Source organism: Hydrotalea lipotrueae (assembly GCF_019249625.1).
GTDB classification, from domain to species: domain Bacteria; phylum Bacteroidota; class Bacteroidia; order Chitinophagales; family Chitinophagaceae; genus Hydrotalea; species Hydrotalea flava.
In genome coordinates this window covers 1-106,925 of sequence record NZ_JAESDL010000011.1, presented here as the reverse complement: position 1 = coordinate 106,925, position 106,925 = coordinate 1, and the positions used below count along the sequence as shown (strand labels likewise).

Here is a 106,925-nt window from a genome sequence, read left to right as displayed (position 1 = left end):
TTGCAACTTTTAAATTTTTATTGCAACAATATTTTTAATCGAACATTGAAAATTACTTTTTGAGGGTTGACTATTTAAATGGATGTTTGACACATATCAAAAAAAAAGACCGGCAGCAATGTTGCTACCGGCCTTGGTAAGGTTGTAAATAGATATACTTTTATACTATTCTTTTAACATTAACAGCGTTCAAACCTTTACGGCCTTCCTGTACATCAAATTCAACTTTGTCGTTTGCTTCAATCTGGTCAATTAAACCATTGGCATGTACAAAAGTTTCTTTGTTTGAATCGTCATGTTTGATAAATCCAAAACCTTTTTCTTCGTTAAAGAACTTTACAGTTCCTTGAATTTTTGTGTTCATTGTAAAATTTAAATAATAAAATAATGGTTGCAAGATACGGTTTATTCTAATATCTGCATAATTTAATTGTACTTATTCAGATATCTTCTCGTTAAATGGAATTAAATTATTGTTTGTAAATAAATGGCATCGGAAAAGTTATATTCCGATGCCAAGTTTTGAATTTTCATGCTTTGGTTATTGATGTAGTTGTATCACGCCAATATTTACATTGTTTGCCCCATTAATGGTAATATTGTTAATTGTAGTGTCTTTGTAACCATTAGATGCATTGATGAATACACTATATGAACCGTCTTTTAATCCCCGCACCTTAAATTCCCCATTTTTTTTGGGAATTGCATAAGCTGTATCTTCACCACGGTAAATACTTAAAACCGAGTACGCATTGAATGGCAATACAGTACCAGATATACTTCCTGTTTTATCTTCAGTAAAGAAATGAAAAACTGGTTTCAGGTAAAACTGGTTATTTATTTCAATTATAGAACGGGCAACATCAAAATCCAACCATAATCTAGAGGCTCCCGGTTGATATTCTTCCCATTCATCTCCCTTTAATTGTATTATTACATAACCCTTTGAACCGGGAAATAAATTTAAAGGATAGGATACACTATTTTTAACTAATGAATTCCTGGAACCCAAATTAATTCTAATTAATCGAATAGCACCCACTTTTATGTTTGCTGAAGCTAACAAAGTATCAACTCCGTTGCTAAGAGAAAGAATATCATATATACCCGGTTGTACATGTAAATTTTCCCAAACAAAACTTCCTTCCGGATGATGGTGTTCATCATCATCGCCTACCCGTTCCCAATTAGTAGTATCATTGTTTCGGGTATTTTCTGAAGTATCTACCAAAACCATTACTGAATCAATATCTAAATACACATGATCGAAATAACCAGGACCATCCGTCATATAAAGACTAACCTTCTGTGTTCCCGGTGGCAGCTGTACAGAATTACTTTTTGAACATGCAGTCCAAATAAAGATGGCTGATAAAAACAGCCCAAAAAGGAGGATTTTATTTTTCATTTTGTAAAAGTTTTAAGTAAAATTGATTACATGGATATAGTTTAACTTTAGTTGGCAAAAAACGAGCCAATGTTTAATGAAAAGATACCCGTTCAGTTATTTTGTTGCCCAAACGAGCTTAAAAAAAACTTAAAAATTCATCCAGTATAAATAAGCCCAACAATTGATATTCCTCAAATAATACAGAAATGCTTAACAAAACGCAGGAATAATTGAAATGCACTTGCATCGGAGCACTACAAAATGTAGCTTGCAGGCTGAATTTAAAAAATGGATAGTCCTGATTGTACTACTTACAAAACCAAACACAATCATCACCAATATCCAATCGCTACCATTTTGTAACTGATAAATCAAACCATATGAAACGACTGGCTCAAAAAAGCATGCTGGCTTTGTCTTTATTTTTTATTGCAGCAATTTCAAATTCATTGAAAGCACAAAAAGAAAAACAGAAAAAAGATTATTACCTTATTAAAGTTTACCATTGTAAAAGCACTGACCAGGTAAACATGGTAAATGATTATTTAGAAAAAGCATATTTACCTGCCTTACACCAACATGGTTTTGAAAAAATTGGCGTATTTACAAGATATGATAACGATACGGCTACCGACAAACGTGTATATGTTTTTATCCCAAATACAGTTGTACAAAAACTATTGTTGCTGGATGATGAATTATTAAAAGATGGTAACCTGCAAAAAAATGGTACAACTTATTTGCAGGCTACTTATAACGCTCCTCCTTATCAGAGAATTGAAACCATAGTGCTAAGAGCATTTAAAGACCATCCAATGTTTGCCTTACCTCAATTAACCGGCCCACTTACCGAACGTATTTATGAATTAAGAAGTTATGAGGGTTCTAACGAAACCTTCTATCACCAAAAGGTGAAAATGTTTAATGAAGGTGGTGAAATCAATATTTTTAAAAGCCTCAATTTTAATGCAGTTTTTTATGCAGAAGTTTTATCAGGCTGCCATATGCCCGACTTAATGTACATGACAACATTTAATAATATATCAGACAGAGATGCGCATTGGAAAGCATTTGGCGACAGTCCGGCCTGGAAAACATTATCTGCTTTACCGGAATATCAGCATACTGTTTCTACTGCTAATATTTATTTACTGCATCCTACATCTTTTTCAGATTTTTAAACAACAAACTTTAGCCTATTTGCATAAAAAAACCTGAGCAGAGTGCATCAGGTTTTTTTGTGATTATTTCAATAGTAAGCTATTGTAAGTATTGTTTAAACCATACCAAATACCGCTCTAACCGATCAACCTGATAAGAGGGTTTGATAATGCCATGATGTTGCCCCGGATAAATCACCAATTCAGTGGGTACACCAATTGATTTTAATGCCTGATACATTTGCTCTGCGCCAATGGTAGGTACGTTAAAATCTTTTTCACTGGCCATAAATAATGTTGGTGTTTTAATTTTGTTTACGTGAAAAAAAGGATAAGACAATGCCATCCATTTTTCAGGATGTTCCCATGGCTTCCCTAATTCTGTTTCGTATTGTGTAATGTATTGATCGAAGCCATACATACTTAATTGCAAGGAACTGCCTGCACCGCTGGCCGCTGCCTTAAACCTGTTATCGGTAGCAATGGTATAATTGGTTGAAATACCACCATAACTCCAACCGCTAATTCCCATTCTGTTTCCATCAATTTTTCCGGCTTTAATTAAATAATCTGCTGCGCCTGTTATATCCATCACTTCTTTATTACCCCAATCTGCATAAATGGCTTTAATATAAGCCAAGCCACTACCGTTACTACCTCTGTAATTAACACCTATCACAGCAAAATTCCCTGCTGCTAAAACTTGCCTTGTAAAATCAAAAGCATAGTCATCTTGCGCTACCGGGCCACCATGTATATAAAATATGGCAGATAACTTAGTAGCATTATCCATACCCGGAGGCGTAAATAACAGGCAGGGAACTTTTGTTCCATCTTTACTTACTGATGTAAAGCCTTCTACTTTAGCCAGGGTAAGTGATTGCATAAAATCATCATTCATGTGCGTTATCTGGTGCATGGCATTTCCTTCTATCACCACCACTTCATAAGGATGATAGGGATCGCTCCAAAGCGCTGCCATTTGCGATTTATTATCACTCATATTTAATCTTTCCAAACAAAATTCACCCTCCACAAGTGGTTGTATTTTTTGGGTAGCCAGTTCTACTTTTGCAAGATATTTTTTTCTGTTATCAGTTATCAAACAATAGATATACTTGCCATCGGCGGCCCATTGCTGATTTGAAACAGGTCTGTCAATAGCAGTGGTTAACAACACAGGTGTTCCACCATTGGCAGGCACAACCACTAAAATATTTTGGCCATACATGGTAAAAGCCTCATTGCTGCTGGATTGTAAATAAGCAATCGATTGCCCGTCGGGACTCCACATAGGACGCGTATCACTGCCCGGCCAAGTAGTTACTTGTTGTAAAGAAGCTCCTTTTTCGGCATTCATCAACCATATATCGGTATTATCATTCTTATCAGGATCAGCCGTTCTGTTGCTTACAAAAGCAATACGTTTACTATCGGGACTCCAAGCCGGAGCACTTTCATCAAACTGGCCCTTTGTTAATGTATCTAACTTTTCGGCCTGTACATCAAACAAATATAAATGGGTATGCCGGTTGTCTAAATAACCCGTAATATCTTCTTTAAAATGGTAGCGATCTATTACGTAAGGTTTTCTGGTTTTTGTAGAGGCTGTATCAGAAAAATCCTGGTCTTTCATGGTTAAAAGAATTTGTTTACCATCCGGACTCCAAACATATTCATCCAAATCTCCTTTTAAATGGGTAATTTGTTTTGCCTCACCTCCACGCCTGTCTAAAAGCCAAATTTGCGCCATTGCATTTCCCATTCGTGCTGACACAAACGAAAGATATTTCCCATCTGGGCTCCATCTGGGCATTGATTCCGATTCAGGTGTATGGGTAAGCTGTACAGTCTGATGCCCATCCCAACTCACCATCCAGATATCTGTATTGCGCTTATCTTTAGCACTATCGGCCATACTAACGGTGTAAGCTATCCATTTTCCATCGGGCGATACTTGTGGATCTGATACATTTTTTATCCGATAAATATCCGTTGGCAGTAAACTGCGTTTTGATGATGACTGTGCCATTACAACCGAACTGCCACTTATAAAAAGCACTACGGGCAATATCCATTTTTTCATGTGCATATATTTCTGTTTAAGTGATTGATTCAATTTTTGGTTCCCTGTAAACGAATGATATTACACCCACCTTTCGCGTATGATCATTTCACATGAACAGGGTATTTTTTTGTTGTAAATATATTACAAACATCCTTAAGCCATGTGCCACTCATATAATTCCGTTCCTGAAAAATGAATAGAATGAAATAACTTTCATCTTTAAAAAATTTCAGATGCAGAAAAAAACTTTCATTGTCATTTGCTCCATGCTGCTGGTCATACAAATTTTTGCACAGCCATTATATATGCCTCGAAATATAAAAAAGGCCTATACACAACAAACCCGATCGGCCAATGGCATGCCTGGTGTACATTACTGGCAAAATACCGGCAACTATGCTATAGCATTACAAGTATCACCGCCTTTCAGAACCGTTCGTGGATCAGAAGATATTACTTATTTTAACAACAGCCCAGACTCACTTGCCTATTTAATTATAAAATTAATTTTAAATATACACAAACCCGGCGCATTACGCTATAATGATGCATCGGCCAATTACTTAACATCCGGTGTACATATTGATAAAGTTAGCGTAAATGGTAAAACAATAGAATGGCAGGAACCCAATTATCATGCTACCTGGCAGGCATTACGCTTTCCCCAAAAATTAATGCCTAAAGATTCTGTTCAATTGCATATTGACTGGCATTATGATGCATCATTGGAAAGCGGCAGAGAAGGTATGATTGATTCCACCACTTTTTATCTGGCTTATTTTTATCCAAGAGTGGCTGTTTATGACGATTACAATGGATGGGATAAAGAAGATTTTACCGATCAGCAGGAATTTTACAATGATTTTAATAACTATCGTTTGCAAGTAACTGTACCCAAAAATTTTGTGGTATGGGCAACCGGTAATTTAAACAATCCAAAAGAAGTGCTGGCACCTAATATCATTGAACGGTTAGAACAGGCGCAGGAAACAGACTCTACCATTTCTATTGCCACTCTGAATGAAATGTTGCAGGGGAAAGTAACACAACAAAAAAACAATACCTGGAAATTTAGTGCAGACAACATCACGGATATGGCTTTATGCGTGAGTGATCATTATGTTTGGGATGCGGCCAGTATTGCAGTTGCCCCAAACCGGGAAAGAGTGAGTGTGCAATCGGCATACAACGATACTGCAAAAGATTTCCATCAAATGATAAACTTTGCTCATCATGCCATTGACTGGTTTTCAAAAAACTGGCCCGGAGTGCCTTATCCTTTTCCTAAAATAACGGTATGCCAGGGTTATGCAGATATGGAATACCCCATGATGGTAAATGACGGTACGAATGATGACCCGGTTTTTTCGCGTTTTGTAGCAGAACACGAAATTGCACACTCCTATTTTCCATTTTATATGGGCATTAATGAAAACCGTTTTGGCTTTATGGATGAAGGTTGGGCTACTACCTTTGAATACCTGATTGGACAGGCAGATTTGGGGCCAAAAGTTGCAGCAAATTTTTATCAAAGTTTTAGAGTGCGTAGTTGGATTAACGATCCATCGGCAGAAGAAGATATTCCCATTATTACACCTGCTAATATTTTGAGAGGTCTTGCCTATGGTAATAATGCCTATGGAAAGGCATCGCTAGGCTATTTAGCTGTTAAAGATATGTTGGGTGATGATTTGTTTAAAAAATGTTTACATACCTATATGAACCGCTGGCACGGTAAGCACCCCTTTCCATGGGATTTTTTCAACACGTTTAACGATGCCTCGGGGCAGAACTTAAATTGGTTTTGGCAAAATTGGTATTTCACGAACGGGTACATTGATTTAGCCATTCAAAATATTACTAAAAATAGCAAAGGGTACACCGTTAGTATTAACAATATCGGTGGATTTGATGCGCCGTTTGATGTAATGGTTACTTACACCGATGGAAGTACAGATGCTATACACCAAAATGCTTTTATCTGGAAAACCAATGAAAAGCAAGCCAGTATTGCTATTGAAACTAACAAAAGCATTCAATCGTTAAAAATTGACGGTGGTATATTTATGGATGCCAACACAAAAGACAATAGTTGACAGGCACAATAAAAAAAGCCTGTGTTTTATGAGCATGGAACACAGGCTTTCAAATATCCATTATTATTAGGCCCTTTTTTTAGTGGCCTTTTTTGTTTTAGAACCTCCCGAAGCCAAAATAGCATCAATCGCTTTTGAAAATCCGGCTAATGTAATGGAATCAGTATAACGTTCATCATTCAGGAAGAAAGTGGGTACCTCTTTTACCCCTTTTTGCTGGCCATAACTAATATCGCCACGAACCTGCCATCCAAAAGTTGAGTTCATCAAATCATCTAAAAATACTTTACTGGTAACACCCGCTTCCCTTGCATAAGATTTTAAAGTAATGGTACCCAAATTATGCCTGTTCTGAAACAGTAAATTATGCATAGGCCAAAATTTACCTTCCTGCCCTGCTGCAACAGCTGCCTCGCCAGCTTTTAAAGCCCGTTGATGAATATTGGTTAAAGGGAAATGTCTGAAATTTAATCTAACATCATCCGGATATTTTTCCAATACCTGTTTTACCACTTCATTAGCAGCCGCACAGGCATCACTTTCATAATCACCAAACATCATTAAAGTTACAGGCGCAGTATCTTTGCCTACATATATATCTTTTGGTTCAATAATTATGAGTGCCTCTTTGGGTTTCATTGCCATTATTACACTATTTAATCGATAAAAAAATGAATTAAAATCAGCTTATTTTACTGAATTTTGGGCGCAAAGTAGCATAATTAACGCAAAAACAATCAAATAGTGTTTTTCTTTATTACAACTACTCGTTTCTAAATACTACTACCCCATCAAATACATCTACTAATACCGGCTTTAATTTATCCACTTCACCAGCAAGTATTTTCTTGCTCAATTGGTTCACAATAGCCTTTTGAATTAAGCGTTTTAAAGGTCTTGCTCCAAATTGAGGGTCAAACCCATTTTCAGCCAGATAATCAATCAAATAATCACTAAAATCAATATGTATTCCATTGGCAGCAACCAAATCCTGTAAATTCTTTAACTGTATGTTTACAATTCCTTTAATATCATCTTTCATTAACGGCTGGAACATAATTACCTCGTCTACCCTGTTTAAAAATTCAGGACGAATGGTTTGCTTCAATAGATTTAATACTTCCACTTTTGCTTTTTCAACAACTTCCTCTTTATTTTTTTCGTTTACATTTTCAAAAGCATCCTGAATAATCTGGCTACCCATGTTACTGGTCATGATGATGATGGTATTTTTAAAATTAACGGTACGGCCTTTGTTATCGGTTAACCGGCCATCATCTAACACCTGTAACAATACATTAAACACATCGGGATGCGCCTTTTCAATTTCATCTAACAACACAACGGAATAGGGTTTACGCCGTACAGCTTCAGTTAGTTGCCCTCCTTCGTCGTATCCAACATAACCCGGAGGTGCACCCACTAAACGAGATACGGTATGCTTTTCCTGATATTCACTCATATCAATCCGGGTCATCATGTTTTCATCATCAAACAAATAATCGGCTAATGCTTTGGCTAATTCTGTTTTACCAACACCGGTTGTACCCAGAAAAATAAATGAACCAATGGGCTTTTTAGGATCCTGTAATCCGGCACGACTTCTTCTAATGGCATCGGCAACGGCAGTAATGGCTTCATCCTGACCAACAACTCGTTTATGCAACTCATCTTCTAAATTTAATAATTTTTCCCGTTCACTTTGCAGCATTTTAGTTAATGGAATTCCGGTTGCCTTGGCTACAGACTCTGCAATATCTTCTGCATCTACTTCTTCTTTTAATAAACGCTTTTCGGGTGATACCTCATCCAGTTCTTTGGTTAATTGCACAATTTGTGCTTCCATTTCTTTGATTTTTCCATACCTTATTTCGGCTACTTTACCATAATCGCCTTCCCGTTCAGCACGTTCAGCTTCTAATTTCAATGATTCAATAGCTGCTTTGGCATTTTGTATTTTTTCAACAATTTCCTTTTCCTGTTTCCACTTAGCTTTTAAGGTATCGCGTTCAACACTCAACACCGAAATTTCCTGATTCAATTCTTTTAGTTTCGCTTCATCATCTTCACGTTTAATGGCTTCTCTTTCAATTTCTAACTGGCGTATGTTTCTTTCTAATTTATCTAACTCTTCCGGCATAGAATTCATTTCCAGCCTAAGTTTGGCGGCACTCTCATCAATTAAATCAATGGCTTTATCGGGCAAAAAGCGATCGGTTATGTACCGGTTCGATAATTCGACTGCTGCAATAATAGCTTCATCTTTAATGCGAACATGGTGGTGCGTTTCATATCTGTCTTTGATGCCCCGTAAAATAGAAACAGCATCTTCAACAGAGGGTTCATCTACCACTACTTTTTGGAAACGACGTTCCAAAGCCTTATCTTTTTCAAAATATTTTTGATATTCATTTAAAGTGGTTGCACCAATGGCTCTTAATTCGCCACGAGCTAAAGCAGGTTTTAAAATATTGGCCGCATCCATGGCTCCTTCTCCTCCACCGGCGCCAATAAGAGTATGAATTTCATCAATAAACAAAATAATTTCGCCTTCACTTTCGGCCACTTCTTTCACAACACCTTTCAACCTTTCTTCAAACTCACCTTTATATTTTGCACCGGCAATTAACTGCCCCATATCTAATGCATAAATAATTTTACTTTTTAAATTTTCGGGCACATCGCCATTTACAATACGCATGGCCAATCCCTCTGCTATAGCTGTTTTACCTACGCCCGGTTCACCAACCAATATTGGATTGTTTTTAGAACGGCGCGATAAAATATGCAGGGTTCTTCTAATCTCTTCATCTCTTCCAATAACAGGATCTAATTTTCCATTGCTAGCTAATTCATTTAAATTTTTAGCATATTTTGGAAGTATATTGAATTGTTGCGATTGTGTTTGAGAGTTAACGGTAGCACCTTTCCGTAATTCTTTTACCGCCGCTACAAATCCCTTTTCCGTTAATCCGGCATCTTTTAAAATTTTAGCCGCATCATCATTCATCTGCATAATTCCCAGCAACAAATGTTCTACACTTACAAACTCATCGCCAAATTGTTTTAAGGATGCATTGGCTTTTAACAGGGCATTATTTAATTCCCTGCCCAAAGCCTGAGCAGGTTCCACGCCTTGTACTTTTGGAAGTTTGGCAATGCTCTCCTCAGTTTTATTAATAACAAAAGCAACATTTACATTATTTTTTTTCAGTAAATAGGCAATAGAACTGTCTTCATCAGTTAATAGTGCTTTTAATAAATGGTTGGTTTCAATGTTCGGATTACCCGCATTGTAAGCCAACTGCTGAGCGGCCTGAATGGTTTCCTGTGCTTTAATAGTATAGTTATTCAAATTCATATGTTTAAAATTGGTGTTAATGATTGAAAATAGATATAATCGTTTTTAAAAAGTTAAACCTTATAACAATTCATACGATTTTTACTGTTTTCTTTACATTCACAAATCATAATCCAACCATAAAATATGGAAAATATGTCGGTAAAAAACGTTAAAACCTGCTGTAAAGTCAGTCTTGTTATTGGCATGCTGCTATTCTTTCAGGTAAGTTACGGACAATATAATTTTGAACCCTTGCAAAAACAATTAACTGCCGCTAAAAAAGAGATTGGCAAAAACTATGTTTGCATGGTATACAAAGGGGGTAAAATAATTTTTAAGCAGGAAGAAGGCGATTTAAAAACCAACACACAATTGCCTATTGCGGGTTGCAGCAAATGGCTTACAGCAGCTTTGGTAATGACTTTTGTTGAACAGGGTAAACTGAGTTTAGATGATAAAGTAAGTACCTACTTATCCATTTTTGCCACTTATGGAAAAGCCTATATTACCATTAGGCAGTGCTTAAGCCATTTAACAGGCATTCAATCGCCACCCGGGATTGTAAGTGTATTACAAAAAAACAAATACGCCACTTTAGAAGAAGAGGTGAATGCATTTGCATCGAAACGGGAAATTCAGGATAACCCTGGTGTAGCATTTCGATACTCTAATATTGGGTTAAACATTGCTGCCCGTGTTGTAGAAGTGATTAGTAAAAAGCAGTTTGACCAATTAATGGCGGAAAGAATTTTTAGGCCGCTGAATATGCGCAATTCGTCTTTTTATAGTAATCGTGCTGTAAATCCATCGGATGGGGCTGTTACTACCGCTGCTGATTACATGAACTTTTTGGCCATGTTATTAAATAATGGGGTTTTCAATAATAAAAGAATTTTGAGTGAAAAAGCCATAGAAGAAATGGAGAAAGCGGAAACTAATTTGTCTATGATTCAATATGCACCGGCCATTGCAGCCGGATATAATTATGGTTTGGGAGCATGGATAATTGGCTGTAATGCGCAGGGTATTACTAGTGCCATGGCATCACCCGGCGCTATGGGTTGTTATCCATGGATTGATCGTTGCCACAATTATGCCGCATTAATTTTTGAAAAAAGCAAAAACGTTGATCAGAAGAAAGATGTATATCTTAATTTGAAAACCACAATTGATGAGCTATTACCGGGACATTGTGAATAAAAAACATTTAAATTTTCTTAAGCACCACTTGAGCATGATCATTTAAATACATGACATTATAAAAATCAACCAATTTTTCATAATCAGTAGCCGGAAACTGTTGTTTGATGCCTGTCTGATATCTGATCACTTCAATTTCGTTATTATTATAAATAAACTGTATGGCATAATCGCCAAAAATGGTATGAATACTTTGTGGTTTCGGCAGTGATTCTATTTCATAACCAGTGGGTATAGTGATAAAAACAGAATCGGTATGTAAAAAATTTTCTTTCAATACAATGGGATATTTCCTCGTTTCATCAGGCAATAATTTTAGTTCCCATTTATTAAAAATATCAGGTTTTATAAATAGTCGCTTCCCCATAACTGCCGCAAATCCATTTACAATAATTTCAAAACTTTCTTTCACAACCGGAATGATACTTTTTTGCTCCTCTAATTGAATATGTTGAACGTTATACGTAGGTAAGTTAAAATTCTGATTATAATATTGTTGTATCTTTTCCGGTATACCAACATTCAATAATTCATGTACATCATCAATAGCCTGACCAGTATAAAGGGTATGCACTTGAGCCTGCATGTTCCCTCTTTCATCAATGGTTGCATGTACCACCCGGTTTTGTTGATTGTCATGCATAGAATAAGTGGGCGTATGCACTACAATACCACCTGAATCAGTAATCAGTAATGCATCTCTATCGTCAGTAAAATGGCTTGCAAATCCCGGTGCTACGGATGAACTGGTACACTCTAACCATATGGAATCTTGCCCATCAGGCACACATACAGTAGCATGATTAAAATAACCACATGGAAAATCTTTCCATATAGGCAAATGCCTATCCGTTGCACTGATGAGCACATAATAAGCTTTTATACCTGCTTCTTTTAAGAGTGCCACCATGAAATTAGAAAGTGCTTTACAATCGCCATATTTGTTATCCGATACATATTTACAATCAAAAGGTTGCCAACCTCCTATTCCTAATGCAATATTGATATAACGTGTATTTTTTTGAAGATATTGGTACAAAGTAACAATTTTTTGCTGCTGATTTTGTAAGTGATCTGTAAGCAGATGCACCTGCTGTTTAATATTATCGGGTAACATATCATGCCCGGCATTTAACTGATTGATAAATTTTCCAAACGATTGCCAACTCTGCATACTGCCTGTATAATTTTGCAGCTGAAACACAGGCAGGGTGATGAAAACAAACGGATCTGTTTGGAATACATTGGGCTGAAATAGTTCTCGATGAATAGCTTTTTTAAAATTAAGCAGCCAGGTATATGTTTTGGTATTATTGACTATAACGGAATCAAAATGCAACATTTCTTTTTGCAAAACTTTGTAATTGACATACAATTCAGATGGAAAAGTTACGCTAAAACTACTTTGCTCTACGCTAATATTACTACCTGCCAAAGGTTGCCAGTTGGGTAATTGAAAGGTTTGAGTATGTATTTCCTCATCATTATACACAACAGTATAGGGATAAGAACGATAAAAAAAATCATAGGATTTTCTACGGTCATCGAGCACCAAACTCATGTTATCATTCACCGGAACATCATCAATATCTTTTTTTTTCATACTTTTTAATTTCTTTCCAGAAGCATCAAAAAGGGTACCTGAAATATCTCTTAACATATTCATTTGGTCATAGGTATTTAAGTATACGGCATAATCATTCCCTTTTTGATTCAATACCGTAATAGCATAGTTATGGTGAACTACTACCTTGCTTTCATTATCAATAGTAACGATAGTATTATCATATCGCACTACGGCATTTGCATTGGCCGTAATAGAATCGGGAATGAGATGAACATCTAATGATTGTGCATTATTTTGTATACAAAGAAAAAATAAAGAGAATAGCAGGAGCAATTTCATCGAATTGATTTTACATACTTTAAAAAAATATAACATCCATTTTATTGCCGTGTTTTACTTTTCAAACTACGGTTTAGTAGCTACTTTCTTTTTTAAAACTATTTGTTCACTTTCTTTTTGCACTATAAACGCATAAAAATCGCGAAGAGTGCTATATTCATCCGGATCAAAATTGGCTTTATTGAGTGCCAAACGGCAACGCATTTGTATATGGTTATTTTTGTTTACAATCAAATATTCAAAACTACCTTCCTTCCCACTTAATTGTACTCTGGCCGATTTAGGTAATTCATCCACCACATAACCTTCCGGTACATCCATATCCAACAAATAGGTACTGTTGAAACAATTAGGCATTTCTACAGGAAAGGTTCTACTTTCTGCTTTAAAAGGATTGTCAGTTATTTTATCTTGTAAAATCGGATTTAAATAAATTAAATCATCATCGGGATTAAAGCTAAAAACAGCAGTATATTGCAATTTTAATGGCTCATCCAAATCTTTTAAATTATCGGCATGCATATCTTTAATCTGAACCGGTTCATTGAATTGTTTTTGGAGTTTTTTGGTGTAGGCATCTATTGATGTAGCGGTAATTTCATTACGCACATCCTGCGATTCAAAATTGCCAAAGCTTTTATTGAAAACAACATTGAGTGCCTTATTAGCCACATCGGGTTGCATATGCACAATATCCATTTGATACTCTTTCACAGAATCAGCATCAAAACTTATCAGCAATGGCTCTTTATCATTAATAACTCTTGCAAAGCCATTGTAACAATCAGCCGGCAAATGATTAAAACCTAAATTTGGTCTGGTTGCATCCAAGTAATAGGCTTCATCATTTATAAAAACACGGGTAATTACATAATTAAACTTCCGCATCACCGGATAGTTTTGTAAAACTTTTCCATGATCGCGGGTACTGAGTATAACAGGATAGGCTTCCAGTCCGGCCTGCTTTAACATGGCGGTTAATAAAATATTAAGATCAGCAACATTCCCTTTTTTTGATTGAGCAATTTTTTTTAATGGTGCAGATAAAAATCTGGAACTATAATCATTACAGGAATAATGATCTCTTACAAAAGCAAATATACCTTGTGCTTTTTCAAGATCGTTGGTAGCATTTGCAGTTGCGGTTTTAATATCGTCTTTCAACCAGATATTATTGTAATTCAACTCTAAACCAAAATCTGAGTCTTTCAATAATTTTTCAGAAATTTGAAACCAGCTTTGTGCAACTTTTTCCACATTTTCTTCGGGCATGCGTATTTCTGATAATTGAAATTGAATAGCACTTACATAATTACCAGAACTAGTCATATACAATTGAGGATGGAATGCCGGCACATCTTTCATTGCCCAAATATGTTTAATTGCCTGTGTACTCACTGCTCCGGTATTTCCCGACTCCGCTGCACTTTTACCATTTTCATGAATGTAATACCGTTCTCGCACTTCTGTAGCTGTATCAATATAATAATTTTGCAACCCTTGTTTTATGATGGCATAATTAAAAAAGTAAGGCACATTCACTTCATATTCACTATATAAAACAGGATATTTTTTTTGAAAATCCCAGTCGGGCATAAAACTATACCCAGGCAAAATAACTTTAATATGAAACTCAACAATTGAACCTTCTTTTATATTGGGATAAGTAAATTTATATGTAGTTATATCTTTTCCTACTTCAGTAAACAAAGCAGATTTATCCAATTTGGTTTCAACCACTTGTCCATTTTCTAAATTAAAAGTAGAAGCTTCAAGCGATACCAATTTAGTTTGATAATCATTAGAAATATAAAGTGGTATTATTATAATAGCTGCATCAAAACCATTTTTATGCATTAAACGCATACGGGAATATTGCTCATAAATTACGGAGAAGAAACCATTACTGTTTCCTACATAACTTGAACTTCCTGCATTATACAATATTACCGCATCAGCAGCAGAATCAATTTTATATTGCGTAGGCATAAAATCATCGGTAGTTATATGCCCAAATTTTAATTGAATTCTCCGTTGCTGCGCAAAAGCCATGCTTAATAAACAACAAACAAAAACCGGCCAAATTTTAAAACTTTTCATAGAATAAAGTTTAGGAAGCGTAATTTTATTTTTGCATAATCAATAATACATAAAATTTTTATTTCATCAACAATTTAATAAGAAAAAAATTTTGAGCCATTTAACCGATAGAAATACAAGCATTGTTAAGCAAACTGCTCAAAAATTATGGTTTGATTATTGTGGTATTGCCAAGGCTGAACAATTAGAGGAAGATGCCAAAAAATTAGAAGCCTGGCTAAATAAAGGCATGCATGGCACGATGCAATACATGGAAAATTATTTTGACATGAGAACAGACCCACGCAAGTTGGTACCGGGAGCAAAATCAGTTATTACCTTGTTAAAGAATTACTTTCCTGCGCAACAACAAAAAAACAATACGCCTAAAATAGCACGTTATGCCTATGGCAAAGATTATCATCTGGTTATTAAACAGCAACTGAATGAATTTTTAGCAAGTATTTCAAATACTATCGGGGCAATAGCCGGAAGAGGATTTGTTGATTCAGCACCAGTTTTAGAAAGAGCATGGGCACAAAAAAGCGGTTTGGGCTGGATTGGGAAAAATGGCAACTTAATTCACCCCAAAGCAGGTTCATTTTATTTTATTGCAACATTAATTACCGACTTAGAGTTGAATTACGATAACCCATTGACGAAAGATTACTGCGGCACCTGCACCAAATGTTTAGATGCCTGCCCTACTGATGCAATTTTGCCTAATAAAACCATTAATGGTAGTCAATGTATTTCCTATTTCACCATTGAATTGAAAGAAATGATGATACCCGAAACACAAAAAGGGAAGTTTAATAACTGGATGTTTGGGTGTGATATTTGTCAGGAAGTATGCCCTTGGAACCGTTTCAGTCAACCACACAACGAGCCGGCATTTTCGCCTATTCCCGAAATTTTAGAATTAAGTACGCAGGAATGGATGCACCTAAGTGAAGCAGCATTCAACCAGATATTTAAACATTCCCCTTTAAAAAGAAGTAAATACAAGGGTATACAACGCAACTTGCGTTTCATTCAATCAGATACAGTTATTGATGACACAAACATACCTTAATGGGTATAGCCTACTTAAAGTATTTATATCCATATTTTGCATACCCTTAATTTTGTGTAATGAATTTAGTTGAACGCGATGCAGCAGTAATCTGGCATCCTTTTACGCCACAAAAAAACAGAATAGACCCTATTCCTATCACGAAAGGAAAAGGTACACTTTTGTTTGATGCAGCCGGTAATGCATACATTGATGCGATTAGTAGTTGGTGGGTTACCTTACACGGACATGCACATCCTTACATTGCAGAAAAATTATACCGGCAGGCTTTGCAGTTAGAACAGGTAATTTTTGCAGGCTTTACACATGAGCCAGCCGTTTGTTTAGCAGAAAGATTACTTGAAATTTTATCCGGCCCCTTTGCAAAAATATTTTACAGCGATAATGGCAGCACCTCAACCGAAGTGGCATTAAAAATGGCGATACAATTTTGGTGGAACCAACAACAGCAGCAAAGAAAGAAAATTATTGCTTTTAAAAACGCATATCATGGAGATACATTTGGGGCCATGAGTGTTAGCGATCGTAGTGTTTTTACACTTGCTTTTCATGATTTACTTTTTGAAGTAATTTTTTTGGATACACCTTCACAAGAAAACATAGTTTCATCTATTGCCACTATGCAACAATATGCCGCAGAAACGGCTGCATTTATTTATGAACCATTGGTTCAGGGAGCAGGCGGATTAAAAATGTATGATGCCGCTTTACTCAATCAACTACTTGTTGCAGCAAAAGAAAACAGCATTATTTGCATTGCAGATGAAGTAATGACCGGGTTTGGCAGAACAGGTAAAATGTTTGCTTCAGAATATTTAACTGTTAAACCCGATATTATTTGTTTGAGCAAAGGATTAACAGGAGGCACTATGGCACTGGGTGTTACTGCCTGCACTCAACAAATATATAACGCATACATGCAGGATGATGCACTCAAAACTTTTTTCCATGGCCATTCCTTCACTGCCAATCCCTTAGCCTGTACCGCAGCCTTAGCCAGTTTGGATTTACTACAGCAGCCCGATACCGTTACTGCAATTGAGAAAATTTGTAAATCAATAGCAGTTTTTGCAAATGAACTTACCCAATTAAAAGCGCCCATCAAAAACATTAGAACTTTAGGCACAATTATAGCCTTTGAAATAAAATTAGGAAAAGATGAGTACTTAAACAATGTGAGCCAATTTGTAACACAAGCAGCATTAAAACAAGGGGTTTATTTAAGACCATTGGGCAATACCGTTTATGTGATGCCGCCCTATTGCATTACAGATGAGGAGTTAAGAATAGTTTTCACAGTTATTAAAAACATACTGCAACATTATGAATAGCAATATTGAGCAACTCTATCATATAGCACAAAAGCAATCCAAAAAAATTATAGGATTGATGAGTGGCACTTCCTTAGATGGTTTGGATATTGCTATTTGCACATGTGAAGGCAATGGGTTGAATACATCTGTAACCATTCAAGAATTTACAACAGTACCATACACACAAAAGTTTAAAACGGAAGTAAAATCTGTTTTCAGCAATCGCCATGCCGATTTAGAAAAAGTATGTATACTGAATGAATGGATTGCAGAAGAACATGCCAAAATAATTCTGGCAACTCTTGCAGGCTGGAACATTCATCCCAAAAATATTGATTTGATTGCTAGCCATGGACAAACCATTTACCATGCCCCAAAACGATTACATGGATTAGAAGCATTTAATAATGCCACACTGCAAATTGGCGATGGAGATCATTTGGCTGTAAAAACAGGCATTATCACCATCAGCGATTTTCGGCAAAAACATATTGCCGCAGGTGGTGAAGGTGCCCCTTTAGCAGCTTATGGCGATTATTTTTTGTTTAGCAAAAAACATGAAAATAGGATTATGCTGAATATTGGCGGCATAGCCAATTTTACTTATTTGCCGGGAGATTTAGATGTACAAAAAGTTTTTTGTACCGATACCGGCCCGGGTAATACCCTGATGGATGCTTATATTCAACATCATTTTCCGGGAAATTATTTCGATAAAAATGCCGCTGTTGCGTTAAACGGAAAGATACTTCCTGCACTGTTAATAGCATTAAAAGATCATACTTTCTTCAATAACGAATTCCCCAAAACAATTGGACCGGAATTATTTAATCTGGCCTATTTGCAACAGGCTATTGAAAGCTCCGGCATTCAGCACTATACAAAAGAAGATATAATGGCCACCTTAAACAAATTTACGGCCGATACTATAGCAGAAGCCATTTTAAAAGCAAGTACACACAACAAAACGTCTGTTATTTATTGTAGTGGTGGTGGCATGCACAATCCTTTACTCATGCATCATTTAAAGGCTTTATTACCCAATATGGTTTTTAGAAATACACAGGAGTTGAACATTAATCCCGATGCAAAAGAAGCCGTATTATTTGCAGTATTAGGTAATGAATGTGTTAGCGGAAAGGGGTTGGCGTTAGGTGAAGGTCAGCCTGCTATTACAATGGGGAAAGTCAGTTTTCCTGCCTAAACAAAATTAATTTTTCTTTTCAACCAATGTTTGAAGCCGGTTCAGATTTTGTTCTAACATTCTGCCAATAATTTTATCACTCATTAAAGAACCAAATCGCTCCCAGGGATACCATTTAAAAAATTGTTCATATTGCCATTGCACAACAGCAGATGCTCCATTAGATGCAGGTATGATTTGCATGGTTGAAATTAAGAGATGATTTTTTGCACTTCGCCAAACAGAAACAACAGAATCGGGCACAACTTTTTCGATCTGCACTGTTCTATTTCCAATTTCTGCTTCAGTTTGTGAAAGCACATGTACCGATGTATCCTGCATACCCGAAATCCATTTTTGCCAACCTTGCATATTTTGCAAGTAAGGTCTTACACTATCTACTGGTGCATGAATGGTAATGGCTCTTGAAACAATAATACGTGCAGGAAACAATAGTGCTATTACCTGTACCAATATTGCTAAAAAAAGAATGCTGAAAAAAGCTTGTTTTACTAATCGCATAATGCAGTTATTCCCATTTAAAGGTTTTAATGGCTACATAGTAAATTAAAATACCCCAAATTGCTAAAATGCCAATCTCTTTCCACACACTGATTAATGATGCGCCCTCGAAAGAAATTGACCGCATGGCATTGTTGAATTGCGTTAAGGGTAATGCATTACAAAAAGGTTGCATCCATACCGGAAAATTATCAATCGAGAAAAAGGTGCCGGCTAATAAAAATTGAGGTAATGTAAAAATGTTGGCAAAAGGAGGAATGGTGCTTTCGTTTTTGGCTACACCACTTACAATAAAACCAAAACCCATGAATACGATTAAAGCCAAAAAACTCAGAAGCATGATGTTGATGAAGGTTACAATTCCATGCACTAACGTAAAATGAAAAAATACTTTTCCAATTACAATGATAACCACTGCAGTAATTAACTGAAATATAATTCTGCCCAAGGCTTCACCTAAAATAATATAAGATCGTTTAATGGGTGTAGCAAAAAAACGCTTCAATACCAACTGTTGCCTCAAGTTAAAAAACAAAAAAGCAACCCCAAATACGCCGGAACTTAATAAAGAAAAACCCAATTGGCCCGGTAGTATAAAATCGATGGTACGGTAAATTCTGCCCGGAATTTTTTCAATCGTATTATTAATGGTAGCAATACTAGGTGTATTGGGATACATTTTTTGATTGATGCCCGTTATAATCGATTGAATAATTTGCTTTAAGATGGATATATTCTGAGGATTTACCGATTCGGAGCTTTTTAACTGGATGATATAAGGAATGGCCGGATTATTAGAATGTTCAATTTTTATAATAGCCGTAATGCGCCCTTTTTCCAAGTCTTCTTTCAATTGTTCATCCGCTTTGTCTTTAAACTTTAAGTTGCTGATGTTTTTCAATGCAGGATAAATGAAATTGGCCGTATCAGAAGTTTTGTCCATAACCACATTCAGCGAAACACCACCGCCATTTCCTAAAAAACCAAAAACCAAAATAAAAACTAATGGAAATCCAATGCTGAACGCTACGGCTGAAGGGCTACGCAAGGTAGCTCTTAAACTGGCCTTAGTAATTGCCAACATGGCAGTTATTTGATTATATTTTTTCTGCATATCAATTTTAATTGTGTAGCAAAGCTATTTGTTTATTTATCTTCTGCAGGCAACTGAGCATTATTAAAAAATCATTAAAAAAAATTATAGCAAATATTTTAAATTCAATCCGTTTGTATTTCCTTTTCTGTTGTAAAATGGCTTTAAGCCTGCCCCTTCAACAATTAATGCAATCTATCCACACCATTCATGCAGACTATACATTCTATTTTCAACAATATATTGAATATTACGTCAAGGCAAAATAAATACTGACAGGAGCATTATTGACCAAATTGTTGTATTTTAAATGCCTATTCTAACAAATAATACAACTTATGTTTGAACAAATCTTGCAATTGGTTCAGCAACATGCACAGGATGCTGTTGTGAACAATCCGGCCGTTCCCAACGAAAACAATGAAGCAGTAATGCAGGAGGCCGGCCATTCCATTACCAATGGATTGCAAAATCTGTTATCTGGCTGTGGATTGAATACGCTTTTTCAAGGCGGCAATGTATCAACCAACAATCCTGCCATTCAGAACATTTCAAGCAATTTTATTAGCAGTATTACGCAAAAATTTGGCATATCAAGTGAAGCTGCATCCGGTATTGCCGCCAGTGTAATACCCAATGTATTGAATAGCATCCAAAATATGGGAAATGGTTCGGGCGATATTCAGAATATATTGAGTAGCCTTACATCGGGCAATACTAATTTTTGGGGTATAGCTAACTCTATTGGAAGCAAATTGGGGCTTGATAAAGATGTGGATGTAGATTTTGATGACTTAAAAAAATTGTTTTAAATATCAGCCCCTAATTTACAATCATATGATTCAGTTTTACGGTTAAGTTATTTTTATTATAAAACATTATAAAACAATTGCAATGAAATATTTATTGAACGCAGCAAAAATTTTTCTTTTTTTACTCCTTATCCTTGTACAAAAAAGCCATGCACAAGCTTTACCTACCCGTTGGGATGAATTAACTGCAAGTGATTGGAACAATGTACTTCAACAATCAAACTACACTTGTATTCTACCCATTGGCATCTTAGAAAAACATGGCCCGCATGTACCCATTGGGTCTGATTTAATACGGGTAAGGGAATATGCAGCCCGCGCCACAAAAAAAGAATATGCTGTTGTTTTTCCGGATTATTTCTATGGCCAAATTAATGAAGCCCGGCATCAGCCCGGTGTTTTTGCCCTCAAAGAACGCGTAGTATGGGATTTATTAGAAGCAACCTGTGATGAAATTGCGCGTAACGGATTTAAAAAAATCATTATTATTAATGGTCATGGCGGCAATCCGGAATTGATACGTTATTTCATCCAAACAAGATTAGAGCAACCGCATAACTATGCAGTTTATTTTTTTGAGCCCCATAGTGATAGTGCATATCTACAACAATTGAAAACATTGCACCAATCTCCGCTTAGTACAGATATGCATGCCGGAGAAAATGAAACTTCAGAATTGTTGTATCTAAGACCAGATTTAGTTAAAATGGATAGCGCTAAAAATGAATCGGGTAAAAATTTAAACAGATGGCATATTCCTAATGTGTATACGGCCATTTGGTGGTATGCCGATTTTCCGAATCATTATGCCGGCGAGGGTGATAAAGCCACAGCGGCATTGGGTGAGCTATTAGTAAATCATGTTGTGGATCAATTGGCAAATGCCATTAAAGCTATTAAAGCAGATACCACTACATTACCTTTGCAGGAGGAATTTTATAAACGGGTAAGAAAGTGAATCCGCCCATTCATTTTATCAATTAATTAATCATTATTTGTCTAACGCAGGTTTTTGAGTTGATTCTGCTACTATCCATCCTGTAGCATACATCCATTTGGTCATTTTATATAACTTATTATAATCTATTCTATTTGGCTCATCTTTCGGCGTATGATAATCTGGATGCAGTAAAGTAGTAAAAAATATTGCAGGTATACCTTCTTGTGCATAAGGCAAATGATCACTTCTAAAATACCAGTTTTCCGGATGTGTAGGTGCGTCCCAAGAAAAATCTACCTTAAAATGAGTATACTTATCATTTGCTTGCATGGCTATATCGACCAATGCAGTTGAATTTTTGTGTGGTTTTAACGTCCCTAATAAGGCTGCAGAATCAGGTGCATTTCTGCCAATCATATCACCATTTAATACTGCAACAATATCATTTTTGGGAACAGTGGAATGTTTGGCATACCAGCGTGAGCCCAATAAACCTCTCTCCTCGGCTCCATGCCAAACAAATAAAGCAGATCGCTTCCCGGGCTTTTCATGCCAGGCTCTGGCAATAGCCAACATGGCAACAGTTACAGAGGCATTATCATCTGCTCCGTTCCAAATAGAATCATTATCAACAGGATTGCCTACCCCATCATGATCATGATGGCTGCTGAACAAAACATATTGTTGATTTAAAACAGGATCTGTTCCCTTTATCTTCCCAATTACATTTACTGAAGGATAAGTAAAATGTTCGGCAATAAAATGAATGTTGACTTTTGCATTCGCTACCAATAATTCATGTGCTTTAGTTGGGGAAATCAAAATAATTTGAAATGGTTTACGATCGGTATTGGCTTGTTGCATTCCCTCAATCTGGTATTGCCCTGTTTGGTAAGCATGACTGATAAAAGGCAATAAAGACATTACGGTGCTATCAGCTACCACAAGTAACCCTGAAGCCCCATTTCTTTGCATAATTGATCCGGCATTACGCAAAGCCAATAACGTATATCTAAACGCCCACAAACTCATTCCCTTAGCAGGTAGCGGATTAGGTGCTACTATTTGCATAGCCACCATTTTATCTTTGATAGATTGTACCGTATCGGCATAAGTGTTAAGCCAAACAATATTGCCGGATAAATGTATATCTGCCACTACTGTTGGCCAATAATCTTTCCATAATGTTAGTGGTACTCCGTTTAAAACAAACCGGCTCTCATCGGCTATTCTTGCACGCAATAAATTAAAAAATTGAAAATAAGTGCCATTATCACCTCCGGGTGCCAAACCTGCTTCCTGTGCCTTTTGTGCTACCCACGCTGCAGCTTCCAATTCATCCAATGTTCCTGCCCTTCTACCCCTGAAAGCATCAGCTGCAAGTGAGTACAAATTATTTTGTAAATCTTCAATACGAATAGCATTAAAGGCAGGTGGAAGCAGCAGGTTATTTGTTTTTTGCTGAGAGAAAGCTATTAAACTAACCAATACAAAAGAACAAAAGATGGTAATTTTTTTCATAGCAGTATTACTATTTTAATAAAAAAGATTTACTGCATAATGATACTTGATAACAGCAAATTGATGAACCATTTTAAATATTGCGCAGTGTTGCTTTTGTAAATTCATTCACAACATTACCGGTATTCAATGTACCTGCAGGTTCAAACAACATTATATGCACCTCCGCCTCTGCAACAGGCCTGTGTTCAACACCACGAGGTACAATAATAAATTCCCCTTCTTTCACATCAATTTTTTTATCGGCAAACTCCATTACAAAAGCTCCTTTTATTACATAAAATAGTTCATCCTCATCATCATGGTGATGCCAGATAAATGCACCTTTAAATTTTACTAATTTTACGTCCTGGCCATTTAAGTGGCCCACAACAGCAGGATTCCAATAGGTATCTATACAAGATAGCTTTTCAGCAACATTCACAGATTGTGGCATCATATTGTTTGAAATTATGTTTCCATCAAAGATACAGAAACCAAGTTGTATGATTTTGAATTGTTGCTCAGTCAATCCATTCTATCTACAAAACGCAATTACCGAAAACACAGCAAAAGAATAAAAAAATAATTTTCCCATATACAATTGTTGTAGTATTGCTGCCAATTATTCGGATTTTCAAAAAATTCTGAATAACAAAGTCATCATGGCAACTACAACTGCATATATTTTATTGGGAAGTAATTTGGGTAACAGAACGGCATACCTGCAAGCTGCCATCAATGAAATTGAGAAGCAATGCGGACCAATTATTATAACTTCATCTATTTATGAAACAGAAGCCTGGGGAGTAGAACAACAGCCGCCCTATTTAAATCAGGTAATTGCCATTACAACCACTTTATTGCCTGAACAGTTAATGCAAACCTTGCTTGAAATTGAGTTGAAATTAGGCAGAAAAAGAACAAAACGTTTTGCAGAACGAACCATTGATTTAGATATTTTACTCATTAATAACCTCATCTTTCAAACACCGCTCTTAACTGTTCCGCACCCTGCCATGCAACAACGCAAATTTGTTTTATTGCCCTTGCAGGAAATAGCACCGCAAATTATTCATCCAATAACTCAACTTAGCATTACCCAAATGTTACAAGCTTGTACAGATAAATTGCGTGTAGAAAAATTTGAAAATCACGCTTAATTTTACCCATCAAACCATCGCTACTGCTCAATGAAATACCATTATATTACAGTTGAAGGAAATATAGGTGCAGGTAAAACCACGCTTACCCATTTACTGGCTAAGCACTACAATGCCAGAATTATTTTAGAAGCATTTGCAGACAATCCATTCCTTGAAAAATTTTATGCCGACCCTTCAAAATTTGCATTTCCGTTAGAATTGTTTTTCATGGCTGAAAGGTTTAAACAATTAAAAACCATGCTGCATACACATGATTTATTTAGCAGTATTACCATTTCAGATTATTTGTTTTCAAAATGTTTGTTATTTGCAAAAGTGAATTTACCGGATGAAGAATTCAGATTATATCAAAAGTTATTCGATATTATGCAGCAACAAATTGCTTTTCCTGATTTGTTGATATACTTACATGCCCCAGTAAACAAACTACAGCAAAACATCAAAAAAAGACAACGCAGTTACGAACAAAATATTCCCGATAGTTACTTATTCAATTTACAGGAAACCTATACGCAGTACATTAAACAACATAATATTAAAACCTTGTTTATTGACGTTTCAAACGCGGATTTCTTAGGTAATTCTGCACATTTACAAGTTATAATAGATGCCTTAGACCGGGAGTATGATGCCGGACAACACTTTTTTTCTCTGCCCTGATGTTTACATGTTATTGTATGTTATTTTCGTAGGAATGATCATTTAATTGTTGCAATGAATGGATGAGCCTAACCAACTACACGATGCATTTGCATCGATGCGTATCCCGGAATTTAGAAGTTTAATGATTGGGCGTTTTGCTTTTATCATGGGTTTACGCATGATGGCTACTTTGCTGGGCTGGTGGATATATGAATTAACGAATGCACCCATTGCCATTGGTTTAATTGGTTTGTCTGAAGTAATTCCTGCAGTATCATTGGCATTGTATGCCGGACATATAATTGACATAAGTGAAAAAAGAAAATTACTACTTACCTGTATTGGTTTATACATGCTTGCAGCAATATTATTAACCATACTTTCCACCCATTTCACAGCTATACACTTAAAAAATACCATCATTGCCGGCTGCATATACTGTATTGTATTTGGCACCGGCATTATCCGTTCATTTACCGGCCCTACTTTTAGTGCTTTGCTGGGGCATATTGTTCCTAAAAAAATTATTGCCAATGCCACTACCTGGAGTCAGGGAACATGGCTTTCGGCTTCTGTAACCGGACACGCTTCCGCAGGATTTTTAATTGCTAGTTTCGGCAATACGGGTACGTTAATAACCGTAATTGTTTTAGTGAGTATTGCGCTGGTGGTTTTGTTTTTTCTTAAACCAAAACCTCCTTTAAATGAACGCGGCGAAAAAAAAACCTGGGAAAGTGTAAAAGAAGGCCTGTATTTTGTTTACAGAACCAAAGAACTGCTGAGCGCTATTACCCTCGATTTATTTGCCGTTTTTTTTGGTGGCGCAGTTGCCATGATACCGGTTTATGCCAGAGATATTTTGAAAGTGGGACCTGAAGGATTTGGATTTTTAAACGGCGCATCCGACTTAGGTTCTATTTGCATCGTAATATGGCTCACTTTATTCCCGCTTAGAAAACAACAGGGTAAAAAATTATTGATTGCCGTAGGAATGTTTGGTCTATGCATTATTGTGTTCGCAATTTCTAAAGTATTCTGGATATCATTTGTAGTTCTATTAATTTCAGGAATTGTAGATGGGGTTAGTGTAGTGGTAAGAGGAACTATTATGCAATTAAAAACACCCGATCATATGCGTGGAAGGGTATTAAGTGTTAGTTCTATGTTTGTAAACTCCAGCAATGAATTGGGACAATTTGAAAGTGGAATGGCAGCTAAACTTATGGGCGTAGTGCCTTCAGTTGTTTTTGGTGGATGTATGACCTTATTGGTTGTAGGTGTTACCTGGATTAAATCGCCGGTATTAAGAAAAATGGAATATTAAATGGGTAACCAAAACGTTTACCAAAAATAGCATTGAATTTAAGTATTACAGTTTCTCATTCGTCAGTTTTTCAAGTACATAAAATACAGCCGGACAAAATTCTGAATTTTTCAAAGTAATGTTCACTCTTTTTAACAATACATCTTCATCCGTATAGGGAAACCGGGCACAATCTGATGGCCGGATTTCATAAATAGAACAGGCATTATTTTCAACTAAAAACGGACAAGGTGTTTGCTTTACAACATAATCCCCTTCCACATCCAACGTAAGATATGTGTCTATAAACAAACTTTCTTTCATTTTAAGATGCTTACTAATTCGTTTGATATCCGGAGTTTTAAAACGGGGGGAATAATTTTTACAACATTGTGCACACGACGAACAGTCAATATGCCGAAATGCCTCCTCATGCAAAGCAGGTAATTTTTTCAATACTTTATTGCGTTGTACACGTTGCAACCAATTTTTGTATTTTTTTTGATTGGCTGCGCTTTGTTTGTGCCAGTTATCTAAAAAAACTTCACCACTCATACTATAATATAAATTAATTTTTAATACAAAATATTTGTCGATTTCAACAATATATTAAGGCTTTGTTATTACTTATTATGCAAGTTATGACCTTACTTTGCAATAATATTCAATCTTTTCAATAGCATGGACAGTTTAAGGGAGCAATGGCTGATTTTAATTTCAACACCTGTCTATATCATCATCATTGGTATAGAATTGATGTTATCGCACCTGCAACATAAAAAAGTATATACATTTAAAGATACCGTAACCAATGTGTATTTAATGCTGTTGAATGGCGGAATTGATTTGGTACTCAGGCTTATTTATATCGGTATTTGGCAGTATTTTTTTCTGCATGCATTTTTTAAATGGCAAGAACATGGATTAACCTATTGGCTGATGTTACTGCTGGCAGAAGATTTTCTATATTATTGGCTGCATCGGTTCGACCATGAAATACGGTTTTTCTGGGCTACTCACGTAACACACCATAGTTCGCCGTTAATGAATTTTACGGTTGGCTTTCGTTCATCCGTTTTTCAACCACTGTATCGTTTTATTTACTTCATTCCTTTAGCCATGGCAGGCTTTCATCCGGTTGATATTCTGTTCATATATTCTGCTACACAGATATGGGGCATTTTTGTGCATACGGAACTTATTGGCAAAATGGGTTGGTTAGAATATTTTATGGTTACCCCATCCCACCACAGAGTACACCATGGATCGAATCCAAAATACTTAGATAAAAACATGGGAATGTTCCTGATTATATGGGATAAACTATTCAATACTTTTCAGGAAGAATTGCCTACCGATGAATACCAGCCCATACATTACGGATTAACCAAGAATCTCGAAAAACCCGATGCTTTCACCATTATTTTTCATGAATGGATTCAAATTGCCAAAGATGTTCTTCAAAAAAATATTTCCTTTAAACAAAGAATGGGCTATTTATTTGGCCCTCCGGGGTGGAGCCATGATGGCAGCCGACAAACCAGCAAAGATTTACAGATATTAGAATCACTGCAATCAGGTGATCCAGCCAATCCTATTCAATCTGGGGAATCCGACCAATTACAGATGCAAACCATTTAAAATAACCATTCTTATTTCTTTCCTTACACCTGTTCCAATATTAAACAATGCTGTTGCTTTGAATCATACAAAGTGCACAAAAAAATAATCTGTCCATCTACTTCATACACACACTATGCACAGTTTCAACAAACGCTTTCTTTTGCTCTGATTTCCGCTTAACTTTGCAAATCTTTTAACGTGGTCAACCTAATATATTATGAATTTATTTCAATTACAAGATGCTGAATTTTTGTATCGTCATATTGGCCCTAATCCTGCCAATACCGAAAAAATGTTAAACACTATTGGGGTAGACAGTATTGAAACGCTGATGAATCAGACCATTCCTGCCTCTATCCGTTTAAAAAAACCGCTTCAATTGCCGGATGCGATGAGTGAACAGGCTTTATTAAACCAGTTACAACAAATTGCACAGCAAAATAAGCTATACAAAACCTATATTGGTCAGGGATATTATAATACCATTACCCCTTCTGTTATACTCAGAAATATATTCGAAAATCCGGGTTGGTATACCCAGTATACGCCTTATCAGGCAGAAATATCGCAGGGACGATTGGAAAGCTTGCTGAATTTTCAAACCATGGTTACAGATTTAACTGGTTTAGAAATAGCCAATGCATCGTTATTAGATGAAGCTACAGCAGCAGCAGAAGCCATGACTATGCTATACCATCAGGCCAATAAAACAGAACAGGTAAGCAGAAATAAATTTTTTGTGGACGATGCCATTTTTGTGCAAACCAAAGATGTTTTAATGACAAGGGCCAATCCTTTGGAAATTGAATTGGTATTTGGAAATTTTGCAACCGCTTTATTAGACGATACTTTTTTTGGTGCTATTGTACAATATCCTGCTGCCAATGGTACTATTAACGATTATCGCGGATTTATTGCCAATGTGCATGCTGTAGGTGCTTATGCAGTAATAGCTACCGATTTGTTAGCTTTAACTTTATTAACACCTCCCGGTGAATTGGGAGCAGATGTGGCCGTTGGTTCTGCACAACGTTTTGGAGTACCATTGGGGTATGGCGGCCCACACGCAGCATTTTTTGCTACCAAGGATGAATTTAAACGCAATATGCCTGGCCGGTTAATTGGTGTAAGTGTTGATGCACAGGGAAACCGGGCACTTAGAATGGCCCTGCAAACCAGAGAGCAACATATTAAAAGAGAAAAAGCAACCAGTAATATTTGTACAGCGCAGGCACTTTTGGCCAACATGGCCGCCATGTATGCGGTATATCATGGTCCTAAAGGTTTAAAAAATATTGCCAAACGCATTCATTTATTAACAGTAGCCCTGAAAAATACACTGGAAGCCCTGAATTATACCATTGAAAAGCAGCACTTTTTTGATACCATTCAGCTAAAAGCAAATGCAAAGTTGATTCAGTCTATTGCTGAACAACACCATATTAATCTGTTTTATAGCAATGAAAATACAGTTAGCATTGCCTTAGATGAAACAACAACCCGTGAAGATGTGGTGAATATTGCTATGATTTTTGCTGCTGCTCAGGAAAAAGACAGTGCAGCTGTTGTTTTTGAAACCGCATTCAATGAACAGCACCAAATTCCGGAATTTGCACAGCGCCATTCTGCCTACTTAACACATCCTGTATTTAATACACATCATAGTGAAACACAAATGATGCGGTATATTAAACAATTGGAACAGAAAGATTTATCGCTCAATATCAGCATGATATCTTTAGGAAGTTGCACCATGAAATTAAATGCAGCTGCTGAAATGATGCCAGTTAGCTGGCCGGCATTTAGCCAGTTACACCCATTTGTTCCCACAAATCAGGCAGCAGGCTACCATCAGGTGATAAAAGAATTGAAAAAATATTTATGTGTTATTACTGGTTTTGCCGATTGCAGTTTGCAACCCAATAGCGGTGCACAAGGCGAGTATGCTGGCTTATTAACCATTCGAAAATTTCATGAAGCAAATAATAATAGTCATCGCAATGTAGTGCTGATACCCATTTCAGCACATGGCACCAACCCTGCCAGTGCAGTAATGGCCGGAATGAAAGTAGTTGTAGTGAAAGGAACAGCAGAAGGACATATTGATGTAAATGATTTGAAGGAAAAAGCAGAAATGCATCAACAAGAATTGGCAGGTTTAATGGTTACCTACCCTTCTACCCATGGTGTTTTTGAAGAAAGCATTAAAGAAATCTGTGCCATTATTCACGAAAATGGCGGTTTGGTTTATATGGATGGTGCCAACATGAACGCACAGGTGGGTTTAACTTCTCCTGCAGAAATTGGTGCCGATGTTTGTCATTTAAACCTACATAAAACCTTTGCAATTCCGCATGGTGGCGGCGGACCGGGTGTTGGACCTATTTGTGTAACAGCCCAACTGGCACCTTTTTTACCGGGTCATACCATTTACAGCAACAACAATAATCATGGCTCAGGCGCTGTTAGTGCTGCACCGGTTGGCTCTGCCTCTATTTTACTGATTAGCTATGCTTATATCAAAATGTTAGGTGCACATGGCGTTAAAATGGCTACCGAATATGCCATTTTAAATGCCAATTACATGAAGGCCCGATTAGAACCCTATTTTAAAATTTTATATACTGGTACCAATGGTTTTGCAGCACATGAATTTATTGTTGATTTAAGACCATATAAACAAACCGCAGGTATAGAAGCGGAAGATGTGGCCAAACGTTTAATGGATTATGGCTTTCATGCCCCCACCATGAGTTTTCCGGTACCGGGCACCATTATGATTGAACCCACTGAAAGTGAAGATAAGGCGGAATTAGATCGTTTCTGCGATGCATTAATTGCTATTCACGATGAAATTAAAGCCATTGAATCCGGCGAGTTAGATGCAGTGGATAATCCTTTAAAAAATGCACCTCATACACAATTAATGGTTGCTGCCGATACCTGGAACCATAGTTATAGCAGGCAACAGGCAGCATTTCCTTTGTTTTATGTTACGCAAAATAAATTCTGGCCATCGGTTGCCAGAATCAATAACACGTATGGCGACAGAAATTTAATTTGTACCTGCGAGCCCATTGAGAGTTACATGGAGAAATAATCTTAGAGGTACATTCCTAAAAAAATTGTTGAGGCATTAAATTATAAATTACCTCAACAGTTTTTTTGCGATGAACAGGATTAATGTCCGCCTCTCTCACCTCTGTTATTGTTCCATCCGCCGCCACCTCTGGATGGTGCCGGTGCTGAACGTTGTACTGGTGCCGGCCGGTTGATTTGGAAATTTTGAAACCTCGTTTGTCCTCTTTGCTGCATTGCCTGCTGCCGATCTAAATTTCTAATAATTTCCTGATAATTGTTATTAACGGGTGCCCATTGTCGTTGGGGGATTCTTTGTTCCCATTTGCCTTGCTGATTTCTATACACATTTCCCTGTCTGTCAGATAAAATATTATTTTCTCCTGCTACATTATTGGGCATATTGGGTTGAACATGTACCCCTCTTATATTTCTATCATTACCATAATTGTTATTTCGAATATTAGCTCTATCGTAATTGTAACGATCGTTTCTGACATTCACATTGCTGTTATTATATATCATTCTGTTGTTGGTAATTACATCATGCCGGTAATTGTAAATATTGTTGGTTACAAAACGATTGTTGTTAACAATTATAGGTCTTCTGGCAAAACCACCTCCACCTACATTTCTTCCATAAAAACCATAATTGCGTGGCGACCAGCAATAAGGTGGATGATAAATTCTTGGGCCCCACCAGCCGCCGGCCCATTCATTCCAGATACTGGTACCAAAGCCAATATTAAACCAGCCAAAACTATAATTAAAGCCCATACCCCATCCGTACCAGGGATTATACATCATATTAAAACCCCATGTATATGGCTTGGGGTAATAATAGTTACCCCACCAGGGCCTGTAATAATAACCGGTACCATACACAACTGTAGGCCCATACACAAATGTGTTTAAATAACCCGGGGTATAGCCCATATACACCCAATCGGGAGTAACATCATAGATATACACATATTTTAAATTGTATACCGGATAACTGGGCGGAATAATATCAATTTCAGCAGGACGTTCAGTTGCAACAGACCAGGGGCCGTTGGGTGAAGGTGCTACAAACCAAACGCCACTTTCCACAGTATAATACTGGTTACCATATCTCACAACAGAAGAGGCAGTATTAACAGCGTACTGCATATGGGTACCTTCAATAGGTTTAAATTGTGGATCACCATCATAAGTTACTTCAGCTGCAGCTTTATTTCTGTCTACTTTCGCTGTTTGGGGTATCTGTGCATCTATAATCGCCTCTTTGGCAGCATAGGTTCCGGGCACACTGGCTAAAACATTATCTTTCGGTGAACCTTCAGGAATTTTAGTAAAATCATTAGGAATATTATTTGCTTCAATGTTTTGCCAGTTTCCGTTTAAATTATTGGAAGTATACCATCTTCCAGAAATTAAAATATAATATTGCTGTGTATTAGTATCCAGAAAAATATCATTGCTGCTATTGGCTGCGTACAATAAAGCAGTATTATCAATCGGCACCATATTCGCCTGGCCATTGGTTTGAATTAATTCGGCAGGTTGGGTACTTACAATGATATCGGAATAGCCGGTATATACATTATCATCACTTTTTTCTGCTTTACTACTATAGCCTGCTTGTGCATCATTGGCTGCATCTACATCACTGGCAATTTTAGATAAGTTTGCCGGAGGATTATTTGCCGGAGAGAATGGCCCCGTTGCACTTGGGGCACGATACCAATGTTTGGCACCATATAAATAAAACTGTCCATCGGTATTTCTTACAATGGTATAAGGGGTATTAACAACGGCATCTAATCCCCAATTCGGATTTTTTTTCATTTTAGGCTCACCATCTACTAACACCAATATAGAAGGTCGGTTAGCATAAATAATATGAGGCGGATTATTATCAAAATTTTGCGCCAACTTATGCTTTTCTATATTATTATCTAACTGGGTTAATAACTGATCCATAGGCAATGTAATTCCTGCCTGTGGCAATTGTGTTTCTAAAGTTGTTTTTAAGTAGGCAATACGATTTACGTCACTATCGCTGCTTAATTTTAAATTGGGCACCCGTGTATATACAAAATGCACCAATCGAGTATCTCTATCGGTTGAAATGGTTGCTACAGACCAAAAAGTTCCAAACAAAGGATCTTGACTATCTGAATTTTGTACAGATACTACTGCACGAAATTTCAAAATATCACCGGATAAAGACTCAGGTTCTGGCTGATAAACTTTAATGATTGATCCATCATTGGCAGTAATCACTTTTGGCCATTCTGTATTATCCTGCGCCATTACTGCCGAATGTAATATCAAAAAAGCAACAAAAAGTAAAGGGCTAAAAAATAGGCGTAATTTTTTCATACACTCAAATTTTAAAAAAGTAAAATTAGTTACATAATGCTGCGACAATATTACATAGACTTTAAAAAAGGCAGAACTATTAAACTATCCGGCAAAAAAATAAGATAAAATACAATAGTTTAACGTTTCTTTCTAATTCAATTCTTCAAGCTATCTAAGCAAGATTCCTGCCAAATAAAAAAGCAGACCCAACAAGATCTGCTTTTTAAAATTTCTATATAAATATTATCGGTAAATCCAGTTAAATTCATATTCTAATGGCGCTTTTATAGCAGTGCGCTCTGCCACTTTTCTAAATCGGGCAGGTAAATTCATTAAATAATCACGGGCTTTTTCAGCCTTATCGGTTAAACCCGTCATGTATTCAATACCCCATTCTTTTACAAGGGTTTCAACAATATCAGTATAATCTTTAGAAGTGTAAACACCTAACCGTTGTGCGGCATCACTGAAATGAGAAAATGTTGCACCAATTTTTTCGCCCTGTTGTCGTAAAAAATGTGCAGGCATTACAATTTTTTTACGCATCATATCTTCAAATGCTAACATCATTTCACTGGTATCTATTTCAAATATTTTTTCAATAAAACTTTTATATGCTTTTGCATGCCGGGCTTCATCGCCTGCTATAACACCACAAATTTTAGACAAGCGGTTATTACCATATTTCTTGGCCATTGTTGCAGTTCTTCTGTGCGAAATTTGTGTAGCCGTTTCCTGAAATGAGGTATATACAAAATTCAAATAAGGATCATTAGCAACGCCAATATCCATTCCATCTGCAATAAGATATTGCGTACTGATTTGCATTTGACGCATATCTACCCTGCCAGATAAATAAATAAACATATTCAGCAAATCGCCGTGCCGGTTTTCTTCTGCCGACCACATTCTGACCCACCGGCTCCAGCCGTGCGGTTCCTGATTTGCAATACCATCTACCTGCATTAACCACCCTTCATAGGTGGGCAATGCTTCTTCTGTAATAATATCACCTACCAATACCGCTAAATAATCGTACGGTAATTCTTTACACTCCTTCTGTATTTCTTTGATTTCATCAATAAAATCGGGATGATTACTTTGGGGCAAAAAATCGCCGGGCTGCCAATTTTCGTCAATTGGTTTTAAATAAGTCTCAATAATGTCATCCATTTCTTTTGACAAATGCAACATTACTTCTTTCCGGGAAGCTTTTTTAATCTCTAACAAGGTTACAATTATAATTAAGTTAACAAATAAGCACAAAGTTAAGCTACATTTATGCTCTTCAATCACACAACTTGGTTAATTTTATTTTCTGTTCAACAAAATAATGATTAAATGCTTTTTACATCAACAGTAAATGGTAGGTGCAATGCATTATTTTACTTCAAAAAACCAACACTACTACACTTATGAAATATAATTGGATTAAAATCTTAATGGCATCTTTTTTAGTCTTGCTGATTACCCTTATTCTCCACACTGTTTTTCAAAAACCCTGGCCTGCACAAAAAGCAAAAGCATTATTGCCATTACCCGACTCGGCTATTGTACACATGAGCCGGGCAGTTCAAATACCTACTATATCGCCGGAAGATACCCTGCATATCGACACCTTGCATTTCACCCAATTCAATCAATTTCTAACCAATGCTTACCCGCTCATTCATCAGCAACTGAAAAGAACCGTAGTAAATGGCTATAGTTATGTGTACCAATGGGATGGAACCGACAAAACACTAGCACCCATTATATTAATGGGCCATTATGATGTGGTACCGGTTGAACAAGCCTCGGTTACCATGTGGCAGCATCCACCATTTAGTGGCGTAGTGGCAGACAGTGCTATTTGGGGTCGCGGATCGGTAGATGATAAATCGGGTGTCGTTTCTATTTTAGAAACCGTAGAACAGTTATTAAAAGAAGGCTATCAACCTAAACGAACAGTTTTACTCTGCTTTGGACACAATGAAGAATCTACCGGAACCGGTGCAATAGCTATTGTAGATACTTTGCAAAAAAGAGGTATACGTGCAGATCTGGTTATTGATGAGGGTGGCGAAATCAGTACTGAAAAAATAAAAGATATACCTCGTCCCATTGCGTTTATTGGTGTGGCAGAAAAAGGATATGCTACTTTTCAATTAAAAGTAAGTATTCCTGGCGGGCATTCTTCCAAACCCGCCAGAGAAACAGCAATCGATGTATTATCAAGGGCTTTATACAAATTGCGCAGCACACAAATGCCTGCAACCATTACCGAACCGGTTGCTACGTTTTTAGACAGGGCAGGCGCTTCTTCTACCAATTTTTTCAATAAAGTACTACTCACCAATCAATGGTTATTTGCATGGGCAGATAAAAGAGTACTATCTGCCAGCCCTGAAAGCAATGCCATGATCAGAACAACGATTGTACCCACTATTCTGGAAAGTGGTGTAAGAGAAAATGTAATACCGACCATTGCAACTGCTATTGTAAATTCCAGAATTCTTTCGGGAGAAACAACCCATGATGTAATTCAATTTATGAAAAATACCATTCAGGATGAAAGGGTACACATTACTGTTACAGGCGATTTTAATACAGAACCTTCTGCTGCTACTGATACACATGGCCCTGCATTTTTAGCTGTACAACAGGCTATTACAGATGTGGTAGATGATGTAATACCTGTTCCATTTATTATGATAGGTGCTACAGATAGCAGAAGTTATCGAAAAATAAGTAATGGTGTGGTTAATTTTTCTGCATTGATGGATAGTAAAGGTTTTCACGGATTGAATGAACGGTTGCCCATTGCCGATTACAGAAGATATTACAATTTCTACAGAACGGTTATTGAAACCAGTGCAGGATTGGTTCATTGATTATAATGGGAGTTTTATGAAAAAAAATTTAAATAAATAATAACTGCTTTCAGTTTTATATGTTATATTAAAAAAGCTTTGTTATTTTCACCGATTAATTCTACAGCAATGATGATAGAACTTGGAAAATACAATACCCTTACCGTTAGCAGAAAAGTGGACTTTGGTTTTTATATGGATGATGGTGGAGAAGGTATTTTATTACCGAAGCGCTTTGCACCACCGGAACTAAAAATTGGAGACAGTTTAAAAGTATTTGTTTACCACGATTCAGACAACAGACTCATTGCCACCACCCAGGATCCAAAAGGAATTGTTGGCGATATTGTTTTATTAAAATGTGTAAGTGCAACAGGCGCCGGAGCTTTTTTAGATTGGGGTTTAATGAAAGATTTATTTGTTGCAAAATCGCAACAAATAATGGGAATGCGAACTGGTGATACTTATTTGGTTAAAATTTATATTGACCAGCAGAGTAATAGAATTGCAGCATCTGAAAAAATAGACCATTTTTTAAGTAATGAGATATTAACTGTTTCAGAAAAAGAAATGGTGCAACTAATGGCTTATCGCAAAACAGATCTTGGATATAGCATGATCATCAATCAGCAACACGTTGGCTTGCTGCATGATAATGAAGTGTTTAAAGATTTGGTGATTGGTAAAATATATGAAGGCTATATCAAAAACATATTACCCGATAATAAAATTGATGTGGCATTAGGCAAACCCGGATTTCAAAAAGTTGCCGATGAAAGTGAACACATTCTGCATTTGCTTCAACAAAACAAAGGCTTCTTACCGTACCACGATAAATCAGCACCTGAAGAAATTTATAAGGTATTTGGAATGAGTAAAAAAACTTTTAAAATGGTAGTAGGCACATTATACAAAAAAAAGAAAATTACCTTAACCGAAAATGGCATTGAATTAATTGGTTAACCTTATCCAAATACCTACTTACAAAAAAGCCCCACATTGCAGTGAGGCTTTTTTAGTACCCAAAAAAATATCATTTATTTTTTAACATTCACCGTAATGGCAGCAGATAATTTACTTCCATAAGAACGATGAATACCATCTGCAAACTGTAAAGCCAAACGGTGTTTACCAGGTGCTAACTGAATGGTGGTTTCTTTTTGTGCATTCCCAAAATGCAAATGCAGACTATCTTTTGGAACCACTACACCTATTGGAATAGAATCTCCACTATCAATTAACAAATGATGGTGCCCTGAATTGGCAACCACATGGCCTGATGAATCTACACTAATACCTTCAGCACCCATTTCAATTTTAAGTGGTGAAGTTACCGATTGTCCATCTTTTAAATTTTTAAAAAACACTTTTGCTCCTGCAGGGATAGCAGGCACAGGAGGTATGGCTTCTTCCATTTTAGCAGCAGTATCTGTTGCTTTTGCAGCCATTGAATCTTTAGAAGCGGCCGATTCTGAGCCGGAATTACAGGCAGTAAAAACAATCATTGCTGCCGCCGAAACAAATAAAAACTTACGCATATGTATTATTTTTTAAGTTGGTAAATGCATAATTTAGCATGATATGCTTTGTTTGAAGTGAATAAAGTTAGCAAGTATCACGGATAAGTACTTATAATTTTCATTAAAAAACAATTAGACTTGTTTTCCACTTTAACAGTTCTGCACCTTTTTTAAACCATTATGCGTTACTTTTGTTTCTTTTCTGTAACAAATCAATTCATGAATATGACAGCAACAAAAGCTTATGCCGCACAGGCAGCAACAACCCCTTTAACACCTTTTCAGTTAGAAAGAAGAACACCCGGCCCACATGATGTACAAATTGAAATATTGTATTGTGGTGTTTGCCACTCCGATATTCATCAGGTACGAAATGAATGGGGTAACTCAATTTACCCCATGGTACCCGGACACGAAATTGTAGGTAGAATTACGCATGTAGGCAATCATGTTAAAAACTTTAAAGTTGGTGATTTAGCCGGTGTAGGATGTTTTGTAGACTCCTGCCGTACCTGCCAAAATTGCTTAGATGGATTAGAACAATATTGCGATACAGGTATGATTGGCACTTACAATTCACTGGACAAAGAAGGTAAACCTACTTATGGCGGCTATTCTACTCAAATTGTTGTAGATGAACAATACACTTTAAAAATACCTGCCAATTTACCATTAGTAGGTGTAGCACCACTATTATGCGCCGGTATTACCACCTATTCACCTTTACGCTATGTTGGCGTTAAAAAAGGCGACAAAGTAGCCGTTTTAGGCTTAGGTGGACTTGGACACATGGCTGTAAAATTTGCTGTTGCTTTCGGAGCTGAAGTAACCATGCTCAGTTCATCACCCTCAAAAAAAGCAGATGCTGAACGTTTGGGTGCACACCATTTTGCATTAACATCCGACAAAGCAACCATGCAGCAATTAGAAAACACCTTCGATTTTATTTTAAATACCGTTTCTGCTCCGCATGACTACAATACTTACCTGCCACTTTTAAGAACAAATGGAACTATGATTGTAGTGGGCGTTCCCCCTACTCCATCTCAAGTACCTGCTTTTAACTTAATTGCCAAAAGAAGAAGTATCATTGGTTCATTAATTGGTGGTATTAAAGAAACGCAGGAAATGCTAGACTTTTGTGGTGAACACAATATTGTATCAGATGTTGAAGTAATTAATATTGATTATGTAAATGAAGCATATGAAAGAGTGTTAAAGAGCGATGTACGCTATCGTTTTGTAATTGATATTGCTTCCTTAAAAAAATAAGTAAAGCTCAACCAAACAAAAGCCTGTTGCCAAAAGCAAACAGGCTTTTTTATTTTATAAAAATATTGCAATACAATGATTGCAGAAAGCAATGAATTGAACAAAAGCAATACGAAATTTTACCCGTTCAAAGTACCCATCATACTCTCCGGATACCTTGTACCAGCTGCTGCATTTTTAGGAAACACAGCATCAATTGCCGCCAAGTCATCTTTAGTAAGCTGCACCGCTAAAGCACCAATGTTTTCATCCAAATACTTTATTTTTTTGGTACCGGGAATGGGAAAAATATAATCGCCTTGTGCCATCACCCAAGCTAGTGCCAATTGAGCAGGTGTACAATTTTTCTGTTTTGCCAATTCTGCAATTTTTTCAACCAATTGCAAGTTTCTGGTAAAATTTTCTCCCTGAAAACGCGGTGAAAATCTACGATAATCATCCGACGCAAAATCTTCAAACTTTTTAAACTGCCCTGTTAAAAATCCTCTGCCTAAGGGGCTGTATGGTACAAATGCAATACCCATTGAGCTGCATGCAGCTAACATACCTTCCTCAGGTTCTCTTGACCATAATGAATATTCACTCTGAACGGCAGTAATAGGATGAACGGCATGGGCTTTATGTAAAGTTTCAACAGATACTTCACTTAAACCAATACCCCTAATTTTACCTTCTTTTACCAATTCGGCCATGGCACCAACCGTATCTTCAATAGGCGTTTTCGGATCGCGACGGTGTAAATAATACAAATCAATTACATCGGTATTTAATCTCTTTAAGCTGGCTTCACAGGCTTGTTTTACGTACGCAGGTGTACCGTTTAATGCTCGTGTTTGGTGATCGGCACCACTACGTACAATACCAAATTTTGTTGCCAGTGTTACCACAGAACGATGACCTTTTAGTGCTTTTCCAACCAAAATTTCATTGGTGTACGGACCGTACATATCGGCGGTATCCCAAAAATTGACACCAATTTCCAATGCATGATGCAACACTTTTATGTTTTCGTTGTCATCTGCCCGGCCATAAAATTCACTCATACCCATACATCCCAAACCCAATTCAGATGCCAGAATTCCCTGGCTGCCTAATTTTTTTTGTTTCATAAATGAATATTTAAAATGAATAATTCAATTTCATCCCTCAAAATCGGCTCAGCCTATTTAACCAAGATTCAATTTCATTTTATGAATTTGTTGCTTAGAGCCTAAAATAATTAATTTCATACCGTCTGAAATAACAGTATTTTCCGGCGGATTGATCAAAAACCTTCCATTTTTTTGTTTGATACCAATACAATTCACACCTGTTTTTTGCCAATCCATAATTTGTTGTAAAGTGCTATTACGAATGGCTGCAGGTAATTGCTCATACCCTACCGATTCTATATTCATACTTTCATCTTCATGGCCCGTTAAATAATCAATAAATGCAACTACATCGGGTTTTGATACAATGGTAGCCATGTGTTAACCACCAATTTTATTGGGCATAATTACATTTTTGGCACCAGCTTTTTTTAGTTAATAGTTAAGCTACTGCAGAATTAAAAGATGCCCTACTGATTATTTGTAAATGACTATTTAAAGAATAGGCTGATAAAACAATAAAAACATTATCCGCATCATCGAGTAAAGTAGTGATTAAACTAACTGCCTGTTCAATTCCTGCTTTTTTTAACAAAGCATCTTCCGTAACATCACCAATAATAAAAATGAAATTAGAATACTCAATGATAAACTCCCTGGTATTGCGTTCTTCCGGTTCAATTACTACAAATGGAATTTGTTGGTCCATTAACGTAATGGCTGCCTTCTGACCATTTCGGCCAAAACCACATACAATTACATGATTGCGAAGGTTATCTAAACTGCTCATAATTTTTTTGCTTTTAAAATACAATTGCATTTCACCACTAATAATATAGCGGGTTAAACTGGCCAACGCATAGGTAAAAGTTGAAAAAGAACCAATGATAAAAATAATATTAAATATTTTTACATTATCAGATAGTGGTTTAATTTCCTGATAGCCAACGGAAGTAATGGTAATGATGGTCATATACAACGCATCTAAAAACGACCAGTGCTCAACCAGCATAAATCCTAAAACGCCAATGGTAAGGATGATAATGATGATGCCCGCCCAAATAACTAAAGGATGTATACGTTTCAATATAATATGATTTTTTAGAACTCAGCAGCAATTGCAAGCCATTACCACAATACTTTTCAGACAATAAAATTAAGTTTATTTCTACACAAGTAAATGGTTTACATTGTTTACGGTTAAGTTTGTAACAAAAAAAAAGTGAGCCTTTCTGATAAATTATTTCAATGGAAATCGAAAAAAGCAACTGAAAATTTAGCAGCCGGTACTTCAATTTCTTGTAGAAAATGCCAAAAGAAATAATGTAGTTACACTTCCGGATGGGCTTCAGTATGAAATTCTAATTGCCGGGAATAGAGAAAAGCCATTAGCTACGGATACAGTAACCTGCCATTACCATGGAAAGCTGATTGATGGAACTGTTTTTGACAGCAGTGTGCAACGAGGTACGCCAGCCAGTTTTCCATTAAACAGGGTTATAAAAAGATGGACCGAAGCTTTGCAATTAATGCCCACAGGAAGTATATGGAGATTGTTTATACCGCCACATTTAGGCTATGGCGACAGGCCAGGTAAGTGCTGCCATTGATCCCAACAGCATCCTTATTTTTGAAGTGGAGTTAATTCATATCAATTAATTTTTACTGCTACATTTTTTCACTTAATTCAAGCCAGCGGTTTTCTTTCAATGAAAGCATGTTGGTTATTTCAATCATTTGCTGACTCAATTGTTGTAAAGCGTCAAAATCTAAATTACCGCTACTCATTTTGGTGGTGAGTTCATTTTTCTGTTCTTCCAGTGCAACAATTTCTTGTTCTAACAATTCAAACTCACGTTTCTCTTTGAAGCTAAATTTCTTTTTTTCTTCAGTTGTGCTTTCTGTTTTATTTTTTCCGCCTTTTTCTTCCTTTGTTTCAGACAATGGGCTCACCATATTCAGTGTTTTCTTTTCCTGATCTTTTAGCCAGATACGGTATTGGGTGTAATTTCCAGGAAAATCGCGTATAACGCCATCTCCTTCAAAAATAAATAAATGATCTACCAACCGATCCATAAAATAGCGATCGTGACTTACAATTAACACACAACCTTGGTATTCGCTTAAAAACTGCTCCAGAACGGCCAATGTTGGTAAATCTAAATCATTGGTAGGTTCATCTAAAATTAAAAAATTAGGATTTTGAAAAAGCACAATTAATAACTGCAGGCGTTTTTTTTCACCACCACTCAACGATTGCAAATAAGTATATTGTTTATCAGGAGTAAAAAGAAACAATTCTAAAAACTGCGCAGCGCTAATAGAGCCACCATTGGCCAAGGGGAAGCTTTCTGCAAAAGTTTTTACATATTCAATTACCCGCATATTTTCTTTAATCACTAATCCGGCTTGTGAAAAATTTCCAAATAACACCGTATCGCCTATATTGATTTTACCACTATCGGTTGGTTCAATTTGTTGCAACACATTTAAAAATGTACTTTTTCCTACCCCATTTTTTCCTACAATACCAATACGCTCCCCTTTTGAAAATGTATAATCAAACCCTTTTAATACATTAAGATTTCCATAGCTTTTGTATACTTTTTTCATTTCAACAATCTTACCTCCCAGCCTGCTCATTTTTACGTTTAATTGCAATTGGGCATCTTCTATTCTTTGTTTGGCTTTGGCTTCTACTTCATAAAAATTATCCTGCCTGCTTTTGCTTTTGGTGGTGCGTGCTTTTGGTTGCTTACGCATCCATTCCAATTCTTTCCGGTATTGATTTTTTGCTTTGTCAATACTGGCTAATTCACTTTCAATACGTGCCGCTTTTCGTTCCAGATAGTTTTCATAATTACCTTTATACACATACATATTTTCACGTTCCAATTCCCAAATTTCTTCGGTAACGGTATCTAAAAAATAGCGGTCGTGGGTAACCAATAATAAGGTAACATTCTGCTGACTTAAATAATTTTCGAGCCACTCAATCATTTCAACATCCAAATGGTTGGTAGGTTCATCCATCATTAACAAAGTATGTTGATGATTAAAACCTATGTTAATTAAAGTTTTTGCCAGGGCTACTCTTTTTCTTTGCCCGCCACTCAATGCACTAACCGGTTGTTCTAAATGATGAATGTTTAATTTGGTTAAAATCTGTTTTACCTTCACTTCAAAATCCCATGCCTGATAAGTATCCATTTTTTCGAACAATTCGGCCATTGTCTCTCCATCTTCTTTATCAGCCGCAGCTTCATAAGCCCTGATTACATTCATAACGGGATGATCAGATGAGAATATATTTTCCAATACCGTTAAATGTTCTTCAAATTTGGGTTCCTGCTCAAACAATGCTACGGTAACATCTTTGTGTATAAAAATGGTGCCGGAATCAGCTGTTTCATCCCCATTTAAAATACGCAGTAAGGTTGACTTGCCTACTCCATTTCTGGCAATCAATGCTATTTTATCTCCTTCATTAATGTGAAATGAAATATTTTTAAACAAGGGATTGATCCCATAACTCTTTGTAAGTCCTTCTACAGAAACATAATGCATGCTGCAAATATACTGCCTGATACAGGTTAAACCGCAAGGTTCAGCACAATACGCCAACATCTTTCAACAATATATTCCGCTTTAATGAAATGAGCGCATGTTCTCAGTGAAATGAACATAGATGAATGATTGCAAGTATCTGTTTATTTTTGCGAAATAATCATATACCATTATTTTACAGCGTTATAACCCCAAAAAACAAAGCATTGAAACTTATTGTTCAATTTTTGAAACAACATATTGACACTTGTATTGCTGCAGCACTGGCATTTTACTTTGTATTGTTACTAACGCAACATGGTGGCATTGGTATTTCGCCCGACTCAATTATGTATACCAGCGTAGCCAGAAATCTTACGTTGGGCAATGGCTTTCTGCAGTTTGATGGCAAACCGCTTACCATGTTTCCGGTTGCCTTTCCTTATTTTTTACATTTGATAATGTTGCTAACACAGCAGGATATTGTTGTGGTTGCTCCCTACCTCACCGCTATTTTATTTGCCGGTAATATTTATATAGCAGGGTATATTTTAGAAAATGCAAGGATGAAAAATCGTATATACAAAAATGTTATACTGCTGTTGCTGATAACCAACCCTGCACTTTTGGAGGTGTATACCATGCTTTGGTCTGAAACACTGTTTATTTTTCTGGTAATGTTGTTTATTGTAGTACAACAGCGTTATATGCATCACGCTGATTTTAAAAATTTATTATTTGCTGCTGTTATTGCCGGTTTTGCCGCCATTACGCGTTATGCAGGTATTACCTTAATTGCAACAGGTTGCTTTTTGTTGCTGTTTGCAACACATTCCAACTGGACAAAAAGATGGATGCATACCATTTTGTTTGGATGCATCAGCAGTAGTTTTTTGTGTATTAATTTGTTATCGAACATACTACAGTCGGGATATTTAACCGGTAAACGATTACCGGCAGATACAGGCTTTATTGAAAACATGCAGCTATATGGCAATGTACTGGCAGGATGGCTGGGCTCTAATCATCCATCCATGCTTTTTGCGTTGTTGCTGGGTATTTTATTAATCATCATCACAGGAATTTATTTGTATACAGCCATCTTTCATCAAAAAAAGGAAATAGGTTTTACTGTCATTGCTGAAGCTTTTCTTCTGATATATGTGTTGTTTATTATTCTTTCTTCTACATTTTCTAATTATGATGATATCAATAATCGCTTGTTGGCCCCAGTTGCCATTCCATTTTTTTTAATCATTGGTGCCGGAATTCCTCAAATGATCAATGCCCCCAAAAAATCATCCAGAACAACCATGATTCTGGCCGGATTACTGGCCTTATTTGCTTTCATAGGCAATTTAAAGAATGGCTATACTACTTTAAAAAACAATCATGAAGCGGGTATTGGAGGTTATGCGGAAGATTACTGGCAATCATCTGATATATTGCATTTTTTAAAAACTTCTCCATTTACAGATACTGCTACCATTCCTTTATACAGTAATGACTATGCTGCCATTTATTATTTTACCGGAAAAAAAGTAAAAACCTTACCCGAACTAACCCACGAAAATGAACTCAATGTGTTTTTACAAACTAATGCTTTGTATGTTATTTGGCTGAATAGTGGCGACAACCCTGATTTGATAGAACATAATGAAATGAATAAAGTAAAACAATGCATACCGATGCATACATTTTCAGATGGAATTATTTACAAATGCATTCCATTAAATAAACCATTCGTTCAAAAAGATTCAATACCATAATATGGCAGAAAATTTTATAAAAGCAACAGGAAGTAAAACAGAACAATACAATACTTTGCTACCACAAATAGCAGCCATTATTGAGGGAGAAACTGATTTAATTGCCAATTTAGCCAATATAGCTGCCATGTTAAAAGAACAATTTAACTGGTTATGGGTGGGGTTTTATCTGGTAAAAAATGATGAACTGGTTTTAGGGCCTTTTCAGGGGCCCATTGCCTGTACACGCATACGCAAAGGCCGTGGCGTTTGTGGCACCAGCTGGCAACAGGCAGCCACCATTGTTGTTTCGGATGTAAATGCTTTTCCGGGACATATTGCCTGCAGTAGTTTATCACAATCAGAAATTGTAGTTCCAATCTTGCATAAAGGTGCTGTTATGGGTGTGTTGGATGCAGATGCAAAAACTGTTTCACAATTCGATGAAACAGACAGGTTGTATCTGGAACAAATTGTGCAGTTAATACCGCTTACTTGAACCTATTCTGTTATTTGAATATTTTTACAACCATTGGTTTCAAAAACAGGTTGTTTACCGGTAATAATGTGTACATTTTCCAAAAACAGGTCTGTTGCATTTTCGCAGGCAAAGCCTGATTTGGCTGCTATGACCATATCTTTAAAATGTAATTGCCGAATCAATGCATCAGGCATTCCCTTAATACTGATTGCTGTGGCAGCACCATTACAATAAATGTTCTGAAAATAAAAGTTTGAAAAGTTGGGCACTTTATCCATGGGTTGTTCATGTAAGGTTGATTTTTCTTTTCCTGCAGGCATATCTTCATAATATGTATCAAACCCTATGGCCTCATTTACTATATTAGTCATATAAATATTCTGCACATATATATCTTTTACTGTTCCGCCCCGGCCGGCATTACTTTTTACTCTTACACCCATATCAGTGCCAATAAAGCTGCAATTGTTTACAAAAATGTTTTGCATACCACCATCGGTATTGCTGCCAATTACAAAACCACCATGTGCATGATATACAATACAATCTGCAATAATTACATTGGCTAACTCCGCCACACCGGGTGTTTTTTCGCCGCTCGATTTCATACAAATACCATCATCACCTGCCGTAACAGTGCATTTGTAAATCATAACATTTTTACAGGAACTAATATCAATACCATCCCCATTTTGTGCCCAGTATTCATTATTCACCTGTACATTTCTAATCACCAGATTGGTGCAATGTTGCGGATTCATTACAAAATTGGGTGCGTTTTTAAAAGTAGGCCCATCTATCAATACTTTATCACAATCCACTAATACCACCATTTTGGGTCTGAGAAAATCACGTGCCGGCAAAAAATCATCCGCCGTTAGCGCTTCTTTTTTCCGGATCGATTTTAAATATTTATCGCCATTCATTGCCGCTTCAGATGGCCACCAAATTTGCCCATCTTTACTCAATACACCACCTGCCGATAAAAAATATTTCCATTGAATCTCAGAAACTTTCGATTTTTTTACCGGCCTCCAGGCTTCTCCTGAACCATCTAATACACCCCCACCGGTAATGGCCACATTTTTTAGTTTATAACCATAAACAGGTGGCTGTACGATAAAATTTTTGATGGTATTTTTTGATGCTGGTATAATAGGATAACTGTTTCTATCAGGTGTAAATAAAACAACTGCACCGGTTGAAATATGCAATTGAATATTGCTTTTTAACGTAATAGGTCCGGTAAGCCATAAACCCGGTGGAAATACCACGGTTCCACCACCGGCATTGCTGCAGGCTTCAATGGCTTGCTGAATGGCACTGGTATTCAAAGCCTGACCATTGCCAATGGCACCAAAATCTGTAATACGGTAGCTGTTTTCAGAAAAAACCGGTAATTGTACTTCCGGCATGGCAAAGGGTGCCAGTTTATGATAATCATCCATGGTTTTATCCTGTGCAGCTACTTGGGTTACTACTGATAAACTGCAGATTACTACCATCAACAACAACCTGTATTGTATTGAGAAGGAATGAAAAGAAATTGTTTTTTTCATAAATAAGTTTGTATATCATTTTTGAGCAATCGGTTATTCCTATTTAGTCAAATCTATTATGCATTGAAGATGAACAGAAAAAATTTTACGGAAACGTTCCCGAAAACGAAATGCACAGGTGCTTATAAATTGCAGCCGAACATTGTACCTTTGCATGGATGATATTACTACTTTACAGCAGTTAAATGGTTATACCATTTTAATCAAGTTTGTAGCAGGAGTAGCAATTAGCAACTAAAGAATATTTTGAAACTTTTGAAAAAACATTACCTGCATTAACCCATAATGAATAAAGCATGAAGCAATTTAATGTTCCGGTATTTTATAGAAGTAATTTAATCAGCCATATTAAAAATTACAGGAAAAATGCAGATAAACTGAAAAAGGATTTTACACCCACCCTATTAGATTTTGGACCGATACAAATATTCCTGGCACGCCATTTCGGGTTTTGCTATGGCGTTGAAAATGCCATTGAAATTGCCTTTAAAACCATTGAAATACATAAAGGCAAGCGCATATTTTTATTGAGTGAAATGATTCATAACCCACAGGTAAATACCGATTTAAAGGCAGAAGGTGTTTTATTTCTGCAAGATAATTTGGGCAACCAACTGATTCCTTTTGATGAATTAAAACAGGATGATATTGTTTTAATTCCGGCCTTTGGTACCACGCTGGCCATTGAAAAAATATTACACGAAAAAGGAATTGAAACAGCACAATACAATACTACCTGCCCTTTTGTAGAAAAAGTATGGAACCGAAGTGAACAGATTGCACAAAAAGGTTATACCATTATTATTCACGGCAAACCAAAGCATGAAGAAACAAGGGCTACTTTTTCGCATGCAGCTGCCAATACAGCCACATTAATTATTAGTGATATGCGGGAAGCCATTATATTGGGAGAATTTATAACCGGCAGCAGACCCGCTGCAGAATTTTATGAAGTATTCAAAGGGCATTTCTCTGAAGGTTTTGATGTGGAAAAGGATTTGCAGAAAATTGGCGTAGTAAATCAAACCACACAATTAGCTACCGATACCCAGGCCATAGCCGATTATTTAAAAAATGTAATGATTGTAAAATATCAATTAACCGATGCTACCATGCAACAAAGATTTGCTGATACCAGAGATACATTGTGTTATGCTACCAACGATAACCAAACTGCAGTAACAGGTATGTTGCGGACTCCTGCCGATTTGGCTATTGTTATAGGAGGTTATAAAAGCAGTAATACTTCACACCTGGTTGAATTGTGCGAACAGCAATTACCTACTTATTTTATTGATAGTGCCAATAAATTATTAGATGCACAAAACTTAGTGCATTGCAACTGGCAAACCAAAGCAACCCAAACCATTTCAGGTTATTTACCTGGCAAAACACCTCTTAAAATCTTAATTACCAGCGGAGCAAGTTGTCCGGATAATATTGTAGAAGCAGTAATAGAAAGGCTGGTATCATTTTTCCCAGGAGCCAAAACAATGGAGGCAGTTCGCACTGCTTTTCAATAACAAGAAACCCTCCTGAAATGAATCCGGGGGGTTTCTTCAATATCTGCAAAAGATAAGAACTACATTTTTTTAGTAGTGTCCATTGCTTTTTTAGCAGTATCCATAGCTGGCATGCTGTCATGTTTCATGGTTGTGTCCATAGCAGGAGCAGTTGTTGCTGTAGAATCTGCTTTTGCTTCTTTGTTTTCACCGCTGTTGCAAGCTACAAAACCTGCGATTGCTAAAAGAGCTAATAATTTTTTCATTGTACTTGTTTTTTTAAAATTTTAAAATTTGCGCAAATATAGGCTTCACGCTTAAAATACACAAAATTTAACGATATTTTTTGTTATTTATTTTTTCCGAAAGAAAATTCTAATGGGTACTCCCTTAAAATTAAAGTGTGCACGGAGCTGATTTTCCAGATAATTTTTGTACGGCATTTTAATATCATCCGGAAAATTAGTAAAAAAAGCAAAAGAAGGCACATGAGTTGGCAACTGTGTTACATACTTTATTTTTACGGTATGCCCCCGCACTACCGGTGCATGGAAAGCTTCAACCGCTTTTAGCATTACTTCATTTAGTTTGGATGTAGCAATTTTTTGTTGCTTACTTTCAAATACCGCCATACCGGCTTCCAGCACTTTTAGTAACCTTGTTTTTTCTAATGCTGAAATAAACAAAACGGGCACATCGGTAAATGGCGCAATTTTTTCTTTTAGTTTTTTCTCATAATCACGGGCAGTATTAGTGTTTTTTTCCATCAAATCCCATTTATTAACCACTACTACTACACCTTTTCCTTTACGGGTAGCTAAACTAAATAACGATACATCCTGAGCAGTAATACCTTTTTGTGCATCAATTACAATCAAACAAACATCGGCTTCATCCATGGCTTTAATGGCACGGATTACAGAATAAAATTCTAAATCGTCTTTCTCGCTGTTTTTTTTCCGAATACCGGCGGTATCAATTAGTATACATTCTTTATTGAATAAGTTGTAATGAGTATGAATGGTATCACGGGTGGTTCCGGCAACATCACTTACAATGGTTCTTTCTTCACCCAGCAAAGCATTCAGTAATGAAGATTTACCCACATTCGGCTGCCCTATAATGGCTAATTTGGGAATTGTTTTTTCTGTTGTTTCCTTTTCATCAAGCACTTCAGGTATATTGGCCACAATGGCATCTAATAATTCGCCGGTACCCGTTCCACTGATACTGCTGATGGTATAAATGGTATCAAAACCCAGACGATAAAATTCGGCGGCTTCTAATTCGCGCTGCCCATTATCAACTTTATTCACAGTTAGAAACACTGGTTTTTTTGCCTGCCGCAGCAAATGCGCCATGGCATCATCTAAATCGGTAATGCCCACGGCAACATCTACCAGAAAAACAATAGTATCGGCTTCCTGAATGGCAATTTGCACCTGCTTACGAATTTCTTTTTCAAATACATCCTGCGAATCGGGCACAAAACCGCCGGTATCAATTACATTAAAGGTTTTGCCGGCCCATTCAGAAATACCATATTGCCGGTCGCGGGTTACGCCGCTAATATCATCTACAATAGCTTTGCGCTGTTCTAATAAACGGTTAAACAGTGTACTTTTCCCCACATTTGGTCTGCCTACAATTGCTACTGTATAGCCCATAATTCACATTTTTTACAGATGGTTAAATTTTTAATGATAGCCAAATTCTTTCAAAAACAAATCATTATCCCGCCATTTTGGCCGCACTTTTACAAATAATTCTAAAAATACCTTCCCGCCTAAGAAGGCCTCTATATCTTTTCTGGCCAAAGTTCCAATTTCTTTTATTTTATTACCCTGATGCCCAATGATGATCGATTTCTGGGTATCTCTGTTTACAATAATATCGGCCTGTATTTTAATTAAGTGTTCTTTTTCTTTAAACTCGTTTACCAGTACCGCCACATGATAAGGTATTTCCTCTTCAAACAAAGTATAAATTTTTTCCCGGATTAATTCACTCACAAAAAAACGGGTGGGTAAATCACTTAATTCATCTTCGGGATAAAAAGGTTCTCCTTCGGGCAAAAATTCAACGATTGAATTGACCAGTTCATCGGTTTTTTGCTGCTGCAATGCTGCAATGGCCAACACTTTTTTAGCATAAGGTTTTGATTCAAAGAAATGAATGGCATTTTGCAACACTTCTTTGCCCACCTTATCTTTTTTATTCAACACCACAATAACGGGCACTTTTAAATGCAGCGATTGAAACAGGGCATCGCAACTTTCCAAATCGTCGGTAACATCTGCTAATAAAATTGCCACATCCGTATCTTCCAATGCACTTTTCACTGCACCCATCATTTTTTCGTGCAATTTGTATTTGGCTTCAATGATGCCGGGTGTATCTGAAAATACAATTTGATATTCGCCGGGTTTGCTTAAAAACCCTTTGATACGATGGCGTGTGGTTTGCACTTTTGAAGAAACAATAGCCAACTTCTCGCCCAATAAGGCGTTGAGTAATGTGCTTTTACCTGCATTGGGTTTTCCAAAAATACCTACAAATCCCGCTTTCATGATGATAACTGTGTTTAAAAACTAAAAGCCTCACGAATTGAGGCTTTTAAAGTTTTAGTTGCGAGGGGGGGAATCGAACCTCCGACCTTCGGGTTATGAGCCCGACGAGCTACCGCTGCTCTACCTCGCGATTTAATAAGTTGCAAAATTAAGGTTAGTAAGGTGAACTGCCAAAACTAATTTAACATTAGTCTTCTTTTTTAATGGAAGATGCGCCGCTCGACTGAATATTTTGAATAACGGGGTTGCCTTTATATCGTATACTGCTGGCACCACTGGCTTCTAATCGGGTAAAAGTTTTTTCTACATTTACACGAACATTCGATGCGCCGGAAGCAGATACATCGCAGTTGGCTACGGTTAAATCATAACCTTTTATTACACTGGCGCCGCTAACATCTACATTTAAAGTTCCTACCTGTCCTTTCATTGTTGCATTAGATGCTCCGCTTAAGTTAATGGATAATTCAGCTACATTAAAACTGCCTTTTACATAACTGGCACCGGTTGCTTTTAATTTTAAAGCATTTCCTTTTAATTGATCAACAATATTCAACTGGCTGGCCCCTGAAAGCACAATTTTATTTAAATCAGTAACTGTTACATAAGCTTTAATTTTTTTATCGCTCCAATTCCATTTGTTCCAAAAACCACTTTCCGTATAAATGTGCAATACATCATTTTTTACTTCAGTGATAATTTTTGCTTTATCGCCCCCATCGGCACTAATGGCAACGGCATTGGTATTACCTTGTGAAAGGTACACCGTAACAGCACCGGAAACATCTAATCCGGAAAAATTGCCCACCTTCCGTACTTCGGCATTGGCATCATACACCAAATTTTTAACTTCCTGCCCTTTTACAAAAGAAAGCGACAGAAGGATTACCAGCATCAACATTATTTTTTTCATTGTTATTTGTTTAAAGAAATGAAACAAAAAAGTTAGTTTTTACATTGAAACGCAGCACTGCAAAAAAAGTTACACCCTTTTTAAATTTTTACGCATTAATTTTGCGGCAGATTTTCCCCGGGGTGCTGGATTGCCTTGATGGGTTAACACATCAACAACATCCGGCTGAGATAATACCCGTTGAACCTGAACAGGGTAATTCCTGCGAAGGGAAGGTGTACTGCTTATTTTAGTCAGCCTCTCCATTAGCACAGCTCCCTGTTCCCAAATTTTTTAACCATTTAATCAAAAAAAAATGAAATTCTTTTTGGGAACGCTGGCATTTTTGCTTTGTTACGTTAACAGCTTTAGCCAGATAAAAAAACATGCTTTTCTTTCGGGTGTAGTAGTAGATGCACAAACCAAAAAACCCGTTGCAGGCGCTGCTATTACAACGCAAAACAGAACCACCATTACCGGTGATGATGGCCATTTTATTTTCATGAACCTGATAACCGGCAATACTACCGTTGTTGTAAACAGCATTGGATTTGAAGTGTACAAGCGTACCATTCAAATACCTCAGGAAGGACAAAAGTTAGAAATTACTTTAACCAACATTCCATTATTCCTACAGCCTTTAGAAGTGAAGGCCATCCGCGCAGGCAGTAAAGCACCATTTGCAGTTACCAATATCAATGAACAGGAAATTGCCAAAACCAATCTGGGACAGGATATTCCATTCCTCCTCAACCAAACCCCTTCTGTGTTTGTAAACTCAGATGCCGGCAATGGCATTGGCTATACCGATATCCACATCAGAGGTACAGATGCTACGAGAATAAATGTTACCCTTAATGGTATTCCTTATAATGATGCAGAAAGCCAGGGTACTTATTGGGTGGATTTACCTGATTTTGCTTCATCGCTCAATAGCATTCAAATTCAGCGTGGCGTAGGTACTTCCTCCAACGGCACTGGTGCATTTGGCGCTACCATCAACCTTTCTACCAACGAATTTCATGAAAAGCCTTATGCTGAAGTCAATAATAGTTATGGCTCTTTCAACTCCTGGAAAAATACATTGAAAGTGGGTAGTGGTTTATTGAATGGACATTTTACCGTTGATGCCCGTTTGAGCAAAATCAGCAGCGATGGGTATATTGACCGTGCCAGCTCACTGCTGCAATCATTTGCGCTTTCTACCGCTTATATCAACAAAAAAACTTCCATTCGTTTTAATATTTTCTCCGGAAAAGAAAAAACTTATCAGGCCTGGTACGGCGTACCCGATACCCTGTTGGCAAAAGACAGAACCTACAATCCCGCCGGAACAGAAAAACCCGGAGCACCATACGCCAACGAAACCGACAATTACCAGCAAGACCACTATCAGCTATTTCTGAATCAGGAAATCAACAATCGTTGGAATTTTAATACAGCTTTATTCATGACTTATGGCCGGGGTTATTATGAAGAATACAAAGCCGCGCAAAATTTTAGTGATTATGGTTTATCGCCATTTATCGTGGGCAATACGGTACTTGATTCAACCGATTTAATTCGCCGCCGCTGGTTAAGCAACCATTTTTACGGGCAAATTGCCTCACTGCAATACAAAAACGCCAAAGATGAACTCACTATTGGTGGTGGATGGACGCGGTATGAAGGCAACCATTTCGGTAATGTAATATGGGCACAATATGGTGTAACAGAGCCCAACTATCAGTATTATTATTATCCTGCAGTAAAAACCGACATCAATGTGTATACCAAATGGCAACACAATTTTGCAAAGTACTGGTATAGTTTTGCCGATGTGCAATACCGTACCGTTACCCACAATATGCAGGGCTTTGAAGGCAATGGCAATTTAAATGTAAACCGTACTTTTCACTTTGTGAATCCGAAAGCAGGTATTACCTACAGCCACAATAGTTGGCAGGCCTATTTCAGTTATGCCTTGGGTAATAAAGAACCCAACAGAGATGATTTTCAGGCCAGTTTACAAAATCAGCCCGTAGCAGAAACCCTACACGATTTTGAGTTAGGCGTTGCCAGAAAAAATAGCCGTTTTAATTATAGCGCCAATCTGTATTATATGTTGTACAAAAACCAATTGGTGTTAACCGGTATTATTAACGATGTAGGTGCTTATACCCGCATTAATGTTCCGAACAGTTACAGAATGGGAATTGAATTACAAGGTGCATATGTATTTAATGAATGGCTAAATGCGCAAGCTAATTTTAGTTTTAGCAGAAATAAAATAAAAAGCTTTACCGAGTATATAGACAATTATGATACCGGCGGACAAAATGCCGTGCAACACAACAATACAGATATTTCTTTTTCGCCCGATATTATTGGTGGTGTTACCATCAATATTATTCCTGCAAAAAATGTTACCCTTAGTTTGTTAAGCAAATATGTAAGCAAACAGTATATGGATAATACCCAAACCGAAAACAGAAGTTTGCCCGGCTTTTTTACTGAAACCGTTCGCACCAGTTATAGTGTAAAGAATGTAGTATTTAAGGAATGGAATTTTATTCTGCAGGTGAATAATGTATTCAATAAATTATACCAGCCCAACGGTTATACCTATAGTTACATCAGCAACAATCAGTTGTACACCGATAATAATTATTTCCCCATGGCCGGCACCAATTTTATGATGGCTGTGAATATTTTTTTATAAAGATTGTACACAAATTCAACAAAGGAGGTTAGCCGGTTCATCAAGCTAACCTCTTTTTTATCGGCCAAATTTATCTTCCCATGCCAGCATACCACCGGCTAAATTGGTAACATCACTAAAACCTAATTGCTCTAATATCATGGCAGCCTGCATGCTTCTGTTGCCACTTCTGCAGTACACAATAATAGGTTCCTCTTTTAAATCTTCAATCGCTTCAATTTGCATGGTTTGCACTTTGCCTAAAGGCAGTAAAATTCCACCAATATTAAATTCTGCATTTTCATGCGGTTCCCGCACATCTATCAGGTTTACCGGTTCGCCATTTTCAATTTTCATTTTTAAGTCATCTACTGAAAGTACTTTCATATTTTTATAAATTAGTGAATGATAGTTTAGTAGCGCAAGGCAGAATCTCTTGCGGGTGGTGGTGTACTACTGATAAATACATCTACCACCTGTCCCTGATGAATTACATTATGCACTTTGGTACCCGGTGATACTTCGGTAAATACTTCCGGAATTTGTTTCACAATAAAAGCATTCAATGTATCAGACACGTTATCCATGGGTACAATTGAACCAATATTAATATTTAAAGCATTCAACTGGTTACGTGCCTGTGCCAAAGTGAGTCCAATTAAATCGGGCACCTGGTATTCACCACTGCCAATACCGCTGCCTAACACAAAACTAATAGCGCTGCCCACGGGCAATTTGGTGCCGGGCTTAATGCTGCTTCCATTATACCGTTGCTCTAACACAGCATTACGGGCAATATCCGGTTTATAAGTAGTATCACCCATTTTTAACCCAAGGGTTTGCAAATACATTTGTGCACTTTTAATGGAAAAACCGATTAAGTTGGGCATTGATACTTCGGGTGCTGATGCCCGATTCACGGTTAAATAAATAGTACGCCCCAGTTTAACCTGTGCATCGGCATCAGGACTTTGTTTGGCCACAGCCAATGCCCCAATGGTATTATCATATACTGAATCGATTACCTGCACATGAAAACCCTTTGCGGTTAAAGCTTCTCGTGCAGCATCTATATTTTGCCCAATTACAGAGGGTACTTTTTCGGTTTTATTATGTTGGGTTATAAACGACAACATTTCAATGAAAACAAACAGCGCAACCAATACAATGCCAATGGCTGCCATAATATTTACCCAAAGAGGCTTACGCGTAATGAATTTAAACACGATATTTTTAGTTGGTTCGGTGAAAATAATTGATTTGAAGGGTAAAAGCCATTTAGTATTTGTTAAAAGCCTCCTCAATTAATCGGGTATAAAATTCCTGCAGGCTCCACCCCATTGCTTTAACCTGCTGGGGTACAATACTCGCTTCGCTTTGTCCGGGTATTGTGTTCACTTCTAACAAATAAGGCGCTTGCCTGGTTTCATTAAAAATAAAATCCATTCGTACAATACCGCGGCAATTCAACACTTCATAAACCTTTCTTGCTGCTGCTTCTAATTTGTTTTGCCATTCGGCAGGTATAATGGCCGGCGTAATTTCCTTGCTTTTTCCATGGTATTTTGCTTCAAAATCAAAAAAATCTTTTTCGGTCATCACCTCTGTAATGGGCAATACAATAATGTTTCCTTCAGATTTAAATACCCCAATGGTAAATTCACGGCCGGCAATATATTCTTCTACCAACACCTGATTGTCTTCTTGGAATGCTTTTTCAATAGCGGGCATTAGTTCGGCCGCATCATTCACTTTACTCATACCAATGCTACTGCCACCATTATTGGGTTTAATAAACACAGGCAATTGTATGGTTTGCAAAATTTCAGTTGCAGTTACCGGTGTATGATGAAATACATGCATGCTTTTGGCAACCGAAATGCCACTGAATGCTACTACAGCAACGGTATACCGTTTATTAAAGGTAATGGCCGATGTAGCAGCATCACAACTAGTATAAGGCAGATGTAGCATATCAAAATAGCCCTGCATTTTACCATCCTCGCCGGGTGTGCCGTGTATACAAAATAAAACGGCATCAAAATGAATGGTAGTACCCGATTCCTGAATAGTAAAATCGGCTTTGTTCACTGGCTGTTGTTGACCATTGGATGGAATATACCACCATCCTTCCGGAGTAATATCAATCACAAATACATCGTATAATAAGCGATTGATATGCGTTTCTATTGTTTTAGCGCTTTTATAACTTATTTCCGCCTCGCGACTATATCCGCCCGTAACCAAAGCAATCTTTTTCTTCATATATTATGATTAATACTTTTTACCATTTGCAATTATCATGTGTATTAAAAGGCCAACCCAATTACCTTTTTTACATGTATATGCCAAATATAGCAACTATTCTATGTTTACAATGGATACGAGTTCGAGAATCAGCAGCTATGCTCAGCACCAATCGGCTACAAAAAAGGTGAAGAAACCTATAGCTTCTTCACCTCACGCTGGCGGGAAATATCACCCACCGTTACAGAATGTTACTTTTCAGTAGCATTTGATTGACCTTATAAAGTTAATATGCTTTTGTAGAAAATGACAAATTTTTTTCTACAAAAAAATATGCACAAATGTTAAATATGCAAACGGTCTTTTTTAGCAAGCAGCCCTTCTACTGTTTCCTGATACATTTCATCGGGTACGCAACAATCTACCGGACAAACAGAGGCGCATTGGGGCTCTTCATGAAAACCCTGACACTCCGTACATTTATTGGGAACAATATAATAGGTATCGGTTGATATGGGTGGAAAGCGTTGTTCTACATCCACAGCAGTACCGTCCATTAAAGTAAACGTGCCTTTTACAGTAGTTCCATCGGCAATTGCCCATTCAACACCGCCTTCGTAAATAGCATTATTGGGACATTCGGGCTCACAGGCACCGCAATTAATACATTCATCTGTAATTTTAATGGCCATAAGTGTAATTTTGAATTTTTGAAAGATGTAACAAATTTAAACGCAAAAGCAATTCAACAAATGGATTTAGCACAAAGAATTATCGCATTGAGCAAATTAGGCGCCTATATGCAGGCAAATGAGGCAGAATGGCAAGCTATAAAAAAAATAGCTGCCGAAAAAAATTTCTGGTTTTTACCCGAATTTATTGATACAGCCATTGAAAATATTTGTACCGCTTTTTTACAGGAAGATAAATTAGCCGCCTGGGTACAGCAATACGATATTGCCCAACACAATGCAAGCCCCAAAAATATTGGTATTGTAATGGCTGGTAATATTCCATTGGTTGGGTTTCATGATTTTTTATGTGTATGCATCAGCGGGCACAATGCCATTATTAAACCTTCTTCAAAAGATGAAGTACTGATCACCCACCTGATACAAAAATTATTTGTCTTTGAGCCTTCACTGAAAGATAGCATCACTATTGCGCCACAATTAAAAGGCTGTGATGCCTATATTGCCACAGGCAGCAATAACAGTAGCCGGTATTTTGACTATTATTTTGGAAAATATCCGCACATTATACGCCGCAACAGAACCTCTGTAGCACTGTTAACCGGTGAGGAAACAAAAGAGGAACTTGCTGCCCTGGCCTCAGACATTCAATTGTATTTTGGTTTGGGATGCAGAAATGTTACCAAAATTTATGTTCCGGAAAATTATGATTTCATCCCTCTGCTGCAAGCCTTGAAGCAATACGATTATTATATGGATTTTCATAAATACAAACACAATTATGATTACCAACTGGCTGTATTAATTATGAGCAATCAGTATTATATGACGAATGAATCGGTGCTGCTGGTAGAAAAAGAAACACTCTTCTCTCCCATTGCACAAATACACTACGGTTATTACAGCAATGCACAGGAATTGAAAAAAACATTGCAACGAAACAACGATGTACAATGCATTGTTAGCAAAAAAGATGTACCTTTCGGAAATGCGCAACAACCGGCACTGAACGATTATGCCGATGGAGAAGACACCTTATTATTTTTAAACAACATTGCTAATTACAACCATGTTAACCAAAGCGTGTTATAATTTTTTTGAGTTCACTAACAGCAAATACGACAAGCATCGTAAAACATTTGTTAAATGGATTTTTACTAACAAACAGTATTCAAACTGCTTCGTTACTTTGCAATAGAAGTTTAATTTTTCACATTTATTAATGTATATACTATGAAACTTAAAAACGTGTTAGCGATTGTTGCCATTAGTGCTGCAACCGCTTTATTAAGTGTATGGGGCTTTGGCCGTTATCAGGAATACAGGTATGCAGGAATGCAGGAACCCGGTAAATTACCCGTAAACTATGCCGGTTTTTTTAACAACCATTCCGGATCATCAGACAACAGTTTTGATTTTACAGAGGCTTGTGCTGCGGCCACACCTGCAGTTGTTCATATTAAAACCAGAACCAAAGCCAAACAGGTTAGCAATGACTTACCCAAACGCAATGACCCATTCAGCGATTTTTTTGGCGATAATATGTTTGGCGATTTATTTGGTGGCATGGGCCCCAGAATTATTCCTGAACAAAGAGCCAGTGGCAGTGGGGTTATTATTAGTGAAGATGGCTATATTGTTACCAATAACCACGTGATTGATGGTGCCGATGAAATTAATATTACCTTACCTAACCGCAAAACGTACAAAGCAACGGTAGTAGGTACCGACCCCAGTAGTGATTTGGCTGTTATTAAAATTGATGCCAAAAACCTTCCCTATCTGGTATACGGCAATAGTGATGAAGCCAAATTAGGACAATGGGTACTGGCTATTGGTTATCCATTGACATTAGACGTTACGGTTACCGCCGGTATTATTAGTGCCAAAGCCAGGCAGATTAATATTAACTCACGCCAAAGTGCAACACCTATTGAATCATTTATCCAAACCGATGCGGCAGTTAACCCGGGTAACAGTGGCGGTGCATTAATCAATACCCGTGGCGAATTAATTGGTATTAATTCGGCTATTGCCTCTCCTACCGGTTCTTATGCAGGATACTCGTATGCTATTCCGGTAAATATTGTAAAGAAAGTTGTGAACGATATTATTAAATACGGAACCGTACAACGTGCATTTTTGGGTATATCTTATCCTAAAGATGGTTTGAGTGATGAAGAGAAAAAACAAGCCGGTATTAAAGATGTAAACAATGGTATTTATGTATTAGATGTACCCGCCGGTGGTGCCGCTGCTGAGGCAGGCATTAAAAAAGGCGATATTATTACCAACATCAATGGGGTGACCGTTACCACAGGACCAGAAATGGTTGAACAAATTGCCCGTTACAAACCGGGTGATAAAATTACACTGGGTTATATCAGAAACGGCGAACAGAAAACCGTGAACGTTACCCTTAAAAACAAAGCAGGTAACACCAATGTAGTGAAGGTAGCCAATGTAATGGATCGTTTGGGAGCCGATCTGGCGAATGTAGATAAGAAGACCGCCGATGCCAATAACCTAAATGGTGGTGTAGTAGTAAAGAAAATACAGCCCGGTGGCGCTATTCAAAAATCACGCATACAGGAAGGATTTGTGATTACTGCCGTAAATGGTATTGAAGTAAAAACAGTAGACGATTTAAAAGCTGCCCTATCTAATTCCAGCAATAGTGGTACCGTTAGAATAGATGGTATTTATCCCGGTTATGGTGATACCTATAGCTATCCCGTTCGGATTGACGGTGGTGAATAACACAACACAGATTAACCCGTATATAAAAAAAGGCCATCTTGTAAAAGGTGGCTTTTTGATGACTGTAGGTTTTCACTACTTTTAAAAGAATCATTTTTTTGTGATAGCCATACATGAGTAGCCGCATGTCCAATTACTTATGTTCTCATGAAAGTTATTTTCATGCATCAATACAACAGAAAATGAAAACATCAACAACAAAGGCTACAACAAATACTTAAAATTAGAAGGCAATATATCTATAGCTATTGATTATCAAAAGTTTCATCAGGATAAAGTCTGGGATGGGTTAAAAGGATACACCACCAATACCAAAATATCCGATAAGCAGGTCATTGAAAATTATAAGAACCTATGGCACATTGAAAGAGCCTTTAGGGTGCCAAAAATGAGTGGCAGGGGTGGCCTGGAATAAATTCTGAATGCTATGATGGTGATTGATAAATTGGAAATACAAATACATCAACAGTTCAGTAGCATATACTAACCATTGTCTAATCCATTTCCCCCGGAATCTGGCTTGGTATTGTCGTCTTTTTTAAATTCTAACTTACCGAATTTCCAGGTAAAATTGAGTCCGATAGAGCGAAAAGGAATTTGTCTTAAATTATTGGTGGTAAAATTGGGTCCTGTTAAAACCGTTCTCTGATCAAGATATTGACTGAATACATTTACTGCTGTTAAAGCCAAACTTCCTTTTTTGTTCCAAAATTGTTTACGAACCGCAAAGCTGTAAGTAGTGAAAGAGGGATACCTGCCCTGTACTTCATTTCTGGCAGAACGAAAATTACCAAATACTTCTGCTGCTACATCATGTTTAAACTGGTAACTCGCATTTAAATTAATATGGTAATTGAAACTATTTGAATTATAGCCAGGATCTAATGCGTTGATGGTATTGCGTTCATAAAAAAACATATTGGTTCGCAGGTTCAGTGCATTGGATACATCAATACTGGAAAATAAATTTATACCTATATTTTTTTCCAAGCCAATGTTCTGTCGGGTACTCACTGATACATTTGTAAAAACTGAATCTCCTACGGTATAATCAGGATAAAAAACCACATAAGGCTGTATATCATGATTTGATGTGCGATAAAATGCTGCGATCATAAACGAACCTATATTATTAATTTGCTTGTTGTAACTCAACTCATAGCGGTTACCTATTTGGGGTTGCAAATAAGGATTACCTGTTGAAATATTTTTAGGATCGCTAGTATTAACGAAAGGGTTCAAATCCTGATAGCTGGGGCGTTCTATTCGTTTAGAGTAGCTAATTTTTAAAGTTGAATTGCCGGTTAATTTTCTGATGAAGTAAACACTGGGTACAAATGTATTGTAACCCGGGGTTTTTACCTGGGAGATTGCATTGGAATAATAATCGTTTATTTCAGTTCTTTCGTAACGTCCGCCAACTTTAGCATCAAACAAGGTCCCAACCGGAAAACTTAATTCGCTATATACAGCATATACCTGCTGATGGTAGTTGAGATGGTTGGATTGTGTAGAATCAAAATAATAATTGCCGGTATTGTTATTGAGTGAAAGAATGGAAGCTGTACTGTTAATATCGGTTAAAGTAACTCTGCCTCCGGTTCCAAATTTTATTTTTGAGGTAATGGGTTGTGTATAATCTACCGTCAATACATGTACGTTATTGGTACCCGGATTATCGTTCTGTGTTCCAAAAAACTTTGAATCTGATGGTACTAAAAACTGCTCGCTGTTTGAGTAACCATGATTATGTCCAAAACTGGAATTCAATGAAATATCTAATTCCTGATCGGGCTTTGCAAATGTTTTCTTGTAATTTAAATTGGCATCAATATTATGAAAATGAAATCCGCCATTTGAGTTACTGAAAGAAGCGATGTCAGATAACACATTGCCACCGTTCATTATATCGGTGGTGGTTTGTGTTTGATTCACAAAACCGCTGCCGGCATACCCAAACAAATTATAATTTACACCGCCTGAAATATTATTCATTGAGTCGAGTGTCCAGTCGAAGCCAATCCCCGATTGCATGCCATGACGGGTAAAACGTGATGTGCCTGATTGTAATAAAGCAACATTGGTTTTATTCAGCGTATCCATCGATACTCTGTCAACTGTATTGGGAGTGGTTGATCTTAAACGGGCACCGCCGCTTACAAATGCATTGATACCAAAATTTTTCTTTCTTGCTGTTAGGTTAAAAGAACCATTTTGCAATAAAGTACCTGCTGTTAATGACAAATTACCATTGATGCCTTTTGCATGGTTATCTTTTAAAATGATGTTAATGATACCACCTAATCCGGATGCATCATATTTGGCGCCGGGGTTGGTAATCACTTCAATACTTTTAATCTGGCTGGCAGGTATTGCCTGTAATACATCGGCAATATTATTGCCAAATGCGGTAGAAGGTCGCCCATTAATTAAAAACTGAATACTGGAACTACCTGCCAACTGTACATTACCATCTACATCTACTGAAACCATGGGCACTTTCTTCAATAAATCGGTAGCAACCCCACTTTGAGAGGTAAGATCCTTTTCTGCATTAAAAACCATCTTATCAATTTTGTTTTCAACCAAAGGTTTTTTAGCAGTAACGGTAACGCCTTGTAGTACATTCTCCTGTTTTACCAATGCAATAACCGGTAAGTTGATGGAAGCGTTTTTTTGTACACTAACTGTATTAATGGTATATTCCTGATAACCCAGCGATTGTATTTTAAAAATATAATTGCCCGGAGCCAATCCTTTTATTACAAAAGATCCCGTGCCATCGGTAATGGTTCCATTGACTACATTCTTTGTGCTTTTATTTAAAACGGTTATCGTTGCATATTCAATGGGTTGTTTGCTTACAGCATCCATTACCTTACCGGTTACTTTGCCCGCAGCAGCATCAAAAGCCTGAACCTGTGTTGAAACAATAAACAATAAAACAGTGAGGAAAAATTTATACATCAGTTAAAAGAATTTTCGGCAACTAATTAAATTGCAAAACTAACCTTGTATTCTGTAGGAAATCTGTATAAAAACTTTGCAGTATGTTAAAATGTATGAGCGGTATTACTGGTTTGATAAATATCAAAAAAACTAATGTACAATAAAAAAGGCGGCCTCAATTTTGAGACAGCCTCTTAATAATGATGTAACAATTTAAATTTATGCGGATTCTTTTTTCTTTTTTGCTGTTTTAGGCGTAAGCATCAGAAACATTCTTTTGCCTTCTAATTTGGGTAAACTTTCCGGCTGACTAATTTCTGCCAGTCTTTCAGCAAATTTTAATAATATCAGTTCTCCTCTTTCTTTAAACTGAATAGCCCTTCCTTTAAATTGAACATAAGCTTTCACTTTATTGCCATCCTGTAAAAACTTTTCTGCATGTTTGGATTTAAAGTCGAAATCATGATCGTCGGTGCCTGGCGTAAAGCGAATTTCTTTTACTTCGCTTTGTTTGGCATTGGCTTTCATTTCCTTTTCTTTCTTCTTTTTTTCGTACAGAAATTTTTTGTAATCAATTACTTTACAAACTGGTGGATCTGCGTTGGGCGATATTTCCACCAAATCCATCTCTTGTTCTGCCGCAATTTTCAATGCTTCCTGTAACGGATAAATTCCCACGGTTACATTATCACCTACCAACCTTACCTGCGCTGCTCTGATTCTTTCGTTAATTCGATGTTCAGGTTCCTGATGTCTTTGAAAGCGGGGATTCATTCTTCCTCCGTATCCACCGCTGTTACTTTTAAAAGGTAATGCCATTAAACTGGTTTAAATTATAAATTCGAATGTAAAAATAATGATTAAATATTGCTAATCAACAGATTTACGGTTAGATATTTCTGCAACGATATTTTTTATGAAAGCTTCAACAGGTAAAGTGCCTGCATCTCCTCTTCCCTGACGGCGAACTGAGAGCATATTTTCATTCATTTCTTTTTCGCCCACTACCAACATATAAGGTATTCGCATCATTTCAGCTTCCCGAATTTTCTTTCCTATTTTTTCATTGCGTTCATCTACCTGAGCACGTACCCGGTATTGCTTCAATTGCCGTACTACTTCCTGTGCATAAGCAGCAAACTTATCGCTAATGGGCAATACAGCCACTTGCTGCGGCGCAAGCCATACCGGAAATTTACCTGCATAATGTTCTAACAAAAAGCCAATAAATCGCTCATGTGTACCTAAAGGTGCCCTATGAATAATCAGCGGAATATCTGTATCATTATTGGCGGTGGTGTAGGCTAATGAAAATTTTCTTCCTGAATTAAAATCTACCTGGTTGGTGGCTAAAGTAAACTCACGCCCAATGGCACTCCATATCTGTACATCAATTTTAGGCCCGTAAAAGGCAGCTTCATCGGGCACTTCAATGAAAGGTGTATTGGTTTCTATTAAAACTTTACGTACCATTTCTTCGGTTTCTAACCACAATTGCGGTTCATTCACATATTTCTGCCCCAGTTTAGCCGGATCGTGCAATGATAAGCGCATCACATATTTATCTATTCCAAATAAATCAAAATATTTCAGATACATATTGTTTACTGCCTCAAATTCTTCAGCAAACTGTTCTTTGGTACAATAAATATGTGCATCATTCATATGCAAACAACGCACCCGCATTAAGCCAAATAATTCGCCACTCTGCTCATACCGATAACAGGTACCATATTCTGCAATGCGGTAAGGCAAATCACGATAACTTTTGGATTCCGCAGCAAAAATTTTGTGGTGATGCGGACAGTTCATGGCTTTTAAATAATATTTCTCTCCATCCATTTCCATGGGCGGAAACATACTGTCGGCATAATAAGGCAGGTGACCACTGGTTAAATACATGCTTTCTTTGGCAATATGCGGTGTTACTACCCTTTTATAACCGGCATCTTCTTCTGTTTCTTTGGCTAATTTTTCTAATTCTTCAATAATAATGGTGCCATTGGGCATCCATAAAGGCAAACCCGGACCAACATCATCATCCATTGTAAAAATACTTAATTCTTTGCCTAATTTACGATGGTCGCGTTTTTTAGCCTCTTCTAACATGGCTAAATATTCATCCAACTCATTCTGATTGGGGAATGTAATGCCATATACCCTGGTAAGTTGTTTATTGTGTTCATCTCCCTTCCAGTATGCACCGGCTATATTGGTAAGCTTAATGGCTTTAATAAATCCGGTATTGGGAATATGCGGGCCACGGCACAGGTCGGTAAAGTTACCCTGGGTATAAAAAGTAATTTCGCCATCGTTTAGGTTTTGTAAAAGGTCTAATTTATATTCATCGCCTTTTTCATTAAAATAAGCAATGGCTTCGGCTTTGGGTATGGCTTTACGCCGGTAGGCATTGGCTTGTTTAGCCAGTTCATTCATTTTTTTCTCTAATGCTAGCAAATCCTCTTCCGTCATTTTTCTGTCGCCCAGATCCATGTCATAATAAAATCCATGGTCAATGGCCGGGCCTACCCAAAATTTAACACCCGGAAACATACTTTCAACCGCTTCGGCCATTAAGTGAGCTGAAGAATGCCAAAAAGTTTGTTTGCCATCGGTATCATTCCAGGTAAGTAATTGCAATGTAGCATCGGTTTCAATAGGTCGTGTGGCATCCCAAACCACACCATTCACTTTAGCTGCCAGTACTTTTTTTGCTAATCCCTCACTAATAGATTTTGCTATTTCCAATGAAGTGGTGCCTTTGGGGTATGTCCTCACTGCACCATCGGGAAAACGAATTTCAATCATATTCAATTTTAAATATATTTTTTAAAGAAACACAAAGGTAACAAATTGGCAGCAGAGATTTTTTTTTGTACTAAATTGCTTCAAAAAACCTTAACGCTTTATTATACTGCCATCCTCATTAAGAAACTTAGCTTTGTAAGATATGTATCGTGTTGTTGCAATCTGCCTTTTTCTCTGCATGAATTTTCAATTGCTCCCCGCTCAAAAATTAACGGGAATATGGAGGGGCTATTTTATACAAAAAAATTATAACCCCTTTTCCGGACAGTTTGTGGAAGACAGATATAAGTATGAAGTGCAAATTAATGAGCTGCCCAATAAAGCATTGGAAGGTGTTACTTATTCCTATAAAACCACTGTATTTTATGGTAAGGCTGCATTCAGGGGCTTGTATACGCCTGCTACTAAAAATTTAGTAATCAAAGAAACCAAAATGCTGGAAATAAAAGCTGGCGATTACAGTGTGCCCTGTTTAATGACCTGTTATTTGGATTATAGTAAAGAAGGTAAACTGCAAACGCTTTCCGGTACTTATTCCAGTATGGGTGAAAAAGATAAAACGGATTGCGGCAGTGGGATGGTATATTTAGAAAAAGTGCCCGAATCTGATTTTGAACCTGCCCCCTTCTTAAAACAAAACCCGCTGGTTGAGAAAAATAAACCGGATTCACCACCGGCTATTGCCTCTTCTAAGCATGTTAATATCAAAAAATTACAACAGGCATTGGGAATTACTGTAGATGGCAACTGGGGGCCCAAAAGCAAAGCTGCTTTGCTAAAAAAAATACCCGATGTAAATCCAGCGCCTGATTTCAACAACAATCAACAAATTAATGCATTGATTCAGGAAATACAACAAAAAAATACAATAAGTGGGAATAATACAAAACCTGCAACACCCAATTTACAACAAAACAAGCAAAGGGAAACAACGCCGGTTTTACCGGATACGGCCCAAAAACCGGTTGTAAAAACAACTCCCCAGTCTTCGGTTATTCCACCTGAATTAACCGAACGAAAAAATAAAATGGTGAAGGAAATATTTGTTGCTGCACCAGATGTAAAAATAGATTTTTACGACAATGGTGTAATTGACAATGATACTATTACTGTATATGATGACCATCAATTAGTGGTGAACAGCGGCAGGCTCAGCGAAAAACCCATTACAGTATACTTGCATCTGAGCAAAGAAAATCCAACACATGAAATTATTACAGTGGCCAATAATTTAGGCGATGTACCGCCCAATACTGCATTAATGGTAGTCACAGCCGGTAATGAAAGGCATGAAATTTTTATTACTTCTGATGAAGGCACCAATGCCAAAGTACTAATTACTTACCGACCCAAAACCATCCGGGCAGAAAAATATTAAAATAATAATGATGCAAATGCAAGCTTGTTTTAAGGTTTAAATTGTAATGAATCCAATAAACTACCACAAACAGTTTTTGCTTTTGGCAAATATGGATTTTGAATTTCAGAACAATTACTTAACCAATCGGCTCCGGCATTATTAAAAACAGTAGAACAATGAAAATGATATACTGTTTCTTTACTGTATTGAACGGTTCTAATTAAATCATATAACGCCTGGCTTACTGCAGCAAAACCTTTTAATTTTTCCTGCATATTTTGTTCACCAACCATACCCGCTAAATCTGCCTTTATGTTCGCAACATTTTGTTGTGCTGTTTCAATAATCACTGTATCTGCTTTCAGTAACTGAAACGGTAAACTATCGGCAGCAGTCATCATATCGGTAGCAGCCTTGTTCATAGTATTCATTTGTTGATGATACAATCCGTCAGACAATTGATAATACTGGTGCAAAAACACCGAAAATGCAGCATCAAATTTTATTTGGTGTTTCGATACCATGAGCGGCTCATCTGTATTTTCCTGAATAGGAACTTTCTTATCGGTTTGATTACATGCTATTAATCCTATTACAACAAAACAACATACAAAACCCCAATGCCATAATTTCATACCATCAATTCTATATTGAATAATACATCAAATTTACTTAAACCTGCGCAAATCAGTTCTGAATTACCTTCAATATATTGATAATTAGATGCATGTCACTTATTGCATGCATGCATTCAAACCAGACAATTACCTTTGCAGCAAAACATACAAAAAAAAATGTTGATAGGTTTACAAAATGTTACGTTTGAATTTGGTGCAAGAGTAATTGTAGCAGATGCTACCTGGCACATACAGCCGGGTGACAGAATTGGATTAATTGGGTATAACGGAACCGGAAAATCGACCCTATTAAAGGTTTTGGTGGGCGAGTATACTCCATCAAAAGGCACAGTTGAAAAAGGGAAAGATACCACCATTGGGTATCTGCATCAGGATTTATTGAGTTTTGATACCAATGATTCCATTCTTGAAGTAGCGATGGGTGCCTTTGAAAAAGTAAAACAATTAGAAAGAGAAATTGCGGAATTGGGTAAAATTTTGGAAACAAAAGAAGACGAAGCACTTTTAATGGCATATACCGATAAGTTACACGAACTGGAAGTAGCCGGCGGTTATACCATTCATCACAGAACAGAGGAGGTATTACAGGGACTTGGCTTTCAAAATGCCGATCTGCACCGTCCTTACAAAGAATTCAGTGGTGGATGGCGGATGCGGGTACTTTTGGCCAAAATGATTTTACAACAACCCGATGTACTATTGTTAGATGAACCGACCAACCATCTTGACCTGCCTTCTATTGAATGGTTAGAAAAGTACCTAAAACACTATCAGGGTAGCGTGGTAATTGTCAGTCATGATAAGTTCTTTTTAAATAGAATGGTGAATAAAATCGTTGAATTGTACCAACAACAATTACATGTGTACGTGGGCGATTTTGATTTTTATGAAAAAGAAAAAGAGCTACGTATTGAACTGCAGCAAAAAGCATATGAAAATCAACAGGAATACATTCGCCAGCAGGAAAGATTCATTGAACGCTTTCGCTCTAAAGCCACAAAAGCAGCTGCTGCACAAAGTGCCATTAAACGATTAGACAAAATTGAACGCATTGAAAATGTTAGCCTTGAGCGGCCAAACATGAGAATAAATTTTCAAGTAGAAAAACAACCGGGTAAAATTATTTGCGAATTAAAAAATATTGATAAAAAATTTGGTATTTCCACCATTCTGCAAAATGCAAGTGCCGAAATAAACCGAGGCGATAAAATAGCACTAATTGGTGCCAATGGTAAAGGAAAATCTACTTTGTTAAGAATTGTTGCCGGTACTGAAACATTTGAGGGATTGCGCAATTGGGGCCATAATGTTGAGGAAAGTTTTTATGCGCAACACCAATTAGAGGCCTTAAACCTCAACAATTCAATTCTGGATGAAATGAAAGAATGTGGCAGCAACAAAAATGAATTGGAACTGCGCACCTTGTTAGGTTGTTTTTTATTCAGCGGGGACGACAGCGATAAAAAAATCAGATTACTCAGCGGAGGTGAAAAAGCTCGTGTTGCTTTGGCCAAAGTAATTGTAAGCCGAAGTAATTTTCTATTACTGGATGAACCTACCAACCACTTAGATATGCATTCTGTTGAACTATTGGCCGAGGCACTGAATAATTATGAAGGCAGTTATTTATTAGTTAGTCACGACCGGTTTTTTATCTCAAAAACAGCCAATAAAATTTGGGAAATTGTTGACCATCAGATTAAAGAATTTAAAGGAACTTATCAGGAATGGGTAGAATGGAATGAAAGAATGGCGAAGCAAAATTCTTCCAAAAAAGAAGGAAAAGCGGCAACACCTCAGCCGGTTAAGGAAGTAGCTTTTCAAAAAAATAACACCCCATTCAATCAACCCGAAAAACAACAAAAAAAGGAATTAGCACAGGTAAAAAGAAAATTTCAACAAACAGAGGCTTTATTAGAAACACTGAACGAGAAAAAATCAGCTTTGGAAATATCATTGGTACACCCCGATTTGTACAAGGATCCTGCAAAATTTTCTGAATTTGAAAAAGCCTATGCTGCGATTCAAAAAGAATGGGATGCCGCTCAGCAGCAATATGAAATTTTATTTGAAAAATTGATGGAATTAGAGGGTTAATAGCCCGGCATTACAACCTCAAGCACAATTTTATATTGTTGTTTTGAAAGCGTGGCAATGTTGATATTTTTTTGTAATTGCATGGTAACTACCGGATAAGTTGCTTTGGTAATATCAGAAAATTTTGCAAATACAACTTTTGCTTCTGCAGGGCTGTTTTTTCTGAAAATAATAAACATAGTCCTCTCCCATTGCAGCTTTTACATTATCAAAAGCGGCCTGATATTCACTAATGGCATTGGGTAACCCATCAAATCCGGATTGGAAATAGGTATAAAAAACGGTATCGTTATTGCTATGCCTCCTTTTTAAAACCATTGTTATTTTTTTTCTTTTTATTCACAGTTGCGCCAGCATGGCCTTAATAAAGTCGGACACCAGATAACTGATTAATTTTCCGGAAGCAATATTCTGACGGCCATCTTCCAGTCTGGTAGCAGCTTCGCAGATATGTAAATAGGCAGGCCGAGTATTCCATGCCATAAAATCAACATATTGCCGGGCATGGATAACACCAATACCTGTTGGGCTGCCGGCACTACTCAATACATTTTCAATAGCATCCACATCTAATTCAATGCCACATAAACCTCCTTCCGTAAAACCGGCAGCATGTGCCATTGCCTGTTGAAAACTACGTTTTTCGTGCAGAAAAATATCTTCGTACGTAATGCAATCAATAAAGGGATTGTTCACAATATCCATCCAGATGTTTTGTGCAATATAATTTTCATGAAGGCCCAGAATACAATATTTTTCCAAATAACCATCTTCTTCCGCATAGCGGAAAGCATTGCCACTATGCCTTCCTTCCATGGCACGGTAATCGGCATGCGCATCTAAATTAATTACATTTATCTGCGGCAAATCAATCATACCGGCTTTATACCAGCCTTTTGCAGCACCTTTAATACAGGGGTAGGCATTGTTATGGCCACCGCCTATAATAATGGGAATTTTTTTTTGCTGAGTTATTTCATGAATCATCTGTTCTACAGCATCATCAATGGTATTTACTGCATGTCGGTATGCTTCTATTTTTTCTTCATAATTATATGCATTCATTTCAATTATATCCTGTAAAGAACCAAAATCGAAATAGCCTGCCATTAGTATTTCCCGGCCATCTAAAAAATCGTTGCTTTGAATGTTGAGAAAAGTTTGCAAAAATGCTGACCAGGCGGTATGTGCGCCACCAATCCCTTCATTGGCCTTTATGCCAATATCTTCCGGAATACCCAGCACAACAAAATCCGCATCCGATTCCATCATACTTTCTCTAAATTGCTGCACCTGATGCATGGTCTGCACCCGCTCCCCTAATTTCGTTTCGTACCTGCGTATACGAACCAACGATAAAATGTCTTCTTTTTTAAATGGGTGCAGATAGGGCATAATAATGATGATTAATCCTCTTCCACAATGGCCGAGGGGGATTGTTTATAAAAAATCATACCAACCATTAAGATAAGACTACTTAACAGAATTACAAAAAACAAAATCCCTTCTCTAAAAGAAGGCAGTTGTAACCCAACCGGAATTTTATAAAACAATAAAATAGTAATTAAGCCGCGAGGAATAAAAAATACTTCAGGTACAATTCGTTCTTTTAAAAAGAAGCGTAAATAAAAAAACCGGGTAATGAGCAATATTACAATGATGATTGACCCAATAAGCAATACACTGTTGTGAGCGAGTGAATGTAAATCAATACTAAAGCCAAAAAAGAAAAAGAAAAATGTACGAAGTAAAAAAGAAGCTTCTGCAGTTAAAGCATGCAATAAATGATTGGTTTCATTTACTGCTTTAATCGGAAAATATTTTTCTGTAATGGAGGCAGGTATTAGCTCCCAATTATTCATCCATAAACCAAAAATTAAAATAATAATAAGCGATGGCAGATGCAAAATTTTACCCTCAACATATAAAAAAATCAACAACGCAAAAACAAGGAAGAATTTTACATTTAATTTATTTTTATTCAATATTAAGAACATAATAAAGGAAAAAACCAACGATAATAAAATGGAAATAAAAATATTCAGGAAAAATATTCCTATCGATGCTGCTGAGAACAATCCATCACCCAAAAAATAATTAAACACCAAAATCCCGATGATGTCTGAAAAAGAAGCTTCATAAACTAAAAATTCTTTTTTTTCAGGCGTTAACTGATGCAAACTGGGAATTACAATGGAGCTACTCATTATTGCTAACGGAATAGCATAAATAGTACATGATATAATTGGTTCATGTAATATATAATATAAAGTTGCAGCAATGAATATAGTTGTTAAAGTAAAAATGACTAACGCTGCAAAAAAAGATTGCCGGATTAATATGAGCTTATTACGACTTAATTTTAAATCTAAACCGGCTTCTAACACAATCATAATTAAACCAACTATACCTAAAAATTCTGTTAGCTTGGCCGGTACTGATATATTGAGTTGATAAGTCTCAGAAATATATCTTAAACCAATACCAACTGCCATTAATAACAATACAGAGGGGACTTTTATGAATTTAGAAACAATTAAAAACAAATAAGAAACAACCACCATGATACTTAAAGCCAATAGTAATTTTTCTGCCGAAATATTATCCATATTATTTGTTTAGTTAGATGAATTATATCCAATTCCCATTTATCATTACCTTATCAACTACCGGCGTTCCAAAATGATAAGGTAAATAAGCAACTGACGGTATGGGTTTGGTGAAGATAAGATTTGCCTTTTTACCAATGGTAATACTACCAACTTCTTTTTCTACCCCCATGGCATAAGCACCATTCAGCGTAGCTGCATTAATGGCTTCTTCGGGTAAAAATTCATTTTGTATGCAGGCTAATGAAACAACAAAATTCATATTACCACTTGGCGATGAACCGGGATTATAATCAGATGCCAATGCCAGCGCACAATTTTCCTGTAACATTTTACGTACCGGTGCATATTGCATCCGTAGAAAAAAAGCAGCAGTAGGCAATATGGTTCCGATAGTGTCAGATGCTGCAAGGGCATGAATGGCTTTTTCGTTCATCGCTTCTAAATGATCAACGGATACGGCTTTGTATTTTACTCCCACTTCTACCCCACCACTAACAGACAGTTGATTTGCGTGCAATTTGGCAGGTAATCCATATTTATCAGCAGCTTCCAGAATTTTTTCTGTATCGCTCACACAAAAAAAATTTTGTTCACAAAATACATCAATATAATCGGCGAGATTCTCCGCTGCAATTTCGGGCAGCATTTCCTGAATAATGAGTTGAACATAGCCCTGTTTATTTTCACGATAAGTGAGCGGTATAGCATGTGCTCCCAAAAAAGTAGCTTTCACAGGCATGGGTGCAACCTCTTTCAAACGCCGAATTACCCGTAACATTTTTAATTCATCGGCTACCGTTAATCCATAACCACTTTTTATTTCAATAGCACCCGTTCCTAAATGCATTAATCCCTGTAATCGCATAAAGGCAGCTTCAAATAAAACGGATTCAGATGTTACCTGTAATGCAGCGGTAGAATGTAAAATTCCCCCACCCTTTGCAGCTATATCGGCATAACTCAAGCCATTCAATTTATCCACAAATTCCTGCTCCCTGCTTTTTGCAAATACCAAATGGGTATGGCTATCGCACCAGGCAGGCAGTACCGTGGCGCCACCGGCATCATACACGGCATCATAAGCCTTTTCAGGCAATGCATCCATGCTGCCATACGCATCAATTCTGCCTTTATGTATTACCATAAAAGCATTTTCAATTATTGGTAAACCAGTCATCGCTTTTCCTCTAAGCAACACAGTATGCGCCCGAACATTTAGCAACTGATGTATGTTAGTAATTAATAAATGCATGCCTGTATACTTTTATGCAACTGCGGTTCTAAAACAAATTCTAATATAAACCTTGTTACACTTATATTGCAATGGAACCGGCTAAAAATATGATTTGTTATGTACATATTGTAAGATACCCAAAATATTTGGGATTTTTTGGAATGCTTTCTATGGCTATTTTCAGAATTCCACTGTTTTTTAACAAATCGGTTCATTTTTATAAACTGCTGGGCTGCGGTAAAAATGGCAGTTTCGATTTACAACCCGACTGGCGGCAATGGGCTGTTCTAACCATTTCAAGTGTACAAGAAGATAGAGTTCATCATATAACCCCATTCATTCAATGGTGGTGGCAATTTTTTAAATGTGAATTACTCTGGTTAAAACTGCAACCTATTGAAGGCCATGGCAAATGGGATAAACAATACTGTTTTGGAAAGTTACCCCAAAAGTCGGAATATGAGGGCCCGATTGCCATATTAACAAGAGCTACCATTCGTAGCAGAAAAGTAAAACGATTTTGGCAACATGTAGATGCTGTTTCAGCAGAAATGCAACAGGCACAGGGATTAATTACTTCTATTGGCATTGGAGAGATGCCTTGGTTCAGAGGTGGAACATTAAGTGTTTGGGAAACAAAAGCACACATGCACTCATTTGCCTATTCACAACCTTTTCATCAAGAGGTAATTGTGAAAACCAGAAAAGAAAACTGGTATGCAGAAGATATGTTTGTACGTTTTATACCTTTAGCTGCTGAAGGAACTTTGCAGGGCATTGATCCTTTCATCGGAAAATTGTAACTTGCGCCTCAATGAATAGAACTTTTAGAAACATATTACCCTACATTATTCATTTTGCCTGGCTTTACGCCGGTCTAAATGCAATGCCTGATCATTAGCTTGGCAGCTATATACTTCCCATATTTTTTTGATTATAACAACGGATTACCACTTGTGTTTTTCCGTATTCCTCATTACTTATAACATAAAATTTTTTGTATATGCAAAATGCGCAAAGTTTATTTGTAAACTCTGAAATTGGTACCCTAAAACGATTATTGGTTCATAGTCCGGATAGCGGTTTGGGGAAAGTAGTTCCTTCAAAAGCGCAGGACTGGTTATTTGAAGATATTGTGCACTTAAATACCATTCGGAAAGAAGAATATGATTATTACACCAAAATATTGCTGCTTTTTTTAGATCCCGAAAAAATAAAGGATAAACTTCCTGAAATTGATGCAGAAAAAGCCAACCGAAATTTTTATAAACCGGATAATCCTGCCTTCTTCAAATCGGATAAAGTAATTGAATTAGAATGGTTACTGGCTGAAATTTTACTGAACGATGCAATTAAACACAGCTTAGTTGCTTCGGTTTGTGCCATAGAGGGTTGCACTTTTAAAACACAGAATGCATTAATGGATTATGATGCAGTTGCATTAGCCAAAACATTTATCAGCGGTTCAGCAAAAAACAAAGAAATGCTGTTTGCACCTATACCCAATTTTATTTTTACACGAGATATTGGCATTACTATTAAAGATCATGTTTTATTGAACAAACCTGCTAAAAAAGCAAGAACCAGAGAAGCTTTGCTGGCGAAATATATTTTCTTTAACCACCCATTTTTTAAGGCATACCAGCAGAATATCATTGAATTAACCGATACCTATCAAAATCTTTTATTACCAAAAGAGGAAGATGAGAGAAAAATTACTTTAGAGGGAGGCGATATTATGGTGATCAGTAATGATCATTTACTGGTGGGGGTTAGTGAAAGAACATCGCCGGAAGCAGCAGCTAAAATTGCACATATCGTATTTAAGAAAAACCTGATGGAAAAAGTAACCATCATTAAAATACCCAAAAAACGCGATTACATGCATATTGATACCGTTTTTACACAGGTAAAAAAAAATGTATGGGTAATGTTGGGTAATTTTTCAAAAAAGGCAGTTTTACATGAAGATGAAGATGCCATTGAACGCACACTGGAACTGAAAAAAGATGAAAAAATAAAGATTAAACAATTCCATAAAAACGATCCGGAAAATAGTGTACATTTCGATAGTCTTGAAGAACTGCTGATAGATATCAGTAAAAACGATTTTCATTGCAGGGAAGCAGATATTAAAATTATTTTTTCGGGCAATAATGAATTTCCTTATAGCGCCAGAGAGCAATGGACAGACTCCTGTAATTTATTGGCTATTAAAGAAGGGGTAGTTTTGGGCTACGACCGAAACGACAAAACCGCCGAAGCATTTAAAGCAGCAGGTTTTCAGGTAATACATGCCAAAGAATTAATTCCACAAATTGTTTTAGGAAAAATTAATACACAACAAATTACGGATACCCTTATTTTAATGCCATCTGCAGAATTATCGAGGGCCAGAGGCGGTTTTCATTGTATGAGTATGCCCTTATTAAGAGAAACAGTTAATGAATAAGTTATGCAAAACACTTCCCATTTATTAATGATACGTCCGGTTAAGTTTTCATTTAATGAACAAACTGCCGTGAATAATGCTTTTCAGCAAAATGATACCAACAATAATGTAGCAGAAATGGCAGCCCGTGAATTTGATGCTTTTGCACAAAAATTACAGGCCAATGGTGTAGATGTTACCATTGTGGAAGATACCCCCGAACCGTATACACCAGATTCAATTTTCCCGAACAACTGGATATCTTTTCATGAAGATGGAAACATTATTTTATATCCCATGTTTGCAGTTAACCGGCGTGCCGAGCGGAAACCACATGTATTGAAAGCCATTGAAAAAAAATTCAGGATTCAAAATAAAATTGATTTAACTGCATTAGAAGCCAACCATCAATTTTTGGAAGGTACAGGCAGTATGGTTTTAGATCGTGATCATAAAATTGCTTATGCCTGTTTATCGCCCAGAACCCACATGAGTGCATTAAACAATTTTGCTGAAAAAACCGGTTTTACAACAGTTGCTTTTCACGCAAACGATCGAAATGGTTTGCCCATTTACCATACCAATGTAATGATGTGTGTGGCAGATCAATTTGTTGTGGTTTGCATGGAAAGTATTACGGATGAAAATGAAAAAAAATTAGTGCGTGATGCCATTCATAAAACGGATAAAAGCATTATCCCCATTAGCTTCCATCAAATGGAACATTTTGCCGGCAATATGTTACAGGTGCAAAACAATAGGGGCGAAAAACTGCTGATTATGTCAACACAGGCCTATGAAAGTTTAACTGCTGACCAAATAAAAATTTTAGAAAATTATAATCGCATCATTCATTCCAGCTTAAATACTATTGAAACAAATGGCGGTGGCAGCGCCAGATGTATGCTGGCAGAAGTGTTTTTACCAGTTCAACAGGCACAATAAATAACAACTATTTTAGCTGAGCAGGTTGCACCGGCATTTGCAGCAGGTGCTTAACCTGCTTTTCGCGGTATTGCAAACCCGATAATAATGTGAGTTGTGCGGCACTTAATTGTTGCTGCAATTGTTTGTCAATTGATTTCTGTGCCTGTAATGCAACAAAGTAATCTTGTATAATAATAAGGTCGTGCCAATTACCGATTGCTTCTTGCAAATTATTAAAATAAGGAAAATGCGCTTCTTCAAAATCATCCCCTTCAATAGCCACCCATCGAATAGCATTCATCCAACGTTTAATTTTTTTTCTGAAGTCGTGCCACTCTTCTATCGTTAAATTTTTTTTCAACTGTTCTTGAATTTCAATTTTCAATTTTTGCATGTATTGTTCGGGTAAAAGCGCATTGGTTTCCTCAACCAAAGGGCCACAAATATCAATCACCTTTTGCAGGGCTTGTTTGTGTTTTGGTATATGTTGTAAAAAAATATGTTGCGAATACAATAAAGAACCTTGTAACCCCAACATGGTTTCTAATTCGTTCATTTTATGCTGCTGCAGCCATTGTTGCAACAATTGTGTTTCACGTAATACCCCGGCTTCATCAAAAACAGAAGCCACTAATTTCGCTGCTTTTTTGATGCGATGCCTGGGATAAACTGTTTTTAAAAAATGTAAAATGGTTTTGAATTTCTTCAATTCAATCCGCATATCATGCAGTGCAGTGCTGCTGGCAGTTAATTCTACCTCATAAAGATTGTTGAAAACATTCTTTACCCTGAGTGCATAATATTTTTGAAATGGCGATGCCATAAAAATTGAATACCTCTTTTATGTAATAAAATAGTTATTACATTGGCACATAAATTTACAACAACGGTTTCATTCCTGCATATTTTATGGCTTGAACTTATCAAACAGCATCATTTTACTGGTATGAAACCTGTTTTTCAAAACTCAACCGGATGGCTGTTTCAAAATCAGTAGTAGTATAACCCAATATTTTTTCTGCTTTTTGAATGTTTAATCCACCTTGTTTTGCTCGCTTTACCGGTTCAGGAAAATCATTTGCTGTTACGGCTTTCAGGGTATGTTTAGGCAATTGCAGTATGTCTGCCATTGTAACTGCCATTTGGTAAGGCGTAATGTAGGTACTGCCGGACAAATGAAATGTACCTGTTGAACCAGTGTCTATAATTTGATGCAAGCCTTTACAAAAATCTACAATGAATGTTGGAGTGCGGTACTGGTCGTTTACAATTGGAAACACTTCCTGCTGTTGAATTTTATCATACACCTGATGCAAAAAATCTTTTCTCACACCTTTTATTTCCGGGCCAAAAACAAAACTCGGCCGCACTACTGTAACCGGTTGGGATGTTTGCAATAAACATAATTCCGCCATCAATTTTGAAGCACCATAAAAATTAAGTGGTTGCTTTACATCTTCTTCCGCATTAGGCCCATTACCCCCGAACACAAAATCGGTTGATATAAATATGAAATGTACAGCCTGATTCAGGTTTGCTGCCTCCATTAAAAGGTGATGTGTTCCCAACAAATTTACCTGCAGACAGGCTTCCTGATTCAATTGGCATTCATCCGGCTTACTCATGGCTGCAGCATGCAATATCACATTGGGCTGATATTGCTCCAATACTTTCCGAATATTTTTTCTATTGGTAATATCCATCGTGGCATAACCATTCGGTATATCAATACTACAAACAGGCTTGGTTCCTGTAGCCACAAAATTTAATTTGTGTTGTAAACAATATTGAATGAAATGTGCACCAATAAAACCGTTGGCACCGGTAATTAAAATTTTCATCACCAATACTACAAAATTAATACATGGATGAAACTATTTTCTGCTATTGCATCATTTTGAAAGAAATATTTTTAACGACAGTATATCCCCCAACATATTCATATTCTACACATAGAAACACTTCTTAACCCATAATTGGATATGTATATCAATTAATTTGACAAAAATCAAATGATACAGCAAATATGCCCTACAAACCAATTTGCCATTATGTTTTGATAAAGAAAAATTTAATACCCCGGGGCTAAATGGTGGTATACCGGTAATTGCTTACTTTTGCACCTTCAAAATAAAAAGCCTTGTGCTTTAAAAATTATTAACAAAACCATTGATAGCCGATAATTTTTTAATTAAAAATGACAGACAAGAAAAAAGTTACGAAAATAGGTGTATTAACATCGGGTGGTGATGCCCCCGGTATGAACGCAGCCATTAGAGCTGTTGTTAGAACGGGCTTATATTATGGCCTGGAAGTATTTGGTATTATGCGGGGGTATAATGGTATGTTGGAAGATGATATTATACCCATGAACAGCAGAAGTGTTGCCAATATCATTCAACGTGGCGGCACCATTTTAAAAACAGCCAGAAGCAAAGATTTTTTTGAAACCGAAGGCAGAAAGAGGGCTTATACCAATTTAAAAAAATATGGCATTGATGGACTGGTGATTATTGGAGGAGATGGAAGTTTTAGAGGCGCACAACGTTTTGCCAACGAATTCGATATTCCCTGCATAGGTATACCCGGCACTATTGATAAAGATATGGCAGGTACTGATTATACCATTGGTTTCGATACTGCCGTAAATACTGCTGTGGATGCCATTGATAAAATAAGAGATACAATGGATGCACACGACCGTTTATTTATTGTAGAAGTAATGGGCCGTGATGCGGGTTACATTGCTTTACACAGCGGAATTGCAACCGGTGCAGAAAATATTTTAATTCCCGAAACTAAAACTGATATTGAAGAACTCATACATTCATTAACAGAAAAAGAAAAACGGAAAAAATTAGTAAATTTAATTGTTGTGGCTGAAGGTGAAGAATTTGGCGGTGCAGAAGAAATTGCCAAAGTAATTAAAGAAAGAGTGCCCAACGCCGATACCAGGGTATGTATTCTGGGGCATATTCAGCGCGGGGGCGCTCCAAGCTGTCACGACAGACTGGTAGCCAGCCACATGGGCTATTATGCTGTAGAAAGTTTGTTAATTGGCAGGCATAATGTAATGGTGGGTGTTATCAATAATAAAATTCATTATACCCCATTGGATATGGCCGTAAAAGAAAGGCAGGCTATTGGGCAGGAATGGATGAAAATTGTAAAAATTCTTGCATCTTAATTATTTAGCAAAGCAAACAAACCAACTATATGTCTAAAAACATTGACAAGTACCTATACTCAGAAATGAACAAAGAAGCAGGTATTGAACACGCTTATCACAGAACCAAAATTGTTGCAACAGTTGGCCCCGCCTGTAATACTTATGATAAATTGTTGGGCCTCGTTAAATCAGGTGTTAACATTTTTCGGCTTAACTTTTCTCATGGCACACATGAAGATAAACTCGAAATTATTCAATATATCAGAAAAATTAATGCAACACAACCTTATAACATTTCCATTTTAGGCGATTTGCAAGGCCCTAAATTACGCGTAGGCGAAATTGAAAATGGTTCGCTGCAAATTAATCCGGGCGATATACTCACTTTTACTTCAAAAGAAAAAGTAGTAGGTACAAAAGAAAAAATTTATGTATCGTATCCCAATCTGCACAATGATGTGGAGATTGGCAATAAAATTTTAATTGATGATGGCAAGTTGGAAGTGGTAGTAGATTCCATCACTGCTTCCGGCGATGTAAAAGTAAAAGTAACTTATGGCGGAATATTATTACCCAAAAAAGGCGTCAATCTTCCCGATACGAAAATATCCCTTCCTTCCATGACGGAAAAAGATATTACCGATTTTGAATTTATTGTTGACAATGAATTAGACTGGATAGCCCTTTCATTTGTAAGAAAAGCAGAAGATATTATTGACCTGAAAAGAAGAGTGCAGGAAAAGAAAAGCAAAATTAAAGTGATGGCAAAAATTGAAATGCCCTCCGCTTTGGTTGATTTAAGAAATATTATTATTGAATCGGATGGTATTATGGTGGCCAGGGGCGATTTAGGTGTTGAATTACCGGTTGAAAAAGTACCGATGGCACAACGCGATATTATTCGCAAATGCATACACAGAGCCAAGCCCGTTATTGTTGCAACACAAATGATGGAAAGTATGATGGACAGGGTAAAACCCAACCGCAGTGAAATTACAGATGTTGCCAACGCTGTTTTAGAAGGTGCCGATGCAGTAATGTTAAGCGGTGAAACCGCAACAGGTAATCACCCGCAATTGGTGGTGGAAACCATGCGTAAAATTATTACAGAAGTAGAAAATACGGAATACAGATATAACCGCGAAGAAGATTTAAAACCACAGCCCCACTCGCCTTCCTTTTTAAGTGATGCCGTTTGTTACAATGCCTGTAAAATGGCAGAAGATGTAAATGCACAGGCATTGATTGGTATGACGCAAAGTGGTTACACTGCCTTCATGTTGAGCAGTTACAGACCCAGAGCACCATTGTATATTTTTACAAAAGAAAAAACTTTGGTGAACCAATTAAGTTTAAGCTGGGGTGTCAGGGCTTTTCACTATGATGAAGAAGAAAGTTTGGATGATATTATCTTCGATCAAATTAATATTTTAAAACAACGTGGTTTCATAAAACCAAATGATGTGGTAGTAAATACAGGAAGTACACCTGTTGATAAACATTTGCCTACCAACGTATTAAAAGTTACAAAAATTGATTAATAGCAAATCATTCGTTTTTCATAAAAAAAGATTCTTCAAATGAAGAATCTTTTTTATTTTCATAACGCTCAACAAAATAAACTGCCATGCGAAATTTTTTTTGCTTACTCTTCCTGATCCCCATCATTTCTATTGCACAAAACACTGATTCTGCCTGGATTGTACAAAACTACATCAAAAAAGAAGTGTACATTCCTATGCGGGATGGTGTTAAATTATTTACATCTGTTTATATTCCAAAAGATGTTTCAGAAAAACATCCCATTTTAATGACACGCACCCCCTACTCTTGTGCCCCTTATGGCGAAAATGAATTTAGAAAATTTTGGCGTAACCATTATAAAACCTATTTAAAAGAAAATTTTATTATGGTGATACAGGATGTTAGAGGACGCTGGATGAGCGAAGGAGAATTTGTAAATATTCGTCCCTATCTACCCAATAAAAAAAATAAAACAGATATTGACGAAGCATCAGACACCTATGATACCATTGACTGGTTAATACACAACATAAACAATAACAATGGTAACATAGGCGTATTTGGCATTTCTTATCCCGGCTTTTATACCGCTATGGCTGCATTAAGTAATCACCCTGCATTGAAGGCAGTAAGTCCGCAGGCACCGGTTACCGATTGGTTTATGGGGGATGATTTTCACCATAATGGTGCATTCTTTGCCATGGATGCATTTGCTTTTTACTCATCGTTTGGAAAACCGCGACCTAAACCCACTACCGTTGGTCCAACTGCTTTTAATTACCCAATCAAAGATAATTACAGGTTTTATCTTACCACCGGCGCATTACCCAATTTAACCCGTTTATTGGGCGATAGCATTGCATTTTGGAATAATTTGATGAATCACCCCAACTACAATGCCTGGTGGCAGGAACGTAATGATCGGAATTTTATGCAACATATTTTACCCGGAACAGCATCATTGGTGGTGGGTGGATTATTTGATGCAGAAGATTGTTTTGGTGCATGGAATTTATACAAAGCCATTGAAAGCAATGCAAAAAACAATAACAAATTAGTGATAGGCCCATGGTATCATGGCCAATGGGCAAGCGGTAATGGCACACATTTAGGAAATATTTATTTTAATAGCAATACGTCAGACTGGTATGCACAGCATATTGAAATTCCGTATTTTAATTATTACTTAAAAGGAATTGGAACAGTTGATAGTATTGCAGAAGCCAATATATTTTTTAGTGGCGCAAATGAGTGGCACCGTTTCAATGCTTGGCCACCCGATAACACACAACCACAACCTGTTTATTTAGAAAAAAATGGAGTGCTCTCTTTTTTATCTAAAAAAGAAAAAGCCATTAGTTATGATGAATACATCAGTGATCCCGCAAGGCCGGTACCGTATACTGCCGGTATACATGAATACAGAACCAGGGAATATATGGATGATGATCAGCGTTTTGCCGCCACAAGGCCGGATGTTTTGGTATATGAAACACCACCGTTAGAAGAAGACATAACACTTGCAGGGCCGCTTATGGCACATTTAAAAGTAAGTATTTCAACTACCGATGCCGATTTTGTGGTAAAATTAATTGATGCTTTTCCGGAAGATTTTAGTTATACCATACACCAAACCTACCCAATGGGCGGATATGAAATGCTGGTTCGTGGTGAAATTATGCGTGGCAGATACAGAAACAGTTTCGAAAAACCGGAGGCTTTTATACCTAACGTACCCACTATTGTGCAATACACAATGCCCGATGTTGCACACACTTTTAAAAAAGGTCATAAAATAATGATACAGGTACAAAGCAGTTGGTTTCCTTTGGCAGATAGAAACCCACAACAATTTATTGACATATACCACGCAAAAAACAGCGACTTTAAAAAAGCAACCATTCGAGTCTTTCATCACGATTCGTATGTACAGCTTCCTATTTTACCCAATTTTAAATAACAATTGAAGACGATAATATGCTATTCATCCATACTATCCAATTGAATACATCATTACAATTTTTATAAACAACCCATCATGAAAAAAACATTATATCTGTTTCTGCTTTTCGCCACAAAAATGCTTGTAGCCCAAAATGCAAACATTCGCATTATACCGGAACCAGTAAAACTCACCGTTCAAAAAGGTATTTTTACCATTACCCCAAAAACGGCTTTGGTAGTTTCTGATAAAGGCGATTTACATGCTGCAAATTTTTTCAATCAATACCTGAAAAAATATTATCATTTTCAATTACAGATAAAAGAACATCCCACACCCGGCAGTATTACCATCCATACAAAAAAATTCATCGAAGCACCCAATAATCCTGAGTTTTATTCATTCCAATCAAAGCCATCGGGTATTGATATTTCAGGTAATAGCTACGCAGGCAGTTTTTATGGCATTCAAACTTTAATTCAATTATTACCGGTAAATGCTACCGCAAACCAACTCAATATTGCTGCAGTGAATATTGAAGACCAACCACGTTTTACATACAGAGGAATGCATTTAGATGTAGGACGACACTTTTTTTCGGTTGACTTTATTAAAGAATACATTGATTTAATTGCGTTGTACAAAATGAACACCTTCCACTGGCATTTAACCGAAGACCAGGGGTGGAGAATAGAAATTAAACAATATCCTAAACTAACTTCTGTTGGCGCATATCGCAACGGTACCATTATTGGCCATGCGCCGGGTACAGCAAATGATGGTTTAAAATATGGTGATTATTATACCCAGGAACAAATTAAAGAAGTAGTACAATATGCTGCCGATCGTTTTATTACAGTAATACCCGAAATTGAAATGCCCGGGCATGCATCTGCTGCCATAGCTGCTTATCCTGAGTTAAGTTGCTTTCCCGACAAAAATACGCCTACACCCAAAAACAAAAATTTATGGAGTGGCGATACCACCGGCAAACAAGTACAACAAAGCTGGGGTGTGTTTGATGATGTATTTTGTCCGAGTGATTACACCTTTCATTTTCTGGAAAATGTATTAGATGAAGTAATGGAATTATTTCCTTCAAAATATATTCATATTGGCGGTGATGAATGTCCCAAAAACTATTGGAAAGCATCGCCATTTTGCCAGCAACTGATGAAGGAAAAAGGAATAAAAGATGAACATGAATTACAGAGCTATTTTATTCAGCGCATTGAAAAATATATTAACATCAAAGGCCGGCAAATTATTGGTTGGGATGAAATTTTAGAAGGCGGCCTTGCCCCCAATGCCACGGTAATGAGTTGGCGTGGCGAAAAAGGAGGTATTGAAGCTGCCCAACAAAAACACAATGTAATTATGACACCCGGTGCATGGTGTTATTTTGACCACAGCCCCAATAAGCAGGAAGATTCACTTACCATTGGAGGCTATACCCCTGTTCAAAAAGTGTACAGTTATGAACCCGTTCCCAAAGAATTAAGTGCGGATGAAGCAAAATATGTTTTGGGTGCACAAGGCAATGTTTGGACAGAATACATGCAATATCCCACAAAAGTTGAATACATGATATTACCGCGGATGAGTGCTTTGAGTGAAGTGCTTTGGAGTCCTGCCAATAAAAAGAATTGGAACAATTTTGAAAATAAATTAATAAAAGATACCAAACGCTATCAGCTATGGCAAGTTCATTTCAACGAAAAATGGAATCAAAATGCAAATTCAAGTAATTAAAAACGCAAACGCTTGCCATTATTATCCATTTTTAAATAAAGAGTTGTACTTTTAGCCTGCAAAAAAACGCAAACTATTTTGTTATGTCCGCACCAGTCAAACCACACAAATTAGACATTGATTTAATTGACAGTTTTGAAAAAATTCCTGTAAAAATTTTCGATAGTTCTAATGATGGCTCTTTATTTGTTGCCCGTGAAATTGCCGCTTTGATTAAAGCAAAACAAGCCAAAAATGAAACCTGTGTGCTGGGATTGGCCACCGGATCAACGCCATTACGGTTATATACACACTTGGTGAATATGCATCGGAATGAAGGGCTTAGTTTTAAAAATGTAATTACATTCAATTTAGATGAATATTATCCCATTGAGCGAGATGCCCTGCAAAGCTATTGGAGCTATATGCATCGACACTTATTTAACCACATTGATATTTTACCGGAAAATATTCATTTACCCAATGGCGAACTATCGAAAGAAGCAACAAAAAAAGCCTGCGAAATATACGAACAAATGATAGAAGATGCCGGTGGTATTGATTTGCAAATTTTAGGAATTGGTACCAATGGACATATTGGTTTTAATGAACCCGGCTCCAGTATTTTTTCTAAAACCAGGTTGGTATCATTAGATAATTCAACCCGTATTAATAATGCATACGAATTTCAAAATATATCAGAAGTACCTCGGATGGCCATTACCATGGGTATCGGCACAATTTTAAAAGCAAAAAAAATATTATTAATGGCATGGGGCTTAAAAGCGCCCATTATTGCTAAAAGCGTGGAAGGTGCCGTAACAGAACAAATCCCTGCCAGTATTTTACAACAGCACAACGATTGCACCTTTGTGATTGACCAAAGTGCAGCAGCCGAACTTACCAGGATAAAATCACCATGGTTAACGGGTGAGATTGAATGGACTCCGAATATGATTAAACGGGCAGTTGTAAACATGGCTTTAAAATTGAACAAACCTGTTTTAAGTTTAACAACACATGATTATAATGAAAATGGCCTGAGTGATTTATTGGTTGAAAAAGGAGATGCTTACGATATTAATTTGCAAGTCTATTATATGCTACGCGATAGCATTACAGGATGGCCTGGTGGAAAACCCAATGCCGCTATTCCGGGGCATCCAGAAAGAAGTAAGCCATATCCTAAAACATGTTTAATTTTTTCTCCTCATCCCGATGATGATATTATTAGCATGGGTGGCACTTTTATGCGCCTGCACGATCAGGGACACGATGTGCATGTGGGTTACCAAACCAGCGGAAATATTGCCGTAACCGATGAATTTGTAACACGGTTTTTAGATTTTGCCGTAGGCTTCGAAGAACAATTTGGTATTGACAATAAAAAAAGCGAACAAATACTCTCAGAAGCTAAAAGATTTTTAGCCTCCAAGAAAAAAAATGAAATTGATACACCTGAAATTAGGGCCATTAAAGGATTGATAAGAAGATGCGAAGCCCGTGCTACCTGCCGATATGTAGGTATTGGCGATTCAAATGCTCATTTTATGAACCTGCCATTTTATGAAACAGGTACCATAGAAAAAAATCCCTATACAGAAAAAGATATTGAAATTACTATTGAACTTTTACAAAAATTAAAGCCCCATCAGGTGTATTGTGCCGGCGATTTAGCCGATCCACACGGCACTCATAAAGTTTGTTTAGATATTGTATTAGAAAGTTTGAAACGAATTAAAGCTTCAGGCGAAAAATGGATTGAATACTGCTGGTTATGGTTGTACAAAGGTGCCTGGCAGGAATGGGATATTTCTGAAATAGAAATGGCCATACCTATGAGTCCCGATCAGGTCATGAAAAAACGTTTTGGTATTTTTATTCATCAATCACAAAAAGACATGGTGCCTTTTCAGGGAAGTGATAGCAGAGAATTTTGGCAAAGGGCTGAAGACAGAAATGCTACCACTGCGCAACTGTATGCCAGCCTTGGGCTTACACAATATGCAGCAATGGAAGCATTCGTAAGATGGCACTATTAAAAAAATATCTGCTATCTTGCACCGGTGATGCATGAGAAAAAAATACTGCACCAGCAATGGAAAAGTGCATGGCAACAACACTATTTCAAATCGAAATTAATTAGCGGTGTGCTTTTACTGATTATTTTACTGGTTATCCTGCCTTTTTATTTTCAAAATATTGAAAACAGAGATGGGTTTCAGTTAAATGATTGGCTGGTGAATCATTTTGCCCCCATGAATGTATCCACTCCCATTTTTATTATCATCTGGATTATGGCAGGAATGCTTATTCGGAATGCCCTCATAGATCCGAATATTTTCATTTTGTTTTTATGGTCATTTATTTTTTTAACCATTTCCAGGTTATTGACCATTTATTTTGTGCCGCTAAACCCGCCTAATGATTTAATTCCGTTGGTAGACCCTATAAGTAATAGATTTTATGGTGGAGGCTTCGTGACTAAAGATTTATTTTATTCAGGGCATACATCTACACAATTTCTAATGTTTCTTTGCTTTAAAAATAAAAATTTAAAACTGGCGGCATTACTTTCAACAATTGCAATTGGCATATTGGTTTTAATACAACATATACATTACACCATAGATGTAATTTCTGCACCACTATTTGCATATGCTGTATTTGTAATTGCCAAAGCATGGGTTGCGCCTGCTGTATCCTATCCTCATGCCGCTTAATTTAAAAGGCTTCTCCTAACTGTAAATAAAATCCCTGATTATTACCCTGCCCTATGCCATAATCTAAACGAAGATTTAGTTTTTCTTTTTTGGTTAATCGTATTCGCAAACCTGCACCATAAGCATACTTCAATCCGTTTAAAGCAAAATCATCTATTGCATGCCCCACTTCACCACTGCTACCAAATAAAGCAATACCTACACTTTTATAAATAGGTACTCTGTATTCAGCCTGCAAAACAAAAGCCTGTTTGTCTCTGTACCTGCCGCCATAATAACCACGCATGCTATTGGCACCACCTAACGAGGCCAAACTTCTTAATGGCACTTCAGCGCCAATATTAGAAAAACTAAATCCCTGTAATGCCAATACCTGTTTTCGGTAAATCCTTAAAAATTTGCGTAGATCAACTACTAAGTTGGTATAATTAAAAGAGGAACCGATTAAAGGATCAAAATGATTAAAATAGATCTGTGCAAAATTGCCTTTATCCGGCGCAAATGCATCATTTCTGTCATCATACGTTAAACTTAATCCCAGGCCAGAAACAAAATACCCTGATCGGCCTGCAATATTTTCCTGATCAAATAAACCACCAGTTATATAATTAATTTTATAAACATGTTGCATTTCATACAACACCCCACCAAAAAAATGGTGCCCTAAATTCCGCAATAAATGCAAGTATAAATAATACTGTTGAAAACTATAATGCTCCACTATAGAATCTGGTGTTGTATTACCAATACCCCAAAATTTATCAGGAAAAGAACTATACGAAATTTGTTCATTCAAAATATATTTTTCATTCTTAAAATATTCAGCACCATTGATTGCTGTAATAAATTGTTTTTTTAGTGAATACAACACAACCGACTGTATATTAGATGTTCGGGAAGTGGTATCAGATTTAGATAAACGGAAAGTTGCCGAACCGGCCAGTCCAAATGACCAATTAGTTTCAATTGATTTTGCAATAACCGGGAAATACAATATTTTTTTTGAAGGAAGGGTATCTTTTTTAAACGTTTGCGCAAATGAGTAGCCATTCATCAGCACAAAAAATAAAAAAAACAGTAAGTAAGCTATCTTCAACATATGGGTTAGTACTCAAAAATATAGGTAAAAACGATGTAAAACACGAAAGGGATGCTAAATTGAAAGATTTAATTTACTTTTAGTTCACGTAATGTTTACAATTTTATAATAATTAATTAACATTGCAGTTACTTTGATAAACATAACCCTCGAATGAACAAATGGAATAGTAATTTTAAATTAGGTGATATTATAACTGTGGAACAAAAAGAATTTTTCGATAAAAACGGTGTCATTGTTTTTAGAGATTTTCTAACTCCCCAAGAAATATCCCTTTATTTAAATGAATTACACCGGCTTGAGCATGTTTGGCTTGCTGAAGGACGCGATAAAATAAATGGCGTTCCATTAAAATTTGGCAAGGATGAACAAGATAACAAAACCATACAAAGGCTTTGCTTTACATCATTGTACAGCGATGCACTTCATAATTTACTAGGGGATGAGCGCTTAAAAGCTTTGATAGCTCTGCTGGGTCCTTATGAAGGTCGTATAGCAGAAAATGAAAAAGATGGTTTGGTGATCAATAATTATATCAATATACCCAACAGTACTTTTACCCAAATGGGTTGGCATACCGACAGTCCCAGAGATTTATTTTTAGGACAAAAAATTATGCCCATGCTGAATGTGGGTATACATTTAGATACTTGTTTATTTGAAAATGGCGGTCTGCGTGTTTTACCCGGAACACATAAGCAAAACATTTTACAATTACTGTTTGGTAAAAAGTATTTTGTTGATTACAGCGATGACCCCAGAGAAGTTGGGTTTGATATTTTTGCCGGCGATTTAACTGTACATGATGGTCGTACCTGGCATCGGGTAAAGCAATCTCCTTTAGTGGGTGAAGCCAGCAGAAGAAGAGTAATGTATGTACCCATTATTACCGGTAAATTTAAACCCAAACACGAAAAAAGTAAAACGCCTTTTTACCACCGTTTTACAAGTGCCGTACACCATTAAAAGAAAAGCTATTTAATTAACCTGGCTTTGTTATATTGCAGTAAATCTTTATTGCATTTTGATATGAAACCTTATATACTTATTACAGGTTCCAGTAAAGGCATTGGCAAAGCCATGGCCGAATTATTAGCTAAACAAAAAAACAACCTGTTACTGATTGCAAGAAGCGAACAAATTTTAGCAAGTTTTTCAAAAGAATTGGCCGATAAATGTGGCATTGATGTGCAATATCTGGTAATAGATTTAGCGAAAGAAAATGCAGCTGAAAAAGTATATAATTGGATACAACACAACAACTATCCTATACAGGCCCTGATTAATAATGCCGGTTATGGATTAAGCGGTTCTTTTGAAAAGTATCCGCTGATGCAACATGAAGATATGATGCGCTTAAACATGCTGGCACCCGTGCAGCTTACTTATTTGTTACTTCCACTTTTAAAACAACAAGCCAGAAGTTATATTCTGAATGTTGCCAGTGCTGCAGCCTATCAGGCTGTACCGGGTTTAACTTTATATGCTGCCACCAAATCTTTTTTACTCAGTTTTAGCAGGGGTTTACAATATGAATTAAAAAATACCAATGTAACAGTAACCGTTGTTTGCCCCGGTGCAACAGATACTGATTTTCCGAACAGAGCACAAGTTGGTTTAAAAGCACAAAAAGCGGCAGCGCGTTTAAACATGTCTGCTAAAGATGTGGCTACTATGGCAATTCATGCCATGTATGCCGGCAAAACAGAAAAAATTACAGGCTGGATGAACCAATTAGGTGTATTTTTTGCCTGGTTACTCCCTAAAAAATGGATTGAAAAAGCTGCTGCAGGAATTTATAAGGAATAAAATTTTTCATTACCTTTTTGCTTTTAAAGATTAACCCTTTATATTTGCAGCCCTAATTAGGGCTAAGGCCCCGTAGCTCAACTGAATAGAGCATTTGACTACGGATCAAAAGGTTTCAGGTTTGAATCCTGACGGGGTCACAAAAAATTTAAAGAGGCTGTATCAAAAGTGCTATGCAGCCTCTTTTTACTCGGTAAGAGAGGGCATTGGGGCATTGGAGAAAATTTTCGTTTATGCAAATCTCAGCCCCTTCATTTTGCTTTTGATACATCCTCTTTTTTTGTATCAATTATTTATATTTAGGTTTCAGGCTACTTCGACCCAGGTATGATCAGTTAATAACTGAACAGATGCCAAAAATTGTTTAAAGGGCCCACTGCCCGCCCACTCCTTGGGTGCAACCAATGACAATAAATAATTACCATCTTTTTTCTCATATAAATAATACACCTGTCCAATTTGTGGTTTGAAGTTGATTTGGGCATCATAAATCATTAAACTTAATTCCCGGCGTTTTCTGATTTCCTGAGCCTGTCTGGCTAGTAATTCAATTTGTTGTTTAATTTGCTCTAACTGCATATTGGTTTGTTCTTCCATTGCAGTTAATGCTTTATGCTTAATCATTCCTTGTTTGGTTGGTTGAATGACTACACTGCCCACTGATGAAGCATAAGGCAATACACTCATTTGTTTGTGATATACCTCTTTATTCACAAATGCAGCGCCATTAGTAGTAATGCCCTCATAAACCAATTCAAGAAACCAATTTGATAAAATGCGATGTTGCACAGATAACACCTGAGCTTCATTTTTATAAAAAGTATGAATTAGCGTGGAGGTATCGGGTATAACTGCTGTTACGGTATCTGCTAATTCCTGGTATTCACAGGGTTGCTGGCTACCATCAGGAACTACCGAAAACTGTGCATAATAGGCTTCATTTTCAACTGTAATCCAGTTTATGCTAATTTGAAGCGATTTTCCATTTAAAATAGATTCTATTTTGTAATTGCCGCTTTTGGGTACAATTCCGGATTCGTACACACATTTTTCAGGAAATAATTGCCAACTGGCTAAAAAATTATACGCTTGTACCATTGCTTACTCTATTCATTTTAAAATTGTAATGATTACAATTGCAACTCCAATTTGTTGCGAATTATAATTTCACTTTGATAACAATTTTTTTTATAAAAGATTTTTCATGTAAGTAAATGCCCGGCATATGTATATCAGCAGGAAAAAAATAGCAAACATACCCTGCTCTAATATAGAATAAAAAGAAGGAGGTGTTTGATAGGTTATGCAATTATTGGCAACATCCAATAATTGCTGCTCGGGCTGTTGGTTTAAAAAGCCATGACCAATCTGCTCTTTCCCATCAATGATGTAATGAATATCGGTATAAACAAGATGAGATTCCATCCATTCCTCTTCAGGCAACACTGTTTCATATGTACTTACCAGCGCAAAAATATCATTGCCTTTAATTGCATATTTTCCATTGGGCAAATTTTCTAAATTCGGTTGTTTTAAAAATGAAATAGCATCTAATAAATGCTGTTGAAAATTATAATTAGGCATATTGTTTAAATAATCAATAATCATCCACATTAATTTACAGTTACAAAATCGGGTTTTTTAATATACTGACTGTTATACTTGAATTGTAAATTAGATTGAATGCCAATATTCCAGGGCGACATGCCGACTGTAGTTCTGGGAAAATACTGAATACGCAATTCAATGGTACCAAAAACTAAGTTTTCATTTCTGGTTCGTACACCTCCACCCCAGGCGGTATATACATCACCATAACTAAACCCCTGCCCTATTGGTTTTAAATAAGAAACATTTCCAAATGCAAAGGGTGCAAAACTAAATCCAAAAAATTTCCAGGTATTATAAAAAACAGATTCACAACTACCGGTTGCGCGGCTGGAACCATTGTATCCAATAATATTATTGAAAGAAGGAATACCAAAAGTACTGTTTACCCGTAATGGTTCATTTAAAAAAGTATTAATTTGTTGAGTAAAACTACCATTAATAAAATGGCGCACTAACCATCTGCTATTACCCAATCTTCTTAACCTTGAAAAGGATTCTAAACTGGCCAGAAAACTGATATCCTGAAAATTTCCATCATTAAAATAACCACCAAATTTTAGTTCATAATTGAAAAAGGCCTGTTTGGGTGTAACTACATATTTCTGCAAATCGAAGCCGGCATAAGGACGGGTGTAACCTTGTTTGTTAGTCCATCCGGCCAATGCTGATACATTATATCCGGATGGAATATCTTCATTTCGGCCAAAGCCATAAATAAAGTTGGTTCTGTAATAATCTTGTTTAAACCGGGTAAATGCCCCCAATACACTTACCAAATTGGCATATTGAAAATTGTATTGGGTTTCATAAATATTGGGTATTTCTAAAAAATCATTTTTCACCAACCGAAGTGCTACAAAATCTTTGGGTTTTCTGGAAGTAGTTTCATGCAATAATCTTCTTGCAGAAATATTATAGCCGGCCCATAAATCGTATGAGGCATAACGATACCTAAAGTTTGCATTATACAATGAATCGCTGATGTATTGATTGGTGGTATAATGCAATGCTGCGTTAAAAGACCCCGTCCATAAAGCGTACGGACTCACCAATGGCAAATCTAAAGAAGAATAAACAGTAGTTTCTTCTCTTCTACCACTGTTAAAGGCAGGTGCATTGCCCTGATAGCCCACTGTAATATTTGCAAATGTGTGCGCAATATTTCTGCGCACGTATTCCATACCAAAGGCGTATCTGTTGCGCCTGTTTAAATCGTACAGGTTTTCTATTTTCACTCGTTGCCCATCACCCATAAAATTTTCATCCTGCACTTCTGCATAAATACTGTTGCCACTACCGGCATCACCGGAGCCACTAATAGAGAATACATCTTTATAAAATACGGTAAGATCAACTGAATCATTGTTGGGAGAAATTCCGGTGATCTGAATTCTGGCATCCTGCAAATAAGGCTGTTCGCGCAAAAAACGTTCATTATCTGCAACCAGATAAGGGGAAAGCTCCTCTCCCGCTTTAAAAAATAAATTATTGTTGATGAAAGTTTTTCTTGTTTTACGGTGAATGGAATTTCCAATTTCATCAAACAAATTCTTTTTTTTAATGGCAGTATCATTCACCGATTCGCCAAAACGCACATTTACAATATTAACACTACGAATGATAGCACCCCGGTACAAAGCAAATGGTGTAATGTTATTGATGGTAACAATTGCAGTATCTTCCGGAACAGGATTATTGTTGGTAATGCTTTTCACCAATTTTTCCAACAACCCTTTTTTGGGTGTTAAAAACTGCAAAGTAGTATCCTCTACCGATTTTTTTTCCTGCGCAGAAGATGCTGTACCTATGAAAAGCAGCATACATATACTTAGAATATAGGGACTTATATGATGCTTGTTAAGCCGCATTGACGGGTTTGGTGAATTTGTTTATAGCCGGGCAATATAATCAATAGAAAGTTAAGATAAATAATAAAGATCATCAAAATTATAAGATGGTGTTGCCTAAAACAGCTTATAAAAAACTCCGGATTAATCACCAGAGTTTTAAAAATATGGATATCACAATTATTTAACTATAAAATCTACATGTATATTACCCCATAGCAAAGCAACCCCGCCTGATTGATTGATGGTAAAAGTCATTCTTTCTGTAAATGCATGCTGCATGGGCTTTACCTGAATGCGCATTACATCATCCTTTTGATTATAAATGGTTCCCCACTGATTCCAGGATTTATTCAATATAATAGTCTATTCATTTGCTCCTGGAATACTATATAAACTATCATTGTTGTCCGACTAAAATTGTAAAATAATGGTTAAAACCCTTTACAGAACCATATTTCAGTCGATTTCAAAAGATGGGGCACTCCCTCCAATTTTGAAACAATCATTTTTTAGCCTGTAATTCTTTACAGCAAAGTATTACAGCAATTTTTAAGTTAAGTTTTGCCGGACAATAATGATAAACTATATTTTCCTGCTTTCAGTGCTTTACCATCAATCATAACATCTTTATTTACCTGAAATACAGTGGCTTCGTTTGCGCCGGTGCGCCATATTGCACCAAAAGGTGCAATATTTTTACCAATGGTTCTGCCTTTTACCGCGGGTTGGCTATAATCAATTTGAATGGTTACTCCAGAATATTGGTTGTAGTAGTAACGGTAGCAGGCGGACTTGGTCGCTTGCTTTTATCCTGAGCACATGCTTGTAAACTAATAAAAACATTGCTGAATAGTGCTGAAAATAAAATTAATTTTTAATATATGTTATTTTTGTTGAACAATTGGATAATGATCAATGGTTTCAAAAACGTTGCGTGGATCTTGCTTAAGTAGTTGAATAAATGTTTTCAAAGAATCAACGTATTGTTGTTTGGCAAACATCCTGTCATGTGCCAATATCACCATGGTATTGGGCTGATTGGTGTAACCAATATCAAATTTATCATTAACTTCTTTGGCCAAAGCAGTTGCACTTTGTTTAGGAATATTACCTTTAATGAATTGCCATTCTATATCCCATCCAATAATTTTATATCCCAGCGAATCTAACCTGCGTGCTACCTTTTCGCTGGTTTTAGGTACTCTGAATTCTCCGTTTCCTGCCCATGTATTTCTTCCGGGCAGCCTGACTATTTTCAATGGAATTTGCATATCCTGCTGCGCTTTTAAAATATCGTTCACGGCACTATCAACATGGGTATAATAAAAACTATAATTATCTCTGAATGCATGGGTATAGCTATGATTGGCTACCAAAAATTCCGGATACGCCTTTTTCAAACTGTCTAAAATTCTTTTACGCAACGGATCAATATTATAATGAGCCGCCACTGAAAAAAAAGTAGCTTTTACACCTTGTTCTCTAAAAGTACGTGCACAGTTTTGGGTACCGGGCGGTTGCGGAGAATCGTCCCAGGTTAAAAATATATATCGTTTTGAACTATCATAATGAATGGGTGTTCCCGGAACCATGGTATTGACTACTGCTTTTTTTTGTGTTGAATCGGCAGATTTGGATTGCTGAGAACCGTTATTGCATGAAAATAGGAACAGGCTGCCCAGGCATAGAGTGATACTAAATAAAAATTTTCCTGACACCATAAAAAGATTTGAGTAATGAAGTGAAATTGTATAATGAAAATGATTGCGTAAAAATATTCAATTCAAAAGATTTATACCTGTTAAAGATAGCATGTGGATAGTTAAAAAAAAATCCATAATTTTAGAACATTACAAATCATTCTAAAAAATTGCTTATGCCAACCTCAAGAAGAAAGTTTTTATATACCAGTTCAATGGCGGCCATTAGCGCAGCTGTATTACCCAAATACGTAACCGGATTATTGACAGGAAATCCATTTATTACCGGACTACAGCTTTATTCGGTTCGTGATGACATGAAACTAAATCCACTTCAAACATTACAACAATTGGCTGCAATGGGCTATACACAAGTGGAGCATGCGAATTATATAGAAAGAAAATTTTATGGCTATTCGCCAAAAGCATTTAAAAAAATATTGAGTAATCTGGGAATGAATATGCCCAGTGGACATACTGTTTTACAGCCCAAACATTGGAATGGAGAGAAAAAAGATTTTACCAAAGAATGGAAACATACCATTGAAGATGCAGCCATTGCAGGCCAGCAATATGTAATCAGTCCTTGGTTGGATAATTCTATGCGTACCAATATAGATAGCTTAAAAAGCTTTATGGATGTTTTTAATAAATGTGGTATGCTGTGCAACAGATGGGGATTGAAGTTTGGCTATCACAACCATGATTTTGAATTCAAAGAAATTATACCGGGCACCACCATCTATGATGTAATTCTTCAAAATACAGACCCCAACCTCGTAATTCAGCAATTAGATATGGGTAACCTGTACAATGGCAATGCCACTGTAATGCCCATTGTTGAAAAGTATCCTGGCAGGTTTGCCTCCATGCATGTAAAGAATGAAATAAAAGCAACGGATGGTAAAGAAATGTATGAAAGCAGTTTACTCAATAATGGTATTGTACCGGTGAAGGAGGTGATTGATTTTGGTAGAGAAAGAGGGGGCACCCATTTATTTATTATTGAGCAGGAATCATATCAGGGAAAAGCTCCATTGGATTGTGCCAAAGAAAATTTAGGTATTATGAAAGGATGGGGCTATTAACCAATATGTTTACCAATATCAAAAGCTATGCGCAATAAAAACATCAAAAATTTAATCAAATAAATCGGAAGACAGATATCTGTCACCACGGTCGCAGATAATACAAACAATTACCCCCTTATCTAATTCTGCAGATAGCCGGTATGCAGCATGAACCGCACCACCACTGCTCATACCGGCAAAAACTGCTTCCTCTCTTGCCAATCGCTTCGCCATAATACGGGCATCTTTCTCATCAATATCCATTATTCTATCTACCCGGCTCCTGTCGAATATTTTTGGCAAATAAGCTTCCGGCCATTTACGAATGCCTGGAATTTTAGACCCATCAGTAGGCTGACAACCTACAATTTGTATGCTAGGATTTTTTTCTTTCAAAAACCGGGAAACACCCATAATCGTTCCGGTAGTACCCATTGATGATACAAAATGAGTAACTGCTCCTTTTGTATCGCGCCATATTTCCGGGCCTGTGGTAGCGTAATGCATTTTATAATTATCCGGATTGGCAAATTGATTCAACATTAAATAACCACCTTTGGCCACCTGGGCATTGGCATAATCAATGGCAGCTTCCATTGAACCTGATTTTGGGGTTAGCACTACTTTGGCTCCATAAGCCTGCATGGTTAATACGCGTTCACGTGTAGCATCTTCGGGCATCACTAATTCAATTTCCACATTAAATAATCGTGCAATCATAGCCAATGCAATTCCGGTATTGCCACTTGTAGCTTCAATCAATTTTATACCCGGCTTTAATTCGCCTCTGTCAACTGCACCTTTTATCATACCATAGGCAGCCCTGTCTTTCACACTTCCACCGGGATTATTACCTTCTAATTTTCCGAAAATATGTACATTTTTATTTTGGGTAATTGATGTTAGTTCCACCAAAGGAGTATTACCAATACAATCTAAAATACCTGCCATAGTATAATCATTAAAGGTTGCAAGTTCTGATAAAGCGGCGAAAATGCAACCACTTCCATTTACTAATTAAGAAAATTTAATATTGAAGTGTGCAACAAAAAAGCCTGCAGGTATATCCCACAGGCTTTTTTCTTTATCAATAAAGTAATTTTAATAACGATACATTTCTGCTTTAAATGGTCCGTTTTTAGGAATACCCAGATAACTGGCCTGCGTATCGGTTAAAGCATCTAAACGAACACCAATTTTGCTTAAGTGCAAGCGTGCCACTTTTTCATCCAATACTTTGGGCAACACATATACTTTGTTTTCGTATTGATCAGCATGGTTCCAAAGTTCAATTTGTGCCAATGTTTGGTTGGTGAAAGAGGCACTCATTACAAATGAGGGGTGCCCTGTTGCACAACCCAGATTTACTAAACGGCCTTCGGCCAAAACAATTACGTCTTTGTTTTCAATGGTATATAAATCAACCTGTGGTTTAATGGTGTTTTTGGTATGCCCGTAATTGGCATTTAACCAGGCCATATCAATTTCAATATCAAAGTGACCAATATTGCAAACAATGGCTTTATCTTTCATTTTACGGAAATGCTGCTCCGTAATTAAATCACGGCAACCCGATGCTGTTACCACAATATCAGCTTCTTCCACTGCTTCAATCATGGGTTTCACTTCATATCCATCCATTGCAGCCTGTAAAGCGCAAATAGGATCAATTTCAGTTACAATTACCCGGCAACCGGCACCTCTTAATGAGGCGGCTGAACCTTTACCCACATCACCATAACCACCTACAACGGCTACTTTACCGGCCATCATTACATCCGTAGCACGGCGAATGGCATCCACTAAACTTTCTTTACAACCATATTTGTTATCAAATTTAGATTTGGTAACGGAATCATTTACATTGATTGCGGGAATAGGTAAAGTGCCTTTTTCCATTCTTTCATATAAACGATGTACACCGGTTGTTGTTTCTTCAGATAAGCCACGAATATTTTTTACCAATTCTGGATATTTATCTAAAACCATATTGGTTAAATCCCCACCATCATCCAAAATCATGTTCAATGGTTTGTCTGCACTACCAAAGAATAATGTTTGTTCTATACACCAGTCAGATTCTTCAACGGTTTGTCCCTTCCAGGCAAATACACCAATACCTGCAGCAGCAATGGCAGCAGCAGCATGATCTTGTGTTGAGAAAATATTGCAGGAACTCCATTTTACTTCAGCGCCCAAAGCAACGAGGGTTTCTATGAGTACTGCTGTTTGAATAGTCATGTGTAAACAACCGGCAATCCTGGCACCTTTTAATGGTTGTGAGGCTCCATATTCGGCCCTTAAAGCCATTAAACCGGGCATTTCGGCTTCAGCCAGTTTAATTTCTTTACGACCCCATTCGGCCAAACTTAAATCGGCAACTTTATAAGGCAATTTAAAATCAATTGCATAAGTGGTATTTGACATATTAGCGTATTTTTTCCGTACAAAGATAGTTGAGAAGAATAAAAAGCTTCGTTAATGCTATAAAATCAGGAAATTATTATACTTTTATTCATTATAACAGTATAAAAAACTGAAATGGTATGCAGGAAGCACAGAAAAAAGAACAAAAGAACATTTTACCAGATGATTTAGACAAAATTGACTGGCAAATTTTACAATTGTTGGAATCCAATGCAAGAATGACGATTAAAGAAATAGCCGACAAAGTGCATTTAAGTACATCACCGGTTCATGACAGAATAAAAAAATTAGAACAATCCGGCATTATTCAGCAATATGTTACTTTATTAAATGCCGCCAAGGTCAATAAAGGTTTATGGGTAATTTGTTATGTATCATTAAAACAACACAATAAAAGTGCAGGATCAAAATTCATAAAAGCCATACAGGCCATGCCTGAAGTGAAAGAATGTTATAATATATCAGGTGAATTTGATTTTATGTTGAAGGTGGCAGTAAAAAACATGGAATCATATTATGATTTTCATGTAAATCAATTAAGCGAAGCTGAAAACATAGGTCATGTACAAAGTGTGTTTGTTATGGGTATTGTGAAACAAACCCATACTTTATTATCATAACTGATAAAAGTGATGCAATGAATGTATCAGGATAAAATAATTTAATTGAGCTCAATTGCCATTACATAATCATTCATAAAATACCCATTTCCTATATCATTGTCTTCTTCTTTCAAAATCTGAAAACCCATTTTGGTATAAAACCCAATGGCTTTATTTTGTCGGTTTACATTTAAAATTAATTGTTGGGCACCTGCTGATTTTACCTGATCTATAACAGTTTGCAGTAATAATTTACCAATACCTGAGCCTTGGGTTGTAGGTAAAATATATAATTTTTGCAACTTATACTGTACTGCTGTTATAGCATTGTAAGCTGCAAAACCTATCAATTTTTCATCTTCAACTGCCATTAAATAGGTGTACCCATCATGCAACTGATTCATTAATACATCCTTGCTGTACATTAAATTCAGCATATATTCAATTTGCGCCTTGCTTAAAATAGTACCATATGCAATCGGCCAGGTTGCGTAAGCAATATGTTGAATAACCGGAATATCAGAAAGTTTTGCTTTTTGAATAACAGTGCTCATAAATTATTCTTGTTTTGCACGATTATTTTTTCTTTTTTGAAAATATTTTTCAGTGAGCCAGTGGCTCAAAAATGCACTACCGGAGCCAACTGCAGCACCAATCAAAACATCACTTGGATAATGTTCACCCAAATATAAACGGGAATAACCAACCGCAGTAGCCCATGCAAAAGCCGGTACCGTTACGTACCATTTTTTAAATGACAAAGCCAGTCCTGTTGCATTGGCAAAAGCCAATGAAACATGACCAGAGGGAAAAGAATAACCAGCTTCAGAGGCATCAAAAGGATGTATCAATTGCGGATAAGTAGTATAAGGCCGCGCCCTGTTTACCGAAAGCTTGAGCAGTTCAGCCACTCCGGCCGAAAGAATAACACCACTGCCAACCGCATAAGCCTTTTGCTGCAAAGATTGGTTGCCCTGTATGGTTGCAACCAGCCAAATACCTGCCGGTACACCAATACTAACAGGATATGCAGAACTGGTAGCACCCCGCCAAATAATATTATTGGGTTGTTGTGGGTTGATGTTTTTCAAAATATTGATATCAATATTTTGGGCATTCACCTGGTATATACCGAACAACAAAACAAATAAAGGAAAATACTTTTTCATATTTTTTGATTGAGTGCCTGGCAAATTGTTTAGCTTAATGCCTGAAGTGATTCCTCAATGGTTTTAATTCTGGCCAAAGCATCTGTTTTTTTCTTTTGTTCAATAGCAACAACAGCCGGGGCCGCATTTTGAACAAATTTTTCATTTCTGAGTTTTTTCTCTACACTTTGCAAAAAATTCTTTTGGTATGCCAAATCTTTTAATAATGTGTCTTTTAATGTGTCATTATCTAATGCGGCTGTAGAAAGTATATAAAATTTATCTGTTTCAATGGCTACAACAATGGTATTGGGCACAGCACTTTCAACAATTGTAAATGAGGAAGCATTGATTTGCCTGCAAATAATTTGCTGTATACTTCTAAAAACTTTGGGCTGATGTGTTTGTACAAAAACTTCAATCGCATCTTTGGGCTTTATATTGTTTTTTGCCCGTGTTTCACGAATGGCTGTAATCACTTTTTTTAAAAACTCAGCTTCCTGTAAAATAATTGCATCATAATTTTTAGCAGGTGTAATTTGCTTTACACACAAATCATCTGTCCGATCTGCCAATAAGTGATAAATTTCTTCTGTGATAAAGGGCATAAAAGGATGCAGCAACTGCAATAATTCATCAAAAAATGCAATGGTTTTTTGATATACTTTGCTATCTATCGGCTTTTCAAAACCTGGTTTTACCCATTCCAGATACCAACTGCAAAAATCATCCCAAATGAGTGAGTAGATCACTTTCAATGCTTCACTTAATTTAAATTGAACCATTAATTGTTCTACTTCCAATTGAGCCTGTATCAATCTATTTTCAAACCAATGTAACGCAAAGGCATTGTCGTTAGATGTGTCTGTATGATCTGCAATTCTGCTTTCCCATAGTTTAATTAATTTGAGAGCATTCCAAATTTTATTATTGAAATTTCTTCCTTGTTCCAGGCTGCTTTCATCAAATAAAATATCATTGCCTGCAGGGGAAGCAATCATGATACCGAAACGCACTGCATCGGCACCATACATATCAATTAAACCCAGCAAATCGGGCGAGTTACCAAGACTCTTACTCATTTTTCTTCCCAGCTTATCTCTTACAATGCCGGTAAAATAAACATTGTTAAAGGGTTTTTTACCCATGAACTCGAATCCAGCCATTACCATTCTGGCTACCCAAAAGAAAATAATTTCAGGTGCAGTTACCAAAGTGTTGGTGGGATAATAATATTGAACCTCTTCATTTCCTGGTTTACTGAGCCCTTTAAACACTTCAAAAGGCCATAGCCAAGATGAGAACCAGGTATCTAAACAGTCTTCATCCTGAACAATATCTTCCGGCGTAAGTTGTGGATTTTTTTGTTGTAATTGTATGAAAGCATCCTGCGCATTTTCTGCAACTGCAAAATTGCCTTGCTGATCATACCAGGCCGGTATGCGATGCCCCCACCATAACTGCCGACTGATGCACCAGTCTTTGATATTGGCCATCCAATGATGGTATAAATTTTTAAATTTTACAGGATGAAAACAAATATCATCTTCCATTACAGCTTGCAATGCCGGTTCGGCCAGCTCTTTCATTTTTACCCACCACTGCAAACTTAACCTTGGTTCTACTACCACATCTGTTCTTTCTGAATACCCTACTTCACTGGTATAATCCTCCGTTGAAACAATATGGCCGGCATCAGTTAATTTTTCTACAATCATTTTTCTGGCTTCAAACCTGTCTAAGCCCACTCCTATTTGCGCAGCTTCGTTTAAAGTACCATCTTCATTCAAAATATCAATAACAGGTAAGTGATGTTTTTGTCCCAACATATAATCGTTGGCATCATGCGCCGGTGTAATTTTTAATGCACCTGTACCAAAATCCATTGCTACATATTCATCTGTAATAATAGGTATTTCACGATGTATTAATGGCACAATGACTTTTTTACCATGCAAATGCCGATAACGTTCATCATCTGGGTGTACACAAATTGCTACGTCGCCCATAATTGTTTCGGGCCTTACAGTAGCAATGGTAATATATTCCTGCGTAAGCCCATCAGCGTTAGCAAGTGCATACCTGATATAATATAATTTTTGACGGGTTTCTATTCTGATTACTTCTTCATCACTTAATGCAGTTTTTGCTTTCACATCCCAGTGTATCATTCTCTGTCCGCGATAGATGAACCCTTTTTGATATAAATCGATAAATACGCGGATAACAGATTTATAATAATCATCATCCATTGTAAATGTGGTTCGGTTCCAATCAACACTACAGCCTAATTTTTTAAGTTGCTCCAATATAATACCGCCATATTTTTCCTTCCATTCCCAGGCATATTCTAAAAATTTATCGCGAGATAAGGTAGATTTTGCAATACCCCTTTCCCGCAACATAGCCACTACTTTTGCCTCAGTTGCAATTGATGCATGATCAGTACCCGGCACCCAGCATGCATTTTTACCCTGCATTCTTGCCCTTCGTACCAATATATCTTGAATAGAATTATTTAAACAATGCCCCATGTGCAAAACACCGGTAACATTTGGTGGAGGCATCACTATAGTATATGGTTCCCGGTCATCGGGTTTACTATTAAAATAACCTTGCTCCATCCAATGGGTATACCATTTGGTTTCTATCGCTCCCGGAATAAAATTTTTACTTAATTCAAACATACATTTACAACATTGAAATGCTGCAAATGTAAGGAAATGCCTCGGGCATGATAGATTTAAAAGCACTGAATTTAACCAATAAAAGAAAAAAATATTAATTTCACACCAACATGTTTGCAATTGTAGATATTGAAACAACGGGAGGGCATGCACAGTATAGTGGTATTACCGAAATTGCGGTGGTATTATTTGACGGTAAAAAAACCGAAGGCATTTATGAAACATTGGTAAATCCGCAAATGCCCATTCAGCCCTATGTGCAATCCTTAACTGGCATTACCCAAAAAATGGTAGCCAAAGCGCCGGTATTCTCGGCCATTGCACCACATATCTACCATTTACTAAAAGATAGAATTTTTGTTGCACATAATGTAAATTTTGATTACGCGTTTGTAAAACAACAACTGGCACTTTGCGGATTTGAATTGAATACAAATAAAATATGCACCATTCGTTTAACAAGAAAAATTTTCCCGGGTTTGCCGAAATACGGTTTAGGTAGTATTTGTAATACCTTGCAAATACAGCACACACAGCAACACAGGGCTGCAGGCGATGCATTAGCTACTACCGAACTTTTAAAATTTCTGATACAAAATGATACCAGCGGGCATTTGCAAAAAATGATGAAGGGGAAGAATGCCACAGCATATTTGCCGCCGCATATAAAGGAAGAACAGTTTAAGGCATTGCCGGAACAACCGGGCATTTATTATTTTTACAACCAGACAAAAAAAATTATATATATAGGCAAGGCAAAAAATATCAAAAAAAGAGTAACGCAGCATTTTGCCAATAATAAAACCACTGCACAAAAACAGGCTTTTTTAAGAGAAATACATGAAATTAATTATAAAACATGCAGCAGTGAGTTTACTGCATCAATTTTAGAAAGTATTGAAATAAAAAAATGGTGGCCTAAATACAATAAAAGCCAAAAATTTAAGGAACAGAAATATGGCTTATACCATTTTGTTGACAGCAAGGGCTATGAAAGACTGGCCATTGATAAATGGAAGAAACAATTACATCCTTTGGCATCGTTTAGGCATTTGCCGGAAGCTTACAATCTTTTATGGAATCTGATTCGCCGGTTTGAATTATTACCCGGATTGTGTTTTATCGATAAAACAGCAATTACCCAACCCATCCCCGATGCTGAATCATACAATATACGGGTACAAGCAGCAATACAATCATTAGAAGCAGATTCCATTATCTGTTCAATTAAAGATGGCGCACACTATATTCTGATTGAAAAAGGTGTTTTCTTTGGAATGGGGTTGATAGAAGCGGAACAAACTACTTTATCAATAGAAACCCTTAAAAATGCTTTAACACCCTATCCGGAAAATGATGTTATTAAACATTTAATTCAGCAATATATCCGCAATCATCCGGAGGATGTGATTCATTTTGATATTGCTTCCCGCTAAACATTCTCTATTTAGTCGTTCCTCAAAAACGAATAGAACACAATGGGATCAATAGTTTATGAACAAATGCGGATAAAAAAGGTTGCAG

General features: G+C 36.8%; 89 protein-coding genes, 2 tRNA genes and 1 riboswitch. Of the genes, 40 read left to right on the top strand and 51 right to left on the bottom strand.

The genetic code is table 11. From position 1 onward, the window contains the following. Window positions 1–160: 160 nt before the first annotated feature. On the bottom strand, window positions 161–364 hold the full coding sequence (locus JK139_RS08445; protein ID WP_068248209.1) for a cold-shock protein: 204 nt from the start codon (window positions 362–364) through the stop codon (window positions 161–163). A 177-nt stretch (window positions 365–541) separates the two neighbouring features. Continuing rightward, window positions 542–1,408 (bottom strand): DUF4382 domain-containing protein, encoded by an 867-nt coding sequence (locus tag JK139_RS08440; protein ID WP_074417812.1) that lies wholly within the window; start codon window positions 1,406–1,408, stop codon window positions 542–544. 362 nt (window positions 1,409–1,770) lie between these two features. Here JK139_RS08440 and JK139_RS08435 point away from each other — a divergent pair, with 362 nt between their 5' ends. Further along, complete coding sequence (locus JK139_RS08435; protein ID WP_074417813.1) at window positions 1,771–2,571, top strand: NIPSNAP family protein; 801 nt, start codon at window positions 1,771–1,773, stop codon at window positions 2,569–2,571. A 79-nt stretch (window positions 2,572–2,650) separates the two neighbouring features. On the opposite strand, the gene JK139_RS08430 is transcribed toward JK139_RS08435, so the two are convergent. Then, the gene (locus JK139_RS08430; RefSeq protein WP_075051686.1) at window positions 2,651–4,636 is read right to left on the bottom strand and encodes a S9 family peptidase; all 1,986 of its coding nucleotides are present in this window, start codon (window positions 4,634–4,636) and stop codon (window positions 2,651–2,653) included. Window positions 4,637–4,851: 215 nt separating this feature from the next. On the opposite strand from JK139_RS08430, the gene JK139_RS08425 reads away from it, so the two are divergent. Continuing rightward, the gene (locus JK139_RS08425) at window positions 4,852–6,714 is read left to right on the top strand and encodes a M1 family metallopeptidase (protein WP_228733174.1); all 1,863 of its coding nucleotides are present in this window, start codon (window positions 4,852–4,854) and stop codon (window positions 6,712–6,714) included. A 66-nt stretch (window positions 6,715–6,780) separates the two neighbouring features. On the opposite strand, the gene JK139_RS08420 is transcribed toward JK139_RS08425, so the two are convergent. Both JK139_RS08420 and clpB read right to left on the bottom strand, forming a co-directional pair. Continuing rightward, entirely contained in the window at window positions 6,781–7,359 is a 579-nt protein-coding gene (locus tag JK139_RS08420; RefSeq protein WP_075051683.1) for a DsbA family protein, read from the bottom strand. A gap of 118 nt (window positions 7,360–7,477) precedes the next feature. Next, entirely contained in the window at window positions 7,478–10,075 is a 2,598-nt protein-coding gene (gene clpB / locus JK139_RS08415; RefSeq protein WP_218331055.1) for an ATP-dependent chaperone ClpB, read from the bottom strand. Between the two features lie 135 nt (window positions 10,076–10,210). Here clpB and JK139_RS08410 point away from each other — a divergent pair, with 135 nt between their 5' ends. Next, complete coding sequence (locus JK139_RS08410; protein WP_218331054.1) at window positions 10,211–11,257, top strand: serine hydrolase domain-containing protein; 1,047 nt, start codon at window positions 10,211–10,213, stop codon at window positions 11,255–11,257. Window positions 11,258–11,264: 7 nt separating this feature from the next. Here the strand turns inward: JK139_RS08410 and JK139_RS08405 are convergent, their stop codons facing one another. Together JK139_RS08405 and JK139_RS08400 are read right to left on the bottom strand one after the other, a co-directional pair. Continuing rightward, complete coding sequence (locus tag JK139_RS08405) at window positions 11,265–13,163, bottom strand: DUF3857 domain-containing protein (RefSeq protein ID WP_218331053.1); 1,899 nt, start codon at window positions 13,161–13,163, stop codon at window positions 11,265–11,267. A gap of 66 nt (window positions 13,164–13,229) precedes the next feature. After that, window positions 13,230–15,263 carry a transglutaminase domain-containing protein gene (locus tag JK139_RS08400; protein ID WP_218331052.1) on the bottom strand — a complete coding sequence of 678 codons (2,034 nt, stop codon included), beginning with the start codon at window positions 15,261–15,263 and terminating at the stop codon, window positions 13,230–13,232. 91 nt (window positions 15,264–15,354) lie between these two features. On the opposite strand from JK139_RS08400, the gene queG reads away from it, so the two are divergent. The 3 genes from queG to JK139_RS08385 are packed head-to-tail and all read left to right on the top strand — an operon-like array spanning window position 15,355 to window position 18,834. Then, on the top strand, window positions 15,355–16,317 hold the full coding sequence (gene queG / locus JK139_RS08395) for a tRNA epoxyqueuosine(34) reductase QueG (RefSeq protein WP_218331051.1): 963 nt from the start codon (window positions 15,355–15,357) through the stop codon (window positions 16,315–16,317). A gap of 59 nt (window positions 16,318–16,376) precedes the next feature. Next, a complete protein-coding gene (gene bioA, locus JK139_RS08390; protein ID WP_218331050.1) occupies window positions 16,377–17,648 on the top strand; it encodes an adenosylmethionine--8-amino-7-oxononanoate transaminase in 1,272 nt (423 codons plus the stop codon). Beyond that, entirely contained in the window at window positions 17,641–18,834 is a 1,194-nt protein-coding gene (locus tag JK139_RS08385) for an anhydro-N-acetylmuramic acid kinase (protein WP_218331049.1), read from the top strand. Before bioA ends, JK139_RS08385 begins: the two co-directional genes overlap by 8 nt. A 6-nt stretch (window positions 18,835–18,840) precedes the next feature. On the opposite strand, the gene JK139_RS08380 is transcribed toward JK139_RS08385, so the two are convergent. Together JK139_RS08380 and JK139_RS08375 are read right to left on the bottom strand one after the other, a co-directional pair. Further along, on the bottom strand, window positions 18,841–19,335 hold the full coding sequence (locus JK139_RS08380; RefSeq protein WP_218331048.1) for an SRPBCC family protein: 495 nt from the start codon (window positions 19,333–19,335) through the stop codon (window positions 18,841–18,843). A gap of 7 nt (window positions 19,336–19,342) precedes the next feature. Next, window positions 19,343–20,449 (bottom strand): ABC transporter permease, encoded by a 1,107-nt coding sequence (locus tag JK139_RS08375; protein WP_218331047.1) that lies wholly within the window; start codon window positions 20,447–20,449, stop codon window positions 19,343–19,345. Window positions 20,450–20,766: 317 nt separating this feature from the next. Between JK139_RS08375 and JK139_RS08370 the strand changes: the two genes are divergently transcribed. Both JK139_RS08370 and JK139_RS08365 read left to right on the top strand, forming a co-directional pair. Then, window positions 20,767–21,240 (top strand): hypothetical protein, encoded by a 474-nt coding sequence (locus JK139_RS08370; RefSeq protein ID WP_218331046.1) that lies wholly within the window; start codon window positions 20,767–20,769, stop codon window positions 21,238–21,240. Between the two features lie 82 nt (window positions 21,241–21,322). Further along, on the top strand, window positions 21,323–22,198 hold the full coding sequence (locus JK139_RS08365; protein ID WP_218331045.1) for a creatininase family protein: 876 nt from the start codon (window positions 21,323–21,325) through the stop codon (window positions 22,196–22,198). Window positions 22,199–22,231: 33 nt separating this feature from the next. Here JK139_RS08365 and JK139_RS08360 read toward each other — a convergent pair whose 3' ends face one another. Beyond that, window positions 22,232–23,701 (bottom strand): M28 family metallopeptidase, encoded by a 1,470-nt coding sequence (locus JK139_RS08360; RefSeq protein ID WP_218331044.1) that lies wholly within the window; start codon window positions 23,699–23,701, stop codon window positions 22,232–22,234. A gap of 73 nt (window positions 23,702–23,774) precedes the next feature. Continuing rightward, window positions 23,775–24,140, bottom strand: coding sequence for a cupin domain-containing protein (locus tag JK139_RS08355; RefSeq protein ID WP_218331043.1), 366 nt, complete (start codon window positions 24,138–24,140; stop codon window positions 23,775–23,777). A 205-nt stretch (window positions 24,141–24,345) separates the two neighbouring features. Here JK139_RS08355 and folK point away from each other — a divergent pair, with 205 nt between their 5' ends. Genes folK through JK139_RS08340 form a run of 3 tightly spaced genes read left to right on the top strand, consistent with a single transcriptional unit; the run spans window position 24,346 to window position 26,812 of the window. Then, entirely contained in the window at window positions 24,346–24,843 is a 498-nt protein-coding gene (gene folK / locus JK139_RS08350; protein WP_218331042.1) for a 2-amino-4-hydroxy-6-hydroxymethyldihydropteridine diphosphokinase, read from the top strand. Between the two features lie 30 nt (window positions 24,844–24,873). Then, on the top strand, window positions 24,874–25,506 hold the full coding sequence (locus JK139_RS08345) for a deoxynucleoside kinase (RefSeq protein ID WP_218331041.1): 633 nt from the start codon (window positions 24,874–24,876) through the stop codon (window positions 25,504–25,506). A gap of 58 nt (window positions 25,507–25,564) precedes the next feature. Beyond that, window positions 25,565–26,812, top strand: a complete 1,248-nt coding sequence (locus JK139_RS08340; RefSeq protein ID WP_218331040.1) for an MFS transporter — start codon at window positions 25,565–25,567, stop codon at window positions 26,810–26,812. 45 nt (window positions 26,813–26,857) lie between these two features. On the opposite strand, the gene JK139_RS08335 is transcribed toward JK139_RS08340, so the two are convergent. Beyond that, window positions 26,858–27,346: a YkgJ family cysteine cluster protein gene (locus JK139_RS08335; protein WP_218331039.1), complete on the bottom strand. Its 489-nt coding sequence runs from the start codon at window positions 27,344–27,346 to the stop codon at window positions 26,858–26,860. A gap of 126 nt (window positions 27,347–27,472) precedes the next feature. Here JK139_RS08335 and JK139_RS08330 point away from each other — a divergent pair, with 126 nt between their 5' ends. Together JK139_RS08330 and gcvP are read left to right on the top strand one after the other, a co-directional pair. Next, a complete protein-coding gene (locus JK139_RS08330; protein ID WP_218331038.1) occupies window positions 27,473–28,432 on the top strand; it encodes a sterol desaturase family protein in 960 nt (319 codons plus the stop codon). A gap of 199 nt (window positions 28,433–28,631) precedes the next feature. Continuing rightward, window positions 28,632–31,514 (top strand): aminomethyl-transferring glycine dehydrogenase, encoded by a 2,883-nt coding sequence (gene gcvP, locus JK139_RS08325; protein ID WP_218331037.1) that lies wholly within the window; start codon window positions 28,632–28,634, stop codon window positions 31,512–31,514. A gap of 80 nt (window positions 31,515–31,594) precedes the next feature. Here the strand turns inward: gcvP and JK139_RS08320 are convergent, their stop codons facing one another. Both JK139_RS08320 and JK139_RS08315 read right to left on the bottom strand, forming a co-directional pair. Then, window positions 31,595–33,859 (bottom strand): hypothetical protein, encoded by a 2,265-nt coding sequence (locus JK139_RS08320; RefSeq protein WP_218331036.1) that lies wholly within the window; start codon window positions 33,857–33,859, stop codon window positions 31,595–31,597. 225 nt (window positions 33,860–34,084) lie between these two features. Then, window positions 34,085–35,071: an acyl-ACP desaturase gene (locus JK139_RS08315; RefSeq protein WP_218331035.1), complete on the bottom strand. Its 987-nt coding sequence runs from the start codon at window positions 35,069–35,071 to the stop codon at window positions 34,085–34,087. Between the two features lie 185 nt (window positions 35,072–35,256). Between JK139_RS08315 and JK139_RS08310 the strand changes: the two genes are divergently transcribed. Then, window positions 35,257–36,714, top strand: a complete 1,458-nt coding sequence (locus tag JK139_RS08310) for a M20/M25/M40 family metallo-hydrolase (RefSeq protein WP_218331034.1) — start codon at window positions 35,257–35,259, stop codon at window positions 36,712–36,714. A 108-nt stretch (window positions 36,715–36,822) separates the two neighbouring features. Continuing rightward, complete coding sequence (locus JK139_RS08305) at window positions 36,823–37,656, top strand: CvfB family protein (protein WP_228733173.1); 834 nt, start codon at window positions 36,823–36,825, stop codon at window positions 37,654–37,656. 74 nt (window positions 37,657–37,730) lie between these two features. On the opposite strand, the gene JK139_RS08300 is transcribed toward JK139_RS08305, so the two are convergent. Further along, a complete protein-coding gene (locus tag JK139_RS08300; protein ID WP_218331033.1) occupies window positions 37,731–38,231 on the bottom strand; it encodes a DUF4399 domain-containing protein in 501 nt (166 codons plus the stop codon). Between the two features lie 207 nt (window positions 38,232–38,438). On the opposite strand from JK139_RS08300, the gene JK139_RS08295 reads away from it, so the two are divergent. Further along, the gene (locus JK139_RS08295) at window positions 38,439–39,485 is read left to right on the top strand and encodes an NAD(P)-dependent alcohol dehydrogenase (RefSeq protein WP_218331032.1); all 1,047 of its coding nucleotides are present in this window, start codon (window positions 38,439–38,441) and stop codon (window positions 39,483–39,485) included. A 119-nt stretch (window positions 39,486–39,604) separates the two neighbouring features. Here JK139_RS08295 and JK139_RS08290 read toward each other — a convergent pair whose 3' ends face one another. The 3 genes from JK139_RS08290 to JK139_RS08280 all read right to left on the bottom strand — a co-directional run bounded on the left by JK139_RS08290 (window position 39,605) and on the right by JK139_RS08280 (window position 41,663). Then, the gene (locus tag JK139_RS08290) at window positions 39,605–40,594 is read right to left on the bottom strand and encodes an aldo/keto reductase (RefSeq protein ID WP_218331031.1); all 990 of its coding nucleotides are present in this window, start codon (window positions 40,592–40,594) and stop codon (window positions 39,605–39,607) included. Window positions 40,595–40,651: 57 nt separating this feature from the next. Continuing rightward, entirely contained in the window at window positions 40,652–40,954 is a 303-nt protein-coding gene (locus JK139_RS08285) for a cation:proton antiporter regulatory subunit (RefSeq protein WP_218331030.1), read from the bottom strand. A gap of 64 nt (window positions 40,955–41,018) precedes the next feature. Further along, complete coding sequence (locus JK139_RS08280) at window positions 41,019–41,663, bottom strand: potassium channel family protein (protein ID WP_218331029.1); 645 nt, start codon at window positions 41,661–41,663, stop codon at window positions 41,019–41,021. Window positions 41,664–41,934: 271 nt separating this feature from the next. Here JK139_RS08280 and JK139_RS15500 point away from each other — a divergent pair, with 271 nt between their 5' ends. Continuing rightward, on the top strand, window positions 41,935–42,186 hold the full coding sequence (locus JK139_RS15500) for an FKBP-type peptidyl-prolyl cis-trans isomerase (protein WP_317196298.1): 252 nt from the start codon (window positions 41,935–41,937) through the stop codon (window positions 42,184–42,186). Between the two features lie 58 nt (window positions 42,187–42,244). On the opposite strand, the gene JK139_RS08270 is transcribed toward JK139_RS15500, so the two are convergent. Beyond that, window positions 42,245–44,143 carry an ABC-F family ATP-binding cassette domain-containing protein gene (locus JK139_RS08270; RefSeq protein ID WP_075051819.1) on the bottom strand — a complete coding sequence of 633 codons (1,899 nt, stop codon included), beginning with the start codon at window positions 44,141–44,143 and terminating at the stop codon, window positions 42,245–42,247. 206 nt (window positions 44,144–44,349) lie between these two features. Between JK139_RS08270 and JK139_RS08265 the strand changes: the two genes are divergently transcribed. Together JK139_RS08265 and JK139_RS08260 are read left to right on the top strand one after the other, a co-directional pair. After that, the gene (locus JK139_RS08265) at window positions 44,350–45,891 is read left to right on the top strand and encodes a hypothetical protein (protein WP_143439280.1); all 1,542 of its coding nucleotides are present in this window, start codon (window positions 44,350–44,352) and stop codon (window positions 45,889–45,891) included. Between the two features lies 1 nt (window position 45,892). Further along, on the top strand, window positions 45,893–46,369 hold the full coding sequence (locus JK139_RS08260) for a GAF domain-containing protein (RefSeq protein WP_075051818.1): 477 nt from the start codon (window positions 45,893–45,895) through the stop codon (window positions 46,367–46,369). Between the two features lie 2 nt (window positions 46,370–46,371). Here the strand turns inward: JK139_RS08260 and JK139_RS08255 are convergent, their stop codons facing one another. After that, window positions 46,372–47,910 carry a glycoside hydrolase family 28 protein gene (locus JK139_RS08255; protein WP_218331028.1) on the bottom strand — a complete coding sequence of 513 codons (1,539 nt, stop codon included), beginning with the start codon at window positions 47,908–47,910 and terminating at the stop codon, window positions 46,372–46,374. A gap of 296 nt (window positions 47,911–48,206) precedes the next feature. Here JK139_RS08255 and JK139_RS08250 point away from each other — a divergent pair, with 296 nt between their 5' ends. After that, window positions 48,207–49,433: a 4-hydroxy-3-methylbut-2-enyl diphosphate reductase gene (locus tag JK139_RS08250; protein WP_218331027.1), complete on the top strand. Its 1,227-nt coding sequence runs from the start codon at window positions 48,207–48,209 to the stop codon at window positions 49,431–49,433. Window positions 49,434–49,492: 59 nt separating this feature from the next. On the opposite strand, the gene JK139_RS08245 is transcribed toward JK139_RS08250, so the two are convergent. From JK139_RS08245 to JK139_RS08225, 5 genes are all read right to left on the bottom strand, one after another. Then, a complete protein-coding gene (locus JK139_RS08245) occupies window positions 49,493–49,678 on the bottom strand; it encodes a hypothetical protein (protein ID WP_068241051.1) in 186 nt (61 codons plus the stop codon). 87 nt (window positions 49,679–49,765) lie between these two features. Further along, window positions 49,766–51,079 (bottom strand): ribosome biogenesis GTPase Der, encoded by a 1,314-nt coding sequence (gene der / locus JK139_RS08240; RefSeq protein ID WP_218331026.1) that lies wholly within the window; start codon window positions 51,077–51,079, stop codon window positions 49,766–49,768. A gap of 30 nt (window positions 51,080–51,109) precedes the next feature. Further along, window positions 51,110–51,982 (bottom strand): GTPase Era, encoded by an 873-nt coding sequence (gene era, locus JK139_RS08235; protein ID WP_218331025.1) that lies wholly within the window; start codon window positions 51,980–51,982, stop codon window positions 51,110–51,112. Between the two features lie 58 nt (window positions 51,983–52,040). Continuing rightward, window positions 52,041–52,112, bottom strand: a tRNA-Met gene (locus JK139_RS08230). 57 nt (window positions 52,113–52,169) lie between these two features. After that, complete coding sequence (locus JK139_RS08225; RefSeq protein ID WP_218331024.1) at window positions 52,170–52,895, bottom strand: head GIN domain-containing protein; 726 nt, start codon at window positions 52,893–52,895, stop codon at window positions 52,170–52,172. Between the two features lie 108 nt (window positions 52,896–53,003). Continuing rightward, window positions 53,004–53,125: riboswitch (TPP riboswitch) on the top strand. Window positions 53,126–53,190: 65 nt separating this feature from the next. Between JK139_RS08225 and JK139_RS08220 the strand changes: the two genes are divergently transcribed. Continuing rightward, complete coding sequence (locus JK139_RS08220) at window positions 53,191–55,575, top strand: TonB-dependent receptor (protein ID WP_218331023.1); 2,385 nt, start codon at window positions 53,191–53,193, stop codon at window positions 55,573–55,575. Between the two features lie 57 nt (window positions 55,576–55,632). Here the strand turns inward: JK139_RS08220 and JK139_RS08215 are convergent, their stop codons facing one another. The 4 genes from JK139_RS08215 to JK139_RS08200 form a co-directional block, all read right to left on the bottom strand. Next, window positions 55,633–55,941, bottom strand: coding sequence for a rhodanese-like domain-containing protein (locus tag JK139_RS08215; protein ID WP_075051765.1), 309 nt, complete (start codon window positions 55,939–55,941; stop codon window positions 55,633–55,635). 26 nt (window positions 55,942–55,967) lie between these two features. After that, a complete protein-coding gene (locus tag JK139_RS08210) occupies window positions 55,968–56,780 on the bottom strand; it encodes a PASTA domain-containing protein (protein ID WP_218331022.1) in 813 nt (270 codons plus the stop codon). A 52-nt stretch (window positions 56,781–56,832) separates the two neighbouring features. Next, entirely contained in the window at window positions 56,833–57,819 is a 987-nt protein-coding gene (locus JK139_RS08205) for a D-alanine--D-alanine ligase (protein WP_218331021.1), read from the bottom strand. Between the two features lie 326 nt (window positions 57,820–58,145). Further along, a complete protein-coding gene (locus tag JK139_RS08200) occupies window positions 58,146–58,493 on the bottom strand; it encodes a 4Fe-4S dicluster domain-containing protein (RefSeq protein WP_218331020.1) in 348 nt (115 codons plus the stop codon). Between the two features lie 18 nt (window positions 58,494–58,511). Here JK139_RS08200 and JK139_RS08195 point away from each other — a divergent pair, with 18 nt between their 5' ends. Both JK139_RS08195 and JK139_RS08190 read left to right on the top strand, forming a co-directional pair. Beyond that, window positions 58,512–59,585 (top strand): acyl-CoA reductase, encoded by a 1,074-nt coding sequence (locus tag JK139_RS08195; RefSeq protein WP_228733172.1) that lies wholly within the window; start codon window positions 58,512–58,514, stop codon window positions 59,583–59,585. A gap of 141 nt (window positions 59,586–59,726) precedes the next feature. After that, on the top strand, window positions 59,727–61,253 hold the full coding sequence (locus JK139_RS08190; RefSeq protein ID WP_218331019.1) for a Do family serine endopeptidase: 1,527 nt from the start codon (window positions 59,727–59,729) through the stop codon (window positions 61,251–61,253). Window positions 61,254–61,736: 483 nt separating this feature from the next. Here JK139_RS08190 and JK139_RS08185 read toward each other — a convergent pair whose 3' ends face one another. The 3 genes from JK139_RS08185 to thrS form a co-directional block, all read right to left on the bottom strand. Next, a complete protein-coding gene (locus JK139_RS08185) occupies window positions 61,737–64,220 on the bottom strand; it encodes a TonB-dependent receptor domain-containing protein (RefSeq protein WP_228733171.1) in 2,484 nt (827 codons plus the stop codon). Between the two features lie 201 nt (window positions 64,221–64,421). Further along, window positions 64,422–65,021: a translation initiation factor IF-3 gene (gene infC, locus JK139_RS08180; RefSeq protein WP_068242113.1), complete on the bottom strand. Its 600-nt coding sequence runs from the start codon at window positions 65,019–65,021 to the stop codon at window positions 64,422–64,424. A 51-nt stretch (window positions 65,022–65,072) separates the two neighbouring features. Next, complete coding sequence (gene thrS, locus JK139_RS08175) at window positions 65,073–67,010, bottom strand: threonine--tRNA ligase (protein ID WP_074420383.1); 1,938 nt, start codon at window positions 67,008–67,010, stop codon at window positions 65,073–65,075. 178 nt (window positions 67,011–67,188) lie between these two features. Here thrS and JK139_RS08170 point away from each other — a divergent pair, with 178 nt between their 5' ends. Beyond that, a complete protein-coding gene (locus JK139_RS08170) occupies window positions 67,189–68,388 on the top strand; it encodes a hypothetical protein (RefSeq protein WP_218331018.1) in 1,200 nt (399 codons plus the stop codon). Window positions 68,389–68,417: 29 nt separating this feature from the next. Here JK139_RS08170 and JK139_RS08165 read toward each other — a convergent pair whose 3' ends face one another. Further along, the gene (locus JK139_RS08165; RefSeq protein ID WP_218331017.1) at window positions 68,418–69,005 is read right to left on the bottom strand and encodes a DUF3347 domain-containing protein; all 588 of its coding nucleotides are present in this window, start codon (window positions 69,003–69,005) and stop codon (window positions 68,418–68,420) included. Window positions 69,006–69,164: 159 nt separating this feature from the next. On the opposite strand from JK139_RS08165, the gene JK139_RS08160 reads away from it, so the two are divergent. Continuing rightward, window positions 69,165–71,105, top strand: a complete 1,941-nt coding sequence (locus JK139_RS08160) for an ABC-F family ATP-binding cassette domain-containing protein (protein ID WP_218331016.1) — start codon at window positions 69,165–69,167, stop codon at window positions 71,103–71,105. On the opposite strand, the gene JK139_RS08155 is transcribed toward JK139_RS08160, so the two are convergent. From JK139_RS08155 to hutI, 4 genes are all read right to left on the bottom strand, one after another. Continuing rightward, window positions 71,102–71,284 carry a hypothetical protein gene (locus tag JK139_RS08155; RefSeq protein ID WP_074420386.1) on the bottom strand — a complete coding sequence of 61 codons (183 nt, stop codon included), beginning with the start codon at window positions 71,282–71,284 and terminating at the stop codon, window positions 71,102–71,104. The genes JK139_RS08160 and JK139_RS08155 overlap by 4 nt on opposite strands. Before the next feature lie 160 nt (window positions 71,285–71,444). Continuing rightward, window positions 71,445–72,500, bottom strand: a complete 1,056-nt coding sequence (locus tag JK139_RS08150) for an arginase family protein (RefSeq protein ID WP_218331015.1) — start codon at window positions 72,498–72,500, stop codon at window positions 71,445–71,447. An 11-nt stretch (window positions 72,501–72,511) separates the two neighbouring features. Continuing rightward, the gene (locus JK139_RS08145; RefSeq protein WP_218331014.1) at window positions 72,512–73,714 is read right to left on the bottom strand and encodes a cation:proton antiporter domain-containing protein; all 1,203 of its coding nucleotides are present in this window, start codon (window positions 73,712–73,714) and stop codon (window positions 72,512–72,514) included. Window positions 73,715–73,736: 22 nt separating this feature from the next. Beyond that, window positions 73,737–74,969: an imidazolonepropionase gene (gene hutI / locus JK139_RS08140; protein WP_218331013.1), complete on the bottom strand. Its 1,233-nt coding sequence runs from the start codon at window positions 74,967–74,969 to the stop codon at window positions 73,737–73,739. 71 nt (window positions 74,970–75,040) lie between these two features. Here hutI and JK139_RS08135 point away from each other — a divergent pair, with 71 nt between their 5' ends. The 3 genes from JK139_RS08135 to ctlX all read left to right on the top strand — a co-directional run bounded on the left by JK139_RS08135 (window position 75,041) and on the right by ctlX (window position 78,327). Continuing rightward, on the top strand, window positions 75,041–75,754 hold the full coding sequence (locus tag JK139_RS08135; protein ID WP_228733170.1) for a spheroidene monooxygenase: 714 nt from the start codon (window positions 75,041–75,043) through the stop codon (window positions 75,752–75,754). A 200-nt stretch (window positions 75,755–75,954) separates the two neighbouring features. Beyond that, complete coding sequence (locus JK139_RS08130; RefSeq protein WP_218331012.1) at window positions 75,955–77,403, top strand: arginine deiminase family protein; 1,449 nt, start codon at window positions 75,955–75,957, stop codon at window positions 77,401–77,403. A gap of 3 nt (window positions 77,404–77,406) precedes the next feature. Further along, window positions 77,407–78,327, top strand: a complete 921-nt coding sequence (gene ctlX, locus JK139_RS08125) for a citrulline utilization hydrolase CtlX (protein WP_218331011.1) — start codon at window positions 77,407–77,409, stop codon at window positions 78,325–78,327. Window positions 78,328–78,334: 7 nt separating this feature from the next. On the opposite strand, the gene JK139_RS08120 is transcribed toward ctlX, so the two are convergent. Next, on the bottom strand, window positions 78,335–79,132 hold the full coding sequence (locus JK139_RS08120) for a CHAD domain-containing protein (protein ID WP_218331010.1): 798 nt from the start codon (window positions 79,130–79,132) through the stop codon (window positions 78,335–78,337). A 115-nt stretch (window positions 79,133–79,247) separates the two neighbouring features. Next, complete coding sequence (locus tag JK139_RS08115) at window positions 79,248–80,150, bottom strand: SDR family oxidoreductase (RefSeq protein ID WP_218331009.1); 903 nt, start codon at window positions 80,148–80,150, stop codon at window positions 79,248–79,250. A gap of 356 nt (window positions 80,151–80,506) precedes the next feature. Here JK139_RS08115 and pfkA point away from each other — a divergent pair, with 356 nt between their 5' ends. From pfkA to JK139_RS08085, 6 genes are all read left to right on the top strand, one after another. Then, a complete protein-coding gene (gene pfkA, locus JK139_RS08110; RefSeq protein WP_218331008.1) occupies window positions 80,507–81,496 on the top strand; it encodes a 6-phosphofructokinase in 990 nt (329 codons plus the stop codon). A gap of 29 nt (window positions 81,497–81,525) precedes the next feature. Then, window positions 81,526–83,019: a pyruvate kinase gene (gene pyk / locus JK139_RS08105; protein ID WP_218331007.1), complete on the top strand. Its 1,494-nt coding sequence runs from the start codon at window positions 81,526–81,528 to the stop codon at window positions 83,017–83,019. Window positions 83,020–83,105: 86 nt separating this feature from the next. Next, window positions 83,106–84,962, top strand: coding sequence for a CocE/NonD family hydrolase (locus JK139_RS08100; protein ID WP_228733169.1), 1,857 nt, complete (start codon window positions 83,106–83,108; stop codon window positions 84,960–84,962). 78 nt (window positions 84,963–85,040) lie between these two features. Beyond that, window positions 85,041–86,696, top strand: coding sequence for a beta-N-acetylhexosaminidase (locus JK139_RS08095; protein ID WP_218331006.1), 1,656 nt, complete (start codon window positions 85,041–85,043; stop codon window positions 86,694–86,696). 83 nt (window positions 86,697–86,779) lie between these two features. Then, window positions 86,780–88,717, top strand: a complete 1,938-nt coding sequence (gene nagB, locus JK139_RS08090; protein ID WP_218331005.1) for a glucosamine-6-phosphate deaminase — start codon at window positions 86,780–86,782, stop codon at window positions 88,715–88,717. A gap of 27 nt (window positions 88,718–88,744) precedes the next feature. Continuing rightward, window positions 88,745–89,398 (top strand): phosphatase PAP2-related protein, encoded by a 654-nt coding sequence (locus JK139_RS08085; protein ID WP_074418418.1) that lies wholly within the window; start codon window positions 88,745–88,747, stop codon window positions 89,396–89,398. Between the two features lies 1 nt (window position 89,399). On the opposite strand, the gene JK139_RS08080 is transcribed toward JK139_RS08085, so the two are convergent. Next, window positions 89,400–90,497: a BamA/TamA family outer membrane protein gene (locus JK139_RS08080; protein WP_218331004.1), complete on the bottom strand. Its 1,098-nt coding sequence runs from the start codon at window positions 90,495–90,497 to the stop codon at window positions 89,400–89,402. A 153-nt stretch (window positions 90,498–90,650) separates the two neighbouring features. Between JK139_RS08080 and JK139_RS08075 the strand changes: the two genes are divergently transcribed. The 3 genes from JK139_RS08075 (at window position 90,651) to JK139_RS08065 (ending at window position 92,446) form a co-directional block, all read left to right on the top strand. After that, window positions 90,651–91,463, top strand: coding sequence for a phytanoyl-CoA dioxygenase family protein (locus JK139_RS08075; protein WP_074418419.1), 813 nt, complete (start codon window positions 90,651–90,653; stop codon window positions 91,461–91,463). Window positions 91,464–91,526: 63 nt separating this feature from the next. Beyond that, window positions 91,527–92,306 carry an SDR family NAD(P)-dependent oxidoreductase gene (locus tag JK139_RS08070; RefSeq protein WP_074418420.1) on the top strand — a complete coding sequence of 260 codons (780 nt, stop codon included), beginning with the start codon at window positions 91,527–91,529 and terminating at the stop codon, window positions 92,304–92,306. Window positions 92,307–92,372: 66 nt separating this feature from the next. Further along, window positions 92,373–92,446, top strand: a tRNA-Arg gene (locus tag JK139_RS08065). Window positions 92,447–92,612: 166 nt separating this feature from the next. On the opposite strand, the gene JK139_RS08060 is transcribed toward JK139_RS08065, so the two are convergent. The 6 genes from JK139_RS08060 to JK139_RS08035 form a co-directional block, all read right to left on the bottom strand. Beyond that, the gene (locus JK139_RS08060; protein WP_218331003.1) at window positions 92,613–93,404 is read right to left on the bottom strand and encodes a DUF2452 domain-containing protein; all 792 of its coding nucleotides are present in this window, start codon (window positions 93,402–93,404) and stop codon (window positions 92,613–92,615) included. Between the two features lie 90 nt (window positions 93,405–93,494). Then, window positions 93,495–93,920: a YhcH/YjgK/YiaL family protein gene (locus JK139_RS08055; protein WP_074419837.1), complete on the bottom strand. Its 426-nt coding sequence runs from the start codon at window positions 93,918–93,920 to the stop codon at window positions 93,495–93,497. Further along, complete coding sequence (locus JK139_RS08050) at window positions 93,920–95,737, bottom strand: BamA/TamA family outer membrane protein (RefSeq protein WP_074420787.1); 1,818 nt, start codon at window positions 95,735–95,737, stop codon at window positions 93,920–93,922. The genes JK139_RS08055 and JK139_RS08050 overlap by 1 nt, the downstream gene beginning before the upstream one ends. 207 nt (window positions 95,738–95,944) lie before the next feature. Further along, window positions 95,945–96,121, bottom strand: a complete 177-nt coding sequence (locus JK139_RS08045) for a DUF2911 domain-containing protein (protein ID WP_179853225.1) — start codon at window positions 96,119–96,121, stop codon at window positions 95,945–95,947. A gap of 200 nt (window positions 96,122–96,321) precedes the next feature. Beyond that, entirely contained in the window at window positions 96,322–96,471 is a 150-nt protein-coding gene (locus JK139_RS15495) for a DUF2911 domain-containing protein (protein WP_245634914.1), read from the bottom strand. A gap of 180 nt (window positions 96,472–96,651) precedes the next feature. Further along, a complete protein-coding gene (locus JK139_RS08035; RefSeq protein WP_074419701.1) occupies window positions 96,652–97,488 on the bottom strand; it encodes a polysaccharide deacetylase family protein in 837 nt (278 codons plus the stop codon). A gap of 155 nt (window positions 97,489–97,643) precedes the next feature. On the opposite strand from JK139_RS08035, the gene JK139_RS08030 reads away from it, so the two are divergent. Beyond that, a complete protein-coding gene (locus tag JK139_RS08030) occupies window positions 97,644–98,555 on the top strand; it encodes a sugar phosphate isomerase/epimerase family protein (protein ID WP_074419835.1) in 912 nt (303 codons plus the stop codon). A gap of 51 nt (window positions 98,556–98,606) precedes the next feature. Here JK139_RS08030 and cysM read toward each other — a convergent pair whose 3' ends face one another. Next, complete coding sequence (gene cysM / locus JK139_RS08025) at window positions 98,607–99,488, bottom strand: cysteine synthase CysM (protein ID WP_074419532.1); 882 nt, start codon at window positions 99,486–99,488, stop codon at window positions 98,607–98,609. A gap of 150 nt (window positions 99,489–99,638) precedes the next feature. Continuing rightward, window positions 99,639–100,964, bottom strand: a complete 1,326-nt coding sequence (gene ahcY, locus JK139_RS08020) for an adenosylhomocysteinase (protein ID WP_218331002.1) — start codon at window positions 100,962–100,964, stop codon at window positions 99,639–99,641. A 119-nt stretch (window positions 100,965–101,083) separates the two neighbouring features. Between ahcY and JK139_RS08015 the strand changes: the two genes are divergently transcribed. After that, window positions 101,084–101,584 (top strand): Lrp/AsnC family transcriptional regulator, encoded by a 501-nt coding sequence (locus JK139_RS08015; protein ID WP_074419530.1) that lies wholly within the window; start codon window positions 101,084–101,086, stop codon window positions 101,582–101,584. A 41-nt stretch (window positions 101,585–101,625) separates the two neighbouring features. On the opposite strand, the gene JK139_RS08010 is transcribed toward JK139_RS08015, so the two are convergent. The 3 genes from JK139_RS08010 to JK139_RS08000 are packed head-to-tail and all read right to left on the bottom strand — an operon-like array spanning window position 101,626 to window position 105,401. Continuing rightward, the gene (locus JK139_RS08010) at window positions 101,626–102,120 is read right to left on the bottom strand and encodes a GNAT family N-acetyltransferase (protein ID WP_074419529.1); all 495 of its coding nucleotides are present in this window, start codon (window positions 102,118–102,120) and stop codon (window positions 101,626–101,628) included. Window positions 102,121–102,123: 3 nt separating this feature from the next. After that, window positions 102,124–102,735 (bottom strand): phosphatase PAP2 family protein, encoded by a 612-nt coding sequence (locus JK139_RS08005; RefSeq protein ID WP_074419528.1) that lies wholly within the window; start codon window positions 102,733–102,735, stop codon window positions 102,124–102,126. A 29-nt stretch (window positions 102,736–102,764) separates the two neighbouring features. Further along, window positions 102,765–105,401: a valine--tRNA ligase gene (locus JK139_RS08000; protein ID WP_074419527.1), complete on the bottom strand. Its 2,637-nt coding sequence runs from the start codon at window positions 105,399–105,401 to the stop codon at window positions 102,765–102,767. Between the two features lie 110 nt (window positions 105,402–105,511). Here JK139_RS08000 and JK139_RS07995 point away from each other — a divergent pair, with 110 nt between their 5' ends. Further along, entirely contained in the window at window positions 105,512–106,837 is a 1,326-nt protein-coding gene (locus tag JK139_RS07995; protein WP_074419526.1) for an exonuclease domain-containing protein, read from the top strand. Window positions 106,838–106,925 lie beyond the last annotated feature (88 nt).

What these genes read in the sequence shown, in the direction of transcription:
- JK139_RS08445 (WP_068248209.1), bottom strand. Translation starts at nt 364, where the DNA reads ATGAACACAAAAATTCAAGGAACTGTAAAGTTCTTTAACGAAGAAAAA.
- JK139_RS08440 (WP_074417812.1), bottom strand. Translation starts at nt 1,408, where the DNA reads ATGAAAAATAAAATCCTCCTTTTTGGGCTGTTTTTATCAGCCATCTTT.
- JK139_RS08435 (WP_074417813.1), top strand. Translation starts at nt 1,771, where the DNA reads ATGAAACGACTGGCTCAAAAAAGCATGCTGGCTTTGTCTTTATTTTTT.
- JK139_RS08430 (WP_075051686.1), bottom strand. Translation starts at nt 4,636, where the DNA reads ATGAAAAAATGGATATTGCCCGTAGTGCTTTTTATAAGTGGCAGTTCG.
- JK139_RS08425 (WP_228733174.1), top strand. Translation starts at nt 4,852, where the DNA reads ATGCAGAAAAAAACTTTCATTGTCATTTGCTCCATGCTGCTGGTCATA.
- JK139_RS08420 (WP_075051683.1), bottom strand. Translation starts at nt 7,359, where the DNA reads ATGGCAATGAAACCCAAAGAGGCACTCATAATTATTGAACCAAAAGAT.
- clpB (WP_218331055.1), bottom strand. Translation starts at nt 10,075, where the DNA reads ATGAATTTGAATAACTATACTATTAAAGCACAGGAAACCATTCAGGCC.
- JK139_RS08410 (WP_218331054.1), top strand. Translation starts at nt 10,211, where the DNA reads ATGTCGGTAAAAAACGTTAAAACCTGCTGTAAAGTCAGTCTTGTTATT.
- JK139_RS08405 (WP_218331053.1), bottom strand. Translation starts at nt 13,163, where the DNA reads ATGAAATTGCTCCTGCTATTCTCTTTATTTTTTCTTTGTATACAAAAT.
- JK139_RS08400 (WP_218331052.1), bottom strand. Translation starts at nt 15,263, where the DNA reads ATGAAAAGTTTTAAAATTTGGCCGGTTTTTGTTTGTTGTTTATTAAGC.
- bioA (WP_218331050.1), top strand. Translation starts at nt 16,377, where the DNA reads ATGAATTTAGTTGAACGCGATGCAGCAGTAATCTGGCATCCTTTTACG.
- JK139_RS08385 (WP_218331049.1), top strand. Translation starts at nt 17,641, where the DNA reads ATGAATAGCAATATTGAGCAACTCTATCATATAGCACAAAAGCAATCC.
- JK139_RS08380 (WP_218331048.1), bottom strand. Translation starts at nt 19,335, where the DNA reads ATGCGATTAGTAAAACAAGCTTTTTTCAGCATTCTTTTTTTAGCAATA.
- JK139_RS08375 (WP_218331047.1), bottom strand. Translation starts at nt 20,449, where the DNA reads ATGCAGAAAAAATATAATCAAATAACTGCCATGTTGGCAATTACTAAG.
- JK139_RS08370 (WP_218331046.1), top strand. Translation starts at nt 20,767, where the DNA reads ATGTTTGAACAAATCTTGCAATTGGTTCAGCAACATGCACAGGATGCT.
- JK139_RS08365 (WP_218331045.1), top strand. Translation starts at nt 21,323, where the DNA reads ATGAAATATTTATTGAACGCAGCAAAAATTTTTCTTTTTTTACTCCTT.
- JK139_RS08360 (WP_218331044.1), bottom strand. Translation starts at nt 23,701, where the DNA reads ATGAAAAAAATTACCATCTTTTGTTCTTTTGTATTGGTTAGTTTAATA.
- JK139_RS08355 (WP_218331043.1), bottom strand. Translation starts at nt 24,140, where the DNA reads ATGATGCCACAATCTGTGAATGTTGCTGAAAAGCTATCTTGTATAGAT.
- folK (WP_218331042.1), top strand. Translation starts at nt 24,346, where the DNA reads ATGGCAACTACAACTGCATATATTTTATTGGGAAGTAATTTGGGTAAC.
- JK139_RS08345 (WP_218331041.1), top strand. Translation starts at nt 24,874, where the DNA reads ATGAAATACCATTATATTACAGTTGAAGGAAATATAGGTGCAGGTAAA.
- JK139_RS08340 (WP_218331040.1), top strand. Translation starts at nt 25,565, where the DNA reads ATGGATGAGCCTAACCAACTACACGATGCATTTGCATCGATGCGTATC.
- JK139_RS08335 (WP_218331039.1), bottom strand. Translation starts at nt 27,346, where the DNA reads ATGAGTGGTGAAGTTTTTTTAGATAACTGGCACAAACAAAGCGCAGCC.
- JK139_RS08330 (WP_218331038.1), top strand. Translation starts at nt 27,473, where the DNA reads ATGGACAGTTTAAGGGAGCAATGGCTGATTTTAATTTCAACACCTGTC.
- gcvP (WP_218331037.1), top strand. Translation starts at nt 28,632, where the DNA reads ATGAATTTATTTCAATTACAAGATGCTGAATTTTTGTATCGTCATATT.
- JK139_RS08320 (WP_218331036.1), bottom strand. Translation starts at nt 33,859, where the DNA reads ATGAAAAAATTACGCCTATTTTTTAGCCCTTTACTTTTTGTTGCTTTT.
- JK139_RS08310 (WP_218331034.1), top strand. Translation starts at nt 35,257, where the DNA reads ATGAAATATAATTGGATTAAAATCTTAATGGCATCTTTTTTAGTCTTG.
- JK139_RS08305 (WP_228733173.1), top strand. Translation starts at nt 36,823, where the DNA reads ATGATGATAGAACTTGGAAAATACAATACCCTTACCGTTAGCAGAAAA.
- JK139_RS08300 (WP_218331033.1), bottom strand. Translation starts at nt 38,231, where the DNA reads ATGCGTAAGTTTTTATTTGTTTCGGCGGCAGCAATGATTGTTTTTACT.
- JK139_RS08295 (WP_218331032.1), top strand. Translation starts at nt 38,439, where the DNA reads ATGACAGCAACAAAAGCTTATGCCGCACAGGCAGCAACAACCCCTTTA.
- JK139_RS08290 (WP_218331031.1), bottom strand. Translation starts at nt 40,594, where the DNA reads ATGAAACAAAAAAAATTAGGCAGCCAGGGAATTCTGGCATCTGAATTG.
- JK139_RS08285 (WP_218331030.1), bottom strand. Translation starts at nt 40,954, where the DNA reads ATGGCTACCATTGTATCAAAACCCGATGTAGTTGCATTTATTGATTAT.
- JK139_RS08270 (WP_075051819.1), bottom strand. Translation starts at nt 44,143, where the DNA reads ATGCATTATGTTTCTGTAGAAGGACTTACAAAGAGTTATGGGATCAAT.
- JK139_RS08260 (WP_075051818.1), top strand. Translation starts at nt 45,893, where the DNA reads ATGGCAGAAAATTTTATAAAAGCAACAGGAAGTAAAACAGAACAATAC.
- JK139_RS08255 (WP_218331028.1), bottom strand. Translation starts at nt 47,910, where the DNA reads ATGAAAAAAACAATTTCTTTTCATTCCTTCTCAATACAATACAGGTTG.
- JK139_RS08250 (WP_218331027.1), top strand. Translation starts at nt 48,207, where the DNA reads ATGAAGCAATTTAATGTTCCGGTATTTTATAGAAGTAATTTAATCAGC.
- JK139_RS08245 (WP_068241051.1), bottom strand. Translation starts at nt 49,678, where the DNA reads ATGAAAAAATTATTAGCTCTTTTAGCAATCGCAGGTTTTGTAGCTTGC.
- der (WP_218331026.1), bottom strand. Translation starts at nt 51,079, where the DNA reads ATGGGCTATACAGTAGCAATTGTAGGCAGACCAAATGTGGGGAAAAGT.
- era (WP_218331025.1), bottom strand. Translation starts at nt 51,982, where the DNA reads ATGAAAGCGGGATTTGTAGGTATTTTTGGAAAACCCAATGCAGGTAAA.
- JK139_RS08225 (WP_218331024.1), bottom strand. Translation starts at nt 52,895, where the DNA reads ATGAAAAAAATAATGTTGATGCTGGTAATCCTTCTGTCGCTTTCTTTT.
- JK139_RS08220 (WP_218331023.1), top strand. Translation starts at nt 53,191, where the DNA reads ATGAAATTCTTTTTGGGAACGCTGGCATTTTTGCTTTGTTACGTTAAC.
- JK139_RS08215 (WP_075051765.1), bottom strand. Translation starts at nt 55,941, where the DNA reads ATGAAAGTACTTTCAGTAGATGACTTAAAAATGAAAATTGAAAATGGC.
- JK139_RS08205 (WP_218331021.1), bottom strand. Translation starts at nt 57,819, where the DNA reads ATGAAGAAAAAGATTGCTTTGGTTACGGGCGGATATAGTCGCGAGGCG.
- JK139_RS08200 (WP_218331020.1), bottom strand. Translation starts at nt 58,493, where the DNA reads ATGGCCATTAAAATTACAGATGAATGTATTAATTGCGGTGCCTGTGAG.
- JK139_RS08190 (WP_218331019.1), top strand. Translation starts at nt 59,727, where the DNA reads ATGAAACTTAAAAACGTGTTAGCGATTGTTGCCATTAGTGCTGCAACC.
- JK139_RS08185 (WP_228733171.1), bottom strand. Translation starts at nt 64,220, where the DNA reads ATGTATAAATTTTTCCTCACTGTTTTATTGTTTATTGTTTCAACACAG.
- infC (WP_068242113.1), bottom strand. Translation starts at nt 65,021, where the DNA reads ATGGCATTACCTTTTAAAAGTAACAGCGGTGGATACGGAGGAAGAATG.
- thrS (WP_074420383.1), bottom strand. Translation starts at nt 67,010, where the DNA reads ATGATTGAAATTCGTTTTCCCGATGGTGCAGTGAGGACATACCCCAAA.
- JK139_RS08170 (WP_218331018.1), top strand. Translation starts at nt 67,189, where the DNA reads ATGAATTTTCAATTGCTCCCCGCTCAAAAATTAACGGGAATATGGAGG.
- JK139_RS08165 (WP_218331017.1), bottom strand. Translation starts at nt 69,005, where the DNA reads ATGAAATTATGGCATTGGGGTTTTGTATGTTGTTTTGTTGTAATAGGA.
- JK139_RS08160 (WP_218331016.1), top strand. Translation starts at nt 69,165, where the DNA reads ATGTTGATAGGTTTACAAAATGTTACGTTTGAATTTGGTGCAAGAGTA.
- JK139_RS08155 (WP_074420386.1), bottom strand. Translation starts at nt 71,284, where the DNA reads ATGTTTATTATTTTCAGAAAAAACAGCCCTGCAGAAGCAAAAGTTGTA.
- JK139_RS08150 (WP_218331015.1), bottom strand. Translation starts at nt 72,500, where the DNA reads ATGCCCTATCTGCACCCATTTAAAAAAGAAGACATTTTATCGTTGGTT.
- JK139_RS08145 (WP_218331014.1), bottom strand. Translation starts at nt 73,714, where the DNA reads ATGGATAATATTTCGGCAGAAAAATTACTATTGGCTTTAAGTATCATG.
- hutI (WP_218331013.1), bottom strand. Translation starts at nt 74,969, where the DNA reads ATGCATTTATTAATTACTAACATACATCAGTTGCTAAATGTTCGGGCG.
- JK139_RS08135 (WP_228733170.1), top strand. Translation starts at nt 75,041, where the DNA reads ATGGAACCGGCTAAAAATATGATTTGTTATGTACATATTGTAAGATAC.
- JK139_RS08130 (WP_218331012.1), top strand. Translation starts at nt 75,955, where the DNA reads ATGCAAAATGCGCAAAGTTTATTTGTAAACTCTGAAATTGGTACCCTA.
- ctlX (WP_218331011.1), top strand. Translation starts at nt 77,407, where the DNA reads ATGCAAAACACTTCCCATTTATTAATGATACGTCCGGTTAAGTTTTCA.
- JK139_RS08120 (WP_218331010.1), bottom strand. Translation starts at nt 79,132, where the DNA reads ATGGCATCGCCATTTCAAAAATATTATGCACTCAGGGTAAAGAATGTT.
- JK139_RS08115 (WP_218331009.1), bottom strand. Translation starts at nt 80,150, where the DNA reads ATGAAAATTTTAATTACCGGTGCCAACGGTTTTATTGGTGCACATTTC.
- pfkA (WP_218331008.1), top strand. Translation starts at nt 80,507, where the DNA reads ATGACAGACAAGAAAAAAGTTACGAAAATAGGTGTATTAACATCGGGT.
- pyk (WP_218331007.1), top strand. Translation starts at nt 81,526, where the DNA reads ATGTCTAAAAACATTGACAAGTACCTATACTCAGAAATGAACAAAGAA.
- JK139_RS08100 (WP_228733169.1), top strand. Translation starts at nt 83,106, where the DNA reads ATGCGAAATTTTTTTTGCTTACTCTTCCTGATCCCCATCATTTCTATT.
- JK139_RS08095 (WP_218331006.1), top strand. Translation starts at nt 85,041, where the DNA reads ATGAAAAAAACATTATATCTGTTTCTGCTTTTCGCCACAAAAATGCTT.
- nagB (WP_218331005.1), top strand. Translation starts at nt 86,780, where the DNA reads ATGTCCGCACCAGTCAAACCACACAAATTAGACATTGATTTAATTGAC.
- JK139_RS08085 (WP_074418418.1), top strand. Translation starts at nt 88,745, where the DNA reads ATGCATGAGAAAAAAATACTGCACCAGCAATGGAAAAGTGCATGGCAA.
- JK139_RS08080 (WP_218331004.1), bottom strand. Translation starts at nt 90,497, where the DNA reads ATGTTGAAGATAGCTTACTTACTGTTTTTTTTATTTTTTGTGCTGATG.
- JK139_RS08075 (WP_074418419.1), top strand. Translation starts at nt 90,651, where the DNA reads ATGAACAAATGGAATAGTAATTTTAAATTAGGTGATATTATAACTGTG.
- JK139_RS08070 (WP_074418420.1), top strand. Translation starts at nt 91,527, where the DNA reads ATGAAACCTTATATACTTATTACAGGTTCCAGTAAAGGCATTGGCAAA.
- JK139_RS08060 (WP_218331003.1), bottom strand. Translation starts at nt 93,404, where the DNA reads ATGGTACAAGCGTATAATTTTTTAGCCAGTTGGCAATTATTTCCTGAA.
- JK139_RS08055 (WP_074419837.1), bottom strand. Translation starts at nt 93,920, where the DNA reads ATGTGGATGATTATTGATTATTTAAACAATATGCCTAATTATAATTTT.
- JK139_RS08050 (WP_074420787.1), bottom strand. Translation starts at nt 95,737, where the DNA reads ATGCTGCTTTTCATAGGTACAGCATCTTCTGCGCAGGAAAAAAAATCG.
- JK139_RS08035 (WP_074419701.1), bottom strand. Translation starts at nt 97,488, where the DNA reads ATGGTGTCAGGAAAATTTTTATTTAGTATCACTCTATGCCTGGGCAGC.
- JK139_RS08030 (WP_074419835.1), top strand. Translation starts at nt 97,644, where the DNA reads ATGCCAACCTCAAGAAGAAAGTTTTTATATACCAGTTCAATGGCGGCC.
- cysM (WP_074419532.1), bottom strand. Translation starts at nt 99,488, where the DNA reads ATGGCAGGTATTTTAGATTGTATTGGTAATACTCCTTTGGTGGAACTA.
- ahcY (WP_218331002.1), bottom strand. Translation starts at nt 100,964, where the DNA reads ATGTCAAATACCACTTATGCAATTGATTTTAAATTGCCTTATAAAGTT.
- JK139_RS08015 (WP_074419530.1), top strand. Translation starts at nt 101,084, where the DNA reads ATGCAGGAAGCACAGAAAAAAGAACAAAAGAACATTTTACCAGATGAT.
- JK139_RS08010 (WP_074419529.1), bottom strand. Translation starts at nt 102,120, where the DNA reads ATGAGCACTGTTATTCAAAAAGCAAAACTTTCTGATATTCCGGTTATT.
- JK139_RS08005 (WP_074419528.1), bottom strand. Translation starts at nt 102,735, where the DNA reads ATGAAAAAGTATTTTCCTTTATTTGTTTTGTTGTTCGGTATATACCAG.
- JK139_RS08000 (WP_074419527.1), bottom strand. Translation starts at nt 105,401, where the DNA reads ATGTTTGAATTAAGTAAAAATTTTATTCCGGGAGCGATAGAAACCAAA.
- JK139_RS07995 (WP_074419526.1), top strand. Translation starts at nt 105,512, where the DNA reads ATGTTTGCAATTGTAGATATTGAAACAACGGGAGGGCATGCACAGTAT.